We start from the raw sequence: 114469 nt of genomic DNA, 5'->3' as shown, positions 1-114469 counted from the left end.
ATCCAGCGGGTCAACAGCCGGATAGATGCCGAGCTCCGAAATGGCGCGCGACAGAACTGTCGTTGCGTCCAAGTGAGCAAAGGAGGTTGCAGGTGCCGGGTCGGTAAGGTCATCGGCTGGCACGTAAATGGCCTGCACCGAGGTGATCGAACCCTTGTTGGTCGACGTAATCCGTTCCTGCAGGTTGCCCATGTCGGTCGACAGGGTTGGCTGATAGCCCACAGCGGACGGGATACGACCGAGTAGGGCCGACACTTCGGAACCCGCCTGGGTGAAGCGGAAGATATTGTCGACGAAGAAGAGCACGTCCTGGCCTTCCTGGTCACGGAAATATTCAGCGATCGTCAGACCTGACAGGGCGACGCGAGCACGGGCGCCCGGAGGCTCGTTCATCTGGCCGTAGACCAGCGCCACTTTCGAACCTTCGGAGATCGCAACGCCATCGTCGTTCTTGGCGATAACGCCGGCATCGAGAAATTCGTGATAGAGATCATTACCTTCGCGGGTACGCTCACCCACGCCGGCAAATACCGAGGTGCCGCCATGGCCCTTCGCGATATTGTTGATCAGCTCCTGAATGAGCACGGTCTTGCCCACGCCGGCGCCGCCGAACAGGCCAATCTTACCGCCCTTTGCATAAGGGGCGAGCAGGTCGACCACCTTAATGCCGGTGACGAGGATTTCCGCATCGGTTGACTGATCGACAAAAGGCGGGGCTTCGGCATGGATCGGTGCGGTTGATTTTGCGCCAATCGGGCCCAGTTCGTCGATCGGCTCGCCGACAACATTCATGATGCGGCCAAGCGTTTCGGGGCCAACCGGCATCGCAATCTGGGAACCGGTGTCGGTTACTTCCTGACCGCGGACCAGACCTTCGGTCGCGTCCATGGCGATGGTGCGAACCATATTCTCGCCGAGATGCTGCGCAACTTCCAGCACGAGGCGGTTGCCATTATTGTCGGTTTCAAGCGCCGACAAAATCGCGGGCAGCTCATCGGGGAAGCTGACGTCGACAACGGCGCCGATGACCTGGCTGATCGTGCCGACAGTGTTGGTGGTGGCCATGATTTTTACCTCTTGCCTTCTAATTGCTTAGAGCGCTTCAGCGCCCGAGATGATTTCAACGAGTTCGGTGGTGATCGCGGCCTGACGGCTGCGGTTATATTCGATGGTGAGCTTGTCGATGAGCTCGCCGGCATTGCGCGTGGCATTGTCCATGGCCGTCATCGATGCGCCCTGTTCGCTGGCCGCATTTTCAAGCAGCGCGCGGAAGAGCTGGATCGACAGGTTGCGCGGCAGCAATTCGGAGAGAATTTCCTCTTCGTCCGGCTCATAATCGACAGCGGCATTGCTGCCACCTTCTTCGCCCTCGGGGACGGGGACGGGAATGAGCTGCTGGGTTTGCGGTTCCTGGACCAGCGCCGATTTGAACTTGGAATAGAAGAGCCAGGCAACGTCGAACTTCTCGTCTTCGAGCCGTTCGACGAGCTCAGAGGCGATCGCCTTGGCGTCGTCATATTCCGGGTTCTTGATCTCGCTCGTATCGAAATGATGATCGATCGAGTTCGGGAATACGCGCTTGATGGCCGGTTTCGCCTTCTTGCCGATAAGGTAGAAGGTCACTTTCTTGCCGCCGGCGATCAGTTCTTCAGCCTTTTGCCGCGCTTCTTTCACGATATTCGTGTTGAATGCGCCGCACAGGCCGCGATCCGACGTCGCAATCACCATCAGATGATGCTCGGTCTTGCCGGTGCCGGCGAGCAGCTTGGGCGTATCCGAATTGATCGAGATTTTCGATGCCAGGCTCGACATCACGCCTTCGAGCCGTTCGGCATAGGGACGCGCAGCCTCAGCCGATTCCTGCGCTCTGCGCAGTTTTGCGGCGGCGACCATCTGCTTGGCCTTGGTGATCTTCTGGGTCGATTTAACCGACCCGATCCGATCCTTGAGTTCCTTGAGGCTTGCCACGGTTTATATGTCCCTTAGGCGAAGGTCTTCGAGAAATCGTCGAGGATCGATGTCAGCTTCTCGGCCACATCGTCTTCGAGCTTCTGCGTATCGCGGATCGTGGCGAGGATATCGCCATGGTCGTTGCGCATATGGGCGAGGAAGCTTTCCTCGAAATCCGTCACCTGATCGGTGCCGATCCCGTCGAGATAGCCCTGGGTGCCGGCGAAGATCGATGCGACCTGCTCTTCCATCGGCATCGGCGAGAACTGCTTCTGCTTGAGGAGCTCGGTCAGCCGTTCGCCGCGGTTCAGCAGCTGCTGGGTCGAGGCATCGAGGTCCGAACCGAACTGGGCGAAGGCTGCCATCTCGCGATACTGCGCCAGTTCGAGCTTGATCGAGCCCGACACCTTCTTCATCGCTTTGGTCTGAGCGGCCGATCCCACACGGGACACCGACAGGCCGACGTTAATCGCCGGGCGGATACCCTGGTAGAATAACTCGGTCTCCAGGAAGATCTGGCCGTCGGTGATCGAGATAACATTGGTCGGAATATAAGCCGAAACGTCACCAGCCTGGGTTTCAATGATCGGCAGGGCCGTCATCGAGCCAGCGCCATTGTCTTCGTTCATCTTGGCTGCACGTTCGAGCAGGCGAGAGTGAAGATAGAAAACGTCACCCGGATAAGCTTCGCGGCCCGGCGGGCGGCGCAGCAGCAGGGACATCTGGCGATAGGCAACAGCCTGTTTCGACAGATCGTCATAAACGATGCAGCTGTGCATGCCGTTGTCGCGGAAATATTCGCCCATCGTGCAGCCGGTGTATGGCGCAAGATACTGGAGCGGTGCCGGCTCGGATGCGGTTGCAGCGACAACGATCGAATATTCCATCGCGCCATTTTCTTCGAGCTGGCGAACAATCTGCGCCACGGTCGAGCGCTTCTGGCCGACAGCGACATAGATGCAATAGAGCTTCTTCGATTCATCGTCGCCGGCGTTGATCGTCTTCTGGTTGATGAAGGTATCAACAGCAACGGCGGTCTTGCCGGTCTGACGGTCACCAATGATCAGCTCACGCTGGCCACGGCCAACCGGGACGAGGGCGTCGATCGCCTTGAGGCCGGACTGGACCGGTTCGTGGACCGATTTGCGCGGGATGATGCCCGGTGCTTTGACTTCCACCCGAGCGCGCTCGGCGCCTTCGATCGGGCCCTTGCCATCGATCGGATTGCCAAGACCGTCGACAACGCGGCCGAGCAGGCCCTTGCCGACCGGAACGTCCACAATGGTTTCGGTCCGCTTGACGGTGTCGCCTTCTTTAATCTCCGCATCGGAGCCGAAGATCACGATACCGACATTGTCCGATTCCAGGTTCAGCGCCATGCCCTGAACGCCGTTATCGAAAGCGACCATCTCACCGGCCTGCACATTATCGAGGCCGTGCACACGGGCGATACCGTCACCGACCGAAAGCACGGTTCCGATTTCGGAAACCTGAGCTTCGGTGCCGAAGCTGGCGATCTGGTCCTTGATGACCTTGGAGATTTCTGCAGCGTTGATATCCATTGTCAGCCTTTCATGGCGCTTGCGAGCGTGTTCAATTTGGTACGGAGAGAGCCGTCGATCATCCGGCTGCCCATGCGGACGACCAGTCCACCAAGCAGTGAAGGATCGACGTTCATGTCGACATTGACGTCCCGGCCCGCAAGGCTCTTCAACTTGGCCTTGAGTGCGGCAACCTGGTCGTCAGTAAGAGGATGCGCCGAAATCACTTCGGCATTGGCTTCGCCGCGATACTGAGCGGCGATAGTCGAGAAGGCGCGGATCGCAGCACCCAGCTGGGCCAGGCGGCGATTCTCGGCGAGCGTCCCGAGGAAATTGGTGGTGAGAGGATCAAGTCCGAGCGAATCGGAGACCGACTGGGTCGCCGCAATGGCTTCGGACCGCCCGACCAGCGGACTGGTGGTCAGCGTGGCAAATTCTTCCGAATCGGCAAGCGCCGATTTCAGTTTCGCCAAGCTGCCTTCGACCGCGTCGAGCTGCTTGTTTTCTTCTGCCAGTTCAAAGAGTGCCGCTGCATAGCGGCCCGCTAAGCTGGCCTTGATTCCGCCGGAAATATCCACGCGCAAATATGCCCCTAAAGGAGGATGACTGATCCATAGAAAAAGGAGCGGCAAAACGCCCCCGCTACGGCTGCGGGCCACCTAGCAAGGGTCATGCTGCGATGCAAGATAGAACGGGGCGACTTTTCCCCGAATCTATTCAGCGGCCTCCGCCTGATCTTCCCCATCGCCCTCGTCGTCGCTTTCCGCATCTGCGTCCGCGGCATCATTATCATTGGCGACAGCTTCTTCCGCCGGCGGTTCATCCAGGGTCGATGCCAGGCCCGGCCTCGAGATAAAGACGTAGAAGGACCCGGCTATCAGCGCGATCCCGACACCGATGCTCAGACTGCCCATCAGCGAGCCGCGTTGCCAGCGACCGCGGAAGAACATCGCTATGACACCGCCCAGCAAGAGCATTGCGCCAATTACCAGCAGTGCGACAGCTACCGCCAGGCTCAATTCGCGTGCCTCATAGACGGCAAGCAACTCGCGTTCCCGCACCAGATCGTCGGCGCGCGCCTGTTCTTCGGCCTCGCGACGTTCGCGCTCAGGCAGCGGGACGCAGCCCTCGGTCGTAGTTTCGGGCCGTACATCGGCGTTCTGAAGAAAGGGGATGATTTCGCGCGCGGAAATAGCAAAACCAAATTCGGCATCATTCTGCTGGGCCAGCGCGCCGAAGCTATTGATTCCGATTATCCGACCACATTCATCTACCAACGGTCCGCCGCTATTGCCGCGCGCCATTGCTGCCGTATGCAGCAGCGTATCAACGTCGCGGCGGCTGCGGCCACCGGACAGCTGGCCAAAGGTGCGGACCGCGGGAATCGGGCGAACTCGTTCGCTGGCGGACAAATTCTCGGCAAGGTCGACAGAACCCGGATAGCCAATAGCGGCAACCCGGCCAGTATCGGCGGGGCGTCCCGTAAACACCAACAATGGTTCGACAATGCCTTCTTCCATCCGAATCAGGGCCAGGTCGGCGCGAGAATCCGAAGCGAGGAGGCGACCCTCATAGCGTTGGTCGCCCTGAGAGGGGACGATGCTGATTTCAATGCTGGGTGATTCGCGAAGTGGTGCAATGACATGGGCATTGGTCACGATCAGCCCCGGTGCAACAGCCACGCCGCTGCCATGGCCGAGCAAATAGTCGCCCTGTTTCGGATCGTTAGCGATCAACGCAACCCGAACCACGCTTTGGGCGGCAGCCACGACATCATTCTGCCGGGCCTGTTCTTCGTTCTTCTGCGCAGATGCGGACATTGGAAGCATCGCAACGCACAGCATTATCGTTAGTATCCAGCGCACAGCACACCCCTCGCTATTGCCGCAAACCACCCTTCTAGACAGGCGATTGGCTTGATGAAAGCCACTCGCTTTCTTTGGTCGCAATTTTCGGAACGCGTCCGATATGGGCTATAGCTACAAAGATCGCATGACACAGCAACACACCCCCATCGATCCCGATCTTGCCTGGCAGGCCGTGATGGCGCGCGATCGCAGTTTTGACGGCCGCTTTGTTACGGGCGTTCTGACGACCGGCATTTATTGCCGGCCATCCTGTGCGGCGCGCCATCCCAAGCGCAGCAATGTTCGCTTCTTTCCCTTTGGCAGCGATGCACGCGAAGCGGGGTTGCGGCCGTGCAAACGATGCAAACCCGATGATGTTTCGCGAGACGAAGCCGCAGTCGCCGAAGCAGTCTCGCTTATCGAGGCCGCCGAGGAGGCTCCCAAGCTCGACCAGATCGCCGCGCAGGTCGGCTATTCGCCAACCCATTTCCTGCGCGTATTTCGCCGCGCCATCGGTGTCACGCCGGCAGCCTATGCACGGCGGTTGCGCGCTGACCGGGCCGAGCGCGCGCTGGACAAGGAGGAACGGGTGACCGACGCAATCTATGAAGCCGGCTTTTCCGGCCCCGGGCGTTTCTATGCCGAGACCTCCAAGCGCCTGGGCATGACCCCATCCGCTTGGCGCAAGGGCGGGGCGGGGGTCACCATTCGCTGGGCGATTGCCGAAACAAGCCTTGGCGACATGCTGGTCGCCGCCACCGAGCGCGGGGTCTGCCGCCTGAGTTTCGACGAAGATGAAGCGGCGTTGCGCGCGCGATTCCCCAATGCCGAAATCCTACCGGCTGATGAGGAGATGACCGATATCGTCGCAAAGACCGTGGCGGCGGTCGATAATCCAGCCCGGCCGCATGGCCTGTCACTCGATGTGCAGGGGACTGCTTTCCAGGAGGCTGTGTGGCGGGAACTTACCCGCATTCCGCCCGGTGAGACGCGCAGCTATGCCGATATCGCCGAGGCCGTTGGCAAGCCCAAGGCGGTGCGCGCTGCGGGATCAGCCAATGGCGCCAATAATGTGGCCGTATTGATCCCGTGCCACCGGGTGATCCGCAGCGATGGCTCGCTGGGCGGCTATGCCTATGGCCTCAAGCGCAAGGAAGCGCTGCTGGAGCGGGAACGGCGAAATGCGGGCTAGCTGAGACGCAGCACCAAAAATGCGAGTGCGAGCAGCGACATCACAATGATTGCGGCGATGCTTAGCAGGCGGATCCACTGGGCTGGTCGCGCGCCATCCGGCATCGTGCATCGCGTCACCACGAGATGGTTGAGCAGCGCTACCACCGGTGCGATCAGGAACGACGCCGACGTGACAAAGTCGATAAAGACACTGAAATCGGACAACAGGACGTAGAGAGCCGCAACGGCAAGACCGACCTCTGCGAGAATCGCGACGGTATAGGCGGCGCGGAAACGCGCGGGATCGTCGCCCGGCTGGCGATCCGCATAGGCTTCGGCAAAGGAGCGTGCATAGGCGTCGGTCGCGGCAATCACCGTCGACGCCATGACGGACAGCGCGGCAATCGACGCGATCATGGCCGCCTGTGGCCCTAGGGTTTCACTATAAAGGGCGATGATCTGCGCGGCGAACCCGGCAGCGTCTGGGGCTGGATTCACGCCTCCGGCGAACATCACACCGGCACCCATTATGCAGAAGCACAGGGCAAGGACGGCCGAGAGCGCGAAGGACCAGGCAAAACCGGTGCGCATCTCGCCCAGTGTCGAGCGATCGGCATCGGCGGCGTCCTTTTCGGATTCCACCGTCCAGATCGAAACCGGAACCGATGCATCGACCGGATTGGGCATAAAGCCTGCCAGCGCTACGATGAAAAGCAATGCCAGCGGATCGGCCGCCCAGCCGATATCTGTCAGCGAACCCCATTCGACGCGCGGTAACACCATGACGGTCGCAGCAATGGTCGAGACAATCAGGAAGGCGAGCAGCACCCGATTGATCCGGTCGAGCCACTGATAGCCACCAAACATCAATATGGCTGTCGCGCCCGCAAGAACCAGCGCGGCCAATGTCGGAATCGGCATCGATGGGCCGGCAAGGGCAGTGATGATTCCTGCTGTCGTGGCGCTTGTGGCTGCAAGGACAATTGGCGCGATCGGCGCAATCGCAATCAGAAAGATGATCAGCGCCCAGCTGCCCAGTTCGCGATAACCATGCAGCAGGGATTGGCGGGTCGCATGGGCGTAATCGACGCCGAAGCGGAAGGCTGGGTATTTAAGGATGTTGATCAGGATGATGACGCCGACCAGCGCCAATCCAAACATCGCCCCAGCCCGGGTCGACTGCACCAGATGCGAAACACCGACCGCTGCGCCCGAAAACAACAAGCCCGGCCCAATAGCCCGCCAGATCCGCATACGATGTGAAACCATGAACCCGTGCCCCCTAAGCGCGCGTTAGGTGGTTAGATGCCAGTTGGGAAGCGTGCGAGATTATTCACCGTCGGCGTCTGACACCGGTCGATCGCTGGTCATGCCTTGCCGGGCCGCAGCAACAATTTGTGCGATTTCGTCATCCGGTTCGGAATGCGGTGTTTGATACACCGGCATGATTGCGTTGAGTGCGTCTCGATAGTCGCCACGCGCCAGATAGACATTGGCCAGATCGATCCGCAGATGCGGGTTTTGCGGGATCAGTATGAATGCGGACTCCAGCGCATCGATTGCATTGTCGGGTCGGGTTTCCGGTGTCGGAAAGGAATCGAAATAGCCATGCAACGCGCTTGCGCTCCGGGGGTTTGCACGATTGGCAGTCAGATAATGTTCGCGTGCCAGGTTCCAATTGGGATGGCTGGCATCATCTTCGGCATGGGCCATGAGGAGCAATTGCGTGCCCTTCATATTGTTGGCGTCGACATTATTCGGGTCGAGCTCCAAAGCCCGGTCGATTGCCTCGATCGCGGCGTCGGTCTCGCCATCAGCCAATAGTGATCGCGCGAGTTCGACATGGATCTGTGGGTTCTCGGGATAGCGATCTGCCAGCCGCCGCACCCGGCGCTCAAGCTGGTCGGGAGACCGGGGGAACAGCATCGCAATATCCGCGTCTTCGTCCGTCAGCGCGGTGATTGTTACACTGGCCGGATCAATCGGCGTAATCCGTTGCGCAAGTCCCGGCAGACGACGACCCAGGCCATAATCGCGCAACACGCGATCCAGTGGTTCGTCCATCTGGCCGAATGTGGACGCGTAGGCGTCGGGGCCGCTGACGCCATCCGACAGGGCCTGCAGATATTGCCGCAGCAATTCACCGGCTTCCGCATTGAATGCGGCATAATGAGTGAGCATCCATCCCTGAGAATAGGTCATGTCAGAATTCGGCACGGTATTGGACAGCATCTCGGCCATGCGCAGCCGTCGGCCGATTTGATACAGCGCCACGCGGCGCGGCAGCGGGCGACCGATCTCAACCCATTCCGCCCCGCGCATTTCAGCTGTGGCAAAAAGCTCTGCAAAGCCTTCGATGTACCAGCTGGGATATGTGCCCGAGGCGAACTGAGCCATGAAATGATGCGCATATTCATGGAACAGCACATTGTCGGACGTCATGCCCAACTGGCCAGAAGCAACATTCCGGCGGGGCACCACGGCATAGGCCCCGCGCATGGACGGCGTGTAGTAGCCAGCAGCGTTCCCCGATCCATAATAGCGACCGACCTCACCGACATTTGTCACCATAAAGACGCGCAGCTTGAGTTCAGCCGGCTCGTCTGGCGTGTTGGTCATGGCGCGCATCGCTCGATCGAGGCTCTCAAGCTCGATTGCGCGCTCGCGGAGTTCTGCTTCGTCAAGCTCGGCAATGATGATGAAATGGTCGGACTCGGCGCGGTGCCAATTGGCCTGTGCCGGGGCTGCCAGCCACAGAAGCATGATGCAGATGCCGACTAGTTGTTTCGCCATAGAAGCCTGTCTCCCCGCACTGCGATAGCCTCGATCAATTGTCGCTTTCGCCCTGTTCGCCAGCACGGGCTGCTTCGACAATGGCCCGCGCGCGTGCTGCGGCGCCGCCGCCATGTGGGTTTTGCGCCAATGGCCCGGCAATATTAGCCGCCTCTACATAACGGTCCTGGGCCAGATATTCCTCGGCCAGCATCAGCCGAATTCCCGGATTCTGCCGGACCAGGACAAATGCACGTTCGAGGGCAGCAACGGCAGAATCCGGTCGTGACGCGCGGCTTGGAAACGAAGAATAATAGGATGCCAGGGCCGATGGGCTGTTGGGATTGGCGTTGTTCGCCCTGATTATGAATTCGCGGCTTTGCTCCCAATAAGGGCTCTGCGGATCATCAGCGGCCTCGGCCATGGCGAGAAGGATATCACCCTTGGCAATATTGGCTTCGACATGATTGGATTGCAGAGCAAGCGCGTGATCAACGGCAGCCATCGCTTCGTCATACTCGTCATCGGCCAGGTGATCCAATGCCAGCTCGACATGACCTTGCGGATTACTCGGATAATATTCGATGGCTCTGCGCACGGCATATCCCATCCGTCCGGTCGATCTTGGCGCGAGCAGGGCAATCGCTGCCTGTTCGTCGGATATTGGCGTGATGCTAACAGCATTGTCCGGCAACGGATCGAGTTCGATGGCCGATGCGACAAATCGGTTTCGTAGCAAATATTGTTGCAGCACCCGATTGAACGACCGGTTCCATTCGCCAAAGCTCGCAGCATAAGCCTCGCGGCCACTTTCTCCGTTGCGCAACCGCCCAAGATAATCGCCAAGCATCGCGCGGACTTCGGGATCGGTTGCACCCAAATGCGTGATCAACCAGCCCTGCGCATAGGTCATATGATCATTTTCAATCTCGTTTGAGAGCATGCGTTCGGTCGATACCCAGGTTCCATATTGGAATGATCGGGTTCGGTATGTCGGCGGATGCCCGACCTCCGCGCGTCCATCCTCGCGAAAGCGAACGGTCGCGAAATATTCGGCAAAACCTTCAATATACCAGGCCGGATAGGCGGCCGAGAAATATTGCAGCATGAAATGATGGGTATATTCGTGGAACAATATGTTGCGTGGGCTCATCGTATCGAACCCGAATCCGACCTGGTCTTCAGGGATTACCGCAATCGGACCATTGACCGAGCCGACATAGAAGCCAGCCACGCCACTCTGCCCGATATAGCGTTCTACCGCGTCCTGATTATCGACCATGAATATCCGGACCTTGAGCTCTGCCGGCTCAGCTGTCGTATTGGTGTAGAGCCTCAGCAGCCGGTCAAATTGTTCGAGCTCTATGGTAAAGGTGCGAAGTTCATCTTCGGTCAGCTCCGAATAGACCTGAAAGCGCGGTGATTCCGCAATTCGCCATTCTGCTTGAACAGGCATGGCAATGATCAACGCGACTATGCCAATAATTATCCGGATCATGTGTGTGCCCCTTCCCATCCCCAAAGAACATTCGCACCATGACTTAGTATGGGTGTGGCAGGCCTGACAAATTATTGGTGTTGATTCGGTTCTATTCCGTGTTGCGAAGAACGCGAAATCTCACAGAAAGCTATAGGGATCGACATCGACCGAAACGCGCACGCCTTTTGGCCAGTCGCGATCGCCGATCCAGTCACGGATAACGCTCTGCACATCAAGTGCGCGCCGGGCATGGACAAGGAGGCGCTGGCGATAACGGCCGCGTAACATTGCGAGGGGTGCGGGGGCCGGGCCGAGTACCATCATGCCATCTACCTTGGGTGCGGTCTGGCCAATTATCCGTGCGGTTTCGAAGGCCTGCTTCTCGTCTTCCGAGGAGATCACGATCCCGGCATAGCGGCCAAAGGGCGGTGCACCGGCAAGCCGCCGGGCTTCGGTTTCGGCGGCGTAAAAGCTTTCCGCATCCCCCGATATCAGCGCCTCGATGACAGGCGCGCTGGGTTCATGGGTCTGGATCAGTACGCGGCCCGGTTTCTCGCCGCGTCCCGCGCGCCCGGCGACCTGCATGATCTGCTGGAAAGTGCGCTCTGCGGCGCGCAGATCGCCGCCTTGCAAGCCGAGATCGGCATCGACAACGCCCACCAGGGTAAGGTTGGGGAAATGATAGCCCTTGGTCACCAGCTGGGTGCCGATGACAATATCGATATCGCCCGCCTCCATCCGCTGCACAAATTCGCCGGCCTTGGCGGGAGACCAGAGCGTGTCCGACGTAACGATCGCCGTCTTCGCGTCGGGAAAGAGCGCGGAAATTTCATCGGCGATCCGTTCCACGCCTGGGCCGCACGCAACCAGGCTGTCTTCAGCGCCGCATTCCGGGCACTCGGCGGGCGGCGGCATCACATGGCCGCAATGATGACAGGCGAGGCGCGCGAGCAGCCGATGCTCAACCATCCAGGCCGTGCAGTTCGGACATTGGAAGCGATGGCCGCAGGTTCGGCATAACGTAAGCGGCGCATAGCCGCGGCGATTGAGAAACAGCAGCGACTGTTCCTTGCGCTCCAGTGTCTCTTCGACCGCCCGTACCACGGTCGGCGCGAGCCATGAGCCGCGCGGCGGCGGATCCTGCAGCATGTCGACCGCGGTGAGCTCGGGAAGCTGGGCGGCGCCATAGCGGCCCGGCAGGGTGACCGTTTCATAGCGGCCGATCTCGACCATCTGCTTGGTCTCAATCGCTGGCGTGGCGGAGGCGAGGACGATCGGGAATTGCTCGAAATGCCCGCGCATCACCGCGACATCGCGCGCGTGATACATGACACCTTCTTCCTGCTTGAACGCGCTTTCATGCGCCTCGTCGACAATGATCAGTCCCAGCTTGGGATAAGGCAGGAAGAGCGAGGAGCGCGCGCCAACGGTGACCATCGCTTCGCCGGTTGCAATGGCGCGCCAGGCGCGACGGCGTTCGGATTGGCGCAGGCCTGAATGCCAGGCAATCGGTTCGCATCCGAAGCGTGCCGTGAAGCGCGTGAGGAAGGGTTCGGTCAGCGCGATTTCCGGGAGCAACACCAATGTCTGCCGCCCCATACGCAGCGCTTCGGCGACGGCTTCGAAATAGACTTCGGTCTTGCCCGAACCGGTGACACCATCGAGCATGATCGGCGCAAATTCACGATCCCTTACGGCTTCGACGAGGCGGGCGCTGGCTGCCGCCTGGCCGCTCTCGAGGGTCGGCGGGCCGAACGCGGGGTCAGGGATGGGGAAGGGGGCGTCGAGCGAGACATCAACCGGCTCGAGTGCGCCCGCCTTTACCAGTCCGCGAACAACGCCGACCGATACTTCGCCGATTTCGGACAGTTCGCGGATGATGCCCTGGCTGTCGCCGATCAGTTCCAGCGCCTGCTCCCGCTTCGGTGTCATCCGTTCGGGCATCCCGCCCGAGGCGCGATATTCGGTGATCGTCTTCTCGCCGGAATAGCCGCTCGTTGACGCCAGCGACATGCGGAGGACCGAGGCGAGGGGAGCGAGATAATAGTCTGCCGTCCATTCGATCAGCCGGCGCAGCGTTTCCGGAATGGGCGGAGAATCATAAACTCCAAGGATCGGGCGAAGCTTGCTCGCATCGACCGGATTGCCTTCCAACCTGCCCTCATCCCAGACCACGCCCGTCACCTGACGCGGGCCGAGCGGGACTTTGACGATGCTTCCGGGCGGCGCGTCCATATCATCCGGCACGCTATAATCGAGCGGGCCGAGCGCGGCATTGAGGATCAGGACGCGAACGCGAGACATGAAAGGCACAATAGGCGATGCGGGCGCGCAGAAAAGCCGGAGCTGCAATCTGACCGCTTTGTCTGTGGATAGCCCGTACAGCGCGTGCCGCGATTGGGTTATAGCGAGCCCACGACTCACCGACCGAGACAGGACCCAGGGCTCATGAAGTTTTTCGCCGACACCGCCGATACCGACGCCATTCGTGAACTTGCCGAGACCGGGCTTGTCGACGGCGTGACCACCAACCCGTCGCTAATTCACAAATCCGGGCGGGACATCATGGAGGTCACCAAGGAGATTTGCGATATCGTCGATGGCCCGGTCTCTGCCGAAGTCGTGGCGACCGAGCATGATGCGATGATGGCGGAAGCCGAAGTGCTGCGGAAGATTGCCGACAATATTGCGATCAAGGTCCCGCTGACGGTCGATGGCCTCAAGACCTGCAAGAAGCTGACGGACGATGGCACGATGGTGAATGTCACGCTGTGCTTCACGGCGAACCAGGCGCTGCTTGCGGGCAAGGCTGGCGCGACCTTCATTTCACCCTTTGTCGGGCGTCATGACGATATTGGCTATGACGGAATGAACCTGATCTCCGACATCCGGATGATCTACGATAATTATGATTTCCCGACCGAAATCCTGGTCGCCAGCGTACGCCATCCGATCCATATTCTCGAAGCGGCCAAAATGGGCGCCGATGTCTCAACCATGCCGCCGGATGTGATCCTCAAGCTGTTCAACCATCCGCTGACCGAGAAGGGCCTCGCCGCATTCCTCGCGGATTGGGAAAAGACCGGCCAGTCGATCGGCTAAACGTTCGGCCTCCTCACCTTCCGTCATTGCGAGGAGCCGTTAGGCGACGCGGCAATCCAGAGCCGCATGCGCTGAGCCAACCCGCTCTGGATTGCTTCGCTGCGCTCGCAATGACGGATGGTGCGATTACCAAAACCCTTCCGAACGCGGAGCTCTCATAATCTTCCGTCATGCTGAACTCGTTTCAGCATCCACCCGTCAGTTCGCGCCGACTGTGCCTGTGGAACGGTGGACCCTGAAACACGTTCAGGGTGACGAATAGATTATGGTGAAAGCGATATGTGCTCCGGTGCAGGCCGGAGCCTAGGCCTGTCCTGCCAGGAAAGTCGGCACCGTTTGGACTGGGCTCCGGCCTGCGCCGGAGCACAAGGCGCTCTCAATCCATCGCAACCCCTTCCGGGCGCGGGCGGGTCTTGCTAAAGCAACATTCTTTCAAAAGAAGGTTGCCCTATGCCTGCCGCTCCCATGCTTGATTTCGGTCTTGGCGAAACCGCCGACATGATCCGCGACACAACGTCGCGCTTTGCGGCGGACAAGATCGAACCGATTTCCGCAAAGATCGATGCCGAAGACTGGTTTCCTGAAGCGCTCTGGCCGCAAATGGGCGAGCTGGGCCTGCACGGCATTACCGTCGAGGAAGAATGGGGCGGGCTTGGCCTCGGCTATCTTGAACATTGTGTCGCGGTCGAAGAAGTCAGCCGGGCAAGCGCGTCGGTTGGGCTCAGCTATGGTGCGCACTCCAACCTCTGCGTCAATCAGATCCGCCGCTGGGGCAATGACGAACAAAAGGCAAAATATCTGCCCAAGCTGATTTCCGGCGAACATGTCGGCAGCCTGGCCATGTCTGAAGCCGGTGCCGGCTCGGACGTTGTCAGCATGAAGTTGAAAGCCGATGCGGTGCAGGGCGGTTATGTCCTCAACGGCACGAAATTCTGGATTACCAACGCCGAATATGCCGATACGCTGGTCGTCTATGGCAAGACGGGCGAGGGGTCGGGCGGCATCACGGCTTTCTTCATTGAGAAGGATATGCCGGGTTTCTCGATCGGCCAGAAGATCGACAAGGTGGGCATGCGCGGCTCGCCAACGGCGGAGCTGGTCTTCAATGACTGCGAAGTGCCCAACGAAAATGTGATGGGCCCGGTCAATGGCGGTGTCGGCGTGTTGATGAGCGGGCTCGATTATGAGCGCGCCGTGCTCGCGGCGATCCAGCTCGGCGTAATGCAGGCCTGTCTCGACGTGGTGCTGCCCTTCGTGCGCGAACGCAAACAGTTCGGCCAGCCGATCGGCAGCTTCCAGCTGATGCAGGCCAAGGTGGCGGACATGTATGTCGCGCTCAATTCATCACGCGCCTATGTCTATGCGGTGGCGCGCGCCTGCGATGCGGGTCAGACGACCCGTTTCGATGCGGCAGGATCGATCCTGCTGGCGAGTGAGAATGCCGTGCAAGTGGCGCTCGAAGCGGTCCAGGCTCTGGGTGGTGCGGGGTACACGAAGGATTGGCCGGTCGAACGCTATATGCGCGATGCGAAGCTGCTCGACATTGGCGCGGGTACCAATGAGATCCGCCGCATGCTGATCGGCCGTGAACTGATCGGAGCATCAGGGTGAACTGGCTCTGGGCTTCGGCCGCCGTGATGGTGCTGACTGCGGCAATCCATTCCTATTTTGGTGAAAAGCGTTTGATCGCGCCGCTGCTTGCCCAGGACAAGACGGTGCTAACCCAACCGCTGGCCCGCAAGGTTATCCGCTTTGCCTGGCATTTCACCTCGCTCCTGATGATTGTTTGCGCCGCGGTCGTCGCATGGCCGGGAACACCGGATCAGCTCGTGCTGCTCACGGGCGGCGCCTGGCTGGCGGTTGGACTATTCGATGCCGTGTATACGCGCGGCCAGCATATCGGCTGGCCGGTGCTCAGCGCCGCGGGCCTGTTTGCGATCCTCGGCGCGTGGTGATTTCGGCAGCAACCTGATCGACAGCTAGGCCTACCAGACGCGGACCCGTTCTTCCGGCGCGAGATACAGCGCGTCTTCCGGCTGCACATCGAACGCCGCATACCAGGCATCGAGGTTTCGCACGGTGAGCGCGCGATACATGCCCGGTGCATGAACGCCGGTCGCGATCCGGGCGCGCATGGCTTCGTCGCGCATCTTGGTCTGCCAGATCTGCGCATAGGCGATGAAGAAACGCTGATCGCCGGTAAACCCACCGATTACAGGCGCTTCCTCGCCATTCAGCGATGCGCGATAGGCATCATAGGCGGCCTGTAGACCAGCGACATCGGCGATGTTTTCACCGAGCGTCAGGCGGCCATTGAGCTGCAGGTCAGGGAAGGGCGAATAGGCATTATATTGCGCGACCAGCGCATCGCCCTGTTCGTTGAAGCTTGCGAGATCCTCTTCGGTCCACCAGTTGCGCAGCGCGCCCGTGGAATCGAAATCCGCGCCATTATTATCAAAGCTGTGGCTGATCTCATGACCGATCACCACGCCGATCGCGCCATAATTATAGGCGGGGTCGGCGGCGGCGTTGAAGAAAGGCGGCTGCAGGATGGCGGCCGGGAAGTTGAGCGCGTTCTGCACGGGCAGGTTCACCGCGTTCACGGTCTGCGGTGTCATCCACCATTCGCCGCGATCCATCGGGCTGCCAAGCTTGGAGAGCTGATGCGCATATTCGGCACGCTCGCCGCCGATCATCGCCGCATAGGGATTGTCGGCCGGAACCTCATAATCTGCATAGTCGCGCCATGTGTCGGGATAGCCGACGCTGACGACGATGGTTTCAACTTTGCGTAGCGCTTCAGCGCGGGTTTCCTCGTCCATCCATTCGATGGCGCGGACGCGTTCGGCAAAGGCATCGCTGATATTGTCGACCATGGCGGACACTTCGGCCCGGGCCGAAGCCGGGAAATAGCGTTCGGCATAGGCGCGGCCGACGGCATCGCCGAGATAGAGGTTTACCGCACTGATCGCGCGTTCTTCGCGGCTCCGCTGTTCGAGCGCACCGCTCAGCGTGGTGCCGTAGAAGGAGAAGCGCGCCTCATCGACGGCGGTTGGGAGAACGGAGGCATGGCTGCTGATCTGATGGAAGATCAGCCAGTCTTGCCAGGCCTCGATTGGCTGGGAGGCGACCAGCGCCGAGAGGCCAGTAATCGCATCGGCGTGATAGGCGGCAAATGTTCCCTGATCACCGAGCTGGGCGGCAGAGAGGAAGGCGTCCCAATCAATGCCGGGCGCGTTGGTTTCAAGGTCTTCTCGGCTCCACACGGTGGACGAGCCGGCAAAGTCTTCGCTCTGTTCGCGGGTGTTATGGGCCCGGGCGATTTCGGTTTCGAGCGCGAAGATCCGCTCGGCCCGGGCTGCGGCGTCATCGATTTCCGCAGCTTCGAGCAGGCGCTCGATAAAGGCGCGATATTCGGTCCGGACTTCCGAAAGCGAGGCATCTGATGACAGATAATATTCGCGCTCCGGCATGCCGAGCCCGCCTTGCAGCAGATAGGGCAGGACCTCGCCCGGCGTTGCCAAGCCTTGCGTCACGAACAGGCCGAACAGGTTTTCGGTGTTGAAATTGGTTGCGTTGAGCGGATCGACATCCGCGCGCATCTGGTCGCCCAGTACCGCAGACAATTCGCTTAGATCTGCAATTGCCGCGAACCGATCGATATCGCCTTGGACGGGCGCCATGCCGGCGGCGTTGATCGCGTCGACATCCATGAAGGCCGTGTAGAAATTGGCGATCCGTGCCTCATCGGTTCCCGCTTCGGGATCGGACTCGACGATTTCGCCAATCATTTCTGATACCTGGCGCTGGGTTTCGAGAAACGCCGTCAGGAAGGACCCGATGCTCGAGCGTTCGGCGGGGATTTCGGTTTCTTCCTGCCACGTGCCGTTGGCGTAGAGGTAGAAGGCCTCGCCCGGACGGACATCGGTATCCATGGCTTCGACATCGATACCGATCTCAGTGCCTTGCCCGATCTCGTACGTCTCCTCTGCTGAGGTGCAGGCGATGGGGCCTGTGAGCGTGATTGCGCCCAGCGCAATGGCGGAGAGAAACCGGGTTTTCATGGGAGATTGACCTCTTGATGGAAGCGGGTTGCCTGAAAGCAGCATAGAGGGGGGAGTGGTGCGCGGCCAAGGTCGTTCGTCGAATGTTATGCGCGGTTCTTCCATTGAGCGGCTCTCCCGGCTAGGCACAGGACCGAAACAGGGGACGAATTCGCAATGAGCGCGCCGACGCTGGATACAAATATCGATACCAATGGAGAGGCGTTCCGCACCAATAGCGCGCTGAACCGCGAACTGGTCGAAACGCTGCGCGGCGATGTCGCCAAAGCCGCGCTTGGCGGGGCAGAGCGGCATCGCGAACGGCATTTGTCCCGGGGCAAGCTGTTGCCGCGCGATCGCGTCGAACGCTTGCTCGATCCCGGATCGCCATTCCTCGAAATCGGCCAGCTCGCTGCCTGCGACATGTATGGCGGGGAAGTGCCCGGCGCTGGGATGATTGCCGGCATTGGGCGCGTTTCGGGTCGCCAATGCATGATCGTCTGCAATGATGCGACGGTGAAGGGTGGCACTTACTATCCGATGACGGTTAAAAAGCATCTGCGCGCGCAAGAGATTGCCGAGCAGAACCATCTGCCGTGCATCTATCTCGTCGATAGCGGCGGGGCGAATCTGCCGCACCAGGCAGAAGTCTTCCCGGATCGCGAACATTTCGGTCGGATATTCTTCAACCAGGCCAATATGAGCGCCAAGGGCATTCCGCAGATCGCTTGTGTAATGGGCAGCTGCACCGCTGGCGGCGCCTATGTGCCGGCCATGTCGGACGAAACCGTGATTGTCCGCAACCAGGGCACAATCTTCCTCGCAGGCCCTCCCTTGGTGAAGGCCGCGACCGGCGAAGAGATCAGCGCCGAAGATCTGGGTGGCGGCGATCTCCATGGCCGCAAGTCCGGTGTGGTCGATCATGTTGCCGAGAATGACGAACATTCGCTGACCATCGTCCGCGATATCGTGTCGACGCTCAACGCGCCGCATGATCCGGGCGTCAAACTGGTCGAGCCGCGCGCGCCCAAATTCGATGCGGACGAGCTCTATGGCATCATCCCGGATGATGTCCGCGCGCCCTATGACGTGCATGAGATTATCGCGCGGATCGTCGATGGCAGCGAATTCCATGAGTTCAAAGCGCTCTATGGATCGACGCTAGTCTGCGGTTTTGCGCATATCTGGGGCATGCCGATTGCGATCCTCGCCAATAATGGCGTGCTGTTCAGCGAGAGCGCGCAAAAAGGCGCGCATTTCATTGAGCTTGCCTGCCAGCGCCGTATTCCGCTGCTGTTCCTCCAGAATATCTCCGGCTTCATGGTTGGCGGGAAATATGAGGCAGAGGGTATTGCCAAACATGGTGCAAAGCTGGTGACGGCGGTCGCCACGGCTACGGTTCCCAAGGTCACGTTGTTGATCGGCGGCAGCTTTGGCGCCGGCAATTACGGTATGGCCGGACGCGCCTATTCGCCGCGCTTCCTCTTCACCTGGCCCAACAGCCGGATCAGCGTCATGGGCGGCGAACAGGCCGCCAGCGTGCTCGCCACGGTCCATCGCGATGCCGACAAATGGGATGAGGAGGAAACCGAAGCCTTCAAGGCCCCGATCCGCCAGACGTACGAGGATGAAGGCAATCCCTGGCACGCCACCGCGCGGCTATGGGACGATGGCATCATCGACCCCGCCCAAACCCGCGACGTACTCGGCCTCGCCTTCGCCGCGACCCTCGAAGCCCCAATACCCGAGCGCCCCGCGTTCGGCGTGTTCCGGATGTAGGGGGTGTGGCAATGTTGAAATCCCTCCTCATAGCCAATCGCGGCGAAATCGCCTGTCGGATCATCCGTACCGCGCGTGAGCTCGGCGTGCACACCGTTGCCGTTTATTCCGATGCGGATGCCAAGGCTTTGCATGTGCGCGAGGCAGATGAGGCCGTGCATATCGGGCCGTCGCCGGCCGGCGAAAGCTATCTGGTCGGCGAAAAGATCATTGCGGCGGCCAAGGAAACGGGCGCGGAGGCGATCCATCCGGGCTATGGGTTTTTGTCCGAGAACGCCGATTTCGCGGAGGCGGTGATCGATGCTGGCCTGATCTGGGTCGGTCCCAAGCCTGACAGCATTCGCGCCATGGGGCTGAAGGATGCAGCGAAGACGTTGATGGACGAGGCCGGTGTGCCGACTACGCCCGGCTATCTTGGCGATGACCAATCCGAAGAGCGGCTGGCGAAAGAGGCCGAGGCGATTGGCTATCCGGTGCTGATCAAGGCAGTCGCCGGTGGCGGTGGCAAGGGGATGCGCAAGGTGGATGCAGCGACCGATTTCGCCGACGCGCTCACCTCCTGCAAACGCGAGGCCACCGCCTCGTTCGGCAATGATATCGTGCTGCTCGAAAAGTGGATCGAAAGCCCGCGCCATATCGAGGTGCAGGTGTTCGGCGATAGCCATGGCAATGTCGTCCATCTGTTCGAACGCGATTGTTCGCTCCAGCGTCGCCATCAGAAGGTGATCGAGGAAGCGCCCGCGCCGGGCATGGACGAAGCGACCCGCGAAGCCGTCTGCGCCGCCGCGGTCCGTGCTGCGAAAGCGGTCGATTATGAAGGTGCGGGAACGATCGAATTCATCGCCGACGCCTCGGACGGCCTCAAGGCCGATCGCATCTGGTTCATGGAAATGAATACCCGGCTTCAGGTCGAGCATCCGGTGACCGAAGAGATTACGGGACAGGACCTGGTCGAATGGCAGCTGCGCGTCGCAAGTGGCGAAGAGCTGCCGAAGAAACAGGAAGAACTGTCGATCAATGGCTGGGCCATCGAAGCGCGGCTCTATGCGGAGGATCCGGCAAGCGGGTTTTTGCCGAGTACGGGGCGGCTCGAAGTCTTTGATATCGGTCCGCTATTCAGCGAAGAACGCGTTGATACTGGTGTACGGCAAGGATCCGATGTCACGCCATTCTACGATCCAATGATAGCGAAGCTTATTTCAAGCGGCGACACTCGCAAGGACGCGATCGATGCGCTTGAATCGCAACTGATCAATTGCGTAATATGGCCAGTTGCATCGAATTCCGGTTTCCTAGTAAATTTGTTGCGATCTGATCGCTTTGTCGATTTCGATTTGGATACGGGCTTTATCGATCAAAATCTCGAGGATTTGGTGTCGCGATCTGAACCAAGCGACGGCATGCTAAACGCTGCTCTTGAGCGTCTCGGTCCGTGCCAGCCTTCCGGGGCATTGGGTGCGTGCGACCTGCCATTTTCCGATGAGCTCACAAACTTCCGTCTCAACGCGCCTAGCAAGGCCAATGGTGTCCTCTTGGATGATCGCGGGAATACCTACCGTTTCGCACTTGGCCCGGCCATTGATCCTGTGTTTGTATATCGCCAGGGCAATTTTGCGATTGTGCCTGAGGAAGGTTTCACCTTTGCCTTTACGCTTGCGTCGTGGGGCACCGCCGCTGGCACCGCCTCAGACGGCGCCATCCTCTCGCCCATGCCGGGCAAGATCATCGCTGTCAGCGTCGCGGACGGAGCGGCGGTGTCCAAGGGCGATAAGCTGGTAACGCTCGAAGCGATGAAGATGGAACACAGCCTGACCGCGCCGTTCGATGGCACCGTAACCGAACTCAATGCCGAAGAGGGCGGGCAAGTCTCCGAAGGCACCCTCCTGGTCCAGATCGAGGCGAGCGAGTAACGACATCCTCCCGTCATGCTGAACTTGTTTCAGCATCCACTCTGCAGGGCACCTCCACCCCCAATCCCCCAATGGGCAGTTGACCTTTACGTCAAGCTGGCGGAAGCTGCTTTGCGAGAGGAGAGCCTCATGGCCGACTATGAAACCATCCTGACGGACCTCAGCGACAATATTTTCACGATTACCCTCAACCGACCCGACCGGATGAACGCTTTCACCGGGCAGATGATGCACGAGATGATTGCCGCGTTCGATGAAGCCGATGCGAATGACGAAGCGCGCGCAGTGATCGTCACCGGATCGGGCGAGCGCGCCTATTGTGCGGGCGCCGATCTTGGCGCTGGTGCTGATACCTTCAACTATGAGGAACGCGCGGATCGCGATTCCCCGGTCGATGCAGATGGCAATGTCGATTGGAGCCATCGTGGTGCGCGCGACGGGGGCGGACAGCTGACCTTGCGGATCTTCAACTGCAAAAAGCCGGTGATCGGCGCGATCAACGGTGCGGCCGTCGGCATTGGATCGACCATGACCTTGCCGATGGATGTGCGCCTTGCCGCTGATCACGCGCGCTTCGGCTTCGTCTTTGCGCGGCGCGGGATCGTTCCAGAGGCTGCATCCAGCTGGTTCCTGCCGCGGCTCGTCGGCATCAGCCAGGCGCTGCAATGGTGTTATGAAGGCAATGTGTTCGGTGCCGAGGAAGCCAAGGCTGGCGGTCTTGTCCAGGCGATCCACGCGCCCGATGCGCTGATCCCGGCAGCACGCGCGCTTGCCACGAAGATGACCGCGGAAAGCGCGCCCGTGTCGCTTGCCATGACGCGGCAGATGATGTGGCGCATGATGGGTGCCGATCATCCGCTCGAAGCACATCGCATGGACAGCCGGGCGATCTGGTATCGCGGTCGCCAGGATGATGCGAAGGAGGGGGTCGTTTCGTTTCTTGAAAAGCGCTCGGCCAACTACCCGAACACGGTCAGCAGCGATATCCCGGACCTCCATAAATGGTTTGACGATCCGGAATTTTGAGCGGGCGTCTCACGGCGCGAAAACAGATAATTGATTTCCTGAGAGGATAGACAATGAGCACAGCCCCATTTGATTTCACGGCGAAAAATGTTCTGGTGTTTGGCGGCACGAGCGGCATCAACCTTGGCATCGCCAAAGGCTTCTCCGCCGCCGGTGCACGGGTCGGCGTGGCCAGCCGATCGCAGGACAAGGTCGATGCAGCAGTAGCGCAGCTCGGCAATGATCTGGGGCCGGCGATGGGCTTCTCGCTCGATGTGCGAGATGCGCCTGCCGTGCAGCAGGCAGTGCATGATTTTGTTGCCGAGCGCGGCCAGATCGATGTGCTGGTATCCGGGGCCGCGGGAAACTTCCTCGCGCCTGCCGCCGGGCTGAGTCCTAATGGGTTCAAGACGGTGATCGACATCGATCTGCTCGGCACGTTCAATGTCATGCGCGCCGCCTATGAAAGCCTGGTGAAGCCCGGCGCTTCGGTGATCAATATTTCGGCGCCGCAAGCCTGGATCGCGATGGCGTTTCAGGTCCACGCCTGCGCGGCCAAGGCCGGTATCGATCAGGTTACGCGGACTTTGGCACTCGAATGGGGGCCGGAAGGCGTGCGGGTCAATTCGATTGCGCCGGGACCGATTGGCGGCACTGAAGGGATGGAGCGGCTCGCGCCGACCAAAGAGGCGGCCGAACATTCCCAGAAAGCCGTTCCACTCGGCCGTTGGGGCGAGATTGAGGAAATCGCGAACATGGCGATGTTCCTCTCATCGGATCTGGCAGGCTATGTGTCGGGCGCCGTGATCCCGGTCGATGGTGCGTCTTCGGCGGGCCGGTCTATCGGCGGTTAGCGGCCCCAGGCAATGAAGTGCGGATTATCAAATCCGCGCTCGCGCTTGTTATAGGTGAGGGGCCCGGCTTCGTTTTCACCTTCGAGAATATCGACGCGGCCGCCCGCGGCTACGAGCACGGCCTGACCTGCGCCCGTATCCCATTCCATCGTCCGGCCGAGGCGCGGATAGACATCGGCGGAACCCTGGGCGAGCAGGCAGAATTTGAGGCTTGAGCCCGCCGGTGTGAAATCCTTCACACCGATCTTGTCGAGCAGTGCTTCGGTTTCCGGTGAGCGATGACTGCGGCTCGCCACGGCGATCAGGTTTTTATGAAAAGAGGAGCGCGCTTCGATCTCGTGCGGATGCTCGGCCGTGCTGCGATCCTGGCCAGGCGCAATTTCCTGGTAAAAAGCACCTTCGCCAATCGCGCCATAATAGAGCTTGTTGATCGCGGGCGCGTAGACAACGCCGGCGATCGGACGGCCATGGTCGATCAGCGCGATATTGACGGTAAACTCGCCGTTGCGAGAGACGAACTCACGCGTTCCATCGAGCGGATCGACAAGAAAGAAGCGGTCACCAAGCTCGGGTATATGCCCTTCGGACGCCGCTTCTTCGGCGAGGATCGGGATAGCGGGCTGGGCGGCCTTGAGGCCCGCTTCGATGATCGCTTCGGCATCCTTGTCAGCGGCGGTGACAGGCGAACCATCACCCTTGGCATCGGTATCGAAATCGGTCTGGTAGATGGCATCGATGGCTGCGCCGGCCTTGAGCGAGAGGTCGATCATGAGCTCGAGATGGGTTTCGCGTTGCATAGGGTGTCGATCTTTTTCGAAACTGAAAGGGTGCGGATTCGCGCGGCTAGTTAACCTGGCGCTCCTTGCCTTCCCAATAGGGCGCTCGCAAATCTTTTCGTAAGATCTTGCCGCTCGCATTGCGAGGCATTTCGGGGATCACATCGACGGTTTTGGGGGTTTTGAAACCGGCAATCCGCTCACGGCAGAAAGTTATGACCTCGGATTCGTCAAAGGAAGCGTCCGGTTTTGTCACCACAATCGCCTTCACCGCTTCGCCCCATTTTTCATCGGGCACACCGATCACAGCCGCTTCGGATACAGCAGGGTGCTCGTACAGCGCATTCTCGACTTCAGCCGGATAGACATTTTCGCCGCCCGTGATGATCATGTCCTTCATCCGGTCATGGATGTAGATATAGCCATCCTCGTCGCGATAAGCGGCGTCGCCCGTCCGCAACCAGCCATCGCTATCCACCGTGTCGGCGGTCTTTTCCGGTTGCTTAAAGTAGTGCGCCATATTGGAAGCTGAGCGGGTGCAGATTTCACCAACCTCGCGCACGCCGACTTCCTTGCCGTTTTCATCGACGATCTTCACTTCGACACCAGGCACCGGTTTGCCAGCAGATCGCATCCGTTCATTCCCCTCCGGATCATGGTCTTCAGGGGGCAGCACAACGATCGTGCCGGTCGTCTCGGTCATCCCGTAAAACTGGCAAAAGCCCGCATTGGGAAAGGCCTTCATGCAATCACGCAGCAGCTGCAACGGCATGGGTGAGGCACCATAGTTGATCTGGACAACGCCGCTCGTGTCGGTGTCCGCGGCTTTCGGATCATTGATCAGCATCTGCAGCGCCGCAGGCACGAGGAAGAAGCGTGTCAGCTGTTTGTTATGAATGAGATCAAGGATCTCGCCCGGATTGAATTCGGCAACGATATTGCAGGAGACACCACGATTCATCGGCGAGATTCCGTAGCCCGTCCCGGCGATATGGGCGATCGGCATGACCTGGAGCCCGGCCTCATCCTCTTCCCAAATGTCCCAATCAGGGATTTCTGCTGGCGTATCGTCGCCGGCCCGGAAGAAGTTTCCGTGCGTCAGCACAACGCCCTTGGGATTGCCCGTCGTGCCGGATGTGTACAGCTGGACCAGCGGATCTGACGGCTTGGACAAGGTTTCGAGTTCGGGCGCATCGCCGAAATTGGCCATGAAGGTTTCCGGTCCGTCTATGGCCCAGCCTTCTTCGCTGGCCATCATCCATTTGATGGCGGTAATATCGGCCGCGACTTCTTTCGCAAGATCAGCAAATTCCGGTGTTGCAACGATCGCGACGGCACCGGAATCTTCAATGATATAAGCCATTTCCTTCGGGGCGAGACGCCAGCCGATCGGAACCGTAACCGCGCCGGCGCGGGACGCACCGAACAGCAAGGTAAAATAGCGATCGCTATTCTTGCCGATCCAGGCGATCCGATCGCCAGGAGCGATACCGGCGGCGCGCAGGGCTCGTGATAGCTGGACAGTTTGGTCCCGAAACGCGCCGAAACTCGTCTCGCGTCCTTCGAAGCGATAGCCGATATGATCAGGCTTAGTATCGGCCCAATAATCGACTAGTGCGTGTAGCGTTTCCGCATCATGGTTCTCGTGCATCCTCAACCCCATCAATTTATGTGCGCAACAGCCGACTATGTCTGTATAAAGTCGACAGCATAGCCTTGTTCGTTTTTGCGCATTATGGCGTGCGCGACTTATTATTTGGAATCTGGAGGAAAGCAATGCGCTCCGTTGAGCATTTCATCGGTGGTAACCCGGCAGGCGGCGGTTCACGCCAGCATGACATCTGGGATCCCAATAATGGCGAAGTGCAGGCAAAGGTGTCGCTGGGCACCGGCGATGAGCTTCAAAAGGCCGTCGATGCTGCAAATGCTGCACAGCCGGCATGGGCCGCCACTAACCCGCAGCGCCGTGCGCGCATCATGTTCGCCTTCAAGGGCCTGGTCGAAGCGCATATGGACGAGCTCGCCGAATTGCTCTCGTCTGAGCATGGCAAGGTCATCGCCGATTCGAAAGGCGATGTGCAGCGCGGGCTTGAAGTTATCGAATTCTGCTGCGGTATCCCGCATGTCCTGAAGGGCGAGTATACCCAGGGCGCGGGTCCCGGCATCGATGTCTATTCGATGCGCCAGCCGCTCGGCATTTGTGCAGGCATCACGCCGTTCAATTTCCCGGCGATGATCCCGATGTGGATGTTTGGCGTGGCGATTGCCTGCGGCAACGCGTTCATCCTGAAACCGTCCGAACGCGATCCAAGCGTTCCGGTGCGGCTTGCCGAGCTGATGAAAGAAGCTGGGCTTCCCGACGGAATTCTCCAGGTCGTGCATGGCGACAAGCAGATGGTCGACGCGATCCTCGATCATGAGGATATCATGGCGGTCAGCTTTGTCGGTTCTTCCGATATTGCCCATTATGTTTATCAGCGCGGCACCGAGAACGGCAAGCGCGTCCAGGCGATGGGCGGCGCGAAGAATCACGGCATCGTCATGCCCGACGCCGATCTCGATCAGGTTGTGAACGATCTGGCAGGCGCGGCATTTGGCAGTGCGGGGGAGCGCTGCATGGCGCTTCCGGTGGTCGTGCCGGTTGGCGATGAGACCGCAGATCGCCTGCGGGAGAAGATGATCCCGGCGATCGATGCTTTGCGGGTCGGTGTCTCGACCGATGCGGACGCCCATTATGGGCCGGTCGTCACTGCCGAGCATAAGCAGCGGGTTGAGAATTGGATCCAGACGGGCGTCGACGAAGGCGCTGAGCTCGTCGTCGATGGTCGCGGCTTCACGCTGCAGGGCCATGAAAATGGCTTCTTTGTTGGCCCCTCACTGTTCGATCATGTGAAGCCCGGCATGGAAAGCTACAAGGAAGAGATTTTCGGGCCAGTGCTCCAGATGGTGCGCGCGAAAAGCTTTGAAGAAGCGCTCGAACTGCCGAGCAAGCATCAATATGGCAACGGCGTCGCGATCTTCACGCGCAACGGCCATGCAGCGCGCGAATTTGCCAGTCGTGTGAATGTCGGCATGGTCGGCATCAATGTGCCGATCCCGGTTCCAGTGGCCTATCACAGCTTTGGCGGGTGGAAGCGCTCCGCCTTTGGCGACACCAACCAGCACGGCATGGAAGGCGTGAAATTCTGGACCAAGGTCAAGACGATCACCCAGCGCTGGCCGGACGGCTCGCCCGATGGCGGCAACGCCTTTGTGATCCCGACAATGGGGTAGCATCGGTGGATAGGCTGGATATGTCTGGTTTCTGGATTGGGCAATTCAACTACGACGACAGCTGGCTGGGTGACCCGGTATCATTCTTCGCCGTGTTAGCCGACAAAAATGGTGCCCTGAGCGGCACAATCAGCGAACCCAATACTGTCGGCACCTCTTCGCCAGAATTGAACGCCTTTGTGAATGGTGGGCGTCGCGGGCGTTCCGTTAGTTTTGCAAAGACCTATGACGGCGCAAGCGACGCCGCTCATCGTGTGGACTATGAAGGCACTCTGTCGTCGGATGGTGGACAAGTTGACGGTTGGTGGTCGCTTGAAGATCTCGCCGGAGCCTTCCGCATGACACGGGAGATTGTGGAGGAAGAAGTGATTGACGTCGACGCCGAGGTAGAGCTGTCCACAGATATGGCTAAGGGCATCGAAGGACGCGTTTGCCGACTGGCTGACCAATTTTCGAAAGGAGACGAGCATGGTTGATTCCAGTAGTAGGCACACAGCCTCCGCGTCGCCCTTTGAAAAGGCATTTGGTTTTTCGCGTGCCATACGCAAAGGCAATCGCATTCTGGTTGCCGGGACCGGGCCGATTGAGCCGGATGGCAGTTCGACACCCGGCGATGCGGCGGACCAGGCGCGGCGCTGTTTTGCGATCATCGAGGCGGCGATTGTGGAATTGGGCGGATCGCTCTCGGATGTCGTGCGCACGCGGATGTTTGTCACCGATGCCGCCGATGGCGAGCGGATCGGAGCGATCCATGGCGAGTTGTTTGGGGAAATCCGGCCTGCATCGACGATGGTCGTTGTCGCCGCCTTGCTACGGCCCGAATGGCGCGTCGAAATCGAGGCGGAAGCGGAAATCGGCTAATTACGCTGGAGCGCAGGCCGGAAGGCAGGAGTACTGCGATGGCTGGCGCTTGCTTGCTCGGGGTATTATGAGGCGCGCATGACTCAATTCGAATTGACCGATGAACAGCGCCAAATCCAGGAAATGGCGCAGAAATTCACCGCGGACGAAATCACGCCCCATGCTGCCGAATGGGACGAGAAGCATCATTTCCCGCGCGATGTGGTCCAAAAAACCGGCGAACTTGGCTTTGGCGCGATTTATGTGTCCGAGGAATCGGGCGGCATCAATCTGGGCCGGCTGGAAGCCGCGCTGATCATGGAGGCGATGGCCTATGGCTGCCCCGCCACCAGCGCCTATATCTCGATCCACAATATGGCGAGCTGGATGATTGATCGCTTCGGCGGCGATACGGTGAAGGCAAAATTCCTGCCCAAGCTCGTGACGATGGAACATATTGCGAGCTACGCGCTGACCGAACCCGGATCAGGGTCCGACGCGGCAGGCCTCAAGACAAGTGCGAAGCGCGATGGTGACCATTATGTGTTGAACGGCACCAAGCAGTTTATCTCCGGTTCCGGTTTCAACGATATCTATGTCGTGATGGTTCGCACCGGCGACCATAAAAACAAGGGCATTTCCTGCTTGGTCATCGAAAAGGATACGCCGGGATTGTCCTTTGGTAAGCCTGAGAAAAAGCTGGGCTGGAATGCTTCGCCAACCGCGCAGCTGATCTTCGAAGATTGCCGCGTCCCGGTTGAAAATCGCGTTGGCCAGGAAGGCGAGGGGTTCAACTTTGCCATGGCCGGGCTTGATGGCGGGCGGCTCAACATTGGCGCGTGCAGCCTGGGCGGCGCCCAACGCTGTCTCGACGAAGCGGTTGCCTATACGAAGGAACGCCAGCAATTTGACCAGCCGATCGCCGATTTCCAGAACACCCAATTCATGCTTGCCGATATGGCTACCGAGCTCGAAGCGGCCCGCGCGCTGCTGTATCTCGCCGCGGCCAAGGTGACGGCCAATGCACCTGACAAGACGCGTTTCTCCGCCATGGCCAAGCGGCTTGCGACCGACAGCGGCAGTAATATCGTCAATAACGCGCTGCAGCTATTTGGGGGTTATGGCTATTTGAAAGAATATCCGATCGAGCGGTTTTGGCGCGATCTGCGCGTGCATTCGATTCTCGAGGGCACCAACCAGGTCATGCGCATGATCGTCTCGCGCGATATGCTGCGGCAATAGGCAGGCCGGATATCCAATTCCGCTAGTGTCGAGCGAAGTCGAGACACGGACGGCGGGATAGGCTGTCTCGACTTTGTTCTCGACTGCGCTCGAACCGCCGCTCGACATGGACGGATAGAATGAGAAGGTGAATGCTATGAGTTACGAAACCATCCTCGTCGAACAGCGCGGCGCGGTTACATTGATCACGCTGAACCGGCCAAAGGCTCTGAATGCGCTGAACAGCGACGTGCTCGCAGATCTCGCCGATGCCTTTGCCGCTTATGAAGCGGATGATGGCCAGCGCTGCGCGATCCTGACCGGCTCCGGCGACAAGGCCTTTGCAGCCGGCGCGGACATCAAGGAGATGTTCGATAAGGCGGCCGCCGATTTCTACCTGGAAGACTTTTTCGCGAAATGGACAAGCGATATCGTGAAGGCGGTTCGCAAGCCCTGGATCGCGGCGGTTAATGGCTTTGCGCTGGGTGGCGGCTGTGAGCTTGCAATGATGGCGGATTTCATCATTGCGTCGGACAAAGCCAAGTTTGGCCAGCCCGAAATCAATCTGGGTGTCGCGCCCGGCATGGGCGGATCGCAGCGGCTGACCCGCGCGATCGGCAAGTCGAAGGCGATGGAAATGTGCCTGACCGGCCGGATGATGGATGCCGAGGAAGGCGAACGCTCCGGTCTCGTGGCACGCGTGGTTGCCCATGATACGCTGCTCGACGAAGCCATGAAGAGCGCAGAGACGATCGCCTCAAAAGCGCCGATGGCTGCGCGGGTGAACAAGGAAATGGTCAATGCGGCATTTGAAATGACACTCGATCAGGGGGTCGTGCATGAGCGCCGCCTGTTCCAGATTTTGACCGCCACCCAAGACAAGACCGAAGGCATGGGCGCATTTATCGACAAGCGCGATGCCGAATGGAAGGGACGCTAAGATGACGACTATAGCCTTTATCGGCCTGGGGAATATGGGCGCGGGAATGGCCGCGAACCTGGCCAAGGCGGGACATGATGTCGCCGCGTTCGATATCTCCGAAGCGGCGCTTGAAACCGCCAAAGCCAATGGCTGCCGGGTTGCCGAATCCGGCGCAGACGCGGTGAAGGGGGCAGAAGCCGTCGTTACCATGTTGCCCGCGGGCAAGCATGTGAAAGCGGTCTATGTCGACGATGTGTTCGATCATGCTGAGCCCGGTACATTGCTCCTCGATTGTTCGACGATTGACGTCGGCACGGCGCGCAAGGTGGGCGAGCAGGCGTTGAGCAAGGGCTTCCTGATGGTCGATGCGCCGGTATCCGGCGGGATTGCTGCGGCCGCTGGCGGGACGCTGACATTCATGGTCGGCGGCAGCGAAACGGCATTTGAGCGCGCCCAGCCAATTCTCGAAGAGATGGGCAAAGCGGTGATCCATGCCGGCGATTCAGGCGCAGGGCAGGCGGCCAAGATCTGCAACAATATGTTGCTCGGCGCGACGATGATCGCGACCTGCGAGACGTTCAACCTTGCCCAGTCGCTCGGCCTCGATCCGCAAACCTTCTTCGATATTTCGAGCAAGGCATCTGGCCAGAGCTGGTCGATGACAAGCTATTGCCCGGTTCCGGGTGTCGGCCCGGAGAGCCCGGCCGATAATGGCTATGAGGGCGGCTTTGCGGCTCCCTTGATGCTGAAGGACCTCAAGCTTGCCATGGAAGCCGCGGATGAGGCCGATATGCGTACGCCGATGGGTGCCAAGGCGCGGGCGATGTATGAGCAATATGTGAAGCATGGCGGCGAGAAAAAGGATTTCTCCGGCATCATCAAGTTCCTCGAAACCAGCAGTACGGATTGACAATTCGGGCCTGCTCTTCTTTCTGAAGCGCAAAGGGGAGTGTGATGCAGGACGTACTCGAAGATCTTGAACGCCGCCGCGAGCAGGCGCGGATGGGCGGCGGCCAGAAGCGGATCGACGGCCAGCATGCCAAGGGCAAGCTGACGGCGCGTGAGCGGCTGCTCGTGCTGTTCGACGAAGGCTCGTTTGAAGAGCTGGATATGTTCGTCGAGCATAATTGCGTCGATTTCGACATGCAGGAGCAGGTGGTGCCGGGTGATGGCGTGGTCACCGGATCGGGGACGATCAACGGCCGGCTGGTCTATGCTTTCAGCCAGGATTTCACGGTATTCGGTGGTTCGCTGTCCGAGCGGCATGCCGAGAAGATCTGCAAGGTGATGGATACCGCGATGAAAGTCGGTGCGCCCGTGATCGGGCTCAACGATTCCGGCGGGGCCCGCATCCAGGAAGGCGTAGCGAGCCTTGGCGGCTATGCCGAAGTGTTCCAGCGCAACGTGCTCGCATCGGGCGTCGTACCGCAGCTTTCGCTGATCATGGGGCCTTGTGCTGGCGGGGCCGTTTACAGCCCGGCCATGACCGACTTCATCTTCATGGTGAAGGACAGCTCCTATATGTTCGTGACCGGTCCGGATGTTGTGAAGACGGTGACCAATGAAGTCGTGACCCAGGAAGAACTGGGCGGTGCGGTAACGCATACGACCAAGTCCGGCGTTGCCGATGTGGCGTTCGAGAATGACATTGAAGCGCTGATGGCGGCGCGCGATTTCATCGATTATCTGCCCGCATCGAACCGCGAAGACGTGCCGGAGCGGCCCACTGCCGATGCCTGGGACCGCGAAGAACCAAGCCTCGACACGCTGATCCCGGCCAGCGCGGCAACGCCCTATGACATGCATGAGCTGATCCGGAAAACGGTCGATGAAGGCGAATTTTTCGAGCTTCAGCCGGCCCATGCCGCCAATATCATTATCGGTTTTGGCCGGATCGAAGGGCGCACGGTCGGGATTGTCGCCAACCAGCCCACTGTGCTCGCGGGTTGTCTCGATATCGCGGCATCCAAAAAGGGCGGGCGCTTTGTCCGCTTCTGCGATGCCTTTGATATTCCGATCGTAACCTTCGTGGACGTGCCGGGCTTCCTTCCCGGGGTCGGCCAGGAGCATAATGGCATCATCAAGAACGGTGCAAAACTGCTCTTTGCCTATGCCGAAGCGACGGTGCCCAAGATTACCGTGATTACCCGCAAAGCCTATGGCGGCGCTTATGACGTGATGGCGTCCAAGCATCTGCGCGGCGATCTCAACTATGCCTGGCCGACAGCGGAAATCGCGGTGATGGGTGCGAAGGGCGCGGTCGAGATCATCTTCCGCAAGGATATTGGCGATGAAGAGAAGATCGCCGCCCGGACCAAGGAATATGAGGACCGCTTCGCCAACCCATTCGTCGCGGCCGCCAAGGGCTTTATCGACGAAGTGATCATGCCGCACTCCACCCGCCGCCGCGTCGCGCTTGGCTTACGGAAACTCCGGAACAAGGCATTGGAGAATCCGTGGAAGAAGCATGACAATATTCCGTTGTAGGGGGTAGCCGATGCCCTCAGGACTAGTCGCCCTCCTTGATGATGTCGCTGCCATTGCCAGAGCAGCATCGGCGTCGCTCGATGATGTGAGCGTCATGTCGAAAGCGGCGGCGGCATCGCTCGACGATGTCACTGCCGCAGCGGCGCGTGCGGGAACGAAAACCGCAGGCGTGGTGATTGATGATGCAGCGGTGACCCCGCGCTATGTGACCGGCTTCGAACCGGCGCGCGAATTGCCGATGATCGCGCGGATTGCGCGGGGCTCGATCAAGAACAAGCTGTTGATATTGCTGCCGGCTGCCGTGCTGCTCGGCCAGTTCGCACCGTTCCTCATCCCCTATATCCTGATTATTGGCGGGCTGTTCCTCTGCTATGAGGCGGCCGAAAAAGTGCTCGAATGGATCCATGTCGACGAGACCAATGTCCATGAATTACCGGCGATCGTGGAGGGACCGGAGCGGGAAACTCAAATGGTTTCCGGTGCGATCCGGACCGACTTGATCCTGTCTGCTGAAATCATGGCGATCGCCTTGTCCGAAGTAACCGATCAGCTCTGGTGGCAACAGGCGCTCGTGCTTGCGCTGATCGGTATCGTGATCACCGTTGCGGTCTATGGCGCGGTCGCGCTGATCGTAAAGATGGATGATGTCGGCCTGCATCTCGCAAAGACGCGCAACAATGGTATGGCCACATTCGGGCGCGGCCTCGTCGCGTTCATGCCAAAACTACTCACCGGCATCTCGATCATCGGCACGCTCGCCATGGCTTGGGTCGGCGGCGGGTTGCTGGTCCATAATATCGCGGCGATTGGCTGGCATGGCCCTGAACATTGGATCGAACTTGTCTCCCATCCGCTGGTCGATCTGACTCCCGAAGGCATGCATGGATTCGCCGAATGGTTGATATTTGCCATCCTGTCAGGATTGGGTGGTGTTGCCATTGGCGCGGTGATCGCACCGATCGTGCATCGCATCATCCCGCATGGCGAAGCACATTGACGGCATGACGGAAATATTTGGAGGAAAAGAATGAAACTCGGACCTCTCAACCATGTCGGCGTTGCGACGCCCTCCATCACGGACAGCATCGCCTTTTGGCGCGATGTAATGGGCGCGACGACGGTTCACGAGCCGTTCGATATGCCGACCCAGGGTGTCAAAGTCTGTTTTGTCGATACGCCGAACAGCCAGATTGAGCTGATCGAGCCGCTGGGCGAGGATTCCCCGATCCATGGCTTTCTCAAGCATAATCCTAAGGGCGGGCAGCATCATCTCTGCTTCGAAGTGCCGGATATCCATGCGGCCAAGGCGGAGTTTGAGGCGCTGGGCAAGCGGGTGCTGGGCGAACCGCGGATCGGTGCGCATGGCACGTTGATCTTCTTCGTCCATCCCAAGGATATGGGCGGCGTACTCACCGAGATCATGGAAACACCCAAAGACGCGCATTGATTTCATGCCATGGATTTGACTCGCCGAGCGCGGCATGATTTACGTTAACGTAAACCAATCGCATTCCCCGGGAGAGATACGACCATGGCCGATTATGAAACCATCAAACTTGCTGTTGCGGACAATATCGCGACGATCACGCTGAACCGGCCTGAGCGGCTCAATGCGATGCCGCCGGCGATGGCCGATGAGATTTCTGCAGCGCTCGATGAAGCGCTTGGCCAGGATGTTCGCTGCGTGATCATGACCGGGGAAGGGCGCGCTTTCTGTTCAGGTGCCGATCTTGCCGGTGGCGGTCGTGACGGTGGCGGCGATATCAGCGGCGGCGATCGCGCCAAAGCGTCCCTTGATGGTCATTATAACCCGATGATGAAAAAGCTGGCCGAGCTTCCGGTCCCGTTGATTACGGCGGTTAAGGGCCCGGCGGCTGGTGTCGGTTGTTCGGCTGGGCTTGCGGGCGACTTCGTGATCTGTGGCGAATCCGGTTATTTCCTCCAGGCCTTCGTCAATATCGGTCTGGTGCCGGATGGCGGTGCGTCATGGATGCTGCCGCGTCTGATCGGCAAGTCGCGCGCCTTCGAGATGATGATGCTCGGTGAGAAGATCAAATCGGACAAGGCCCTGGAATGGGGCATGGTCCACAAGGTCGTCGCTGACGATGATCTGATGGCTGAAGCCCAAGCCTTGGCCGAACGGCTCGCCAAAGGCCCGACCAAGGCGCTTGGCCTGATGCGTCGCACGGCGATGGAAAATCTCGAGCGCAGCTATGGCGATGCCCTGGATGCTGAAGCCAATGCCCAGCGGGAAGCGGGTAACAGCCAGGATGCAATTATCGGCGCGGTATCCTTCCTCAAGAAAGAAAAACCGCAGTTTACCGGCCAATAGCGGGATTCCGTCAACCCTGAGCTTGTCGAAGGGTCGTTCTTCCTTTTATCGGTATATTCCAGGCAGGGCAGGGCTTCGACAGGCTCAGCCCAAACGGGTATTGAGCAGTTTATGAGCGATGACGTAAATAAAGACGATTGGCGGGAGCGCGCGGCCAAGGAAGTAAAGGGCCGCGATCTCACCTGGGAAACGCCCGAAGGCATACCGGTTCAGCCTGTATATGGTGCCGAGGACGCAATCGATTCCGGCCTGCCGGGTTTCGAACCGTTCACCCGGGGTCCCTATGCCTCCATGTATACCGGGCGGCCCTGGACGATCCGGCAATATGCCGGCTTTTCAACAGCCGAAGATTCCAATGCCTTTTACCGCCGTAATCTGGCTGCGGGACAAAAGGGCCTCTCGGTTGCCTTCGATCTCGCCACCCATCGCGGTTATGACAGCGATCACCCGCGCGTAACGGGCGATGTCGGCAAGGCCGGCGTCGCGATCGATACGCTCGCGGACATGCAGATCCTGTTCGATCAGATTCCGCTCGACCAAATGAGCGTGTCGATGACGATGAACGGGGCCGTGATCCCGGTGATGGCCTTCTATATCGTTGCCGCAGAAGAACAGGGCGTGTCGCAGGACAAGCTCGCCGGTACGATCCAGAACGATATCCTCAAAGAATTCATGGTGCGGAACACCTATATCTATCCGCCCGAACCATCGATGCGGATTGTCGCCGATATCATCGCCTATACCGCTGAAAACATGCCCCGTTTCAACTCGATATCGATCTCCGGCTATCATATGCATGAGGCCGGAGCGACGGCGGTCCAGGAGCTTGCCTATACGCTGGCCGATGGCATGGAATATGTCCGCGCCGCCATGGCGCAGGGGCTGGATGTCGACAGTTTCGCCCCGCGCCTCAGTTTCTTCTGGGGCATCGGCATGAACTTCTTCATGGAAGTTGCGAAGATGCGCGCGGGCCGCATGCTCTGGCATCGGATCATGGATGATTTCGGTGCCCAAAACCCGAAATCAAAGATGCTGCGCACCCATTGCCAGACATCGGGTGTCTCGCTGACGGAGCAGGATCCTTACAACAACGTCATCCGCACGACGATCGAGGCGATGGCCGCGACCTTGGGCGGCACCCAGAGCCTGCACACCAACAGTTTTGATGAAGCCGTTGCGCTGCCGACTGATTTTTCGGCGCGCATTGCCCGCAACACCCAACTGATCCTGCAAGAGGAAAGCGGCATCACCAATGTCGCCGATCCGCTGGGCGGGTCCTATTATGTCGAAGCGCTGACCCAGCAGCTTGCCGACAAGGCCTGGGAGCTGATCGAGGAAGTCGAAGAAGCGGGCGGCATGACCAAGGCCGTGGCCGATGGGCTGCCAAAACGGCATATCGAAGAAGCCGCCGCTGCCAAGGCCGCCGCCGTCGACCGCGGCGAACAGGTGATTGTCGGGGTGAACAAATATCGGCTCGAGGAAGAGCCGGAGATCGACATTCTCGACATCGATACCGCACGGGTCCGCCGCGATCAGATCGCACGCATCGACAAGACCCGCACCGAGCGCGATGAAGATGCGGCTGAAGCTGCGCTCGCCGCGATGACCGCGGGAGCCAAGGCCGATGGCAATATGCTGGCACTCGCCATCGAGTGCGCGCGGGCGCGTTGCACCTTGGGCGAAATTTCCTCAGCCATGGAAGATGCGTTCGGGCGCTATGATACGATCCCGCAGCCGGTAAGCGGCGTATATGGCGGCGCCTATGATGGATCTCCCGAATGGGAATGGGTCACGGGCGGCGTTGACACGATGGCCGAAAGGCTGGGCCGCAAGCCGAAGATCATGATCGCGAAAATGGGCCAGGACGGGCATGACCGAGGCGCAAACCTTGTTGCCTCCGCCTTTGCCGATATGGGCTTCGACGTTGTTTCGGGACCGCTGTTCCAGACGCCGGGCGAGGTTGCAGACATGGCGCTTGCCAATGATGTCGACGCCATCGGCGCGTCGAGCCTGGCGGCCGGACATAAAACGCTCATCCCGGAATTGATCACCAAGCTCGAAGAGGCGGACCGGCCCGATATCCGGGTTTTTGCCGGCGGTGTGATCCCGCAGCAGGATTATGATTTCCTGCGCAAGGCGGGGGTGAAAGGGATATTCGGACCCGGCACCAATCTGGTCGATGCCGCTGCCGAGGTGCTCAAATTGCTCGGTCACAACCTGCCGCCGCTGGATGAGGCCGCTGAGTGAATGCCGACTATCGCGATCCGGTAGAATTTTACCGCGATCATGCGGAGCAATTCGATGCCGTTCGATCGCGAACGCTGTTTGAGAAAGATTGGCTTGATGCGTTCCTGACGCTGCTACCACCCGGCGGCACCGTGCTGGATGCAGGATGCGGAGCGGGACAGCCCATTGGCCAATATATTGCGGATGCCGGTTTCCGCCTGGTCGGTCTTGATATGAGTGAGCCGCTATTGGCACTGGCGCAGCAGCGCCTGCCGGACGCCGAGTTCCACCACGCCGACCTTCGATCGTTCGAGCTGGACCGCACATTTGATGGCATTATCGCCTGGGACAGTTTCTTTCATCTGGCTCAGGATCACCAGGCTTCGACGCTGGATCGCTTTGCGCGTCATGCGTCGGATCACGCCGCGATACTGTTCACGAGCGGGACGGGACGTGGCGAAGCGATCAACCCGATGTTCGGTGAGCCGCTGTTCCATGCGAGCCTCAGCAAAGCGGATTACAAAGACACGCTTGAAGTTTTGGGCTTTTCGGTATTGAAGCATGTGGAAAGCGATCCGAATTGTGGCAATCGCACTATTTGGTTGGCCAAGCGCGGTAAAGGGACACTGAATGACGGCTGAGATTCGTACCGATTGGACCCGCGACGAGATTGCGAATCTGTTCGATCTGCCTTTTCATGAACTGCTGTGGCGCGCCCAGTCCGTGCACCGCGACAATCATGCGGCGGGCGAAGTGCAGCTTTGCACGCTTTTGTCGATCAAAACGGGCGGTTGTCCGGAAGATTGCGGCTATTGCTCGCAATCCGTCCATGCCGATAGCGGTGTCGAGGCGACCAAGCTGATGGATGTGCGTCAGGTGCTGCAATCCGCAGCCCAGGCCAAAGATGCCGGGTCCCAGCGTTTCTGTATGGGGGCCGCCTGGCGCAACCCCAAGGACCGGGACATGCCCGCGATTGTCGAGATCGTGAAAGGCGTTCGCGACATGGGTCTGGAAACCTGCATGACTCTTGGCATGCTGACGCCGAAACAGGCGGAAATGCTGAGCGAAGCGGGCCTCGATTATTATAACCACAATATCGATACCTCGCCGGAACGCTATGAAGAGGTCATCTCGACGCGCAGTTTTGCAGAGCGGATCGAGACGCTCGACAATGTTCGGGACGCCGGCATCAATGTCTGCTCAGGTGGAATTGTCGGCATGGGTGAGACGCGCGAAGATCGGGTCGGCTTTCTTCATGCGCTTGCGACACTTGAACGCCATCCGGAAAGTGTGCCGGTCAATGCGCTGGTACCGGTGAAGGGCACTGTGCTTGGCGATATCCTCCATGACGTGCCTGAGGCAAAGATCGATGACCTGGAATTTGTCCGCACGGTTGCCGTCGCCCGGATCACGATGCCGCGCTCCATGGTGCGCTTGTCAGCGGGCCGCGAAAGCATGAGCGAAAGCGTCCAGGCGCTGTGTTTCCTTGCCGGAGCGAATTCGATCTTCACCGGGGACAAGCTGCTCACGACCGGCAATCGCGGAGACGATGCCGATGCCGCGCTGTTCGAGAAGCTCGGCCTGGTGCCGCTCGAAGGCGAAGAGCCGGCCCGCGCTGATCTGGTAGCGGCGGAGTAGGGCGTTGCTGGGAGTGGCTCTTTTTGCCCTGATGCAGTTCACACCAGACGCGCAAAGCTGCGCGGATTATGGCAATCTCCCGCAGCAGCAGATGAACGCCTGCGCTTATTGGGAATATGAACTGGCCGATGCCGAGCTTCAGGATGTCTGGGAGCAGGCGATCGGATATGCGCGCAACTATCTGAGTTTCGATGATTTAAACGATGGGCGGGACAGCGGGGCAGATCGGTTAATGGCCGCGCAGCGCGCCTGGATCATCCTGCGCGACGAACATTGCGCGACCTATTCCTATCATATGCGCGGTGGCAGCGCGGAGCCATTGCTCTATCATGGCTGCCGGACCAGTATGACCCGCCAGCGCGTGACCGAGCTGCGCAACCTGATGATCGAGGACCAATAACCAGATGTTCAAGAAAATCCTGATCGCCAATCGCGGCGAAATTGCGTGCCGGGTTATCCGCAGCGCCAAGAAGATGGGGATCGCGACGGTCGCGGTCTATTCGGATGCCGATGCGCGCAGCCCGCATGTCGAAATGGCGGATGAAGCCGTGCATCTCGGCCCGCCGCCAGCCGCAGAAAGCTATTTGCTCGCCGACAAGATCATCGAGGCGTGCAAGGAAACTGGCGCGGAAGCCGTCCATCCGGGCTATGGATTTCTCTCCGAACGCGAAAGTTTCGCGAACGCGCTTGATGAAGCCGGCATTGCCTTTATCGGTCCGCCGCCGGGCGCGATTGCCGCGATGGGCGACAAGATTGAATCGAAGAAGCTGGCGAAAAAGGCAGGGGTCAGCGTGGTTCCCGGCCATGTCGGCGAGATTGACGATACCGAACATGCGGTGAAGATCTCATCGGAAATCGGCTATCCGGTCATGATGAAAGCCTCGGCTGGCGGCGGCGGCAAAGGCATGCGGCTCGCCTGGAACGAGCAGGATGTGCGCGATGGTTTTGAGGCTACGAAACGCGAAGGCCTGGCCAGTTTCGGCGATGACCGTGTGTTTATCGAGAAATTTATCGAGCAACCGCGCCATATCGAGATCCAGATACTCGGCGATAAGCATGGCAATATTGTCTATTTGGGTGAGCGGGAATGCTCGATCCAGCGGCGTCACCAAAAGGTCGTCGAAGAAGCGCCATCACCCTTTGTCGACGAAGAGATGCGCAAGGCAATGGGCGAGCAGGCCGTCGCGCTGTCGGCTGCTGTCGATTATCACAGTGCCGGTACGGTCGAGCTGATCGTCGGTGCGGACAAGAGCTTCTATTTTCTCGAAATGAATACCCGGCTCCAGGTCGAGCATCCGGTGACCGAAAATATCACTGGTGTTGATCTGGTTGAGCAAATGATCCGCGTCGCGGCCGGCGAGAAGCTGCCGTTCAAACAGGACGATGTCACGCTGACGGGCTGGTCGGTGGAAAACCGGGTCTATGCCGAAGATCCCTATCGCGGTTTCCTCCCGTCAATCGGCCGCCTTGTGCGCTACGATCCGCCCGAAGAAGGCGAAGGCGTGCGCGTCGATGACGGCGTGGCCGAAGGCGGCGAAGTCTCGATGTTCTACGATCCGATGATCGCCAAGCTGATCACCTATGCCGATACGCGCGAAGCCGCGATCGACCTGCAGATAGACGCACTGGACAAGTTTGAGCTGGAGGGCCTCGGTCACAATCTCGATTTTCTCTCGGCGCTGATGCAGCATCCGCGTTTCCGGTCCGGTGAGATCACGACCAATTTCATCGCCGAAGAATATCCCGAAGGCTTTGAAGGCGCGCCGGCGGATGAGACGCTGCTGCAGCGCCTTGCGGCCGTAGCTGCCTTTGCTGCCACCGCCCATTCCGATCGCGCGCGTCGTGTGTCAGGCCAGCTGGATGGGCCGCTCCAACCGCCCGCCGACTGGGTGGTCAGGATTGGTGATACGGATTTCAAAGCACGGATCGATCCTGATGATGTCTTCATCAATGACACGGCTATGGAACTGGCCATGGCCTATGCGCCGGGTGATCGGATGATCGAGGCGGAATTTGGCGACGAGATCCTGACCGTGAAGATCAAGCCCGCGCGCTATGGCCTGACGCTGACGGCACGCGGCGCAAGCCATGCGGTACGCACCTTACCGGCCCATTTTGCGCCGCTTGCCGATCATATGATCGAAAAAGAGCCGCCTGACCTTTCCAAGATGCTGATCTGCCCGATGCCGGGTCTGGTAACGGCCGTGCATGTGGGTGAGGGCGACAAGGTCGAGGAAGGCCAGCCACTCGCCGTCATCGAGGCGATGAAGATGGAGAATATCCTGCGCGCCGAAAAAGCCGGTGTGGTCACGACAGTCTCGGCCACCGAAGGCGATAGCCTTCAGGCGGACGATGTCATCATGGAATTCGAATAGCGTGGACCGCAACGACCGTTCCTGTGAAACGGTGGACCCTGAAACACGTTCAGGGTGACGGTTCACCTATTGTGCTCCGGCGAAGGCCGGAGCCTAGGCCCGAACCGGCTGGACTGGGCTCCGGCCTTCGCCGGAGTACGGGGTGTGATCTCGGTCGTCAGGAGGCCATGCACCACCCGCTTGCCCTGAGCTTGTCGAAGGGCTGTCCTCTTCTTTCACCGTCGAAGAATGAAGTGCAGAGCTTCGACACGCTCAGCCCAACGGCGCAGCTCCAGTCTTCAGATTTTCAATTCGCGCTTGATCGTGCTTTTTGTCGTCTTGCCGAATGGCGGCTTGAAACCGCCCATCTTGGCGACGTCCATCTTGGCCTGGCTGTACACGCTCTTGGCATGGCTGAACGTCTTGAACCCTTCATGGCCGGTGTACGATCCCATGCCGGATGGGCCGACACCACCAAACGGCAGTTCGTCCATCGCGATATGGAAGATCACGTCATTGACGGTCGAGCCACCCGAGATCGTTTTTGACAATACCTTCTGCTCCTCGGCGGAATCGCTACCGAAATAATAGAGCCCCAGTGGACGATCATTGGCGTTCACATAATCGATCGCCTCATCAACAGACTTATAGGTCTTGATCGGCAGGACCGGACCGAAAATCTCTTCCTGCATGACCTTCATATCGTCGGTCGGGTTGCGGACGATGGTGAGCGGCATTTTGCGCTTGTTCGATGCGCTGAAATCCTCATTGCCGGGATTGACTTCGACCAGCTCGGCGCCCTTTTCTTCGGCGTCCTTCAGATAACCCTGAAGCCGCTCATAATGGCGATCATTGATGATCGATGTGTAATCGTCATTCGCATCCAATCTTGGATATTGCTCTCCAACAGCGGCGCTAAGGCCTTGAATGACATCGCCTTCCTTGGCTTCGGGGACCATCATATAGTCAGGCGCCAGGCAAATTTGTCCGGCATTCATCATTTTGCCCATGGCGACCCGGCTCGTGCCCTTTTCGATGTCCGCACTCTCACCGAAGATCGTCGGCGATTTGCCGCCGAGCTCCAGCGTCACCGGTGTCAGGCTGTCAGCTGCAGCATGCAGGATATGCTTGCCGATGCTGGTAGCACCGGTGAATAGCAGGTGATCGAAAGGCAGGCCGGAAAAGGCCTGGCCGACTTCGGGTCCACCATTGAACACGGCGATTTCTTCCGGCGAGAAACTCTCACCAATCAGCTTCTCGACGAGCGCGCTGGTGACCGGCGTGAACTCGCTCATCTTGATCATGACGCGGTTACCGGCGGCCAAAGCATCGGCCAGCGGGCTGAAGGTCAGCTGAACCGGGAAATTCCACGGCGCAATGATCCCGACAACACCCAAAGGTTGATATTCGATCCGCGCCTTGGCACCGAACACGCCGAGCGGGAAGCGGGGGCTGCGCTTTTCCGGACGCATCCATTTTTCGACATGCTTGCGGGCATATTTCACTTCGCCCAGCGCCGAGACGATATCGGTCATCATCGATTGATCTTTGGACCGGTGGCCGAAATCTTCGCTCATCGCATCGCACAGCGCATCGGCATTATCGACAAGCAGGCGGCCAACCCGGGTCAACCGGTCTTTGCGGGTCTCTGCACTTACGGGCAGCGCGGCCATGAAAGCGGCGCGCTGCGCCTCGAGCGCGGAAAGCATTGCGTCGTTATCTACGACCTGGGGTTCTGCATCGGCCATGGCGACATCCTCTCTTATTCTTCTCTATGTTGCATTTTGAAACCGAGTTTAGGCGAGGATTTCCGTCTTGAACAGGGTGACGCCGCCCTGCGCGCTCGTTAGATCAGGGCCATGACCGATCAGCTCATTACCCAGATAGATGGCAAGGCCGCCCGGCTCCGATTGAACCGGCCCAAGGCTTTGCATGCCCTCACAACCGCGATGTGCGAGGCTGCGATCGAATCGCTCCTGGCCTGGCGGGAAGATCTTACCGTCGAAGCGGTACTCATCGACCATGCCGAGGGGCGGGGATTTTGTGCCGGTGGCGATATTCGGATGCTGGCGGAAAGCGGCGCGACGGATGGCGTTCAGGCGCGCGAGTTCTTCCATACCGAATATCGCTTGAACCATCTGTTGTTCACCTATGCCAAACCGACCGTCGCGTTCATGGATGGGATCACGATGGGCGGGGGCGTTGGGCTTTCGCTGCCCTGCCAATATCGGATTGCGACCGAACATACCCGCTTTGCGATGCCGGAAACCGGGATCGGCCTGTTCCCGGACGTTGGCGGTGGCTGGTATCTTTCGCGCCTGCCGGGGCGGTCGGGACAATTCCTGGCGCTGACGGGTGCACGAATCGATGGCGCCGAGTGCATGGCGCTTGATCTTGCCACCCATTACCTGCCGAGCGACGCGCTGGACGATGTAAAGGCCGCTATCGCTGCCGATCCCCACAACATCCCGGCAATTCTCGATGACGCGTCCATTGCGCCGCCTGAGGCACGAATTCTCGGCAATATGGACCGGATCGACGCGCTTTTCGTCTCGGATCGCTATGAGGATATCATTGCAGCGCTCGAAGCAGATGGATCGGAATGGGCGCACAAGGAACTCGCGACCCTGGCCACCAAATCACCGCAAACCTGCAAGGTATCGCTCTACCTCCTGCATCAGGGCGCGCAGCAGGTCGATTTTGCCGATGAGATGCGGGTTGAATATCGCGTTGGTGCGCATGTCGTGCAGCGCCACGATTTTCTCGAAGGCGTCCGCGCGGTGATTGTCGACAAGGATAATGATCCGCAATGGAATCCGGCAACACCTGAAGATGTAAGCGATCATTTGATCGATCAGATATTCGAGCCGTTACCCGCTGATGAAGAATGGACGCCGCTGCGTCTCTAGTTAGAGAAGCGTTCGTTTGAGCGCCTGTTTCCAACCGCTCAGCAACGCGTCGCGCTGGGCATTGTCCATCGCCGGTTCAAACCGGCCCGCGGCTTCCCATTTGGCCGATAGATCATCGAGACCATCCCACACGCCGGTCGCCAGCCCAGCCAGATAAGCTGCGCCCAGCGCAGTCGTCTCATGGCTTTCGGGCCGTTCGACCGGTGCCTCGACAATATCGCTGAGGAACTGGGAGAACCAATCATTCTGCGCCATGCCGCCGTCGATCCGCAGTGCTTGAGGCGCGTCCGCGCCATCAGCGCGCATAGCCTCGACGAGATCTCGGGTTTGATATGCAATCGATTCCAGGGTCGCGCGCACGATGTGATCGGCCGTTGTGTCGAGCGTCATCCCGCTGATCAATCCGCGCGCATCGGGTTCCCAATGCGGCGCGCCGAGGCCGACAAAGCCTGGCACCAGATAGACGCCGTGATTGTCAGGCGCAGCTTGGGCGATCGCAGCCGTCTCTCCGGCCTCGGAAATGACGCCGAGCTTGTCCCGCAGCCACTGGATTGCGGCCCCAGCGACAAAGATCGACCCTTCCAGCGCATAGGTGATGTCATCGCCGATCCGGTAAGCCGGGGTGGTAAGCAAGCGATTGTTGGATTGTACTGGTACTGTGCCCGTATTCAGCAACAGGAAACAGCCTGTGCCATAGGTGGATTTCACCATGCCGGGCTTGAAACAGGCCTGGCCGATCAGTGCCGCCTGCTGGTCACCAGCCATGCCCGCGATCGGGATTGCGCGGCCAAATAGCGCGGGATCGGTCTCGCCATAGATTTCCGAATTGCCGACAATATCGGGGAGCAGGCTGCGGTCGATATCGAATAACGCAAGCAACTCATCATCCCATTCGCCGCGATGGATATCGCAGAGCATGGTGCGCCCGGCATTGGTGATGTCGGTTGCGTGCACCCGTCCGCCGGTCAGGCGCCAGAGCAGGAAGCAATCGATCGTTCCGGCCGCGAGCTCGCCACGGCCAGCCGCAGCGCGCGCACCATCGACATTGTCGAGCAGCCAGGCGAGTTTGGTGGCGCTGAAATAGGGATCGAGCAGCAGTCCGGTCTTGCGGCGCACCAGCTCTTCATGCCCATCGGCCTTGAGTTTGCGACAGGTATCGGCGGTCCGGCGATCTTGCCAGACAATTGCCTTGTGCAGGGGTTTGCCGGTTGCTCGGTCCCAGAGCACAATGGTCTCGCGTTGGTTGGTGATACCGATCGCAGTGGTTTCGTCGGAGAGAACGGCCTTTACCGCCGAGACAGTGTCCCGCCAGATATCTTCCGGATCATGCTCGACCCAGCCATCCTCTGGATAATGCTGTGTAAATTCCTGTGCGGAACTTGTGAGCGGTTTCCCGTCTTCGTCGAACAGAATGGCTCGGCTCGATGTCGTTCCCTGGTCGATTGCAAGGATATGGCGGGTCATGCCTCAGCTCCCTCTATCGTCTCGCGCATATAGGTTGTTAGCCGCGCCTGTTCCTCTTCGCTCATCAACAATCCGAGCTTGCTGCGTCGCCAGAGAATATCCTCTGCGGTTTGGGCCCATTCACGGTCAATCAGATAGCGTATTTCGCGTTCCGTAAGCCCGGCGCCGAAATGCTCTCCGAGATCCGCCATGCTCGTCGCATCGCCCAATATCTCGGGTAGTAGCGACCCGTAGGCGCGGGCCAGTCGCTGCGCATGCTCCCATTCCAGGAAATGGTACCGCGCTTCGATCTGCTCGAGAAAATCGTCAAAGCCGATGCCCAGTTCGCCGCCAGGAAGATGAGCCTCTCGGGTCCAAGCCTTGCCGCCCAAACCTGCCATCACGCTCAGCTGGCCATTCGCGTCTTCAGCGAGCGCCCTAGCCGTCGTGATCTTGCCGCCGAACACCGAGAGCAGGGGCGCTGCGCCATCCGAACCTCCGTCGTCAATCTCCAGGACATAGTCGCGCGTCACTTCGGCTGAATCTTCGGCACCATCGTCATAGAGCGACCGCACACCGCCATAGCTGGAGACCACATCGTCCGGCGAAATCTGGATGGCGAAATACAAGTTCGCCGAGCGGCACAGATAGTCGATCTCTTCTGTGCTCACGCCGTCATCGCCCGGCTCGTCGACTGCAAAATCGGTGGTGCCGATCAGGGTATATTTTCCAAGATAGGGCAAGGCGAAGACTATCCGTCGGTCGGGAAGCTGGAGGATATAGCCATGATCGCCGATATAAAGACGCCGCACGATGATATGGCTGCCGCGTACCAGGCGAACCTTGGATGCGTGCGGAACACCGATCGTCTCTTCCAGCAGGTCGGCCACCCAGGGCCCCGTCGCATTGACCATGGCGCGCGCGGATACTGTCCGGCCATCACTGAGGGTCGCCGACCAGCCATCGCCGTCGCGCTTGGCGGCGGTGAGCGCTGTGCGTGTTGCGATCTCCGCACCGCGATCCGCAGCGTCGCGCGCGTTCAACGCAACCAGCCGCGCATCATCAACCCAGCAGTCCGAATAAACGAGACCCTTGGTTTGCGGATCGGAGAAGGGGGATTTGTAGCGCGGATCGGACTTGGCGAGTGAGCGTGTGCCTTTCAGCGTCCTGCGTCCGCCGATCAGGTCATAGAGAAAAAGCCCCGCCCGGATCATCCAAAACGGGCGCACCTGGTTATTGTGCGGGAACACAAAGCGCATCGGCCAGATGATATGGGGGGCCGATTTCAGCATGACCTCCCGTTCCTTGAGCGCCTTTCGCACAAGGCCGAATTCGTAATATTCAAGATAACGGACGCCGCCGTGAATCAGCTTTGAGGAGGATGAGCTCGTGTGGCCGGCCAGATCGTCGCGTTCGACCAGCAGTGTTTTCCAGCGGCGGCCAGCCGCGTCACGCGCAATCGCCGTACCGTTTATTCCGCCGCCGATGATCAGGAGGTCATATGTCATTACCTCTGTTTAGCGGAATTTTTTCGGGCGTCACTAGATGGCGGCCACGCGTTATTGCGGCTATGCCAAAATCATGCCCCGCAAACCGCCCGCCGGCTTCCCGACCGAACAACAGATTGTCGATTTTATCGAGAGCTCAGACCGCCCGGCCGGTAAGCGCGAAATTGCGCGCGCTTTCGGATTGAAGGGCCAGGAGAAGATCCAACTCAAGGCAATGCTGAAACGCATGGCCGAGAAGGGGCTTGTCGACAAAGGCGTTGGCCAGGCGCTCCACAAATCTGGCGGCCTGCCGCGCGTCACCGTTCTCCGGATCACCAGCGTTGATGATGATGGCGATGTCTGGGCAGAGCCAGAACGCTGGGAGAGCGATGCTCCGGTGCCGAAACTGCGCGTGAAGGAACGCAGCCGCCGCCATCCGCTGGGTATTGGTGATCGCGTGTTGGCACGCACCGAGCAAGCGGGTCGCGGCTGGATTGCGCATCCGATGAAGAAGATTGCGCCGGCCGAGGATGAGCTGATGGGTGTGTTGCACGAAGAGGGTGGCAAGCTCTGGCTGAAAGGGCTGGAGAAGAGCAACCGCAAGGATTTCTTCGTGTCCGACGCCAATCGTGCACAGGCGGGGGACCTTGTGCTGGCCGAAAAATCCGGCCGTCCACCGCGGCAATCGGCGCGCGTCATCGAAATTCTCGGCGATCCGTTCGAGCCGCGCAGTTTTTCGCTGATCGCCATCCACAAGCATGAGATTCCGGTCGAATTTTCCGGCGAAGCCATCGCCGAGGCCGGAGAGGTGGCGAAGACCCCATTGGGCGATCGCGAAGACCTGACGCATTTGCCGATCATCGCGATCGATCCGGCTGATGCGCGCGACCATGACGATGCCTTTTGGGCAGAGCCTGATGGCGAGGGCGGCTGGCGGGTGATCGTCGCGATCGCGGATGTGAGCTTCTATGTCCGTCCGGGCTCCGCGCTCGACACGGAAGCGCGGCGGCGCGGCAACAGCGTCTACTTCCCCGATCGTGTCGTGCCGATGCTGCCGGAGGAATTGTCGGCCGATATCTGTTCCCTCAAGGCCGGTGAAGATCGGGCCGCGCTCGCCTGTCACATGGCAATAGACGCAAAGGGCCAGGTGAAGAGCTGGCGCTTCGCGCGCGTACAACTTCGGATAGCGGCCAATATTCCCTATGAAGATGCACAGGCAGCGATCGAAGGACAGGGCGGTGTCGACGCGGAATTGATGGACGGTGTCCTCAAGCCATTATGGGATTGCTGGGATGCGATGTACGCCGCACGCGATAAGCGTGGACCGCTGGATCTGGACTTGCCGGAGCGCCGGATCGAGCTGGATGAGACCGGGCGCATATTGTCGGTTGCGCCGCGCGAGCGGCTCGACGCGCACCGATTGGTCGAGGACTATATGATTGCGGCGAATGTGGCGGCCGCAAAAGCGCTTGAGGCCAAGGCCGCACCGGTTATGTATCGCGTCCATGAACCGCCGAGCCGCGAAAAACTGATGGCACTCAAAGAATATCTGGCGAGCTTGGACGTGCCGTTCACGCTCGGCCAGGTCATCCGCCCTGAAACCTTCAATCATATTCTGACGCGTATCGGCGACAGCGATTTCCGGCCACAGGTGATGGAGCAGGTCCTGCGCACCCAGACCCAGGCCTATTACACACCGCGCAATGCCGGTCATTTCGGACTGGCGCTCGGCAGCTATGCGCATTTCACTTCGCCGATCCGCCGCTATGCAGATCTGCTCGTTCATCGCTCGCTCGTCGGCGCCTATGACCTTGGCCCCGATAGTGCGGACACCAAACTCACCGGCACCGAAGCCGAACGCATGGAAGCGACCGGTGAGACGATCAGCAAGCTGGAACGACGAGCGATGGAGGCGGAGCGCGATACTGTCGACCGCTATGTCGCCGCCTATCTCTCCGAACGCGTCGGTGAGATTATGAAGGCGCGGATCACCGGCGTTCAGAATTTCGGTTTCTTCGCGACGGTCGAAGGTCTGGGTGGTGACGGATTGGTGCCGGCGCGCGACCTGGGCCATGAATATTATCGCTATGATGAGCGGGTTCATGCGCTGATCGGCGAGGAGACCGGTACACGCTATGCCATTGGCGACAGGCTGGAACTGAGATTGGTGGAGGCGAGCCCAATCAGTGGCGGGCTTAGATTTGAGCTTCCAGAAGGTAAGGGCGGCGGCACGTCAGGGCGGCGGTCTGATCGGCATCGGCGGGATCGGCCGCGCGGCAAACGGCGTGACAAACGAGGTCGAGGCAAGCGCTAGGGCGCGTCCTCTTCAACGGTTTCGTCTTCGGCTTCTTCTTCGGCCACTGCCGCTTCCATCTCTCCGCCAAGCTGGGCGACAATCGCTTCCAGATTGCGGCGTAACTGCGCTGGTCGTCCCGTCACGCTTTCCCAGTCTGGATAGTTGGCTCGTATCGCGGCGATAGCTTCGGTAATTTCCTCTTCACTCGCAATCCCGTCTGCCAGCATCTCCCGCTCAACCTGGCCACGGACAAAGGTCAGATAGCCCTTCTGGTTGGCTGCGAGCAGGCTGACCGGACCTGGCTCACCATGGCCCGGATACAATGTGTATCCGCTAAATTCTCGCGTGAGCCGGTCGAGCGCCAACGGCCAACGATCGAGATCCGCATCGGCAAAATCCGGATGCATGCGATTGGCGACCAGATCCACAGCCAGCACGGCTTGTTGGCTGGGGATCGACAGCATTGTCATTGTTTCCGCTTCGGTATTGTCGAGCGTATGGACAACCACCGGGATATCGGAAACCGTCAGCTCTTCTCGATTTTCGATCAGGCGGCTGGGGTCTGGCGGCGCTTGATAATCATCGCCTTGCGCTTCACGGAGCCTTTCGACGTAACCGGACAGGTCCCTGTCGATCTGCTCGGCGACTTCTGCCGTCATTAGCAGCTCGGCATCCGGAAACGCTTCGGTGAAAGCCTGGAGCCCGCCGAAATGCCCCGGATCATAATGGCTGATCACAATTGCTGTGACCGGTTTGCCAGTTTCCTGAATCGCGGCGACGACACGCTCGCCCAAGGCGATACTGCGCTGTGCGTCGAACACCAGGATTTCGTCAGGACCTTCGAGCCAATAGCTGTTTACTGAGCCAGGCCCGCCGCGAAATGGCCGGTGAATTTCCAGCTCCGCGACGGCATCTGCGCCTTCGCTCGCATCATCGGCTCCGCCATTGCAGCTGGCAAAAGCCAGCGAAATGGCGATCAGTCCGATCGTGAGCGGCGCGGCGCGCATCGTCAAAACCCTCCGGATATAACTCTGGCCGACTATATGCAGTCCTCAGAAAATCGCAATTTTCCACGGCGTCCCGAGCGATTTGGCTGGGGATAGTTCCGGTTTCGATGGGCAATCGAACAGAAGGTTGTCATTCAGGTTTTGCAAAAGAGTCACAAAACTGTCGTATAGATGTCATTCAAACGTAACTTGGAGAGGTGGGATGACGAAATTTCTTGCGATCGCAGCGATCTGCGCTCTTCCGATGGCGGCGCAAGCCGCGCCCTATCCTGAGGCGCATCCGACAGGTTTCGATCCCTATGCGGCCTCTGCAATTGAGCGCGGAGACTATGCGGCAGCCGAAAATCGGCTGATGCGGAGACTGGCCGAGAATGAGGGCGATGTGCCAGCTATGCTCAATCTCGCGACTGTGATGATGGAAACGGATCGCGTCGCCCGCGCATCATCTATGCTCGAGCAAGTGCTTGAGGCGGAGAATGTCCAGCTTGGCAATCTCGATGGCGCTGCGATCTGGTCTCATGATGCCGCAAGCGCAGGCCTGCGCGGTCGCGTTACACTCGGGGCTCGCTAGACCCGACAGATTATCCGAATTCTGGGAATAGAATGTGGCGCTGTCTAAGCTATAGCTTGGGCAGCGTTACACCTTTCTGGCCCATATATTTGCCGGCCCTGTCGGCATAGCTCGTCTCGCACGGCTCATTGCCCTGGAGGAACAGGAACTGGCAGGCACCTTCATTGGCATAGACTTTTGCGGGTAGCGGGGTCGTGTTCGAGAATTCGAGCGTCACATGACCTTCCCAGCCAGGTTCCAGCGGCGTCACATTCACAATGATACCGCACCGCGCATAGGTAGATTTCCCAAGACAGATGACCAGGATATCTTTCGGCACCCGAAAATATTCGACCGTCCGGGCGAGCGCGAAACTGTTTGGCGGAATGATGCAGCAATCGGTTTGCCGATCGACAAAGCTGTTGTCCGAAAAGTTCTTTGGATCAACTATCGCATTGTCGACATTGGTGAAGATCTTGAACTCATCTGCGGCGCGCGCGTCATAGCCATAGGACGAAAGGCCATAGCTGATCGTGCCATCGCGCCGTTGTCCGTCCTCAAACGGGTCAATCATTCCATCCTCGAGCGCGCGCTCGCGAATCCATTTGTCCGCCATTATGCTCATGCGTTCAGCCTTAGCCTGACTGATCCGGGCGCACCACATTCCAACGTACCGGGTTTTCCACACCCTCGACCTGCCTGATGTCGCTCGCCTCCCACATGATCCAGGGAACCGCCCCGAAATTGGGTTTGAACAGACGGCGGGGAAGCCAGAAACTGCGCTCAACCCGGCTGGTCAGCTCATATTCCGCGTCAAATTCACGCGTCACGTAGAGTAGCGCTGGCTGTTCGCTATGCGCCTCTACCATGGAGAGAAATGACGCCAGCTCGGAAATGAAGACCGCCAGGTCCGGTCGATCTGCGCAATTGCCCTCAAAATCGAAGATGATCGCGGGCGGCAACGCGTCGGGGTGATCGGGAACCGTGGCGATGAAATTGGCGGCTTGGTCTGACGCCAGGCGGCACATCTCCCAGACATGTATCGCGCCGCGTCGGACACCGGCTTCATGGGACGCAGCCCAGTGCGCAGCGAAAGTCGGATCACGATCCGTGTCGCCATCGGTCGCATGAAGATAGGCGAATTCAGCGCCGGCGGCACGCAGCGTTGGCCAGTGCACATCGCCTTGCTCTGCGCCGATCGTCGGTCCTTGGCTCGGATATTGGCTCGTTACCGGATGCCAGCGGATTGCGACCTGCCACAATATGATCGCCACAATAGCTGCGAGCAGCAGCCAGATAGCGCCCAGTTTTACTGCTCTCATCGTGCCCCCCGGTCCGATCCGCTTCTTAGCCCTTGATGTGCAGGACGCAAATCAATGTGAACAGGCGGCGCGCTGTATCAAAGTCGACGCTGATCTTGCCTTCCAATCGCTCCTTGAGGAGCTCAGCGGCGTCATTGTGGATTCCGCGCCGGGCCATGTCGATGGTTTCGATCTGCTGGGGCGTGGCTTGGCGGATTGCCTGGAAATAGCTGTCGCAGATCGCGAAATATTCGCGGATCGGCCTGCGGAATCGGGTGAGTCCGATGATAATCGTTTCAAGAAGGTCATCGCTTTCCGCGGCGATATCGAGCGCCAGCCGGCCTTCTTCAACGCGCAGGGTAAGCTTGTACGGTCCGGCATAATCACCTGGATATTCGCGCGCGGGTTCGAAATGATTGCCCTCGAGCAGATCGAAGATCGCAATGCGTCGCTCTTGCTCGATATCGGCATTGCGCCAGATGATCGTATGTTCGTCGAGCTGGACGTCTATGATCCGTGGGTCGGCCATCGGGTGAGGCTTAGTGGCGTTGACCGGAATTGGGAATAGACCCATGCACTTTGTCGAATGGGACGATGATTCCGCCTGCGACCGAAAGGACGAGACATGAGCGATTATTCTGACAAGACAGTTGCGATCACCGGCGGAGCAACCGGGATCGGTTTCGCGCTCGCCAAGGCGTTTGGTGCGGAAGGTGCAAACATCATTATCGGTGAGCCTCGTGAGAATCGCCTCGACGAAGCGGTCGCCGCACTAACAGAGTTGGGCGTCGATGCGCGATCCATGGTCATGGACGTGACCGACCCGGACAGTGTTGAAGCCTTTGCCGATTTTGCATGGGAAGCGCATAGCCGGGTCGATGTGTTGATAAACAATGCGGGCATATCGATTCCCCGCGCACCGGTTACCGAGGTATCTCTCGACCAGATGCACGCGGTCTTCGACGTCAATTTCTTTGGTGTCTGGCATGGCTGTCGGTCATTCGGAAAACGCATGGTCGAGCAGGGCGGTGAGGCGGCGATCTACAATCTCGCCTCGGAAAATGCTTTCTTCACAGCGGTTCGAAACTCCGCCGCCTATGTCGCCTCCAAACATGCGGTGATGGGCTTCACCGAAGCCTTTCGCGAAGAGATGCCGGACGAAATCACGGTCGGTACGATCTTCCCCGGCTTCGTCTTGTCCGAAATGACCGGCAAAGAGGCCGCGCCCTTTGCCATGGATACCGATCGCTTCGCTGGAATCGTGCTGGAGCAAATCAAAGCACGAGAAAATTTCATCGTCTCGCATGCCTATAATATCGTCCATATCGATGAACGCCGCGATCGATTGGCACAGGCCTTTGAGAAATATGCGCCGCGATATGAAGGTGATGACGAATATGATGTGCCGACGCTTGTCGCCAAATTTCGCAGCGCCCGGAAGCCGGACGAAAACAGCTAACAGAATTTCCACAGATTTGATGGCTTGAGACCAAGGCCGATCCGCGCGACAAGGAACCTATGGCTGAACCCGTCTCCCTCGTAAGCGACAATGAAAATGGCATCATGGCGATGCCGCACAATGTGGAGGCGGAGGCTGCGCTGCTCGGCGCGCTGCTGATCGACAATCGGCTGGTCGACGATGTCCAGCGGATCCTGCGCGAAGACCATTTCTTCGACCCGACTCATGGCCGTATCTATGAGGCGATCATCAAGATGGTCGTCGACAAGAATATGGTCGCGAACCCGGTGACCTTGAAACCGATGTTCGAAACCGATGAGGGGCTCAAGGAACTGGGCGGCGTCGGCTATCTGGTGAAGATCACCGAGAGCGGTGTTGCGCTGATCGGTGCGCGTGATTTCGCGACACAGATATATGAGCTCGCCCTGCTGCGGGCCCTGATCGGCGTCGGGCGCGACATGGTCGAAAAGGCCGTCGATACGAGCGATGCCGTCGATCCCAAATCGCAGATCGAAGAGGCTGAGGTCGAGCTCTACAAAGTCGCTGAAGCCGGCGGTGAGAGCGGATCGACCAAGACATTCTCCTCGGCTGCAGCCGAAGCCGTAACAATGGCGCAGCGGGCGCTCAATTCAGGCGGCAATGTATCAGGCTATACGACCGGATTTGCGAGCCTCAACCATCATTTTGGCGGACTGCACAAATCCGACCTCATTATTCTCGCTGCCCGTCCCGGCATGGGCAAGACCGCGCTCGCGACCAATATCGCGTTCGAAACAGCGCTTAGATATCAGCGCGACCAGGATGACGGTATCGAACAATCAATCGGTGCGCCGGTTGCGTTCTTCAGCCTGGAAATGTCGGCCGATCAGCTCGCCACTCGTATTCTGTCCGAGCGCTCCCGGATCAGTTCCGAAAAGCTGCGCAAGGGGCAGATCAGCCAGGAAGAGTTCCGCAATCTGGCGCGCGCGGCTGCTGAGCTCGAAAGCCTGCCATTCTATATCGATGATACGCCCGGCCTGACGATCGCTGCACTGCGCACTCGCGCTCGGCGTCTCAAGCGCCAGCGGGGTATCTCGATGATCGTTGTCGATTATCTCCAGCTGCTCCAGGGCTCCGGCAAGCCCAATGATAATCGCGTCAACGAGATTTCGGAGATCAGCCGTGGCCTGAAAACGCTCGCCAAGGAACTGGAAGTTCCGGTGCTGGCGCTGTCCCAGCTCAGCCGTGCGGTCGAACAGCGCGAGGACAAGAAACCGCAACTGTCTGATCTGCGTGAATCCGGTTCGATCGAGCAGGACGCCGATATCGTCCTCTTCATCTATCGCGAAGATTATTATCACGGCTTTGCCGAACCGCCGATGATCAGCGAAGCAAGTTCGCCCGAAGATCGTGAGAAGCGTTCCGCCTGGGAAATCAAAAATGCAGAGATATCCGGCCTCTCGCAGGTCATCATCGCCAAGCAGCGTCACGGCGCGACTGGCACGGTGACGCTGCGCTTCGATCGCGAGTTCACCCGGTTCCACGACATGGCCTTTGAGGATCGCCCTCAGGGTTATTGACCCACCGGCTTTTGCCGCTTCATCGCTTCGACTAGACCAAATCGCATGCATCTTCGCACTCGCGCCCTAGTTTGCGCCCTTCGCCCGCATGGCGAACATGGCACGATCGCCCGGCTTATGACGCCGGAAAGCGGCCTTATGGCTGGCTATGTGCGCGGCGGACGGTCGCGGCGCATTCGCCCGGTATTGCTACCCGGCAATATTGTTGAAGCGGAGTTTCGCGCGCGCACAGAGGATCAACTTCCCGGGCTTACAATCGAGCTGGTGGCGAGCCGGAGCGGCCTGTTTGGCGAACCCTTGCCGGCTGCTGCGATTGAATGGGCGTGCGCGCTGACAGCGGCTATCCTGCCGGAGGGCCAGGGATATCCGCGGATTTACGCTGCGCTTGATGGCGTGCTTGCGGCGATCGAGGCCGCTCCAGCCGCACGGCGCTGGGCTTCGGCGTTGGTGCGGTATGAGCTGTTGCTCCTGTCCGAACTCGGCTTTGGCCTTGATCTGAGCCAGTGCGTGGTCACGGGCAGTAGTGAAGAATTGCTGTGGGTCAGTCCGAAAAGTGGAGCAGCGGTCAGCAAGGAAGCGGGCGAAGCGCATCGCGAGAAACTCTTAAGCCTGCCGGGCTTTCTATCGGCAGGTGGCGAAGCCGACGATTGGGATCAGATATTCGACGGATTGCGCCTGACCGGCCATTTTCTTGCAAGAGACCTGTTGGACGAGCGGCGCAATGATGTAATGGCGGCACGCGAAAGACTGGTTGAGCGTCTACGACGCGCGGCTTGAACGAAAAGGACAAAGAGATGCTCGTCGCTTCATTGCCCGGTGATGGAATCGGCCCGGAGGTTACCCGCCAGGCGTTGCGCGTGCTCGATGCGTTGGGCCTGGAGGGCCTGACCGTTGAGGAGGCACCAATTGGTGGCGCGGCATATAGGGCGAGCGGACATCCGCTGCCGGACGAGACCCTGGACCTTGCGCGGCGGGCCGATGCGATCCTCTTTGGAGCGGTTGGCGATCCGGATTGCGATGATCTCGAACGGCACCTGCGGCCGGAGCAGGCGATATTGGGTATCCGCAAGGCGCTGGGGCTATTTGCAAATTTGCGGCCAGCCAACCTGTTTCCCGAGCTTGCCGATGCCTCAGCGCTTCGTCCTGAGATCGCCCGCGATATCGATGTGATGATCGTGCGCGAGCTGACTGGCGACGTCTATTTCGGCGACAAGGGCATGCGGACAACCGAGGCTGGCCTGCGCGAAGGCTATGATCTGATGTCCTATGACGAAGCTGAGATTGCGCGCATTGCGCGAACCGGCTTTGAAACCGCGCGCGCCAGGGACGGCAAGCTCTGTTCGGTCGATAAGGCCAATGTGCTCGAGACATCGCAGCTATGGCGTGATGTCGTGACCGAGGTGGCCGCGGACTATGCGAATGTTGAGCTCAGCCATCTCTATGTCGATAATGCCGCGATGCAACTGGTCCGCGATCCCGGTCAGTTTGACACAATCGTCACCGGCAATCTGTTTGGCGACATCCTGTCTGATCTCGCGAGCATGTGTGCCGGATCAATCGGTATGCTGCCGTCTGCTTCGCTCGATAAGGATGGCAAAGGCCTGTACGAGCCGATTCACGGTTCAGCGCCCGATATTGCAGGGCAGGGCAAGGCCAATCCGCTTGCGACCATACTCTCGGCCGGCATGATGTTGCGCTATTCGCTCGATCAAGCCGAGGCGGCTGATCGGATCGAAGCCGCCGTCGGCAGGGCATTGGCTGGCGGGTTGCGGACAGCAGATCTCGGCGGTTCCGCTACCACGGTAGAGGCCGCTGACGCTGTAATCGCGGCGCTTTAGTCGAGCTTCGAAATCACCGCGACCTGGAGGCCGCCGGGCGCCTCGCTGAAATACATGCGTTCGCCGTGCATCTCCATCGGGCCGTTGACCGAGAGGCCATTGGCCTTGGCCTGTTCGGCATAGCGATCGGCATCGTCGACAATCACATGCAGCATCGTCGTTTCGGGCATATGCTCGCTCGCCGCCCAAATTTCGGTCCAGCTCGCCTCACCAGCGGGAAACACCGCGCCCTGGAAGCTATCCGAATGGTCTGCGCCCATGTCGCGCTCGCCGAAATTCCATCCCTTAGGGCCCATGAAGTCCGCAATGCCGCGGGCTTCGCCCTCCGGTTTCACGGTGCAGAAACGAATGCCGAGAACTGTCATAACGAAATTTCTCCTATCCCGGGGTCAATATATTCGCGTTGCCCGTCTTCTGCAAAGGCAGTGAACCGCATTGACGCGATGCACCATGGCTTGGCATGGCGGGACACATGAAACGCAATAGCGGACAAGATCGAAAGGTAACCGCCAAATGGCGGCCGGCGACGCAGGCCGTTCGTGGCGGCACGGCACGCTCGGAATGGGGAGAAACGTCTGAGGCGATCTTCCTGACGTCTGGCTATGCCTATGACTGTGCAGCCGATGCAGCTGATCGGTTTACCGGCGAACAATCGGGCATGACCTATTCGCGCCTGCAAAACCCGACCGTGGAAATGCTCGAACAGCGCATTGCGCTTATGGAAGGGGCGGAAGCTGCGCGCTGCACCGCCAGCGGAATGGCTGCGATGACGGCGGCCCTTTTGTGTCAGTTGGAGGCGGGTGACCATGTCGTCGCAGGCCGCGCATTGTTCGGATCATGTCGCTGGCTGACCGATACCCTGCTGCCAAAATTCGGAATCGAGACGACCACTGTCGACGCCCGCGATCCGGCGCTCTGGAAGGCCGCAATCCAGCCCAACACCAAGGCATTTTTCTTCGAAACACCAGCCAATCCAACGATGGATGTGGTTGATTTAAAAGCCGTTTGCGATCTTGCGCGCGAAAATGGCATTGTATCGATCGTCGACAATGCCTTTGCCACGCCTGCGCTGCAGCGCCCTATGGAATTTGGCGCCGATATCGTTGCCTATAGCGCGACCAAGATGATGGACGGGCAGGGGCGCGTGTTGGCTGGCGCGATTTGCGGAACGGAAGAATTCGTTCTGGAAACGCTGCTACCCTTTACCCGTAATACCGGGCCAACATTGTCGGCATTCAATGCATGGGTGGTGCTCAAAGGGCTGGAGACGCTCGATCTGCGCATCCGGCGGCAGAGCGAGAATGCGATTGCCGTGGGCCAGTTCATCGAGAGCCGCGTTCCGCGCATTCTCCATCCGGGACTTGCGAGCCATCCGCAGCATAATCTGGCAATGAGCCAGATGGATGCATGCGGGCCGATCTTCTCCTTTTTCGTGGACGGTGGACGAACCCAGGCGCATGCCTTGCTCGATGCGCTTGAACTGGTCGACATATCGAACAATATCGGAGACTCGCGCAGCCTGATGACGCATCCTGCGTCAACCACGCATAGCGGCCTCGATGAAGCGGTACGCGAAGAAATGGGAATCGATGAATCAATGCTGAGGATCAATATCGGCCTCGAGGATCCGCAGGATCTGATCGAAGATCTCGATAGTGCGCTGAAGGCAGCAGGGCTATGAACGCACTGTTTCCCCATGCCGCTCGGACCGAAGACGTGATCGTGCGGGTATCGGTTAGCTTCCTTCCTGAGCAATCGGAGCTCGAAAAGGAACGCTGGTTCTGGGCCTATCATATCCGCATCGAGAATTGCGGTGACGCACCGGTGCAGCTTGTGACCCGCCATTGGTTCATAACAGACGGCAATGGGCGACAGCAGGAAGTGGAAGGCGAGGGTGTTGTCGGTGAACAGCCGATGATCGGGCCGGGGGAATCCTTCGACTATGTGTCCGGTTGCCCGCTCGCGACACCCAATGGTGTGATGGAAGGTAGTTATCGCATGATCCGCACCGACGGCACTGAATTTGAAGCAGAAATCCCGCGCTTCCCGCTCGCCGGGCCTGCCGTAACCGGATGAAACGCACGCTCTTGCCATTGAATGGCCTGCGGGTCTTTGACGCGGCTGCGCGCCACCTGTCTTTTACCCGGGCGGCTGATGAGCTCGCCGTGACACCAGCGGCCGTAGGCCAGCAGATTCGGGCGCTCGAAGATACGCTTGGTGTCGTCTTGTTTCGTCGCACACCAAAGGGATTGGAACTGACGCCGGAAGGGGAGCGCGGTCTTGATGCGCTGCGCGAAGGCTTCCTGCAATTCGAAGAGAGTGTTCGGGCAATGCGCCAGGGGCAATCTTCGAGTCGTCTCACCATTGCCGCACCGCGCGATTTTAGTCGCTATTGGCTTCTGCCGAGGCTAGCCGAATATGGGAAAACGGATCCGGACCTCCGTTTCCAACTGATCGCCAGTGACGATGATCTCGATTTTACCGAAGCCAATCTCGATCTCGCGATCCGGCTTGCCGACGGCCCTGGTGACCATATGGGTGTGAAGCTCGCCGAACCCGAGGCCGTTTGGGTGGGTGAGGGCGAAATTATCTGCTGGGAAGGCGGCAAGGCGGACGAGATTCGCCTGATCGTGGCGGATGCAGGCCTGGCGCTTGAAGCGGCCATGTCGGGTATCGGACGGACGCGCGTGCCGCGAATGCTCGCTGACGCCGCCGGAGCAGAGATTGGCGAGAGCGAAGAAGCCCAGCGGACATATTGGCTGATGGCACCTCTGCCCCAATGGCGGCAGAAAAAGGTTCGCGATCTGGTCGCTGCGCTAACGACCTGATGGTCGGCCTGGCGACGCTGAACTCCGAACGGTTGGTCTTGCGGCCGCTCGCCGAAAGCGACGCCGAGGCGATGCATCATTTCTTTTCCGACGAAGATGCGATGCGATACTGGTCGAGCGGCCCGCACAAGACGCTGGATGAAACGCGGGCCTATGTTCGGACGAACGCTACCGATCCCAAATATCTGACCTGGGCGATTACCGAGGATGGTGAGGAGGCACTTGGTTGGGTGTGCCTCATTCCGGGACGTGAGGGCGTTGCGGAAATCGGCTATAATCTTCGCCGCAGCCAGTGGCGAAAAGGCTATGTGCGCGAATCAGTTACCGCGGTAATCGACCATGGTTTCAAAGCATTAGGGCTACGTCGAATCTCCGCGGATACCGATCCGGACAATCTCGGATCGAATGCATTGCTCGAGAATTTGGGCTTTCAGCGCGAAGGCTATCTGCGTGAAGAATGGACAACCCATCTGGGCGTGCGTGACAGCATAATTTGGGGATTGCTCAAGCGGGAATGGGACGCGCGCTAAGCGTCGATGGCTTCATCGTCCAGGGCCGAGGCATTGGCCTGAATGAAGGCAAAGCGATGTTCGGGATGCTTGCCCATCAGTCGGTCGACGAGATCGCGGATCCCGGCTTCCTGCTGAAACTCCTGCGGTACAATCACCTTGAGAAGTGAGCGCGTTTCGGTGTCCATTGTCGTTTCGCGCAGCTGTTTGGGATTCATTTCGCCGAGACCCTTGAAGCGTGCGACCTCGACCTTTTTGCCCTTGAAGACGGTCGCCTCAATCTCGGCGCGTTCGGCATCATCCTGCGCATAATGGCTGGTACCACCTGCCGTGAGCCGGTAGAGCGGCGGACGCGCAAGGAACACATTGCCAGCCTTCACGATGGGACCCATTTCCTGGAAGAAGAAGGTCATCAGCAAGGTCGCGATATGCGCGCCGTCGACATCGGCATCGGTCATGATGATGATGCGCTCATAGCGCAGCTGTTCGGGATCGCATTGTTCGCGCGTGCCGCAGCCAAGCGCGAGCATGATGTCCGCTATCTCCTGATTGGCCATGATCTTCGCTGACGTGGCCGAGGCGACGTTCAGGATTTTGCCGCGGATCGGCAGGATCGCCTGGGTCTTGCGGTCGCGCGCCTGTTTGGCGGACCCGCCCGCGCTATCGCCTTCGACGATGAACAGCTCAGTGCCTTCCGGGCCGGCTTCGGAACAGTCAGTCAGCTTGCCGGGAAGCCGCAGTTTACGCGCGCTTGTCGCCGTCTTGCGCTTGACCTCCTTCTCGGCCTTGCGCCGGAGCCGCTCTTCCATCCGCTCCATCGTGTAGGTCAAGAGCGCTTTGCCGCGTTCCATATTGTCGGTGCAATAATGGTCGAAATGATCGCGGACCGCGTTTTCGATGAGTTTCGCCGCTTCCGGACTGGTCAGGCGATCCTTGGTCTGGCTCTGGAATTGCGGATCGCGCAGGAAAACCGAGAGCATGAGCTCGGAGCCCGACATGATGTCTTCAGCCGTAATTCCGGCCGCTTTCTTATTGCCGACAAGTTCGCCAAACCCGCGAATGCCTTTAACCAGCGCCGCGCGCAGGCCCGCTTCATGGGTGCCGCCATCGCGGGTCGGAATCGTATTGCAATAATAGCTGTAAGCGCCGTCAGAATAGAGCGGCCATGCGACGGCCCATTCTACCGAACCCTGGCCATCGGGAAAATCCTGCTTGCCGGCGAAAAAGTCGCTGGTCGCGCAGGCGCGTTCACCGATTTCCTCGCCGAGATGATCCGCGAGACCGCCCGGGAACTGGAACACCGCTTCGACGGGTGTATCGTCCTTGATCAGGCTCTCATCGCATTTCCAGCGGATCTCGACGCCGGCGAACAGATAGGCCTTTGACCGCGCCAACTGGTGGAGCCGATGCGGTTTGAACTGCGCCTTTTTCCCGAAAATCTCGTCATCGGGAACAAAGGATACGGTCGTTCCGCGCCGGTTCGGCGTATCGCCGACCTTTTCAAGCTTGGAGGCCACATCACCGCGCGAATAAGTTTGGCGATGAACCTCTTTGTTCTTGGCGACTTCGACCACGGTCTCGCTCGACAGGGCATTGACGACGCTCACACCGACCCCGTGCAAACCGCCTGACGTCGCATAGGCCTTGTCGGTAAACTTCCCGCCCGAATGGAGCGTGGTCATGATGACTTCGAGTGCCGATTTCTTCTTGAATTTGGGATGTGGATCGATCGGGATACCCCGGCCATTATCGCTGATCGTCAGCCGATTACCGGGTTCCAGCGTAATCTCGATGCGGTTGGCATGACCGGCCACCGCTTCGTCCATCGCATTGTCGAGCACTTCTGCAGCCAGATGATGCAGTGCGCGCTCGTCCGTGCCGCCGATATACATGCCCGGCCGCCGTCGAACGGGTTCGAGCCCCTCCAACACCTCGATAGAGGATGCATCATAATCATCTGTTGAGTCGCCGCCCGACTGGCCTGCAAAGAGATCGGTCATGCTGACGATATAAGAATCGCGGAGTCGCTGCGCTAGCGCTCGGTCGGTGACTTATCCCCAACATCGCGCCAGGGTTGGCCGACAAAGCGTTTCCAGCGGTCGCGAAAACCCCAGAGATATGGGATCCGACGCTCGGCAATGCCGGGCAGGCTGAGCGGGTCGAGCCCGGTCCAGGGGAGATAGGGATTGCGCCGTCCATAGGCCCAAATCTCAACCCGGGTTGATGGTCGAACCGATGGTCCGCGCGCATGAAAACCAAAGGTGTCGCCGACGACGAGCGTATTGGCGGGAACGGCAAAGGCACGGGGTTCCGGCAAGCCTAGCGATGGCAACTCCTCGCGCGTTACGCGAAATGAGCCGCGTGAGGATAACCGGTCAACGCCGTCAGGTGCCTTGATGCTCATCGCCTTTTCCCAGGCGAGACGTTCCGGTGTCAGGCGGTGGGAGCCGGGAACATAACAAAACGGCCCTTCATCTTCGGCCACATCGGTAAGGAACAGCCAGGCTTTGACCGTCGGATGAAATGTGTCCGCGTGAAAATGGGTTTGCGGATCGGGATCTGCGTCGCGGACATGGGACAGGATCGACTGGACATAGGTAAGCGGTTCTTGATCAAAGCTCCCGGCATAGCGGATCAGGCCGCGCCAGTCCGGGTTCTGGAGCAACATTCTCCCCTCGGGGATCGCTGCCAATAGTGGCGGATCGAACGCAAATCGACGGGTGATCGTATCACCCTGGGTCATGTCGCGCGCCGGACCGTGCCAGTTCAGGACGGCATCGCGCAATCGCTGAAACTGGTCTGTCGGCAGGAAATTTTCCTTGGCGATAAAGCCATCTCGATCAAAGGTCGCTCGGTCAGGCGGATCGATCAGGTGAGCGAGTTTCTCTCGCCTTTTCGCGGCCATCCGGTGCGCGCGCTGGACGCGGGACGCATGCAGCCCACGCCGGTTAAGGCGCCGGGATCCGATAATCGGATTCTTGCTGAAATTCTTCGCGCCGGTGGCCAGTTGAGCCACCCACCATGGGGCGAGGAGATAGCGAGCCGGGTTCATGCTGACCCCTTACTCCCATTTCCTCCGGCTTGTCGAAGGCCGTGTTAGCGAACCCGCGGACCACCAAAGGGCAGCGGCGGTGGCGGACGACGGTCCTTGCGGGGCAGCTGAGCCTGATAGGCGCGGCCGCAATGCTCGACGCAATAGGGAAAGCCCGGATTCACTTCGGCACCGCAGAAATGAAAATCCGATTCGCCGGGATGACCCATCGGCCATTTGCAGATCTTCTCGGTGAGATCGAGCAGGCCGGTTTCGTCTTCATATTTCGGATCCAGCTTCTGCGGGACGAGACGACGCGGCGGAGCTGGCGGCAAGGGCTGCTGGTCAGCCGGTGACTGGCGCGTAAAGCCGCCCGGTCCGATTGATCGATATTGCGGCGCTGCCGGCGCGTTTCCGGCCTTTGGCGCTGCTGCTGCTGCTGGTTTTGCGGCTGGGGCAGGAGCCGCAGCAGGCGCGGCCTTGCGCTTGGGCGCCGCTTTTGCCTTGGGCGCGGCCTTCGCTTTTGCTGCCGGTTTTTTCTTTTTCGCTTTTCCGTCCTTGGCTTTCACCGGCGACGGTCGCGATTTCAAGCCAAGGCGATGGGCCTTGCCGATCACGGCATTGCGGCTGACCCCGCCAAGCGCCTCAGCGATCTGGCTCGCCGTCATACCTTTTTCCCACATCGTTTTGAGTTCATCGATGCGTTCGTCGGTCCAGGCCATTATGTTTCCTTCTTCGAGTCAAAGCCCAACTGGGTTGCCGGAATGCGCCGAAGCAGATACTCGCCTTGGCGATGTCAAACCAGTCCCAATCGCGCGACCCCAATCTTCACGCGCAGGAAACCCGAACACTGCCTGAACCAGGCGTACCCGCTATCCCGTTTGTTAACTGGGTTGGATTGCGAACTCTCTACATTAAGGAGGTTCGCCGTTTCTTCAAGGTGCAGTTACAAACCGTCTGGGCGCCGGCGCTTACGACATTGCTGTTTCTGGTGATCTTTACCGTCGCCCTGGGGCGTGGCGATCGCGAAATTCTGGGCGTGCCGTTCAATGCGTTCCTCGCACCCGGCCTGATCGTCATGGGGATGATGCAGAATGGCTTTGCCAATTCCAGCTTCTCTCTGCTGGTGGGCAAGATCCAGGGGACGATCGTCGATTATCTGATGCCGCCGCTCTCGACACTCGAAATGCTCGTCGCGCTGGTTGGCGGAGCCGTGACCCGCGCCTTATGCGTTGGGGTCGCCGTATGGGCCGCCATGTGGCTCTGGGGGATCGATGTATCGCCGGAACATTTCTGGGCGATCGCCTTTTTCGGACTCATGGGATCGATAATGCTGGCGCTGTTTGGCGTGCTGACATCCATGTGGGCGGAGAAATTTGATCATGCCGCCGCGGTAACAAACTTTGTTGTTCAGCCTCTGGCCCTGTTGTCAGGCACTTTCTATACGATTGAACGGCTTGATCCGATCTTCCAGACCATCAGTGCCTTCAATCCCTTCTTCTATGTGATTTCCGGCTTCCGCTATGGATTTATCGGGGCAACGGATTCGAACCTGCTCACCGGTGTAGCGGTGCTGACCCTTCTAAACATCACGCTGTGCGCGCTGTGCTACACGTTGCTGGTCAGAGGCTGGAAAGTGAAGAGCTGATCGCCCGCTTGGTCGATTGACGCCCTGAACCTAGGATCGGTATAACGCGAGCATCTCTGGCGGCCATGAGGGCCGCCTTTTGCTTTGTGAATACCGACTGGAACAATTCGATGACGATCACGCCTCTGATGCCCGTATATCCTCGCAGCCCGGTTCGGCCGGTGCGCGGCGAGGGTGCCTATCTGATTGGTGAGCAAGGCGAGCGATATCTGGATTTTGCCAGCGGTATCGCGGTGAACCTGCTGGGCCACAGTCATCCGCATCTGACCAAGGCGATTCAGGACCAGGCGGCGAAGCTTGTCCATGTCTCGAACATGTATGGTTCCCCCCAGGGCGAGCATCTGGCGCAGCGCATCTGCGACAACAGTTTCGCCGATACGGTATTCTTCACCAATTCGGGCGCGGAAGCGGTGGAATGTGCGATCAAGACTGCGCGTCGCTATCATTTCGCCAATGGCGCTCCGGAACGCAAAAAACTGATCACCTTTGCATCGGCCTTTCATGGTCGGACGATGGCGACAATCAGTGCAGCGGGCTCCGAAAAGATGACGAGCGGCTTCGAACCGGTCCTGCCTGGCTTTGAAACGGTTGAGTTCAACAATCTGGATGCTGCGGCAGCGGCGGTCGACGCGCAGACCGCCGGTTTCCTCGTCGAACCCATTCAGGGCGAGGGCGGTATCCGCCCCTCGAGCCCGGAATTCCTGCAGGGTCTGCGCAAGCTGGCTGATGAGCATGGGCTAATGCTGGTGCTGGACGAAGTGCAGTGCGGATATGGCCGGACCGGTACCTTCTTCGCGCATGAGCAATATGGGATCGAGCCGGATATTCTCGCCTCGGCAAAAGGCATTGCTGGCGGTTTTCCGCTCGGCGCCTGTCTGGCGACAGAAAAAGCAGCGGCTGGCATGGTCGTTGGCACGCATGGCTCCACCTATGGCGGTGGGCCGCTGGCGATGGCGGCCGGTGAAGCGGTCCTCGATGTGATCCTGGAAGACGGCTTCTTTGATCATGTGAAAGCGATGGGCGATCGATTGCGCCAGGCGCTTGAGCAGATGATTCCAAATCATGACCATTTGTTCGAAAGCGTCCAAGGCATGGGATTGATGCTCGGCATCAAGATGAAGGTCGACAGCAAGCCGCTGGTTCCCTTTCTGCGCGAGCGTGGATTGTTGACCGTGGCAGCGGCAAACAATGTCCTGCGCGTCCTGCCGCCGCTTAACATTGAGGAAAGCCACATCACCGAATTTATCGAGCTGCTGTCTTCGGCGGCTCGGGAGTTTGAGGCGCCAGAGCAATGACGCGCCATTTCCTCGATCTGGCCGATCTCAGCGGCGATGCGCTCGCCGCAATTCTCGACGATGCCCTGACCAGCAAGGCTGCGCGCGGGGGTAAACCGAAGGGATTGGCAGACGAAAACGCGTCGCTCGGCGGTCACACACTGGCCATGCTGTTCGAGAAGAACTCAACCCGCACGCGAACGTCGTTCGACATGGGAATACGTCAACTTGGCGGTTCATCCATGGTATTGGAATCCGGCACGATGCAACTTGGCCGTGGAGAAACGATCGCCGATACAGCGCGCGTCCTGTCGCGCTATGTCGATGCGATCATGATTCGTACGGACAATCATGACAAATTGTTGGAGCTTGCAGAGCATGCAACTGTTCCTGTTATCAACGGGCTCACCGATCGCTCGCATCCCTGTCAGATCATGGCCGATATGCAGACCGTGTTGGAGCGTCTGAACCGGTTGGCCGGCACAAAATGGGCGTGGCTCGGCGACGGCAACAATGTTCTCACATCGATCATCGAAGCAGGCAGTATTCTCAAATTCGACGTGCATGTTGCCTGCCCGGAAAGCCTGTTGCCCGATCCTGAAGTAGTGACCGCAGCTCGCCAACGCGGCGGAACCGTCGAGATCACCCGTAACCCGATGGCGGCAGTGGCCGATGCCGATGTTGTCGTCACCGACACATGGATTTCCATGGGTCAAAAAGGCGGCGACGCAAAGTTGGCCGCGCTTGAGCCATTCCAGGTTACGCAAGAGGTCATGGCTGGGGCGAAAGGCGACGCGATCTTCCTTCACTGCTTGCCTGCCCATCGTGGTGAAGAAGTGACCTCAGAGGTTATCGACGGACCGCAATCGGCAATCTGGGATGAAGCGGAGAACCGCCTCCACGCACAAAAAGCCATATTGCGCTGGTGTTTCGGCAAGATCGGATGACCGCGAGTACGACGGATACGGCGCTCGGTTTTTCCATTCCGGGACGCAATGCGCGTGGCCGGATTGTTCGGATCGGACCGGTTCTCGACGAGGTGCTGGAAGCCCATGCCTATCCCAAACCTCTGGCGCAGCTATTGGGTGAAGCTCTTGTGCTAGCGGCTTTGTTCGGCTCGACATTGAAAGAAGCGGGCGGCCAGCTGACGATCCAGGCACAGACTCAAAATGGCGTGGTTGAGCTCCTGGTCGCAGACTATAAAGGCGGTGAGCTGCGCGGTTATGTGCGGCATGATCCTGAGCGATTGGCGGCTGCGCCGGTCGACCCCTCACTCTTCTCTTTGTTCGGGCAAGGCTATCTGGCGATCACATTTGATCAGGCTGTAACCGGCGAGCGGTACCAGGGCATCGTACCGCTGGAAGGGGAATCCCTGGCGGAGGCTGCAGAGCATTATTTCGTCCAGTCAGAACAAATTCCGAGCTTGATCCGAATCTCGGTGAAACAGCATGAGAATGGCCGTTGGGTTGCCGGAGGAATGTTGTTGCAGCACCTCGCAGAAGGCGAAGAGGGTCGCGAAAGGCTGCATGTGCGCCTCGATCATCCCGAATGGGAACATATCCGCACATTGGGTGAGACAGTCACGGATGGTGAACTCGCCAATCCGGAGCTCGCTCTGGATGCGCTGATCTGGCGACTTTTCCACGATGAAGGCGAGATTCGGGTGCTTCCGCAATCGCCGCTTGGCCGGGGCTGTCGCTGCGACCCGGTCCATATCCGTCAGGTGGTCAGCCAATTCAGTGCCGAAGAACATGCTGAAATGGCCGATAAGGATGGCGTGATTCGCGTGGATTGCGAGTTTTGTGCACGCAGCTTTCCTATAGAAGTTGCTGAATTATAAAGTAAATATAGTAGTTTCAGGGTTGGTTCACCTTGTTTTCCCTATATAGAGGCCGTGATAGCGAAATGCTGCTATCCGCTTTTGGGAGTGAACATGCGCCGATTTCATCGGATAAAGCCTATCCTTACGGGTGCGGCAGCGATTTTCCTGCTCGCGACGCCTAGCGTTGCGCAGGCTCCCGCGGCAATTGCCGGCGTACAGAGCGGCAGCTGGGAATTGCGCGACCTTGGTCGGTCCGGCGCTCGCAGCCAAATCTGCGTCCGCAATCCTGCGCGTTTGCTGCAAATCCGCCATCCCGGTCAGATGTGTCCGCGCCGTGTCCTCAGCGAAGATGGGCGTTCGGTAACGGTGCGATATGAATGTACGGGGTCCGGTTGGGGCCAAACGTCCGTATCGGTCGAAACGCCACGTCTTGTGCGTATCAGTACCCAGGGGATTGATGGCGGAAGTCCGTTCAATTCCAGTTACGAAGCGCGCCGGGTCGGGGAATGCAGCTAGCAACTTTTCTCGGTCGTTAACCGGCTATTTACCATGTTTGGATAAAAAGCTGCATGCGCGCTCATGGGCGCAATTTCCTCCCTAGCTGGGCCTTTGGCCCAATCCTGGCCGCCCTTTTGGGCGGTCTTTTATTTGCGCGAAAGCTTGCACGGGGCAGCGGACAGGCATAGCTGCGACGCCGATGGCAGATAAAGGCGACAAATATGCGGTCTTGCTCCTTTCGGGCGGGCTTGATTCCATGGTCACGGGCGGATTGGCGCGCGAGGCTGGCTATCGCCTGTTTGCCTTGACGATTGACTATAACCAACGACACCGGATCGAACTGGACGCGGCTGCTCGGGTCGCAGCAGCGCTCGATGTTGAGCGCCATATCGTCCTGCCGCTCGATCTATCGCAATTTGGTGGTTCTGCGCTGACCGCCGATATCGATGTGCCGAAAGAGGGCGTCGGAGATGACATTCCGATCACCTATGTCCCGGCGCGCAACACCATTTTCCTGTCGCTGTGCCTCGGCTGGGCTGAGGTAGTGGATGCGCGGGATATATTTATCGGCGTGAATGCACTCGACTATTCCGGCTACCCGGACTGTCGCCCTGACTTTATCGAAAGTTTCGAGACAATGGCGAACCTGGCGACCAAGGCCGGCGTTGAAGGGGATCGCTTCAGCATCCAGACCCCGCTCATCGATATGAGCAAGGCGGACATTGCCGCGGAGGCCAATCGCCTCGGTCTCGATGCCGGAATGAGCTGGTCCTGCTACGATCCGACCCCGGAGGGCTTGCATTGCGGATTATGTGACAGTTGCCGCTTGCGGACCAAGGGTTTTGCCGAAGCCGGACTTGTCGATCCAACCACATACGCCGCGCAGCCATGAGCTACGCCGTCAAAGAGATGTTCCTTACGCTCCAAGGCGAAGGGGTTCAGGCCGGGCGACGCGCTGTCTTCTTGCGCTTTGCCGGGTGCAATCTGTGGACCGGGCGTGAGCAGGATCGCGCAACGGCGGTCTGCCAGTTTTGCGATACCGAATTTGTCGGCACGGATGGAGAGAATGGCGCGCGATATTCGGATGCTGCGGCCGTAGCGGACAAGGCCGCCGAGCTCTGGGGCGAGGATCGCACCGAGGCCTATATCGTTTGCACCGGGGGAGAGCCGTTGCTGCAGCTCGATGCGCCTTTGATCGAAGCGTTGCACAGTGCGGGTTTTGAAATCGCGGTCGAGAGCAATGGTACCATTGCTGCTCCTGACGGTATCGACTGGCTTTGCATCAGCCCAAAGGCGGGTAGCGATGTTATTCAACGCAGCGGGGATGAGCTCAAGCTAGTGTGGCCGCAAAACGGTGTTGAGCCGGACGATTTTCTCGCTTGGGATTTCCCGAATTTTCTCATCCAACCAATGGATTGCGAGAATGGTGAAGCCGCGATGCAGGCAGCAATGGCCTATGTGCAGGACCACCCGAAATGGCGGCTGACACTGCAAACTCACAAGATGCTGGGGATTCCCTAAGCGCTAATAGCGGACCGGTTTTGCACCGCTGATGCTATTCCAGAGCGCGCGTATCCAGCGCAATCTTTTATGCCCCGGATCAGGCGCATCTTCTGCTAGCCATCCGACAATCTCCTCCGGTGTGCAGGGCAGTCCGGTCGGTGGATGGATGTATCGCGGGTACAGTATCAAAGTACCCGCTACCAATGCGTCCAATGACAAGTTTCGCGAGCGGCGGTCGAATGACAGGCGATCTTCAGTCAGCCCCCAACCGGCGTAAAAAGGTCCGCCATACGCCATAACCTTCTTGCCGCGCATCAGAGCTTCGAAACCGGCAAGCGATGTCATCGTGGCAAGGCTGTCGCAGGCTGCAATACAGGTATCGATATTCGCATGGCGAACCGTTTGATCCGCGACAGCATCGCTGGTTGCCGGATCGATACGCCCGGCACGGTTGCCCGTTTCCACATCGGGATGCGGCTTGTAGACGATATGGGCGTCTGGATTGTCAGCGCGAACCGCCTTCAACAGGCCGAGATTTGTTTTGATGTCGGCAGTGCCGCGTTCAATTGAACGATCATCTTCGACCTGCCCGACGACAAGAATTCTTTCCTTGCCTTTGGGAGCGTCGATTTCTGCGGCGCCGCCCACATTATACTTGCTGATACCGGCAGCTACGAGCATCTCGCGCAACAGTTTCGACCGATTGAGCAGATCATTCGGCATGTCATGGTGTTCGAGGATCATTTCCAGCCGCGAACTGTCATGCCGGTCAAAATACATCCCCCGGTCATCGATAACGATCGATGCGGGGAGGTGGAAGTCGGAGCCGAGCCCGCGCGACCGCAGAAATCCGTCCTCCATTCGCCAAACCGGTGCTGATCCTCCGCGAAGCTGATCGCGCTTGGCGGTATCTTCCTTGCCGGACCAGATCAGGGTCTTGCCGGTGTTGGCCTCGGCATCGCGTTGGGCCGCGGCGACGGATCGATGAAAGCGCACTGAGTTTCTCGGTGCCGCCAACATGTTTCGAACCGCCGCCCGTTTCCATGGTGTGAAACCCGTCGCGGAAAAATGGCCTGCATTTCGATCTGCAATTCGACGCCAGTCAATGAGGCGATCGATTGTGGCTTCAAGGGTCGTGGATGCTCCGCTTATCGGGTCGACATAGCGGGAGTAGAGAAGGCAGGCGGCGGCAAATATCTCCACCACAGATCGTTGCGCTGAGCGACGGTCACAACCTATCTCGTCGCGCGTCGCTCCCCAACCTGCGTAGAATGGCATCCCGAAGCATCGCACTGGCTTTCCGGCAATGAGCGCTTCGAATCCCATCAGGCTCGTCACGCAATAGACGCTGTCGACCTGCGCCAGAATGTCGGCGGCGCGCGCTTCGGTGTCCAGCAGCGTCACACCCTCTAGAGCGTCCGTCGGGATGCACCCCTTTTTCAGGCCAGCGGCAACCGCAGGATGGCGTCTGACAATGATCTCCGCGTCTGGCTCGTCCCGCTTCGCCACCGCCAGCATTTCGGCAAATCGAGCCGTGTCAGCAAGACCGGCCTCAATCGCAACATCGCCAAGTGTCTGATCGACGACCAGCACGCGTTTTTGGTCAGTTGCTGGGAGCAAGCGATCATCCAGCCTGGGAGCGCTGTTGGTTTTGCTGAGGCCAGTTTCAACAATCCGTTCCATTGCCGCGCGGGCGCGATCCAGCAGCTCGGGCGTCTGCCACCCTCCTTCTTCGAGCAATAACTCGACACGCGAAGGTTTGCGGGCATCATAATAGATTCCAACATCGTCTGCCACGAGGCTGAGCGGCGGTGCGCCAGCTTCGCCCAGACCAATGGAGCGCAAGAAACCATCCTCCAAGGCAATATAGGGCAGGGCTTTACTCTCAGCGATCGCGCGCGCGCGCTTTGCTGTTGGCTTGTATCCCCAGCCGGCCACTGCATCGGCACGAGATGTCGGTGAGCCGCGTCTCTCTATCGATTCTACCTCAGGCAGAAACGCTTCAAGATTGCGGATAGCTGCAACGCCACGTCCCGGCACAAGCAGGTGATGCGCGCCAATGCGATAATGAACGGGATCAGCCATTGGGGGCGAAATGCAAGCCCCCGATGATTTTGGCAAGGTTAGCAGCGCCGCGTGTTGTAACTGCTACCGCGCCAGCATCGCTCATCCAGCCGCAGCAGGGGCGGCAATGGAACAGGCGCATGATAGGGCATTATCGCATCCGAATAGGATACCAGGCTGTTGCGCATCTGGCGCATTCTGGTTTGCGCAGTCAGGTACAATTGCCCTTTCGGCCGAGCCAGAGCGTCGCGCGCGATCTCGGCGGCCGAGTGGCAGAAGCTGCGTTGCGAACCCACACGCACATAGCTTTGATACATGGTCGTCGTATATTCATCCATCACGGACTGCCAACGGCGACCTTGCGTCCGACGGAAATAGGCTTTCAATCCTTCATAGGCTTCGTTGAGTTCATCCGAATGGTGGGTCAGGATCGCATTATAGTTGTCAACTGACATTACCGACGGCCAGAACTGACAATTCAGGGCCGCAACATTCAAGCTTGAGCGCAGATTCCAAACGAGATTGGCGCGAATATCAGGTGCCTGGCCATCGGCCATCGATGGAACAAAAAGTCCAGGTTCTGCACCCATGACGGGCTGGCCTTCATGTTCAGGCGGATAAAAGAATATCTGGGCTGAGGCAGGCATGGCGACAGTGACGCCGAAAAAGGCCGTAACCGCTGTCAGAATCTTGCCGAATCTACGCATTGATACTCTCCTTCACTCCGGGCCCTTATATGTCAGCATGATCTCGGGGTCAGGTCGCCAGGACCCATTCATCGCTGGTGCGACTCACTTGGTCCCGCTGCCAGCCCTGCTTATTCCTCGGCTGCGGTTTCTTCAGGCTCACTCGCCTCGGGTTCTGGCGCGGGTGCTTCGGCCTCTGGTTCCGGATCCGGTTCGGCTGGTGCGTCGGTTTCTGCTCCGGCCTCATCATTTGATCCGCTCGGTGCTGCCGGCGCATCTGCGGCATCAGCCGGCATCCGACTTTCCATGCCCATCGCTTCTTCAGCGCCGATCGTACCGTCAATCAGCGTTGTATCGTTGATCGTCCCATCGCCTTCGCCAGGATCGATATCAGTTACCGCGGTATTCTCGTCACTGGTCTCGGTCTCGGTACCGCCGCCGCAAGCGGCCAACGAAAGCGCCGCAACGATTGCCGTTACTCCGCCCAGAAATGATTTTGAAACACGCATCACTGTCTCCCTTTTCACGATGCTGGATAGCGGCCCGGATTTCGGGTCACAAGATCATCCGGCTTGCTATCGTGGTCAACTATCAATCGGATCGGCGGCGAGAGTATCGATAAAGGTGCTGAATGTCTGTTCGATGGCCTGGTCGACACCTTTCATCGCCGCTGGTCCGCCCAGCTTTTCCAGGCTTGTTACCGGATATTCCGAGATACCGCAGGGCACGATCCCGTCAAAGTGCGACAAATCGGGCGCGACATTGATCGCAAAGCCATGAAAGCTCACCCAGCGCCGGATCCGCACGCCGATCGCACCGATCTTGGCTTCGGCATCGCCATCATCGGTCCAGATGCCGATCCGCCCCTCTGCACGCCGCGCCGGCACCCCAAGCGCCGCAAGGCAATCGATGACCCAGCCTTCGAGCGAATGGACATAATGGCGGACATCGCGGCCATATTTGGTGAGATCGAGCAGCACATAGACAATCCGCTGCCCGGGCCCGTGATAGGTGTAACGCCCGCCGCGCCCGGCGGTGAACACCGGAAATCTGTCACCTGACAGCAGCTCGGTCGGATCGGCGCTCGTCCCGGCGGTATAGAGCGGCGGATGTTCGAGCAGCCAGATAAGCTCGCGCGCTTCGCCCTGCTGGATGGCGGCCGCCCGCGCTTCCATTTCGGCTAGCGCGTCGGGATACTCCGTCAATCCGGGAGAAACCCGCCATTCGATATCGCTCAAATCCGTCACGCGCCCTAGATGCGGGGGCAACCGGCTGCGATCAAGGGCTTGTGCGTCGGCCAATCCGGACGCATGTAGGATGCCATGGCTGATACCCTTCGATTTTCCCCAAGCGCAGGTTGGGATGAAGTCCGCCAAATGCTGGGCAGCAATATGCAGCTGCTCATCGCAATTGCCGGCGTTTTCTTCCTGCTTCCCGGACTTGTCCTGTCCTTCACCATGCCGGCGATCACGGACATGTCCAGCCTTGATGCAATTGTTGCCGTTGTGCAGCCCTATCTGCCGCTGATCATCCTTGCCAGCGTGATCCAGATGGCCGGTCAGTTGGCGATCTGGACGCTGGTGATGGCCGCAGACCGCCCAACGGTGGGCGAAGCAATCAAGGCGGCGATATTATTCCTGCCATTCTATTTCCTGATCAATATCCTGACCAACATCATCGTGGGTGCGGGCATATTGCTGTTCATCGTGCCTGGCATCTATCTCGCGGTGCGGCTCGCGCCGATCGGAGTCATTGCGATCACCGAAGGTATCCGCAATCCGTTCACGGCCATTCAACGCAGCTTTGCCGTTACCCGCAGTAATGCACTGCCGATCTTTGCGTTCCTGTTGATCGTGGTGGTCGTGTTTCTGCTGATCTCGCTTGCCGTATCCCTGGTGTTCACCACGGTGTTTGCGATGGTCGGCATGGATGTAACGCCAGCTGGAACCGGAGGCTCGCTGCTCGCTGTCATATCGGGAATTGTTGGCGCCGCCGGAACGACGGTCTTCACCTTGATGGCGGTGACGATCTACCGGCAGCTAACCGGATCAGGAACGCCGGAAGTCTTTTCCTGAGCTAAGCACCGCGTCCTGCCGCACCCATTGTGCTCCGGCGCAGGCCGGAGCCCAGTCCGGACATCACCATTATCAACCACACACCAATTGGCGCGTGTGGGCCTAGGCTCCGGCCTGCGCCGGAGTACAGATTGTGCGCATTAACAGTCCGTCATTCCAATATCGGCACGTGCGGTCCGGCGTCGCGCGGCAGGATGCCGGCGAGGCGCGGATCGGGGAATGTTTCGACGGCCCGGCCACGCGGCACGAATCCCATTTTCTGGTAGAAGGCGAGGGCGTTCGGATGGTCGAGCGTACAGGTGTGAAGATGCACCCGCTCGACATCCGCGCGCCAGGCCCGTTCCAGCGTCTGCATCATCAGCCAGCGACCATAGCCCTTACTGGCCAGTTCCGGGACCAGCCCGAAAAACTGGATTTCGCACTGGCGTTCTTCCCGGAAATCGAGCTCGATCATGCCGATCTCGATACCGCGACGATCTTCGACGGCGTAAAAATCCACATCATCATGGTTGAGGATCGCTTCGAGTTCAGCGTCCGCCATCGTCAGGCGCGAATACCAGAGCCAGGGTGCCCCAACCCGCTCGAACAAGATCCGGTATTTCGCCAGATCGATCGGTTTCCAAGCTTTTACCGACAATGGCACGCTCGGCATGGGCGCTGGTTTGGGCCGCTCCCGCATGTCGAGATAGGTGACGACCTCAGCCAGATGACCGGCGGGTATGTCGTGCAGCGTCATGTCCATATCGCGCGGGGCGGCAGGCTCATCAGAATGGCGTCGATATTGCCGCCGGTTTTCAGGCCGAACAATGTGCCGCGATCGTAAACCAGGTTGAACTCGGCATAGCGGCCGCGCCATTCCAGCTGTTGCTGCTCGTCTTCCGGTGTGAACTCCTGCTGCATCCGTTGCCGGACCAGCGCTGGAAAGGCCTTGAGAAAGGCATCGCCGACATGATCGGCAAAGGCGAGATGGGCGTTGAAGCTTTCTTCATCCTCGATTTCGAGATGATCGAAGAAAATGCCACCAACGCCGCGGGCAACATTGCGATGCGGAATCCAGAAATAGTCATCGGCCCATTTCGAAAACCGCTCATAATCGCCCGGTTCGTGAGCGTCACAGGCTTCCAACAATGCGGTATGAAAGAGATCGGTATCTTCTTTGTACGGGATAGGCGGGTTGAGATCCGCGCCACCGCCAAACCAGCGCTTGGTCGTGTTGAGGAAGCGCAAATTCATATGCACGGCGGGCACATGCGGGTTCGCCATATGGGCAACCAGGCTGATTCCCGTGGCAAAAAAGCGCGGATCAGTCTCGGCTCCGTGAATGGTCTTGGAGAATTCTTCGCTGAACTGGCCGGCAACCGTCGACACATTGACGCCGGCCTTCTCGAAAACCTCGCCCTTGATCAGACCCTGAACACCGCCACCGCCCGGCGCGCCGCTTTCGTCCGGTCGGTCCCAGGGCGTATATTCAAACCGGGCATCACTGCCAGCTTCATTTTCGATCGCCTCAAACTCCGCGCAGATCCGGTCGCGCAGGGTCTCAAAGGTGGTTCGCGCCGCCTGTTGCTGGGCGTCCAATTCGATCATTCCGGCCATTCTCCATTTTGCCTCAATGCTTCGCTGACCGCGATGCCCGCAGCCACGGCGACATTCAAGGAGCGAAATCCCTCACGCATGGGAATCCGGACCCGCAGGTCGGCCGCTGCATGGACGTCTTCAGGGACTCCGGCACTTTCTGACCCCAGCAGCAAAACATCATCGCTTTCAAACTTGGCGGCAGGCAGGGCCGTGCCGCCGGTTACGGTCAACAGCGCCAGCCTGCCGGGTAGCGATTCGTGGAACGCAGCCCAGTCGGCATGACGAGTCACATTGGCAGCAGCGGCATAGTCCATCCCAGCGCGCTTCAACTTGCGGTCGGAAAACGGAAATCCGCAGGGCTCGATAATATCCACCGCGACGCCGAGACAGGCGGCTGTGCGCAGGATTGTTCCCACATTTCCGGCAATATCGGGCTGGTACAGGGCGATTCTCATGCCTGTGTCATTCGCATCGCTGGATGATTGTCACAAGTCGGTCAAAAACGGTGTTGGCAAATGGCCCTTAGGGCGGCTATCAGGCGCGCCAAGAGGGTGCCGGGGGGCACCTATCTGCATCGACGTCCTGAACTATGAAGGCCCGATCAATGGCTAGCGAAGACCATGTAGAAGAAACTGCAGGCGAACAGCCCGAGCAAGAGGGTGTCCGCCGACGCGACTTCCTCAATATTGCTGCTGTCAGTTTTGCAGGCGCAGGCGGCGTGATTGCCATCCTGCCACTCGTTAATCAGATGAACCCGTCAGCCGATGTGCTGGCCCTGGCATCGATTGACGTTGACCTTTCGGCGATTGAGCCGGGCCAGACGGTCAAAACCACTTGGCGCAAACAGCCTCTGTTTATCCGCCATCTTACAGCGGAAGAGATTTCGGAAGCCGAAGCCGTTGACGTGGCGTCGCTGCGCGATCCCCAGACGCTTGGTGAGCGGACTGCCGAAGGGCAGCCGCAATGGCTGATCTCGCTCGCTGTCTGCACGCATCTGGGCTGCATCCCGCTTGGCGCTGCGCCGGGCGAAAACAAAGGTGAATATGGGGGCTATTTCTGCCCTTGCCACGGTTCGCATTATGATACCGCCGGCCGCATTCGCAAAGGCCCGGCGCCGACCAATCTTGTCGTGCCGGAATATGCGTTCACCTCCGACACAACCGTAACGATCGGGTAAGGCAGACCATTATGAGTTTCCCCTGGGCAGAACAATATACCCCGAAAAATCCGTTCATGAAGTGGATGGACGAGCGGCTGCCATTGCCGCGGCTCGTTTATAACTCCGTTGGTGCCGGCTATCCGGTTCCGCGGAACCTGAACTATTTCTGGAACTTCGGTGTCCTTGCCGGCCTCGCGCTGGTCATCCAGATCGTCACCGGTGTGATCCTGGCGATGCACTATGCCGCGAACGCCGATATCGCTTTTGCTTCGGTTGAGCATATCATGCGGAACGTAAATTCCGGCTGGCTGCTCCGCTATCTGCACGCCAACGGGGCGAGTTTCTTCTTCCTGGTGGTCTATATCCACATTTTCCGCGGTCTCTATTACGGTTCCTACAAGGCGCCGCGCGAGATGGTCTGGCTGCTGGGCCTTGTGATCTTCCTCTTGATGATGGCCACCGCTTTCATGGGCTATGTGCTTCCCTGGGGTCAGATGAGCTTCTGGGCGACCCAGGTTATCACCGGCCTGTTTGCCGCGATCCCGCTTGTCGGTGAATCGATCCAGCAATGGCTGCTCGGCGGATTTGCGCCGGATAATGCTGCGCTCAATCGTTTCTTCTCGCTGCACTATCTGCTGCCATTTGTGATTGCCGGCTGCATCATCCTGCACATCTGGGCGTTGCATCTTCCCGGATCGAGCAACCCGACCGGTATCGATGTGAAAGGGCCGCAGGATACGCTGCCATTCCATCCTTACTATACCGCGAAGGACGGTTTCGGCGTTGGCATATTCCTGATCCTGCTTGCGATCATGACATTCTTTGCGCCGAACTATCTCGGCCATGCCGACAATTATATCGAGGCGAACCCGCTCTCGACGCCGGCTCATATTGTTCCGGAATGGTATTTCTGGCCCTTCTACGCGATCCTGCGAGCCTTCACGGTAGACTTCATCCTGCCGGCCAAGCTGTGGGGCGTATTGGCGATGTTCGCATCGATCCTGTTGCTCTTCTTCCTGCCATGGCTCGACAAGTCACCGGTGCGTTCGGGCAAGTTCCGGCCGAAGTTCAAGATCTGGTTCTGGGTCCTGATCGCCGACATTGCCTTGCTCGGTTATCTGGGCGGCGCGCCGGCTGAAGAGCCTTATGTAATGCTCAGCCAGATCGGCTCGATCTACTATTTCGCACATTTCCTGATCATCCTGCCTTTGATTTCACGGACGGAGCGGCCCTCGCCGTTGCCCAACTCGATCACCGAGGCCGTGCTTGGCAAAGACACCACTGCGGCCCAGCCCGCAGCGGCCGAATAAGGGGTTTCGATAGATGATTCGCATCCTTGGATTTTTCGTCGGCCTCGGCTTTTGTGGCGTGCTTGCCTATTCGCTCGTGATTGGCGCAATCGCGTTTATGAACGAGGAAGAAGCTGCGCCGACGGCGTATGACTATCATCACCACGCCCAAGACGTCAGCTTTTCGAGCGACGGCCCGCTGGGGACGTTCGATCGTCAGCAGCTGCAGCGTGGCTTTCAGGTTTTCCGCGAAGTATGCGCGGCCTGCCACAGCCTTGAATATGTCGCGTTCCGCAATCTGACAGATCTTGGCTTCAGCGAAGCCGAAGTCGATGCGATTGCCGATCAATGGCCGATCCAGGTTCCGTCGATCGATCCGCAGACCGGCGAAGATACGACGCGTCCCGCAGTCGCTTCTGATCACTTCCCGCTGGTCTATTCAAACCAGAGGGCTGGCGAGGCAGCAAATAACAATGCCTATCCGCCCGATCTCTCGCTGATGACCAAGGCGCGTGGAGAAGGCGCTGCCTATCTCTATTCGCTGCTCGTTGGTTATGAAGATGCACCGGCGGACCTTCCCGAGGAGCTGCAGCCGGGTACGGGCCTCTACTACAATAGCTATTTCGCGAACCTCAATCTCGCGATGCCGCCGCCCTTGTTCGAGGGTCAGGTTAGCTATGCAGACGGCACCGAAGCTTCGGTTGCGCAGATGGCCCATGACGTGACGGCCTTCCTGATCTGGACAGCCGAACCGACGATGGAAGCGCGCAAGTCCACGGGTTGGGCTGTGCTGATCTTCCTGATCTTCGCAACTGTCCTGGCCTTCCTGTCGTACAAGAATATCTGGCGCGACGAGAAGCACTAGAGCAGGGCGATGGCCGACGGGGCTGACCGCAACGGCGACCTGAAAGCACTGGTCCGGACGATTCCCGACTTTCCGAAGCCGGGAATCCAGTTTCGCGATATCACGACTTTATTGCTGGACCCGGCGGGCTTTGCCGCGTCGGTTGAGCGGCTGGCCGCCATGGCAGACGGGCCGATCGATGCGATCGCCGGTATCGAAGCGCGCGGCTTTGTGTTTGGTGCGGCGTTGGCGCGCGAACTCAATGCGGGCCTGGTGCTGGTGCGCAAGCGCGGCAAGCTGCCCGGCAAGACGCTGAGCGAGGATTACCTCCTTGAATATGGCAGCGACAGCCTGGAGATGCATCACGATGCAATCCCGCAGGGTGCGCGCATCTTGCTGGTCGATGACCTGCTTGCCACTGGCGGCACCGCAATGGCGGCTGTGCGGCTGTTGCGCGGGGCAGGGGCGGTGGTTGGCCAATCGCTGTTCGTGATCGACCTGCCGGACCTGGGCGGCGCTGCAAAACTGCGCGAAGCGGGCGTGTCGGTGGATTCGCTGGTCGAGTTTGAGGGCGATTAGGCCGGTTGCTCGCCATCCGGTCGGCGGCTGATCAGGCCAATCGAGACAAAGGTCATAACGACCACATCATCCTGATTGATCAGCTTCACGTTCGAGCGAAATGACCCCATCTCCGGGCGGCTCCGCGATGGCGTCTTGTCGATAATCTCGGATTCGCAGCGCAGCACATCGCCCGGATATACAGGCTTCAACCAGCGCAGTTCATCAAGGCCGGGCGAGCCGAGGCCTGCCTGGTCATTATCCTTCATATTGTCGGCCATCATCCGCATCATCATTGCGCAGCTGTGCCAGCCGCTGGCCGAGAGGCGGCCGAAATAGGTCTGCGCCGCCGCTTCGTCGTCGAGATGAAAGGGTTGCGGATCATATTTGGTCGCAAACTCGATCACCTCTTCGCGGGTGACTTCATAGTGGCCAAAACTCGCCTCCCGACCGACCTCGATATCTTCGAAATAGAGCATGGTATGGCCTTGCCTGCGGTCTAGACGTTGAACTTGAAGAGCATCACATCACCATCGGCGACGGTGTAATCCTTGCCTTCCTGGCGCAGCTTCCCGGCATCACGCGCGCCGGTTTCGCCATTGCAGGCGATATAATCGTCATAGGCGATCGTTTCGGCGCGGATGAAACCGCGTTCGAAATCGGTGTGGATGACGCCGGCTGCCTGGGGCGCCTTGGCATCCCGCGTGACCGTCCATGCCCGCGATTCCTTGGGCCCGGCGGTGAAGAAGGTGATGAGGTCCAAAAGCTCATATCCGGCACGGATGACGCGGGCGAGGCCGGTTTCCTCAAGCCCGAGATCGGCGAGGAATTCGGGCCGGTCTTCAGCGTTCATGGTGATGATCTCCGCCTCGATCGCCGCCGATATCACAACCGCCTGTGCGCCTTCGACCTTGGCCTTGTCGAAAACCTTCGCGCTATGCGCATTGCCGTCCGCCGCCGATCCTTCATCGACATTGCAGACATAGAGGATCGGCTTGGCCGTCAGCAGCTGTGCTTCGCGCAACAGGCGTGCTTCTTCCTCGTCATTGGGTTCGGTCAACCGGGCAGGCTTGCCATCCTTGAGAAGGTCGAGCGCCTGGCCGAGGACCGACGCAATGGCCTTGGCTTCCTTGTCGCCACCCGTTGCGCGCCGCTTCGCATTTTCGACCCGTTTCTCAACCGATTCCAGATCAGCAAGCAGCAGTTCTGTCTCAACGGTTTCAGCATCGGCAATCGGATCGATGCGATTATCGACATGCTGGATATCGTCATCCTCGAAACAGCGCAGCACATGGACGATTGCATCCACCTCGCGAATATTGGCGAGGAACTGGTTGCCCAGTCCTTCACCCTGTGATGCGCCGCGCACGAGGCCGGCAATGTCGACAAATTCAAGCTGCGTTTCAATCTTCTGCGCGGATCCGGCAATCTCGGCGATCTGGTCGATACGGGGATCGGGCACCGCGACTTTCCCGACATTGGGCTCGATCGTGCAGAATGGATAGTTGGCGGCTTGCGCGGCCTGTGTCTCGGTGAGCGCATTGAAAAGCGTCGACTTGCCGACATTGGGCAGGCCAACAATTCCGCATTTGAAACCCATTATTTTTTCCCGGTAATCTGTGGCGTCAGGTCGGTAGCCGCCCGACGATTGTCGTCTGGCGACTTAGGGAAAGCCGCGCGGTTCGACAAGCGGCAGTTTGGCGATACGCTGTGCTCCGGCGCAGGCCGGAGCCCGTTCCGCTGTCCGTTACTCGTCACCCTGAACTTGTTTCAGGGTCCACCGTGCAACAGGCACTGGCTGTTCGGTTTGACGAGTGGATGCTGAAACAAGTTCAGCATGACGAAGAGAGACTATGAATCGGCCCGCCCTAGTCGTGGACCGCCCGTATCCATGGCCCGAAGCCGGATTCGCCCAGCCAGGCGACCTGGGTTTCGGCCGATATACGATTGATCTCGAGCTGCGGCTTGCGTCCAGGATGGACAGCACGGCGCAACGGACGCGTGCCGCCCGGCATCGCCGCAATCTCGGCAATCGCGCGTGGCACGTCCAGCGGGTCGGCGGATCGCCCTGAACCGTCTTCTGTCCCCATCCGTTGGACGAGCGCAGGATAGGCCTGGAGGCGCTCCTCAGCGGTCCGATCGCGCAGCTCCCCGGTATAGCGGTTGCGGTTGACCCAGATCCGCGTGGGATAGCCGCCGGGCTGGATGATCGTCACATCGATGCCGTGCGGTACCAGCTCATAGGCCAACTGCTCGCTCATCGCTTCGAGCGCGAATTTGGTCGGCGAATATTGGCCGGCACCCGGCACGATAACGCGACCGAGCTGCGAGGAGATATTGAAGATTGCGCCCGCGCCCTTTGCGCGCATACCGGGCAGAACGGCCCGCGCCATGCGTTGGCAGCCAAAGACGTTGGTATCGAACATCAGCTGCGTCGCCGTCATGTCCTGAAGCTCGATCGGGCCGGTGATGCCGATCCCGGCATTGTTGACCAGCATATCGAGCCCGCCACCGGCAATGCGTTCCGCTTCGGCAACACCCGCGGTCACCTGATCGTCCGACAAGACATCAATCTCGACGATGTGGAGATCGAGCTCTTCTGCTGCGGCTTCTTCGGCGAGGGAATCCGCTTCGGGTCGCGGCAGGTTGCGCATCGTCGCGATGACCTTGGCGCCGGCCCGCGCATAATGGAGCGCACCCAGTCGACCAAAGCCGGACGACGTACCGGTGATCAGAACCGATTTACCGCTGAGGTCGGGCGTGGCTGTCTGCGCGAAAACCTCTTTGGTGGCCGGAATGGCGGATAAGGCAGCGACGGCTGCGGTACCGGCGAGCAAATGGCGGCGATTGATCGGTGGCATGGTGATTCTCCTGCGTTTTCGAAAGTCTAGCAGAGATCAGGTTTCGCTTCACGATGCGTTCGACGCACCCGGTCAATCCCCAACCGAGCGGGGCAGGCCATATACGTTGCGTTCCTGATTATCCGGAAAAAATTCGCGAGCAATGATTTCGCCGCCCAATTTTTCTGCCAGGCGGCGGGCCGCTTCATTGCCATCATCCATATGCGTTTCGACCAGTGGCCAGCTCCACTCGCCATAGGCAAAATCGACGATGGCGCGGGACGCTTCGAATGCAAAGCCTCGCCGGCGCGCGTCAGGAACAATCCACCAGGTCAGTTCACGGCGCGGCCAGCTTTCTGGCCAGACCAAGCCGCACCCACCGACCATGGCACCGCTCGTCCGTTCGACCAGAGACCACATGCCGTATCCGCGTAACTCCCAATGGCCAAGATCAGCTGCAAGCCGACGCCACGCCATGCCAGCGTCCAATGGGCCGCCATAAAAGGCTGATGCATCGGGATCGGCATAGAAGTCCCGATAGACCGGATAATCCTCGGCAGCAGGCGCTCGCAGGATGAGGCGCTGAGTTTCGATTTGTGGGATGTCAGCCAAGGCTAGTCCTGCATTCTAAGCGCGATCTCGTTGAGGAACCGCGCGTCATCATCATCGGCGAGCCAGACAGCTTCGGCGGCAATAGCGCCCAACAGGTCCGTCAGCGGTTCGATTTCGGCTTTTGCATAATTGCCCAGCACATGGCGGGTCACGCGTGCTTTATCGCCGGGATGGCCAATACCGATGCGGACGCGGCGAAAATCATTGCCGATATGCGCATCGGTAGATCGGATGCCGTTATGGCCAGCAGTTCCGCCGCCGCGCTTCACCTTGACCTTGAAGGGTTCAAGATCGAGCTCGTCGTAAAAGACCGTCACATCTTCGGATGTGAGCTTGTAGAAACGCATCGCTTCGCCAATCGCCTGGCCCGATTTGTTCATGTAGGTGCCGGGTTTGAGCAGCAATATCTTCTCACCGCCCAACCGGCCTTCCTGCGTCCAGCCCTGGAAGCGTGTGCGCACGGCATCGAAGTCATGCACTTCGGCAATGGCATCGGCGACCATGAAGCCGACATTGTGCCGCTGCATACTGTGTTCCGCACCGGGATTTCCAAGGCCCACCCATAATTGCATATCTAGTGCATCGCCTTTCCGCGATTTGTGCCATCCAAAAGAAAACCGGCCTGTTCGATAGAACAAGCCGGTCTTCCTATCCACCAAAAGTGGAAAAAGCGCAGGGGAGGAGCCTTAGCTCTCTTCCTCGCCGCCTTCGCTGCCATCGCCTTGCGACGTGGTTGGCACTTCGTCGGCTGCGACTTCTTCGCCTTCTTCGCCTTCGACGCCTTCTTCCTCTTCTTCGGCGTCGTCACGCTTGAGCGCGGACGGTGCGACAACACCAGCGATCGTAAAGTCACGATCATCAATGGCAGAGGCTACGCCGTCAGGCAGCTTGACCTGCGAGATATGGATTGAATCGCCAACTTCGAGGCCATCCAGCTCAACCGTGATTTCACTCGGAATATCGTCGGCCGGGCAGGTAAGCTCGAGCTCGTGACGAACAACGTTGAGAACGCCGCCGCGTTTGAGGCCGGGCGATTCTTCTTCGTTGATGAAGTTGACCGGCACGGCGAGCGTAACGCTGGCGCCTTTGCCGATGCGCAGGAAGTCGACATGCATCGGGCGATCATTGACCGGGTGGAACTGCACATCCTTTGGCAGCGCGTTCGTCTTGTCTTTGCCGATGGTCAGCGAAACAAGGCTGTTCATGAAGTGGCCGGTATGCAGCAGCTTCATGAGCTCGCGCTCATTGAGGTGAATGGGTTCCGGGTCTTTCTTGTCGCCGTAAATCACGGCGGGTACTCGGCCTTCGCGGCGCATGGCACGAGAGGCTCCCTTGCCTGCTCGCTCGCGCACTTCGGCCGACAAAGTCAGCTGATCGCTCATCTGATGTCTCCAAAATACTGGTTGGTTAGTCGTTCATCGCCCGCCACGCCTCCAGGGTGCACATAGCGGGGAAGCGGGGCATATAGGCGGGAGAGGGGGATTTGGCAATAGTTTGTGGCACTGCACCATCGATAGCGATGATGCAGCGGTGGCCGCTGAATAGCAGCGAAAGCCTTACTGAACCCGGACCGCTGTAATGCCTTGCGCTTCAAGGAAATCCTGTACCGTATCTTCGCCGGCAAGATGGCCAGCGCCAACCGCGACAAAGATCGTTCCCGGTTCGGCGAGCCGTCCAACGATCCAGTTGGCCCAGTTCGCATTGCGCCGTGTCAGCAGTGCGTCTCGCAGGGTCTCGGAAAAGATCAGATCATCGTCAAACGTCATCGCGATCTGGTCTTCATCGCCAGACCGCCAGGCTTCGAGCATCGCGTTGAATTCCTCGCGGATATCTTCGGGTGCATCGATCACCGAATTCAGGAAATGCCGCTGGGCATCTTCCGGGAGTTGATCGAAAAAGCTCAGCTGTTCTTCGGGTGTTTCAAGGCCCGCGATCGGCAGCTCGGCAAGTTCGAAGATCAGTTCGAGCTGCTCTTCCACGCCGCTTTCCGGATCAAGCCCGAGATCGTTGAGCGTAATGCCAACCAGCATCAGCGAGGCTGCCCAGGTCTCCAGGCCATTGAGGAAGCTTTCGGGAAACGGGCCTCGTGCGATCATCGAGGCAAGCTGCGGACGCAATTCTGCGTCAACGCGCTCGCCAATTGGCGGCAGGTTTGCGGACATGCCCAACCGCATGAGCATCAGCGCCGCCTGGCTTTGATCGTCGCTGGTGACAGTCTCGAGGATCAGCCCTTGGGATTCGGCAATCGCTGCGTCGATCGTCGGATTGCGCCAGGTAAACCCTGTCGGCAGCACATGGATCGTCCCGAACAGCCAGATCGTCGTGTCCTCATCCGCAATCCGCCATAGTGCTGGCGAACCAGTTGCCGGAGCGGCAGCGCTGTTTTCTAAAGGTAGCGGTGCCGGTGCTTCCGCCACCGGTGTCGGCACAGGCTCCTCCACGGCAACCGGCGCGGCCGGTTCAGGTGTCGCAGCGACAACCGGTTCGGCTGGAGCGGGCGCTTGTGCAGTGTTTGAGGTTGCGCATCCCGCGAGCAGGAGTGCAGCAACAGCGGCGGAGAGGATTTGTGTTTTCATGCCCCGCCTATCCGCGATTTAACCGGCAAAGAAAAGACCAGTTTCCCTATTCGGGCAGCGCAAATGCGACCACATGGTCGCCGAAGCGCGTGCCGGAGCTGCCATGACCGCCAGCCGCGATCACAACATATTGGCGACCGTCCCATTCATAGGTCATCGGTGTGGCCTGACCACCGGCGGGTAACCGGCCCTTCCACAGCTCTTCGCCGGTTTCGACATGAAAGGCGCGCAGATAATCGTCCATCGCCGCACCGATAAAGATCACATCCCCGGCTGTGACGATCGGTCCGCCAAAATTCGGCGTGCCTATGCCCAGCGCGAGACCGCCGGGTGCCAGATCTTCGGTTGTTCCGATCGTTTGCCGCCAGACAATCTCGCCGCTCGCGAGATCAATCCCGGCAAGGACGCCCCATGGCGGTGCGTTGCAGGGTAGGCCGAGCGGAGACAGTATCGTTCTCCGAGTCATCGCATAGGGCACGCCCTCCATCGGCGCGAATTCAGCGTCATCGGGAAGATCGGTAATCTCACTCGGTTCGTCGGCTCCGGGAATCAGGTGAATGGCCTGTACCAGGTTGCTCATATTGATGATGAGGAGATTGCGTCGCGGATCGAAGGCCGCACCGCCCCAATTCGCTCCACCACCGGAAAAAGGATAAGCAAGCAGGCCATCGACGCCGGGCGGTGTGAACAGGCCATCGCCCCGCAGACCGCGGAATTGTACGGCACAGGCAAGCCGATCCCATAATGTAATGCCAAAGGCATCGGCGAATGGCCGCAACCTATTGGGGACGACCGGCGGCGTGTTTACCGGGAAGGGCTGGGTAGGGGACAAGGCCTCACCCTCGACGCCATCTTGCGGCACCGCGCGTTCCTCAATTGGCAGGAAGGGCTCACCGGTGTCGCGATCGAGTACAAATACCAAACCCGTCTTGGCCACCTGTACGACAACATCATGCCCTTCGCCGTCGCGCCACACGGTTACCAGGCTTGGCTGGGCGGGAAGGTCATAGTCCCAAACGTCGTGATGTACGGTCTGGAAATGCCAGACAACCTCGCCCGTTTCACCGTTCAGCGCGACGACCGAATTGGCGTAATTATTGTCACCGGCTCTTGCGCCGCCGAAATAGTCCGGGCTCGGGCTCGAAGTCGGCAGGAAGACAAGACCGCGCTCGGCGTCAACCGACATGGTTGACCAGACATTGGCATGGCCGACCAGATCAGCGGAATCACCCGCCCAGCTATCACGTGCGGGATCGTCAGGATCGCGCGGTACGGGATTGAATGCCCATGCCAATTCACCGGTACGGGCATCGAAGCCATGGACGGTGCCCTGAGGCGCTTCAAGCCGCACATTGTCACTGATGGCCGAGCCGGCGACGATTACATCGCCAACTACGGCAGGGGCCGACGTAATCTGATATTCGCCCGGCCAGCGCAGCGACACGCTGGGTTCGATGCGCACTTCTCCACCTTCGCCAAAGTCAGGGCATAACTCCCCGGTCCGCGCGTCGAGCGCGATCAGCCGCGCGTCCGATGTACCGGTGAATATTCGCGAAGCGCAGATCGCATCGGGTTCCGCCTCTGCATCACGCCAATGCGAAACACCGCGGCACGTGAATTGATTGGCCGGGCGCAGGTCCAGCGAGATTTCTGGATCGTGCCGCCACTTTTCTTCGCCAGAGCCCGGGTCGAGCGCGATTACTTCATTGAACTGCGTGCAGAAGATCAGCGAGTTCTCGGCGAGGATGGGTGTGGTTTCAAACGCCGTTCGCTGGATTACATCTTCGCGTCCCTCAAGTGCGCCGGATTGATGGGTCCAGGCGATCTCGAGACCCTGCACATTCTCGCTGGTGATCTGGCCCGCCGCCGAATAGCGATTGCCGCCTTGATCGCCGCCATAGGCTGGCCAGCCTTCGCCGATTCCGATCCCATCGGATCGCACGATGGGCGCTTCGCCATCTATGCTGAGATCGTCCGCCAGACCGAGAACGGACCATATCGCGGATCCCCCGAGAAAGCTTATCAATACCAGCGTACCGAAAGAAAAAAGGGCGAGGCGGATGGGTTTTTTGAACATAGCGCCATCCTACGCCTAAGCTGTTCGATGACAAGCCGGGCGGTTTTGGCGGATTTTGGGGGCAGATTGCTTGACCCGTGCGGCCGCATAGGCCAATCCGCGCCCATATTTATTGCAACTGCGAAGGCCGACCCGTGGGCGACACTAACCCGCTGAGTTTCCAGAAACTGATCCTGACGCTTCATGACTATTGGAGTGAGCGGGGCTGCGTGATCCTGCAGCCCTATGACCTTGAAATGGGGGCAGGAACTTTCCATCCGGCGACCACCTTGCGGGCGCTTGGCCCGGACCCGTGGAAGGCCGCCTATGTGCAGCCGTCCCGCCGACCAACCGATGGTCGCTATGGCGAGAATCCGAACCGGCTCCAGCACTATTACCAATATCAGGTGGTCCTGAAGCCGAGCCCGCCCGATATTCAGCAGCTATATCTGGATAGCCTGGTCGCAATCGGGATCGATCCGCTCAAGCATGATATCCGCTTTGTCGAAGATGATTGGGAAAGCCCTACATTGGGCGCTTGGGGCCTGGGCTGGGAAGTCTGGTGCGATGGCATGGAAGTCACCCAGTTCACCTATTTCCAGCAGGTCGGGGGTTTCGATTGCAAGCCGGTATCCGGTGAGCTCACCTATGGTCTGGAACGGCTGGCGATGTACATCCAGGGCGTCGACAGCGTCTATGATCTTGCGTTTAATGATGATGGCGTGAGCTATGGCGATGTGTTTCTCGACAATGAGAAACAGTTCAGTGCCTGGAACTTCGAACACGCCAATACGGAAACCCTGTTTCAATGGTTCAAGGACGCATCGGCCGAATGCAAAGCGTGCATCGAAGCCGAGCTTCCGCTGCCGGCCTATGACCAGGCAATCAAGGCCAGTCATATCTTCAACCTGCTCCAGGCCCGCGGCGTGATCTCCGTCGCCGAACGCCAGGCCTATATCGGCCGGGTCCGCGATCTCGCGGTCGGCTCGTGCGAAGCCCATATGGCCAAAAACGGGTGGAGCGCCTGATGTCTGATTTCCTGCTCGAATTGCTGTCGGAGGAAATCCCGGCCCGAATGCAACGCAAGGCGCGGGGCGACCTCGAACGTTTGTTTACGGCTGCGCTCAAAGAAGCCGGTCTCGCTGCCGAAAAGATCGAAACCTATTCGACGCCGCGTCGCCTGGTCCTGATCGCCCACGATCTGCCGCGCGAAACCGAAACGGTGCGCGAAGAACGCAAAGGCCCGAAAGCGGATGCGCCAGATCAGGCAATAGACGGTTTTCTGCGCTCGACAGGGCTAAAGCGCAAAAATCTCGAAACCCGTGATGTGAAGGGTAAACCGACGCTGTTCGCCGTGATCGACAAGCCGGGCCGCAAGACGGTGGATGTCCTCGGTGAGGCAATTCCCGCGATCATCCGCGCTTTCCCCTGGCCGAAATCGATGCGTTGGGGCGAAGCCTCCCAATCGACGGAAAGCATGCGCTGGGTGCGACCGTTACAGGGGATCATGGCGATCCTTGGCGATAACGTCGTCAAATGTGAGATCGACGGCATCAAGTCGGGCCGCCAGACGGTTGGCCATCGCTTTCATCATGACGGCATGATCGAGATCGACGGTGTTTATGATTATGCCGACAAGCTGCGCGAGGCGCATGTGATTGTCGATCATAAGGAGCGCGAGGGCATTATTCGTGAGCGCGCCAACGCTCTGGCCGCCGAAGTCGAGCTGACCCGCAAACAGGATCCGGGGCTGGTGGAGGAAAATGCCGGGCTGACCGAATGGCCGGTGCCATTGCTCGGTAGTTTCGACGAGGCGTTCCTCGCCGTTGCGCCCGAAGCCATCACGCTCGCCATGCGCAGCCACCAGAAATATTTCGCCTGTCTCAAAGCCGAATATGAACTCTCGCCGCACTTCATCTGCGTCGCGAATCTGGAACCCAATGATGGTGGCGCCAATGTGATCGCCGGCAATGAGAAGGTGCTTGCGGCGCGCCTGTCCGATGCCCGCTTCTTCTGGGAGCAGGACCAGAAAACGCCGCTTGCTGAACATGCAAAGAAGCTCGACCAGATCGTGTTTCATGAAAAGCTCGGCACGGTGGCGGACAAGGTCGAACGGGTGGCGAAGCTCGCGCGTTGGTTGGTTGAGGAAGGGATCGTCACTCCATCAAAGATTGGCATTACAGACGAAGACATACAGACAGATGACAATCCCGTCGTGGCTAAGATGACTAGTGGACAACTAGCCGATATGGCTGAGCGGACTGCGCAGCTCTGCAAAGCCGATCTTGTCACTGGCATGGTGAGCGAATTCGGTGATCTGCAAGGAATCGTTGGCGGTTACTATGCTGCGAACGAGGGACTTGCTCCCGAAGTCGGCGCTGCAATCCGCGATCACTATAAGCCCGTAGGACAAGAGGATTACGTACCTAATGAGCCGGTAACGGTTGCAGTGAGCTTAGCGGATAAGATCGATACTCTAACGGGCTTCTTTGCCGCTGAACTTGGTCCGACAGGTTCAAAAGACCCGTTTGCGCTGCGTCGGCAAGCACTGGCAGTTTTGGCGCTCACCAATCAGAATGGACTTAGATTTTCTCTTTCTCATGTCCTGCTGGAGGCGCTGCGTTTGCATTGGACTACTCTTGAGCAGCACAATGACTGGCTTATCTGCATCTATCCGACCAAAAATTTCAAAGGGTTGAGAGATGAACTGCGGCCTCCCGATGCCTGGGAACCCGATTGCTCTGTGACCGCAGAGCAAATTTCTGAAAACATCGAAGAAGCTGGATTGTATTCAGTGGCACGGTTGGTCGATAGCGTTGAGCACGTCGGGTCCGAGGTGGACTATGACAAATTTTCCAATGGTTTTGATATTGAGCTGATAGGCCCTGAGCGATTGCTACAAATCGCGATGCCCTTTTTCGCCGATCGGCTGAAGGTGCAGCAGCGCGAGGCGGGTGTCCGCCATGATTTGATCGATGCGGTGTTTGCGCTGGGCGGTGAAGATGATCTTGTCCGCCTGCTCGCTCGCGTGAAGGCGCTGCAGTCTTTCCTTGGCAGCTATGACGGTGCGAACCTGCTGGCCGGGTATAAGCGCGCGGCGAATATCCTGAAGAAGGAAGAGTGGACACCGATCGAGAGCGATCACACGCCGGAACCCGAAGAAGCCGTATTGCACGACGCACTCGACAGCGCGGAAACCGAAGTTGCTGCCGCGATCGAGATTGAGAATTTCAAGGGTGCGATGGCGGCACTCTCCGGCCTGCGCAAACCGATTGATGCCTTCTTTGAGAAAGTCACCGTCAACGACGAGGATCCGGCGAAGCGCGCTGCGCGCCTGGCAATGCTCGCCCGCTTCCGCGATGCCGTGCACAAGGTCGCCGACTTCTCGAAGATTGAAGGATAGGAAAGGGCCGGACCGTGGAAGGCAGCGAGCTCCTTATCTATATCATCCCGGGATTCTTCCTTTTTTTCGCGGCGATGTGGCTGGGCATCATCAAATTGCTGTCGGTGCTCGGCTGGAGCAAATATGTCGATGATCGTGCGATGATCACCGAGCCGCCGCCCGATGCGCAGAAATTCTCGATGCAGACGATGACAATCGGCGGCGGGATATTCTTCCCGATCAACTATGCAAATTGCCTCAATGGCTGGGTGCATTCGACCGGCGTCTTTCTGCGACCGGCATTTATGTTCAAACTGTTCCACCCGATGCTGCATTATCGCTGGAATCAGATTGAAAGCGTGGAGCCGGCAACGGCAATCCTGTCCAAACGGTTCAAAATGACCGTGCGGCGGGACCTGCGCCCATTCATGATCTATGGCGCACTCGGCAAGGCCGTGCATGATGGCTGGATGCAGCAGCGCGGACGACAATCAGGATCGGCATCAATATGACGCAATATGTGTACCGGTTTGGCGGTGGCGTGTCCGATGGCGGGCGAGGGGACAAGAACCTGCTCGGCGGCAAGGGCGCGAACCTTGCTGAAATGGCGTCGATCGGACTGCCGGTCCCACCCGGCTTCACAATCAGCACCGAAATGTGCACGCGCTATTATGACGACGGCGAAGTCTTTCCCGATGAGCTGCGCGAGCAGGTCGCGAGCGGCATCGCCCATGTCGAACAGATAACCGGAAAGCGCTTTGGCGATGCAAGCGATCCGTTGCTCGTATCGGTGCGTTCGGGTGCGCGGGTGTCGATGCCCGGTATGATGGATACGGTGCTCAATCTAGGGCTCAATGACGAGACGGTGAAGGGTCTTGCCGACACGTCCGGCGATGCGCGCTTCGCATGGGATAGCTATCGCCGCTTCATCCAGATGTATGCCGATGTGGTTCTCGGCCTTGATCATGGGGCGTTTGAGGAAGCACTGGAAATCGCCAAGGAAGACAAGGGCATCTATCTCGATACCGAGATGGAAACCGAAGACTGGCAGAAGCTGGTCGCCGATTATATGCGAATTGCCGAGGAGGAACTTGGCCATCCGTTCCCACAGGATCCGCAGGAGCAACTTTGGGGTGCGGTCGGCGCAGTATTCGGGTCCTGGCAGGCGGAACGCGCGAAAGTCTATCGCCGGATCAATGATATTCCGGGTGACTGGGGTACGGCGGTTAATGTCCAGGCGATGGTGTTTGGCAATATGGGCGAGACTTCGGCAACCGGCGTCGCTTTTACGCGCGATCCATCGACCGGTGAGCGCGCTTATTATGGCGAATGGCTGATCAATGCGCAGGGCGAAGATGTCGTTGCCGGTATTCGCACACCGCAATATCTGACCACGGCGGCACGCGAGGCGGCGAACGCCAAGCCCGCCGCGATGGAAGAGGCGATGCCGGAAACCTATGGTGAGCTCGCCAAGGTCTTCGATCTGCTCGAAACCCATTATCGCGACATGCAGGATATCGAGTTCACGGTTGAACGCGGAACCCTGTGGATGCTGCAGACCCGGTCGGGCAAGCGCACCGCCAATGCAGCGCTGAAAATCGCGGTCGACATGGCGGCCGAAGGGCTGATCAGCGAAGAGGAAGCGGTGTTGCGCGTTGATCCGGGTGCGCTTGATCAGCTGCTCCATCCGACGCTCGATCCGAGTGCGGAACGCGACGTGATTGCGCGCGGTTTGCCGGCATCGCCGGGCGCGGCGTCCGGTATCGTTGTGTTCGATGCCGATGCAGCTGAACGCCGTGCTGCGATGGGCGAAGATGTGATCCTTGTTCGCATGGAGACTAGCCCGGAAGATATTCACGGCATGCACGCGGCCAAGGGCATTTTAACGGCCCGCGGCGGGATGACATCGCACGCGGCGGTTGTCGCCCGCGGCATGGGGCGGCCCTGTGTGTCGGGTACCGGCAGTGTCGCGATCGATGCCAAGGCCAAACAATTCTCCGCCATGGAGCGAGACTTCAAGGAAGGCGATACGATCACCATCGATGGCGCGACCGGCGAAGTCATGGCCGGCGAAGTGGCCACGGTGCAGCCCGAATTGGCCGGCGATTTTGCGCAGCTTATGCAATGGGCCGATAAGAGCCGCCGGATGCGGGTGCGAACCAATGCCGAAACCCCCGCCGATTGCCGCATGGCCCGGGAATTTGGCGCAGAAGGCATTGGCCTGTGCCGTACCGAACATATGTTCTTCGATGCGCGCCGGATTACCGCAGTGCGCGAGATGATCCTCGCGACCGATGAAGCAGGCCGACGCGATGCACTGGCGAAATTGCTCCCGGAACAGCGCGGTGATTTCACCGAGATCTTCACGATCATGGCCGGGCTCCCGGTAACGATCCGTCTGCTCGATCCGCCGCTCCATGAGTTTCTCCCGCACGGAGAAGATGAATTGCAGGAAGTGGCCGATGCGGTTGGTGTATCCATCGATACATTGCGCCGCCGGGTGAATGAGCTGCATGAGTTCAACCCGATGCTCGGCCATCGCGGTTGCCGGCTCGGTGTCACTTACCCTGAAATCTACGAGATGCAGGCGCGGGCAATCTTTGAGGCGGCGCTCGATGTCGCCGCATCCAGCGATGAAGCGCCGATCCCGGAAGTCATGGTGCCGCTCGTCGCCACCCGTCGTGAGCTCGAGCTGATGAAGGCCGTGATCGCCCGGACCGCCGAAGCGGTTTTCGAGGAGAAGGGCGCGCGCGTCGATTATCTGGTCGGCACGATGATCGAATTGCCGCGCGCCGCATTGCGCGCCGGTGAGATTGCCGAATGCGGAGAATTTTTCAGCTTCGGAACAAATGACCTCACCCAGACAGCGCTCGGCGTATCGCGCGACGATGCGGGCCGCTTCCTCGGTTCTTATGTCGATCAGGGCGTCTATCCGCGCGATCCATTTGTCAGCCTGGATATCGAGGGGGTCGGTGAGCTGATCGCTATCGCTGCAGAACGCGGGCGGGCAGCGCGCGATGGGATCAAGCTTGGCATTTGTGGCGAACATGGCGGCGATCCCGCATCGATTGCCTTTTGCGAAGAGGTGGCGCTCGACTATGTCAGCGCCTCGCCCTATCGCGTGCCAATCGCCCGGCTCGCTGCCGCGCAATCCGCGCTATCTGCGGCTAAGGATCGCAGCGGATGAGGATGGCGCTCCGGATCCTTTTGGCGCTCATTCTTGGCGCGGCCATAGGGCTGACGGTGACCTGGCTGTCCTTGCGTGCCGGTATCAGTGCGTTTGAAGAACGTACCGGCCCCTGGGTGACGTCCCAACAATTCGGTTCGGCTGAAGCCAGCGATCGTTCGCGGGCCATTGTCGCCCTTCGCGGATTGATGGCGCTCACCGCGCGCGAAGCCATCTATTTCAATGCTGCAACAGACAGTGAGGGGCAGGCGCTGGAAGGCGGATGTCGCTATCAGGTCACGGGTCCATCCGTTGATGCGCGCTGGTGGAGCGTCACGGCTTACGGGACGGACTCCCATCTCATTCCCAATGACGGCCATGCCTATTCAGCCGGTGGGGACGGCGCAGAGCCCGTCATGGCGATTACCAGTCCCGAGCCCGGGCCAGGCGAGATTGCGACGCAGGACGGGGAAGCTTTTGAACTGACATTGCGAGCCTATGGACCCGGCGATGGATTGCTCGACGGCGAGCTACCGGTGATCGAGAGGCTGGGATGTTGAACCGACTCGGATGGATTGGATTGGTCGCAGCGATTGCGATGCTGGTTCATTGGCTGGCTGTCGGCATGATTCCCGGACGTCTCATGGGAATAGCCATGGATCGGATCGAGCAGAATGCACCGGTGAATGCGATGGGCCATGCACCGCTCAGCACAGCAGAGCGGCGAGTTATTGTCAGGCCCAGTCCCGATCTTGCCTATTCGACATGCCTTTTTGATCTCAGCCAAGGGCCGGTCGCAGTGTCAGTCCAGCCGATGGACGCACCCTATTGGTCATTGTCGGTCTTTGATGACGAAACCAATGTCCGGTTTGTCCGCAATGATCGCGAGACAGGAGATCAGCCATTGAATGTCGTACTGGCGCGAGAGGGGCAGGCGGTCCCAGATGGCAGCGAAGCGGTTCGCGTCCCGTCCGATCGTGGGTTGGCTTTGTTGAGAATATTGGTGCCGGAGCGCGATGCGTTTGCGGCGATCAATGCAGCGCGCCAAATGGCGACATGCGGAGTGATTGAATAAGGAATTGACGGGGCCGGGTGAGAGCGGCCCAGCCCCGTCTATCTTTATGCGTTGACCAGATTGTCGGAGATCGAACAGGCCGCAGGGCCAAGGATCACGACGAACAGGGTCGGCAGGATGAAGAGAATCAGCGGAACCGTCATGATGGCCGGAAGGCGAGCGGCCTTTTCTTCGGCGCGCATCATGCGATCGTTACGGAACTCGGCCGAAAGGACGCGCAATGCGCTGGCCAGCGGCGTACCGTATTTCTCGGTCTGGATCATCGTGGTCACAACACCGCGAACGGCATCAAGGTCCACACGATAGGCGAGGTTTTCAAACGCCTGGCGCCGTTCAGTGAGGAAGCCGAGCTCAATTGCGGTAAGCGCGAACTCATCGCCCAGTTCCGGATAGGCAGCGCCCAGTTCCCGGGCGACGCGCGTAAAGGCGGCATCGACAGTCAGGCCGGCTTCAGCGCAGATAACCAGCAGATCGAGCGCATCCGGGAGACCCTTGCGGATCTCGTTGGAACGCTTTGTAACCTTGTTCGAAACATACAAATCCGGCGCCTTGTAGCTGAGGATCAGCGTACCGGCGACGATCATGAATTTCTTGAACGCGGTGTAATCAGACAGGAAGCCAAAACCGTAAACGGCAATCGCCAATCCACCACCGATCACGATCGGCAGGACCAAGCGACCAAAGATAACGGCCACCGCCAGATCCTTCGAACGGATACCGGCCTGGGCGAGGCGCTGCTGCGCCTGCTGGAGTTGATCATCCTGAAGCGTGTTCAGCGATTTGAGCAGGGACCGCATACGGTCCGTGGTCTCGTTCTTCTGGGTGAGCGCGCGACGCGGACGGCGAGCCGAGGCGGTGATGCCTGCCTTCAGCTGTTCGCGCCGATCGTTAAGCGCCTTGACGCGTTTGGCCATGGGATCGCGCACGGTTGTTGCCGCATAGAGAGCAACAAGCATTGCGAAGGTCGCCACAGCTGCGAGAATGGTCGCAACCAGGAAAACATCGACACCAAGAACGGTAGGTCCGGCAGCTTCGGTCATAATCTTTCTCGCTCCCGTCCGTTAAATTTCGAAGTTGACCATTTTGGCCATGATGAACACACCAATGCCCATCCAGACGAGGCCACCAAGGCCTGCGATCATCAAACGCTCATCGACAAAGAACTCGCCCATATATCCCGGGTTGATCATCATGATCAGGCCAAAGACGATGAACGGCAGTGAGCCGACAATATAGGCCGAAGCCTTGGATTCGGCCGACATGGCCTTGATCTTGAGCTTCATCTGGCTGCGCTGGCGCAACACATTGGCGAGGTTTGACAGGGTCTCTGCCAAGTTACCGCCCGTTTCACGCTGGATTGCGAGTGTGATGCAGAAGAAGTTGAATTCGGGTGTGCCAAGACGCTTCGCCGTTTCCTCAAGCGCCTCGTCCATCGTCTGACCGATCTTCATCTTGTCGACGACATTTGCGAATTCGGTGCCAACGGGATCTGGAACTTCCTGCGAAACCACAGTCAGCGTCTCCGAAATCGGCAGACCAGACCGCAGGCCGCGAACCAGAAGTTCGATGGCATCGGGGAATTTCGAGTTAAATTTGTTGATCCGGCGCTTGATCAGGAACCCGACAACCATGTGCGGAAGGCCGAGGCCGGCAAAGGTGCCGAGCAGCAATCCCAGCAACAGCGGCAATCCCTGGAAATAGAGTAGCCCAGCGACCACGATGATGATCGCGACTACCGCCATCATATAATGGCTGAGTGTCCAGGTCGTGCCAGTTTGCGAGAGCCGTGTCCGCAGCATTTCCGGGCGCGGAATGAAGCGACCGGCAAAGCTGTCCATCCGCGTATCGCCCTTGGCGAGAATACGGTTCATCTGCGCTTCGGCGGAGATCTGGCTGGTAGCCGGCGCATGCCGCTGGCGCAGCGCACCAAGGCGCTTGGCCTGGGCTTTCTGCACATTTGGCCCTGCAAAGGCGAAATAGAGCATCAGCAGGAAGCCAAGCATCCCAGCAAACAGCAAGATCATCGGAATGAAGTTCATATTCCCGCTTTCCTATTTCCCCCAGATGCCCGCACAGGCGGGATCATCCGCATTAGGCGTTTTCGGTTGCTGTTTCTTTTTTCGACTTTTTCGAGATGAGTGCACCGAGACCGCCCAGCTTGCCCATCAGCGAGCCACCGGCTTCCGCCACTTCTTCGATCTCTTCGCCATCAACGCTCGAGACGCGTTCGGCCAGCTGGCGCAGTAGCGAGCCGGTCTTGTTCGAACCGCTAGCCTCAGCAAGGGTCTTGCCCAGCTTGGCAGCCTGAACCGCAGTCTTCTGATCAAACGGAATGACCATATCGATCTTGCGTTCGATTGACGCTTCGAAATCTTTCTTCGAGATTTCGAGCATGCCGCCGCCTGGTACCCGGTTTGCAACCAGGATAACCTTGGCCTGCGGTGCGTTCGACTTGAACCAGGACAGAAGGCGAATGGTGTCGCGCGTCGCTGCGAGCGTAAGCTCGGTAACGATAACCGCCCGATTCACATCGTTGAGCAGATGCGGATACTGGATCAGCGTCTGACGCGGAATGTCGATCATCGAGAGTTCAAAGGCGCTCCGCAATTCTTCCTCAAGCTGATAATAGGCGCTGCCATCGGTCAGCATGGGCTGATTGATCGGCGCTTCAGCCGACAATACAGCGAGCTTCTCATTGGCTTTGACCATGGCGCGTTCGATGAACAGGCCATCAATCCGGCTCGGATTCTCAATCGCGTCGATCAGGCCGCGTCCCGGCTCCAGGTCGAGCGCAAGCGCGTCCGTACCGAAGTGAACGTCAAGATCGAGCAGCGCCGTCAGGCGATTCTGTTCGGTACTGGCGAGCCAGGCAATCGAACTTGCAAGCGTCGATGCGCCAACGCCGCCACGTGTGCCGATAAAGGCGGTCATGACGTGCGGGCGATCCTGCTCGTCGCCGTCCGCATTGCGCGGGCCGGCAAGAATCATCTGTGCCTGAGTCAGGGCATCGCGGACCTGATCCGTGTTGAACGGCTTGAGGAGATAATCCTGGATACCGCTCGACAAGAGATCGCGGTACAGGCGAACGTCATTCACCTGGCCGGCAGCGATAACAATCGTACCCGGCTCGCAAACCTCTGCGAGGCTGTTGATGTCATTCAGCGGATCGCTGCTCTCCGACAGATCCACGAACAAGATGTTCGGGCTTGCCGATACAGACAGCGTCTGAACTGCATTTTGCAGACCGCCTTTATTGACTTTTTCCTGCGCCCAGCCGAGCTCGGTGGCAATCGGCTTGAGCAGTTCGGAAGTCTCGTCGTCGCAGACAAATGCCTGGAACGGATCACGAAGCGACGTGGAACCTGGGCTAAAAGGTGCGTTCATTATTCGCCTCCTGTCGTGGCTTCTTGTTGCAGACCGCCGGCGCCAGTCGGCTCCGAATCGCGGTAGACATCGATAGCGCGTGCCGAAACACGGGGATCACCCGCGGTACCGGCGCTCTGACCCTGGATCAGGTCGGCCGGATCAGCGACCATTCCCGCAAGGTTGCTATTGATTGAGCAGCCATAGTTGGACGTTGTCGAACCGGCATAATTCCAAACCGAATCGCGATCCCAGTTCGGGCAGTTCGGTACTTCGGCTTGCATGCGGCTGACGACAATACGCATCTGGCCTGCTGCGACCTGTCCGGCGGTAACCGGAGCGCGTTCGGCAATCAGCAAACCATAGCGACCGGCAATTTCGGCAACGGACGCGCGGCGGCCGGCCTGACCATAAGGGCTCGGATCGTCGATCGAAACGGTGTCGCCATATCCCAGCTCAAGGGCTTCGAACCAGTCGCTGAGACGGGCCTGTTCGCCATAGGACAGCGAATCGCCGCCCGCATTGACGTCAAACACATAGTCTGTGCGGCTGACAACCGGCTGGTTGATCGTGCTGAGCCCCTGGTTAACCGGGCCGCCTGCACAAGCTGACAGCGTGCCGGCTACGGCGAGAAGGGCGGAAGTGGCAAGAATGCGCATGATTATCTTCTCCAAAAAACGCTGATCTAGTCGTTGAACGAAAAGCCAGGTGCTGCACCGCTTGTTGAAGCGGCTTCAGCGGCGGGCTGTTGCGTTGCGGGAACCGGAACCTGACCAGCATCACCGGTCTGAATTCCAGGCTGAACCGTCGTCGGCGGAGCCATTGTCGGTCCCGGGCGGGTTGCACCCGATTCACCGCTAAACGTCCGGCCAAGGAACACACGTTCCAGATCGGAAGGCGAGCGATAGCCGTCGGTCGGCAGCGCGATCTGCGTCGCCGTTACCGGCTGAACCAGATATGGCGTCACGACGATGACAAGCTCGGTTTCCGAACGGCGCCAGCGGTTCGAGCGGAACAATGCACCAAGGATCGGAACATCGCTGAGACCCGGAGTGCCTTCGACTGTCGAGTTGTGATTATTCTGCAGCAGGCCGGCGATCATGAAGCTCTGGCCCGAACCCAGCTCAACCGTCGTCTCGGCGCGCCGAGTGGTCAGAGCAGGAACGGTGAAACCGTTGAGCGTGATTGCGCCATTATCCGAAAGTTCGGAAACTTCCGGACGCACCCGCATCGAAATCCGGCCATTGGCCAGAACGATCGGTGTAAAGGCGAGGCTGACACCGAATTCCTTATATTCGATCGAAACCGAACCAAGGCCCTGCGAAAGCGGGATCGGGAATTCGCCACCAGCGAGGAAGCTGGCGGTTTCACCCGAAAGTGCGGTCAGGTTAGGCTCGGCCAGCGTGGTCACGAGACCCTGCGATTCGGCAAGATCCAGTGCGCCGGCAATGTCGATACCAAACAGGCTGCCAAGACCGGCAAGCGTTGCCGAACCTTCACGACCGGTCACGGTTGTCGTGCCATCGGTCGAAGCCGTGCCACCAACAAATGTACCATTGCCGTTCGGCGCATATTGCGGGAACGCGTTACGACCGCGGGTAATACCGAACTGGAAACCGCTGGTGTTATCGAACGTAGCAATGTTCGCACCAATATCGCGGACAACCGAGCGGCTGACCTCTGCAATCCGCACTTGCAGATTGACGGTCAGCGGCGTGGCCGTGCGCAGACGGCTGACGACCTGCGTGCTGTCACCAACAAATGCCTGCACCAGCGACTGGGCTTCCTGTACATCGCTCGGCGATGCGACAGTGCCAGTCAGGAGAACCAGACCGTTCATCGGTGTGGCAACGATGGATGCTTCCGGCATGGCCAGCTGCAACATCGAAGAAACACTGTTGAGGTTCGTTCCGACGCGGACGGTGGTGGAGTAAACCACATTGCCGGCTGCGTTGGTTGCATAAACCGTGGTTTCGCCAGGCGCCTTACCGAAGACATAGAGCGCACGCGAGGAGCGAACCTGGACGTCAGCAACTTCGCTGTCGGCCACGAAGAGGTCGGTCATCGCACCGGGAAGGTTGATCAGCTGGCCACGGCCCACCGACAGGGTGAGGTCATTGGTTGGCTGAGGACGCGCGCCGGTTTGGGCGGTTGCTGGCTCGGCGATCGGAGCGCCAAGGCTCGCAACCATTGCCGCGGCTGCAACCGCAGCAAGGGCGCCGAAGCGTGTTTTACGATTAAAAGCCATCTTAGTTACCCCCAACAGGTACATGAGTGACGGAAGTGCCGCGTGCGACGCGAACTGCAGGTCCGTCCGGACGTTCCGAGGACTGGCCACCCGGGATCGGGTTGCCGGTTGCCGCAGCCAGCATGGCAGCAGCCATCTGAGCAGCGGTGCCACCTGGGCTGCTGTTATCGTTACCCTGGGCAGGAACCGTCCGGCGCTGGAAGCGCGAAACGTCTCCGCCTGTCACATAGGTTGTGTCGGTATCGCTCGGACGCTGGGCGACCTCGATGAGCATGCGGCGCTCGGCTTCCGGATCATTGCCTTCCGGCACTTCAATCTCACCGGCGGCGATTGCGCGCTCAAGCTCAGCCGTATTGTCGGCGATCGAGCGAAGCGAAAGCGAAAGCTGACCAATGGTCTGCGCAACGGCGATCTTTTCGGCGATGCGCGGTGTGGCTTCGACAGTTACGGTCGAAGAAACGCGAACTTCGCTCTGTCCTTCTTCGTTCGTTTCATTCGTGGTCCGTTGGTCGGTCGCCAGAATGCGAAGATTGCGAATAATGGTTTCCGAGGCTGCGAGGGCAGGGCCATCGCCACCACCTTCAACTTCCTGGGTCAGGACGAGGTCAACGCGGTCACCCGGGAATACAAAGCCGGCAACGCCCGACTGTGCTGAGACCGGTACGGTAACCGCGCGCATGCCCGGCCCGAGTGCTGCAGCCAGGAAGCCACGATCGCCCGGACGCACAAGCGAACCCTGGGTGATCGGCTGGCCGGCCGTAACATCATTGCGAACGACCGTACCGAGGAGATCCTCGATATTGGATTCGTTCCGGATGAAGTAGCTGCCTTCGATTAACTCTTCAGGCCAAGGCTGATAGCGGAAGCTTTCCTGGTTGATGATCGTGCCGACGGGCAGGGCGCGGGTGGCAACGAGTACCATCGGTCCTTCCGGTTCGGCTTGCTGAGCGACTGCGGTCGGCGTACTGCCGTCCACAAACATGCTCCGCGCCATAAAGGCGGTAACGGCTGCGACTAGCAGCGCGCCTACGAGCAAAATGACTTTACGTGCATCCATGACGGTCTTGCCTCCTGTCAGGCTTTTTCTTGGCCGATCAGTTCGTTACGGCCCCAATGGTTAAAATCCCGTTCATCACCACCCACAGACCGCCGATAGAAATGGCGATTCCGTAAGGAATTTCGGGCTTTTCAGAATTTTGGCTCATGCGGTGGTGAACCAACATTATTAAAGTGAGCAACCCACCGGATATCGCCATTACTATAAGCATTACAGGCAGTTGCATCGGCGTCATCCAAAGGGCGAGTGCGCCAATCATTTTCACATCGCCGCCGCCCATCGCGCCAATTGCGAAAGCGAAGGTAAAAAGAGCAAACAATGCTAATGCGAGGCCGAAAATAATCGTGATTTCCGGCCACAGCGAAAATCCGGCGGCCCACCAGTATAGTGGAGCGGTCAGTGCGATCGCAGCATTAAGCTTGTTTGGAATATCCCGGCGCAACCAGTCGCCCCAGGCCGCATACAGCAGCGCAGGCACGAGTAAGCCGATCGAAAAAAATGTTGCTGCCCCTGTCATAGGGGATGGCCCTAAGGCTTACTGCTTTCTAAACTGTAACCAGCAACTATGAAAAAAAACCAAGTTGATCGCCGTTCCTATCCCGATGGAATGATATTGGACCGCTGGAAGGCGCAGGATGGCTGGGACCACAGGCGTTGGACCTGGCCGGCTCCCTCCGATCGTCCGGTCCGCGGAAGTATGATTTTTCAGACCGGCCGCGGCGATATTTTCGAAAAATATCTCGAAAGCCTCACCGAATGGCATGAAGCGGGCTGGAATTTGACCGGCTTCGATTGGCGTGGTCAGTCCGGTTCCGGGCGCATGCTGACCGATCCGACCGTCGGCCATATTGAGAGCTTTGACATCTGGGTCGAGGATCTGGCTGATTTTGTGCGCGAATGGCGCGCTGAAACACCGGGTCCCCATGTGTTGGGAGCGCATTCCATGGGCGGCCATCTGGCAATGCGATACCTGATTGATCATCGACCTGGGCTGGATGGCGCGGTGTTCAGCGCACCGATGCTCAAGGTTGTGAGCAAGCCCTTGCCGGAACGGGTCGCGGCTTTCGTCGCGCGTATGTTTGTCCGCTTTGGTTTTGCCGATCAACATGCCTGGCAAGAGAATGAGCGGCCTTCGATTCCCGGTAGCTCCCGCCAGAAGCTGCTCACCCATGATTTTGAGCGCTATTCCGACGAAAATTGGTGGCTGCGCGAAAAGCCTGAACTCAAAATTGGTCCGCCCAGCTGGCAATGGCTTGCCGCGGCGTATAAATCCTCGGCAAAGATGTTCGCAAAGGACACATTTGAGCAGGTATCCACGCCGGTTTTGATCGTCGGCGCCAAGAAGGATCGATTGGTCAACGCTCGAGCGATAAAAACTGCCGCCGATCGCCTGGCTAATGCCCAGCTGATGATGCATGATTTTGCCGCCCATGAAGTCCTGCGCGAGCGAGACGATATGCGTGATATATTCATGGCGGAGATTTCGACTTTTCTGAACGCGCTGGTCCGCCCGGCCGGATGAGCTATGATTTCTTGATTATCGGGGCCGGTATTGCCGGTGCTAGCCTGGCTGCGGAACTCGCGGTCGATCACAAGGTCTTGCTACTCGAGGCAGAGGCGATGCCTGGCTATCATTCGACCGGGCGTTCGGCCGCTTTCTGGTCGGAAACTTATGGCGGGCCATTTGTGCAGCCTTTGACCACCGCTTCATATGATTTTCTGGCCAAGCCCGATCCTGATTTTTCGGATGCGCCGTTTCTGAGCCAGCGCGGCGCCTTGCATATCGCCGAACAATCGGGCCGTGCGGCCTTGGATGCGCTGGAAGGTGAGTTTGCAGGCAGCGGGGTAACGCTCGAAAAACTGTCCGGCGATGCGATCTCGCGGCGGTGTCCGGGAATTCGAGGCCATTGGGACCAGGCGCTTTGGGAGCCGACATGTTCCGACATTGATGTCGCCGGCCTCCATCAGTCCTATCTAGCAGCCGCCCGCAGGTCTGGCGCTGAACTGCGGTGCTCAGCGCCGGTCCAGCGCATCGAACCGGATCAACAGGGGTGGCGTGTTGAGGCGGCCGGTGAGGAGATAGAAGCGGCGATTGTGGTGAATGCCACGGGTGCCTGGGCGGATCAGGTCGCGCAGCTCGCGGGTGTCGAGCCAGTCGGCGTGACACCCTATCGACGCACGGTCATCCAATTGCGGACTGATCCGGCGGTTCCGCTTGATCTGCCGTTGGTCATCGATGTTGAGGGCCGTTTCTATTTCAAGGGAGAGAATGGCCGCCTCTGGCTGAGCCCGCATGACGAAACACCCAGCGAAGCCGGGGATGTTGCAGCGGAGGAACTGGACGTCGCGCTCGCCATCGACCGGTTCGAGAAGGCAATGGACTGGCACGTGCTCGGGATGGATCGGAAATGGGCGGGCCTTAGAAACTTCGCGCCGGATCGATTGCCGATCTATGGATTCGATCCTGATACGCCAAACTTCTTCTGGTGCGCTGGCCAAGGCGGCTTTGGTATCCAGACCGCACCGGCCGCTGCAAAACTGTGTCGAACATTGCTGCTGGATGAGACGCCGCCCGCTATAATTGATGGGGTTGAGCCGGAGCGATACTTGCCATCGCGCTTGCGCTGACGAGTTTGTGACAGTTTTGCGGCGTTCACCCTATGCCTGTCTCACTGTTTCGCCTATCGCAACAAAACCGACACACAGTTTAGGAGGCCCTGATGGCGCACAAATTTGAAATCTGGAAAGACAAGAAGGGCGAGTTCCGTGTTCGCTTCAAATATAATTCTGAAGTGATGTTCTCGACCGAAGGCTATTCCAGCAAGTCGAGCGCCAAGAACGCGATCAAGTCGATTCAGACCAAGGGTCCTGGCGCTGAAGTCGAAGACAATAGCTAGCGACTAGCGGCTTGCAGCGGCGACCGCTTCGGCGGCGTCGCTTGCAAGCTGGTCGGCGCGCTCATTGTCCGGGTGCCCGTCATGGCCTTTCACCCAGGCCCATTCGATATCATGCGGCTCGGCAGCATCGAGCAGGCGCTGCCAAAGGTCCGCATTCTTCACCGGCTTCTTGCCGGCCGTGCGCCAATTGTTGCGCATCCAGTTGTGGATCCACTTGGTGATCCCGTCTTTCACATAATTACTGTCGGTCGTCAGCCGTACGCGGCTGGACCGCTTGAGCGCGTTGAGCGCTTCGATTGCCGCGAGCAGCTCCATTCGGTTGTTGGTGGTGTCAGCTTCGGCGCCGGACAATTCCTTTTCATGCGCGCCATAGCGGATGATCGCACCCCATCCGCCGGGCCCCGGATTGCCTTTGCATGCGCCGTCCGTGAATATTTCGACCAGGCTCATGCGGCGAAGAGATCCGCATTTGCACCCCGGTAGAATTCGAGGCGGTTGAGAAAAGCGAGGGGGTCCTTGCGAGTAACCAGGGCATCGGGCGGCGTGTTGAGCCAATCCCATGCGCGGGTCAGCAGGAACCGCAAGGCTGCGCCTCGCGCAAGAATCGGCAGGGCGGCCCGTTCCGCTTCGGCCAATGCTGCATGCTGAGCATAGCCGGATATCAATGCTGATGACCGCTCGGCATCGAATCCGCGCCCGTCATCATCGAAACACCAGGCGGCATGGGTGACGGCCAGATCATAGGCCCGGATATCGGTGCAGGCGAAATAGAAGTCGATAATGCCGGTCACCTGATCATCGAGCATCAGGACATTGTCTGGGAATAGATCGGCGTGGATGGCTGATTGCGGGAGATCGTTGGGCCAATGCGCCTCAAGAAATGCGAGTTCTTCATCAACGGATGCGCGCATCCCGGGCGCGATATCGTCGAGTGCGGAGCCGCATTGATCGGCAAGACTGCGCCAGCCCGACAGTGAGAGAGTATTCGGGCGACGGTCTTCAAAATCGACGAGTGCCTGGTGGAGCTGCCCCAAAGCTGCGCCTGTCGCGAGTGCCTGGGCAGCGTTCGGTTCGCCGAGCGAGACTCCAGGCAGGAATGCGATCAGGCAGGCCGGGCGCCCTTCAACAGTCTGTATTTGGGTGCCGTTGCGATCGGCGATGGCGGGTGGGACGGGCTGCCCGCGCTCGGCGAGATGATCCAGGAGCTTGAGAAAGAAGGGGAGGTCGGCTGCATCAACCCGTTTCTCATACAAGGTCAATATGAAGCGATCCTGCGTCGTCTCGATCAGATAATTGCTGTTTTCGACGCCTTCGGCGATGCCCTTGGCCGACACCAGGGTGCCGACATCATAGCCGTCGAGCAGCGCGGAAATCCCCTCCGCAGATACATGTGTATAGACGGCCATGCGGAATCAGGCGGCTTCGAGGCCACGCGGCAGCTTGAACAGCATTTTTTCGCGCGTCGTTTCAACTTCGCGCTCTGTGACGTCAAATCTGTGACCCAGCGCTTCAACGACTTCACGCACGAGGATTTCGGGTGCCGATGCGCCAGCAGTGATGCCGAGCGTTTGAACATCTTCGAACCAGTCAAAATCTATTTCCGTGGCGCGCTGGATCAATCGCGCCGGTGTCCCTTGCCGCTCTGCGACTTCGACGAGGCGGACCGAGTTTGAACTATTGGGCGCACCAATCACCAGCATCGAGTCACAATTGGATGCAATGGCTTTGACTGCCTCCTGGCGATTCGAGGTCGCGTAACAGATATCTTCGCTGCGTGGCGCGTTGATCTGGGGAAAACGGCGGCGCAGGACCTGGATGATATCGACCGTATCGTCGACTGACAGTGTGGTTTGTGTCAGAAACCCAACATTGTCGGGATTCTCGACCACAACATTTTCAGCATCATCATGCGTTTCGACGAGGGTCATCGCCCCTTCCGGCACTTGGCCGAAGGTACCGACCACTTCGGGATGATCACGATGGCCGATGAACAGGATGTGCTGGCCCTTTTCGACCAAACGTTCCGCCTGACGATGCACCTTGGACACCAGCGGGCAGGTGGCATCAAGATATTCCAGGCCGCGTTCTTCCGCCTTGGCAGGGACCGCTTTCGGCACCCCATGGGCAGAGAAAACCACCGGTACATCGTCGGGAACCTCGTCCAGTTCCTCGACGAAAATCGCGCCCTGGTCCTTGAGCGCATCCACCACATAGCGGTTGTGCACGATCTCGTGCCGCACATAGACTGGCGCGCCATATTTTTCGATCGCAAGCTCTACGATCCGTATAGCACGATCGACGCCGGCGCAGAATCCGCGCGGTGCGGCAATCAAAAGCGTCAGTGCGGTTTTGCTGTTGTTCATACCCAGGCTCTTACGCGATTGCTTGCAGCGACGGAAGCCGCTTCCTATGAGGGGCCGGCATATTCGTGCACCGGTCGTTCGGTGCCCAAATAAGAGTAAGGATTTCGTTTGTGCGGAAATATGGAAATATCGCTTTGGTCGCCGCTATCGGCCTTGTCCTGGTGTCTTGTGGACGCCGCGATGTCATTAGCGCCGGCGAATCAGGTATCGGCCTGCTGGTGAATCGTACCGCATGCCCGGCCGTCGCAACGCCGGTGCATACGAACGAGATCACGATCTTCAATCCGCGGTCCAGCCGCGAGGCAAGCGCGATCGATGCAACGGCTGTGATCACCAATATTCGCAGCACGTGCAGCGACGCATCCGGGACGATCGACGCTGTCGCAAGCTTCGATGTCTACGCCCGGCGCACGGATCCACGTGGGGCGCGACAGATCGTGCTTCCGTATTTCGCAACCGTGCTGCGCGGCAATGGCCAGATCGTGTCCAAGGAAATTGGGCGGGTTGGTCTGAATTTTGCGGATGGAGAGTATCGGGCCAGCACGAATGGCCAGGCATCAACCAGCATTTCACGTGCGGCAGTGACCTTGCCGCCCGACGTCGAAGAACGCCTGACGCGCCGCCGCCGTCCAGGTGACACTGATGCTGCGCTCGACCCGATGGCTGATCCGACAGTGCGGGCCGCCGTCGACAATATCACCTTCGAACTTTTGATTGGCTTCCAGCTAGAGCCCGACCAGCTCGAATATAATGCTACCCGTTAGCGGTTATGGAGCCGCTTTCCGTTGAGGCTGTTCTAACCGGCAGGTCGCTCCCATTGCGGGGCGATGAGCTGAGTGCAATCCGCAAGGAACCCGAAGACGGCCCGATTGAGATCGGCATGCTGGGCTTGATTGGCGACGAGCAAGCCGATTTGCGCGTCCATGGTGGGCCCGACAAGGCGGTGCATCATTATCCGCGCGATCATTATGCTTTCTGGGAATCCCTCTCGCCCTTTCATTCCAAGCTCGATCATCCGGGTGCCTTTGGTGAGAATATAGCCGTTTCAGGCATGGTGGAGACCGAAGTCTGCATCGGTGATCGCTATCGGCTCGGAACCGCGTTGGTGGAAATCAGCCAGGGTCGTCAGCCATGCTGGAAGCAAGCCCATGTCATGGAATGGCCTGAGCTGGTGTCGTTGATGGTCAAGCATCACCTGTCCGGCTGGTATTATCGCGTGATTGAGCCCGGACGCGTCGCCGCAGGCGATACCATTGCCTTGGTCGATAGGCCGCATCCCGAATGGACGGTGGAGCGGGTCTTTGGCCTGCTCATAGGCGGCGGCGCGAAGGCCGATACCGACTCGACGCGAGCGCTTTGCGATCTTTCTGTGCTGGCCCAGGAGTGGCGCGCCAAGGCCCGCAAGCTCAGTTCAGCCTGATCTTTTGCGCCTGTCACCAGATAGGCGGGGTTCGCCGTTGACTCTCCTCGCGCTACGCGCCAATCGATAGTCATGCCGCCGTCGGGAAACCGGCGGATGGCCGCGCGGGAGAGAGTGTGCTTGCCACACCGCCGAAGGAGCAACCGCCCCGGAATCTCTCAGGCCAAAGGACCGCGCTGCCAATCGGTACTCTGGAAAGTGGATATGGGCGTTCCATGTCCCGCCGAAGGGGTAAGCCGTGCACTTAGGTACATGGTGAAAGCTCTCAGGCTTCCGTGACAGAGGGGGTGGGTCGGAAGCATTCCGGCCGTATCTGGTCACGGAGCAAATATGGGCGACGACACACAACTTCCTCTCGATAGCTGGCACAGGAGCCAAGGCGCCCGCATGGTCGGCTTTGCGGGCTATGACATGCCGATCCAATATGAAGGCATCATGGCCGAGCATCTTTGGACGCGGGACTCCGTCGGGCTGTTCGATGTCAGCCATATGGGCCAGGTGATTATCAGCGGTTCGAATGCCGCCCAGGCACTCGAAACGGTTCTACCCGGAGAGATTCAGAAACTGGGTGTTGAGCGCATGCGCTATTCGCTGCTGCTCGCGCCGGATGGCGGGATTGTCGATGATCTGATGATCACGCGCCTGGCTTATGCGGACCCGGAAAGCTGCGGGATGGCCGAAGGCGAGACGCCGCCGGACGACTGCGAATATTTCTATATGGTCGTCAATGGTGCGACCAAGCATGGCGATCTTGCCTATCTGCGTGAGACCTTGCCCGACCATATCTTCATCCATCACATGGAAGATCGCGCGCTGGTCGCATTGCAGGGTCCCAAGGCTGGTGAAGTGTTTGCCCGGCTCGTTCCGGAAAGCGCGGCGCTATATTTCATGCAGGCGGGTGGATTTACCTGGCATTCGGACGCTGGCGATATCGCGCTGTGGGCCAGCCGGTCCGGCTATACCGGTGAGGATGGATTCGAGATATCCGTCGCCGCCGAGCATGCTGAAACGCTCGCCGCTGCGCTTGTCGCGCATGAGGAAGTGCAGCCGATTGGCCTTGGCGCGCGCGATTCCCTGCGCCTGGAGGCCGGCCTGCCGCTCTATGGGCATGATATCGATACCGAGATCACGCCGGTTGAAGCCGATCTTGGCTTTGCGCTGTCCAAGCGTCGCCGTGAAGCCGCGGACTTTCCTGGTGCAGAGCGCATCCTGGCGCAGCGCGAAAACGGCCCCGAGCGCAAGCGTGTGGGGCTGGTTGTCGAAGGCCGCCAGCCGGTGCGCGAAGGTGCGATCGTTGTTGACGCCGATGGTGCACAGATTGGCACGGTGACCAGCGGTGGCTTCTCGCCGACGCTCCAACAGCCGATCGCCATGGCCTATGTGCCAGCTGATCTTAGCGCCCCGGACACCGTAATCACGATCGAACAGCGCAAAAAACCATTCACCGGCACGGTCACGCCGATGCCGTTCGTTCCGCAAAATTATCACAGACCGCCAAAAGCATAGGGGAGACCGCGATGGCCCGTTTTTTCACCGAAGAGCATGAATGGATTGATGTCGATGGCGACCATGCGACGATCGGGATTACCGATTATGCGCAGGAACAGCTTGGCGATATCGTGTTTATCGAAGTGCCGGAAAGCGGCTCGATGCTGGAACAGGGCGGCGAAGCGGCCGTTGTGGAATCGGTCAAGGCCGCGAGCGATGTCTATGCGCCAGTCTCTGGCGAAGTCACCGAGGGTAATGACGCGCTCGAAGATGAGCCGGCTCTCGTCAACACATCGCCCGAAGAGGAAGGCTGGTTCTTCCGCATGACGCTGAGCGACACGAGCCAGCTCGAAGGGTTGATGGATGCCAAAGCCTATAAGGCGTTTGTCGATAGCCTATAGCCGCTGGCCCTAGCGCCACGACGGAGAATAAAATGCGTTACCTGCCGCTTGAACCTTCTGACCGCCTGGCCATGCTGGCCAAGATCGGTGCGCCTGATATCGATGCCTTGTTTGCCGATGTGCCCGAAGAGGCGCGGCTCGACGGGGCGATCCGGGATTTGCCCAATCATGCGTCGGAAATGGCGGTGGATGCGGAGTTTCGCCGGATGGCGCGACGCAACAGCGCAGCGGCGGACATGCCCTTCTTTCTCGGCTGCGGTGCCTATCGCCATCATGTGCCGGCGAGCGTCGATCACCTGATCCAGCGCGGCGAGTTCCTGACGGCCTATACGCCATACCAGCCGGAAATCGCGCAAGGCACGTTGCAGATGCTGTTCGAATTTCAGACGCAGGTTGCGCGCCTGTTCGGTACCGATGTCGCCAATGCGTCCATGTATGACGGCTCAACCGCCTGTTGGGAGGCGATCGTCATGGCGCGGCGGATCACGAAACGGGGCAGGGCGATCCTCTCATCGGGCCTGCATCCGCATTATGTATCGGTTGCCAAGACGATGGCGCGCTTCACCAAGGATGAGCTGGTGCATGAAGCGCCAACGCTCGTCGCCAATGGTGATACGACCGACCTGCTCGATCAGATCGATGACGAAACAAGCTGCGTGGTCGTGCAATATCCCGATATATTGGGCCGGATAGCGGACATGTCCGATCTGGCGGCCAAGGCGCATGCGCACAAGGCCTTGCTGATTGCCGTGGTGACCGAGCCCGTCTCCCTTGGGGCCTTGACGCCACCGGGTGAAATGGGCGCCGATATCGTCGTCGGCGAGGGCCAGTCGATCGGCGTCGGACTGAACTTTGGCGGGCCCTATGTGGGTCTGTTCGGATGCAGCCAGAAATATGTCCGGCAGATGCCTGGGCGGCTGTGCGGTGAGACGCAGGATGCCGAAGGCAAGCGTGGCTATGTGCTCACGCTTTCGACCCGTGAACAGCATATTCGTCGCGAAAAGGCTACATCGAATATATGCACAAATTCAGGGCTTTGTGCGCTGGCTTTCTCAATTCATATGACCTTGCTCGGCGAAGCAGGATTGCGTCAGCTGGCGACGATCAATCACGCCCGCGCCGTGCGCGCCGCCGATCGCTTGGCACAGGTGCCGGGTGTCGAGGTTATCAATGACAGCTTCTTCAATGAGTTCACCATTAGCCTGCCATGTCCGGCGCGTCGGATCGTGCGCAAGCTCGCCGATGAGAAGATCCTGGCGGGGGTTGCTTTGAATCGCCTCTATCCGGGGGAAACGGAACTGGCGAATGGCCTCGTCATTGCCGTGACCGAAACCACCAGCGATGCCGATGTCGATAAGCTCGCAGATGCTCTCCAAGCCGCTGTCGAGGCCGAAGGACAGGGAGAGGCGGCATGAGCATGAACAATCAAGGCCGCCCGAGCCAGCCGCAGGATGCGCAGGGTACGACAGACACATTTACCGGCAACCGCGCGCTGATGCTCGACGAACCACTGATCTTCGAGATCGGCACGACCGAAGAAACCGGCGTCGATTTTGACGAGCGACCGGATGCCAAGAAACGGCTTGGCGGGCTCGAGCGCAATCGACCGATTGGCCTTGCTGGCCTGTCCGAACCACAGACCGTGCGCCATTATACTCGCCTGTCGCGGATGAACTATGCGATCGATCTCGGCCTGTTTCCGCTTGGCTCTTGCACGATGAAGCATAATCCGCGGCTCAATGAGCGCGTGGCCCGGATGAAGGGCTTTGCCGATATCCATCCGCTGCAACCGGTTGAAACGGTGCAGGGTGCGCTCGAAGTGATCCACCAACTGGGCGAATGGCTATGCAAGCTGACCGGCATGCCAGCGGTCGCGATGAGCCCCAAGGCCGGTGCGCATGGTGAGCTGTGCGGGATCCTCGCGATTCGATCGGCGCTGGAAGCGCGCGGTGATGCGCGTGAAGTGATCCTGGTACCGGAAAGCGCGCATGGCACGAACCCGGCGACTGCGGCCTTTGCCGGTTATCGGGTCGAGGATATTCCGGCAACGCCCGAAGGCCGGGTGGATCTTGCGGCGCTGGAAGAACGGCTGGGGCCGGACGTTGCCGGTGTGATGATCACCAACCCCAATACCTGCGGCCTGTTCGAACCGGATATGAAGCGGATCTCGGATGCCGTGCATGCGGCGGGCGGTCTGGTCTATTGCGATGGCGCGAATTTCAACGCAATTGTCGGCCGGGTGCGGCCGGGCGATCTTGGTGTCGATGCCATGCATATCAACCTGCACAAAACCTTCTCCACCCCGCATGGCGGCGGTGGACCGGGGTCCGGCCCAGTGGTCTTCTCCGAAGCCCTTGCACCATATGCACCACTGCCATTCGTCGAGGAACGCGACAGGCATTTCGTGCTGGTTGAAGAGGAAAATGCCGAAGATCATCACGAATCCAGCTTTGGCCGGATGGTCGCCTTTCACGGCCAGATGGGCATGTTCACGCGGGCGCTCGCCTATATGATGAGCCATGGTACGGACGGTCTGAAGCAAGTGGCCGAAGATGCCGTGCTCAATGCCAACTATCTGTTACGCAGTCTGGAAGATGTCCTGGACGCACCGTTCGGGGCGAGCGGTCCGTGCATGCATGAGGCGCTATTCTCCGACAAAGGATTTGCCGAGGGGATGACGACGCTCGATCTTGCCAAGGGGCTCATCGACGAAGGCTATCATCCGATGACGATGTATTTCCCGCTCGTTGTTCATGGCGCGATGCTGGTGGAGCCGACGGAAACC

Annotated in this window: 109 protein-coding genes and 1 riboswitch (2 of these 110 cut by a window edge); of the genes, 61 read left to right on the top strand and 48 right to left on the bottom strand. The window is 59.2% G+C overall.

Translation table 11 applies throughout. From position 1 onward, the window contains the following. From atpD to HFP51_RS06550, 5 genes are all read right to left on the bottom strand, one after another. Positions 1–1065 carry the 5' portion of a F0F1 ATP synthase subunit beta gene (gene atpD, locus HFP51_RS06570; RefSeq protein ID WP_176874932.1) on the bottom strand. Its footprint begins 381 nt before the window's first position, so only the first 1065 of its 1446 coding nucleotides appear in the window; its start codon is at positions 1063–1065; its stop codon lies off the left edge, out of view. Positions 1066–1092: 27 nt separating this feature from the next. Beyond that, a complete protein-coding gene (locus HFP51_RS06565) occupies positions 1093–1968 on the bottom strand; it encodes a F0F1 ATP synthase subunit gamma (RefSeq protein WP_176874931.1) in 876 nt (291 codons plus the stop codon). Positions 1969–1982: 14 nt separating this feature from the next. Beyond that, positions 1983–3512 (bottom strand): F0F1 ATP synthase subunit alpha, encoded by a 1530-nt coding sequence (gene atpA / locus HFP51_RS06560; protein ID WP_176874930.1) that lies wholly within the window; start codon positions 3510–3512, stop codon positions 1983–1985. Positions 3513–3514: 2 nt separating this feature from the next. Then, positions 3515–4069 carry a F0F1 ATP synthase subunit delta gene (locus HFP51_RS06555; RefSeq protein ID WP_176874929.1) on the bottom strand — a complete coding sequence of 185 codons (555 nt, stop codon included), beginning with the start codon at positions 4067–4069 and terminating at the stop codon, positions 3515–3517. Between the two features lie 135 nt (positions 4070–4204). Then, positions 4205–5311: a trypsin-like peptidase domain-containing protein gene (locus HFP51_RS06550; protein WP_176874928.1), complete on the bottom strand. Its 1107-nt coding sequence runs from the start codon at positions 5309–5311 to the stop codon at positions 4205–4207. Positions 5312–5483: 172 nt separating this feature from the next. Here HFP51_RS06550 and ada point away from each other — a divergent pair, with 172 nt between their 5' ends. Further along, positions 5484–6530, top strand: coding sequence for a bifunctional DNA-binding transcriptional regulator/O6-methylguanine-DNA methyltransferase Ada (gene ada, locus HFP51_RS06545; protein ID WP_176874927.1), 1047 nt, complete (start codon positions 5484–5486; stop codon positions 6528–6530). On the opposite strand, the gene HFP51_RS06540 is transcribed toward ada, so the two are convergent. The 4 genes from HFP51_RS06540 to HFP51_RS06525 all read right to left on the bottom strand — a co-directional run bounded on the left by HFP51_RS06540 (position 6527) and on the right by HFP51_RS06525 (position 13067). Next, positions 6527–7780, bottom strand: a complete 1254-nt coding sequence (locus HFP51_RS06540; RefSeq protein ID WP_176874926.1) for an NRAMP family divalent metal transporter — start codon at positions 7778–7780, stop codon at positions 6527–6529. The two genes, ada and HFP51_RS06540, sit on opposite strands and share 4 nt — an antisense overlap. Before the next feature lie 60 nt (positions 7781–7840). Further along, positions 7841–9304, bottom strand: coding sequence for a tetratricopeptide repeat protein (locus HFP51_RS06535; RefSeq protein ID WP_176874925.1), 1464 nt, complete (start codon positions 9302–9304; stop codon positions 7841–7843). 34 nt (positions 9305–9338) lie between these two features. Next, the gene (locus HFP51_RS06530) at positions 9339–10781 is read right to left on the bottom strand and encodes a hypothetical protein (RefSeq protein ID WP_176874924.1); all 1443 of its coding nucleotides are present in this window, start codon (positions 10779–10781) and stop codon (positions 9339–9341) included. Positions 10782–10901: 120 nt separating this feature from the next. Further along, positions 10902–13067 carry a primosomal protein N' gene (locus tag HFP51_RS06525; RefSeq protein WP_176874923.1) on the bottom strand — a complete coding sequence of 722 codons (2166 nt, stop codon included), beginning with the start codon at positions 13065–13067 and terminating at the stop codon, positions 10902–10904. 144 nt (positions 13068–13211) lie between these two features. Here HFP51_RS06525 and fsa point away from each other — a divergent pair, with 144 nt between their 5' ends. From fsa to HFP51_RS06510, 3 genes are all read left to right on the top strand, one after another. Continuing rightward, positions 13212–13865, top strand: coding sequence for a fructose-6-phosphate aldolase (gene fsa, locus HFP51_RS06520; protein WP_176874922.1), 654 nt, complete (start codon positions 13212–13214; stop codon positions 13863–13865). Between the two features lie 450 nt (positions 13866–14315). Then, positions 14316–15476, top strand: a complete 1161-nt coding sequence (locus HFP51_RS06515; protein WP_218135329.1) for an isovaleryl-CoA dehydrogenase — start codon at positions 14316–14318, stop codon at positions 15474–15476. Next, positions 15473–15820, top strand: a complete 348-nt coding sequence (locus tag HFP51_RS06510; protein ID WP_176874920.1) for a hypothetical protein — start codon at positions 15473–15475, stop codon at positions 15818–15820. Before HFP51_RS06515 ends, HFP51_RS06510 begins: the two co-directional genes overlap by 4 nt. 30 nt (positions 15821–15850) lie before the next feature. On the opposite strand, the gene HFP51_RS06505 is transcribed toward HFP51_RS06510, so the two are convergent. Further along, positions 15851–17929 (bottom strand): M13 family metallopeptidase, encoded by a 2079-nt coding sequence (locus HFP51_RS06505; protein ID WP_176874919.1) that lies wholly within the window; start codon positions 17927–17929, stop codon positions 15851–15853. A 156-nt stretch (positions 17930–18085) separates the two neighbouring features. Between HFP51_RS06505 and HFP51_RS06500 the strand changes: the two genes are divergently transcribed. The 4 genes from HFP51_RS06500 (at position 18086) to HFP51_RS06485 (ending at position 23456) form a co-directional block, all read left to right on the top strand. After that, the gene (locus tag HFP51_RS06500; protein WP_176874918.1) at positions 18086–19687 is read left to right on the top strand and encodes a carboxyl transferase domain-containing protein; all 1602 of its coding nucleotides are present in this window, start codon (positions 18086–18088) and stop codon (positions 19685–19687) included. 11 nt (positions 19688–19698) lie between these two features. Beyond that, positions 19699–21597: an acetyl/propionyl/methylcrotonyl-CoA carboxylase subunit alpha gene (locus HFP51_RS06495; protein ID WP_176874917.1), complete on the top strand. Its 1899-nt coding sequence runs from the start codon at positions 19699–19701 to the stop codon at positions 21595–21597. 129 nt (positions 21598–21726) lie between these two features. Further along, positions 21727–22623 carry a crotonase/enoyl-CoA hydratase family protein gene (locus tag HFP51_RS06490; protein ID WP_176874916.1) on the top strand — a complete coding sequence of 299 codons (897 nt, stop codon included), beginning with the start codon at positions 21727–21729 and terminating at the stop codon, positions 22621–22623. Between the two features lie 53 nt (positions 22624–22676). After that, positions 22677–23456, top strand: a complete 780-nt coding sequence (locus tag HFP51_RS06485; RefSeq protein ID WP_176874915.1) for an SDR family oxidoreductase — start codon at positions 22677–22679, stop codon at positions 23454–23456. Here HFP51_RS06485 and cysQ read toward each other — a convergent pair. Then, a complete protein-coding gene (gene cysQ / locus HFP51_RS06480; RefSeq protein WP_176874914.1) occupies positions 23453–24253 on the bottom strand; it encodes a 3'(2'),5'-bisphosphate nucleotidase CysQ in 801 nt (266 codons plus the stop codon). The genes HFP51_RS06485 and cysQ overlap by 4 nt on opposite strands. Before the next feature lie 46 nt (positions 24254–24299). Further along, the gene (locus HFP51_RS06475; protein WP_176874913.1) at positions 24300–25883 is read right to left on the bottom strand and encodes a long-chain-fatty-acid--CoA ligase; all 1584 of its coding nucleotides are present in this window, start codon (positions 25881–25883) and stop codon (positions 24300–24302) included. Between the two features lie 125 nt (positions 25884–26008). Here HFP51_RS06475 and HFP51_RS06470 point away from each other — a divergent pair, with 125 nt between their 5' ends. The 15 genes from HFP51_RS06470 (at position 26009) to HFP51_RS06400 (ending at position 41546) form a co-directional block, all read left to right on the top strand. Continuing rightward, positions 26009–27505 (top strand): CoA-acylating methylmalonate-semialdehyde dehydrogenase, encoded by a 1497-nt coding sequence (locus HFP51_RS06470; protein WP_176874912.1) that lies wholly within the window; start codon positions 26009–26011, stop codon positions 27503–27505. 20 nt (positions 27506–27525) lie between these two features. Continuing rightward, the gene (locus HFP51_RS06465; protein ID WP_176874911.1) at positions 27526–27981 is read left to right on the top strand and encodes a hypothetical protein; all 456 of its coding nucleotides are present in this window, start codon (positions 27526–27528) and stop codon (positions 27979–27981) included. Then, a complete protein-coding gene (locus HFP51_RS06460; RefSeq protein WP_176874910.1) occupies positions 27974–28366 on the top strand; it encodes a RidA family protein in 393 nt (130 codons plus the stop codon). The genes HFP51_RS06465 and HFP51_RS06460 overlap by 8 nt, the downstream gene beginning before the upstream one ends. Positions 28367–28444: 78 nt before the next feature. Continuing rightward, on the top strand, positions 28445–29587 hold the full coding sequence (locus HFP51_RS06455) for an acyl-CoA dehydrogenase family protein (RefSeq protein ID WP_176874909.1): 1143 nt from the start codon (positions 28445–28447) through the stop codon (positions 29585–29587). 136 nt (positions 29588–29723) lie between these two features. Then, a complete protein-coding gene (locus HFP51_RS06450; RefSeq protein ID WP_176874908.1) occupies positions 29724–30506 on the top strand; it encodes an enoyl-CoA hydratase-related protein in 783 nt (260 codons plus the stop codon). 1 nt (position 30507) lies between these two features. Beyond that, entirely contained in the window at positions 30508–31398 is an 891-nt protein-coding gene (gene mmsB, locus HFP51_RS06445; protein ID WP_255454919.1) for a 3-hydroxyisobutyrate dehydrogenase, read from the top strand. A gap of 44 nt (positions 31399–31442) precedes the next feature. Beyond that, on the top strand, positions 31443–32975 hold the full coding sequence (locus tag HFP51_RS06440; RefSeq protein ID WP_176874906.1) for an acyl-CoA carboxylase subunit beta: 1533 nt from the start codon (positions 31443–31445) through the stop codon (positions 32973–32975). 10 nt (positions 32976–32985) lie between these two features. Beyond that, positions 32986–33972, top strand: a complete 987-nt coding sequence (locus HFP51_RS06435; protein ID WP_176874905.1) for a DUF808 domain-containing protein — start codon at positions 32986–32988, stop codon at positions 33970–33972. Positions 33973–34002: 30 nt separating this feature from the next. Next, positions 34003–34422, top strand: coding sequence for a methylmalonyl-CoA epimerase (gene mce / locus HFP51_RS06430; protein ID WP_176874904.1), 420 nt, complete (start codon positions 34003–34005; stop codon positions 34420–34422). An 84-nt stretch (positions 34423–34506) separates the two neighbouring features. Further along, entirely contained in the window at positions 34507–35307 is an 801-nt protein-coding gene (locus tag HFP51_RS06425) for an enoyl-CoA hydratase-related protein (protein ID WP_176874903.1), read from the top strand. Positions 35308–35418: 111 nt separating this feature from the next. Then, positions 35419–37554, top strand: coding sequence for a methylmalonyl-CoA mutase (gene scpA, locus HFP51_RS06420; RefSeq protein ID WP_176874902.1), 2136 nt, complete (start codon positions 35419–35421; stop codon positions 37552–37554). Continuing rightward, positions 37551–38174 (top strand): trans-aconitate 2-methyltransferase, encoded by a 624-nt coding sequence (locus tag HFP51_RS06415; RefSeq protein WP_176874901.1) that lies wholly within the window; start codon positions 37551–37553, stop codon positions 38172–38174. Before scpA ends, HFP51_RS06415 begins: the two co-directional genes overlap by 4 nt. Next, positions 38164–39171, top strand: coding sequence for a biotin synthase BioB (bioB, locus tag HFP51_RS06410; RefSeq protein WP_176874900.1), 1008 nt, complete (start codon positions 38164–38166; stop codon positions 39169–39171). Before HFP51_RS06415 ends, bioB begins: the two co-directional genes overlap by 11 nt. A 13-nt stretch (positions 39172–39184) precedes the next feature. Beyond that, positions 39185–39571 (top strand): lysozyme inhibitor LprI family protein, encoded by a 387-nt coding sequence (locus HFP51_RS06405; protein WP_176874899.1) that lies wholly within the window; start codon positions 39185–39187, stop codon positions 39569–39571. 4 nt (positions 39572–39575) lie between these two features. After that, entirely contained in the window at positions 39576–41546 is a 1971-nt protein-coding gene (locus tag HFP51_RS06400) for an acetyl/propionyl/methylcrotonyl-CoA carboxylase subunit alpha (RefSeq protein WP_176874898.1), read from the top strand. Positions 41547–41824: 278 nt separating this feature from the next. On the opposite strand, the gene HFP51_RS06395 is transcribed toward HFP51_RS06400, so the two are convergent. Then, the gene (locus HFP51_RS06395) at positions 41825–43273 is read right to left on the bottom strand and encodes a coniferyl aldehyde dehydrogenase (protein ID WP_176874897.1); all 1449 of its coding nucleotides are present in this window, start codon (positions 43271–43273) and stop codon (positions 41825–41827) included. 111 nt (positions 43274–43384) lie between these two features. Between HFP51_RS06395 and HFP51_RS06390 the strand changes: the two genes are divergently transcribed. After that, positions 43385–44434: an enoyl-CoA hydratase/isomerase family protein gene (locus HFP51_RS06390; RefSeq protein ID WP_176874896.1), complete on the top strand. Its 1050-nt coding sequence runs from the start codon at positions 43385–43387 to the stop codon at positions 44432–44434. Here the strand turns inward: HFP51_RS06390 and glpK are convergent, their stop codons facing one another. Next, positions 44435–45898 carry a glycerol kinase GlpK gene (gene glpK / locus HFP51_RS06385; RefSeq protein WP_176874895.1) on the bottom strand — a complete coding sequence of 488 codons (1464 nt, stop codon included), beginning with the start codon at positions 45896–45898 and terminating at the stop codon, positions 44435–44437. Beyond that, the gene (gene glpD, locus HFP51_RS06380) at positions 45895–47385 is read right to left on the bottom strand and encodes a glycerol-3-phosphate dehydrogenase (protein ID WP_176874894.1); all 1491 of its coding nucleotides are present in this window, start codon (positions 47383–47385) and stop codon (positions 45895–45897) included. Before glpD ends, glpK begins: the two co-directional genes overlap by 4 nt. A gap of 73 nt (positions 47386–47458) precedes the next feature. Here glpD and rnr point away from each other — a divergent pair, with 73 nt between their 5' ends. After that, positions 47459–49678: a ribonuclease R gene (rnr, locus tag HFP51_RS06375; RefSeq protein ID WP_176874893.1), complete on the top strand. Its 2220-nt coding sequence runs from the start codon at positions 47459–47461 to the stop codon at positions 49676–49678. On the opposite strand, the gene HFP51_RS06370 is transcribed toward rnr, so the two are convergent. Beyond that, on the bottom strand, positions 49675–50667 hold the full coding sequence (locus tag HFP51_RS06370; RefSeq protein WP_176874892.1) for an MBL fold metallo-hydrolase: 993 nt from the start codon (positions 50665–50667) through the stop codon (positions 49675–49677). The two genes, rnr and HFP51_RS06370, sit on opposite strands and share 4 nt — an antisense overlap. Positions 50668–50869: 202 nt before the next feature. Here HFP51_RS06370 and HFP51_RS06365 point away from each other — a divergent pair, with 202 nt between their 5' ends. Further along, positions 50870–51238, top strand: a complete 369-nt coding sequence (locus HFP51_RS06365; protein WP_176874891.1) for a tetratricopeptide repeat protein — start codon at positions 50870–50872, stop codon at positions 51236–51238. 49 nt (positions 51239–51287) lie between these two features. On the opposite strand, the gene dcd is transcribed toward HFP51_RS06365, so the two are convergent. From dcd to HFP51_RS06350, 3 genes are read right to left on the bottom strand one after another with little or no spacing between them, the layout of a single operon-like run. Continuing rightward, a complete protein-coding gene (gene dcd / locus HFP51_RS06360) occupies positions 51288–51842 on the bottom strand; it encodes a dCTP deaminase (protein ID WP_176874890.1) in 555 nt (184 codons plus the stop codon). A gap of 10 nt (positions 51843–51852) precedes the next feature. After that, positions 51853–52539, bottom strand: a complete 687-nt coding sequence (locus HFP51_RS06355; protein ID WP_176874889.1) for a GH25 family lysozyme — start codon at positions 52537–52539, stop codon at positions 51853–51855. A gap of 25 nt (positions 52540–52564) precedes the next feature. Next, positions 52565–53047 (bottom strand): UPF0262 family protein, encoded by a 483-nt coding sequence (locus tag HFP51_RS06350; RefSeq protein ID WP_176874888.1) that lies wholly within the window; start codon positions 53045–53047, stop codon positions 52565–52567. A 96-nt stretch (positions 53048–53143) separates the two neighbouring features. Between HFP51_RS06350 and HFP51_RS06345 the strand changes: the two genes are divergently transcribed. Genes HFP51_RS06345 through leuB form a run of 4 tightly spaced genes read left to right on the top strand, consistent with a single transcriptional unit; the run spans position 53144 to position 57374 of the window. After that, positions 53144–53977 (top strand): SDR family oxidoreductase, encoded by an 834-nt coding sequence (locus tag HFP51_RS06345; RefSeq protein WP_176874887.1) that lies wholly within the window; start codon positions 53144–53146, stop codon positions 53975–53977. 59 nt (positions 53978–54036) lie between these two features. Beyond that, positions 54037–55536 carry a replicative DNA helicase gene (locus tag HFP51_RS06340; RefSeq protein ID WP_176874886.1) on the top strand — a complete coding sequence of 500 codons (1500 nt, stop codon included), beginning with the start codon at positions 54037–54039 and terminating at the stop codon, positions 55534–55536. A gap of 45 nt (positions 55537–55581) precedes the next feature. Further along, positions 55582–56313, top strand: a complete 732-nt coding sequence (gene recO, locus HFP51_RS06335) for a DNA repair protein RecO (RefSeq protein WP_176874885.1) — start codon at positions 55582–55584, stop codon at positions 56311–56313. A gap of 17 nt (positions 56314–56330) precedes the next feature. Further along, positions 56331–57374, top strand: a complete 1044-nt coding sequence (leuB, locus tag HFP51_RS06330) for a 3-isopropylmalate dehydrogenase (protein WP_176876576.1) — start codon at positions 56331–56333, stop codon at positions 57372–57374. On the opposite strand, the gene HFP51_RS06325 is transcribed toward leuB, so the two are convergent. Beyond that, positions 57371–57739, bottom strand: coding sequence for a hypothetical protein (locus HFP51_RS06325; protein ID WP_176874884.1), 369 nt, complete (start codon positions 57737–57739; stop codon positions 57371–57373). The genes leuB and HFP51_RS06325 overlap by 4 nt on opposite strands. Positions 57740–57846: 107 nt before the next feature. Between HFP51_RS06325 and HFP51_RS06320 the strand changes: the two genes are divergently transcribed. The 4 genes from HFP51_RS06320 to HFP51_RS06305 are packed head-to-tail and all read left to right on the top strand — an operon-like array spanning position 57847 to position 60732. Beyond that, entirely contained in the window at positions 57847–59055 is a 1209-nt protein-coding gene (locus HFP51_RS06320) for a PLP-dependent aspartate aminotransferase family protein (protein WP_176874883.1), read from the top strand. Beyond that, on the top strand, positions 59052–59450 hold the full coding sequence (gene apaG, locus HFP51_RS06315; RefSeq protein WP_176874882.1) for a Co2+/Mg2+ efflux protein ApaG: 399 nt from the start codon (positions 59052–59054) through the stop codon (positions 59448–59450). Before HFP51_RS06320 ends, apaG begins: the two co-directional genes overlap by 4 nt. After that, on the top strand, positions 59447–60202 hold the full coding sequence (locus HFP51_RS06310; protein WP_176874881.1) for a LysR family transcriptional regulator: 756 nt from the start codon (positions 59447–59449) through the stop codon (positions 60200–60202). The genes apaG and HFP51_RS06310 overlap by 4 nt, the downstream gene beginning before the upstream one ends. Beyond that, positions 60154–60732 carry a GNAT family N-acetyltransferase gene (locus HFP51_RS06305; RefSeq protein WP_255454916.1) on the top strand — a complete coding sequence of 193 codons (579 nt, stop codon included), beginning with the start codon at positions 60154–60156 and terminating at the stop codon, positions 60730–60732. Before HFP51_RS06310 ends, HFP51_RS06305 begins: the two co-directional genes overlap by 49 nt. Here HFP51_RS06305 and parE read toward each other — a convergent pair. Genes parE through HFP51_RS06290 form a run of 3 tightly spaced genes read right to left on the bottom strand, consistent with a single transcriptional unit; the run spans position 60729 to position 64464 of the window. After that, positions 60729–62711 (bottom strand): DNA topoisomerase IV subunit B, encoded by a 1983-nt coding sequence (gene parE / locus HFP51_RS06300; protein ID WP_176874880.1) that lies wholly within the window; start codon positions 62709–62711, stop codon positions 60729–60731. The genes HFP51_RS06305 and parE overlap by 4 nt on opposite strands. Positions 62712–62743: 32 nt before the next feature. Next, positions 62744–63763, bottom strand: coding sequence for a phytanoyl-CoA dioxygenase family protein (locus HFP51_RS06295; RefSeq protein ID WP_176874879.1), 1020 nt, complete (start codon positions 63761–63763; stop codon positions 62744–62746). A 44-nt stretch (positions 63764–63807) separates the two neighbouring features. Next, positions 63808–64464, bottom strand: coding sequence for a GcrA family cell cycle regulator (locus HFP51_RS06290; RefSeq protein ID WP_176874878.1), 657 nt, complete (start codon positions 64462–64464; stop codon positions 63808–63810). A gap of 71 nt (positions 64465–64535) precedes the next feature. Here HFP51_RS06290 and HFP51_RS06285 point away from each other — a divergent pair, with 71 nt between their 5' ends. The 7 genes from HFP51_RS06285 to queE all read left to right on the top strand — a co-directional run bounded on the left by HFP51_RS06285 (position 64536) and on the right by queE (position 70505). Further along, the gene (locus tag HFP51_RS06285) at positions 64536–65390 is read left to right on the top strand and encodes an ABC transporter permease (protein ID WP_176874877.1); all 855 of its coding nucleotides are present in this window, start codon (positions 64536–64538) and stop codon (positions 65388–65390) included. Between the two features lie 110 nt (positions 65391–65500). After that, a complete protein-coding gene (locus tag HFP51_RS06280) occupies positions 65501–66685 on the top strand; it encodes an aspartate aminotransferase family protein (RefSeq protein ID WP_176874876.1) in 1185 nt (394 codons plus the stop codon). After that, complete coding sequence (gene argF / locus HFP51_RS06275; RefSeq protein WP_176874875.1) at positions 66682–67611, top strand: ornithine carbamoyltransferase; 930 nt, start codon at positions 66682–66684, stop codon at positions 67609–67611. The genes HFP51_RS06280 and argF overlap by 4 nt, the downstream gene beginning before the upstream one ends. Then, on the top strand, positions 67608–68504 hold the full coding sequence (locus tag HFP51_RS06270) for an Hsp33 family molecular chaperone HslO (RefSeq protein WP_176876574.1): 897 nt from the start codon (positions 67608–67610) through the stop codon (positions 68502–68504). The genes argF and HFP51_RS06270 overlap by 4 nt, the downstream gene beginning before the upstream one ends. Positions 68505–68597: 93 nt before the next feature. After that, the gene (locus HFP51_RS06265) at positions 68598–69002 is read left to right on the top strand and encodes a hypothetical protein (RefSeq protein ID WP_176874874.1); all 405 of its coding nucleotides are present in this window, start codon (positions 68598–68600) and stop codon (positions 69000–69002) included. Positions 69003–69183: 181 nt separating this feature from the next. Then, positions 69184–69876, top strand: coding sequence for a 7-cyano-7-deazaguanine synthase QueC (queC, locus tag HFP51_RS06260; RefSeq protein ID WP_176874873.1), 693 nt, complete (start codon positions 69184–69186; stop codon positions 69874–69876). Further along, the gene (gene queE / locus HFP51_RS06255) at positions 69873–70505 is read left to right on the top strand and encodes a 7-carboxy-7-deazaguanine synthase (RefSeq protein WP_176874872.1); all 633 of its coding nucleotides are present in this window, start codon (positions 69873–69875) and stop codon (positions 70503–70505) included. Before queC ends, queE begins: the two co-directional genes overlap by 4 nt. 3 nt (positions 70506–70508) lie before the next feature. Here the strand turns inward: queE and HFP51_RS06250 are convergent, their stop codons facing one another. The 4 genes from HFP51_RS06250 to lipB form a co-directional block, all read right to left on the bottom strand. Then, a complete protein-coding gene (locus HFP51_RS06250; protein WP_176874871.1) occupies positions 70509–72572 on the bottom strand; it encodes a capsular polysaccharide biosynthesis protein in 2064 nt (687 codons plus the stop codon). 38 nt (positions 72573–72610) lie between these two features. Further along, positions 72611–73258, bottom strand: coding sequence for a hypothetical protein (locus HFP51_RS06245; protein WP_176874870.1), 648 nt, complete (start codon positions 73256–73258; stop codon positions 72611–72613). Between the two features lie 110 nt (positions 73259–73368). Next, on the bottom strand, positions 73369–73746 hold the full coding sequence (locus HFP51_RS06240) for a hypothetical protein (RefSeq protein WP_176874869.1): 378 nt from the start codon (positions 73744–73746) through the stop codon (positions 73369–73371). 75 nt (positions 73747–73821) lie between these two features. Continuing rightward, entirely contained in the window at positions 73822–74484 is a 663-nt protein-coding gene (gene lipB, locus HFP51_RS06235) for a lipoyl(octanoyl) transferase LipB (protein WP_176874868.1), read from the bottom strand. A 75-nt stretch (positions 74485–74559) separates the two neighbouring features. Here lipB and HFP51_RS06230 point away from each other — a divergent pair, with 75 nt between their 5' ends. After that, positions 74560–75312, top strand: coding sequence for a hypothetical protein (locus HFP51_RS06230; protein WP_176874867.1), 753 nt, complete (start codon positions 74560–74562; stop codon positions 75310–75312). 151 nt (positions 75313–75463) lie between these two features. On the opposite strand, the gene HFP51_RS06225 is transcribed toward HFP51_RS06230, so the two are convergent. Genes HFP51_RS06225 through HFP51_RS06215 form a run of 3 tightly spaced genes read right to left on the bottom strand, consistent with a single transcriptional unit; the run spans position 75464 to position 77345 of the window. Beyond that, positions 75464–76048, bottom strand: a complete 585-nt coding sequence (locus HFP51_RS06225) for an N-acetyltransferase (protein ID WP_176874866.1) — start codon at positions 76046–76048, stop codon at positions 75464–75466. Further along, positions 76045–76899 (bottom strand): oxygen-dependent coproporphyrinogen oxidase, encoded by an 855-nt coding sequence (hemF, locus tag HFP51_RS06220; protein WP_176874865.1) that lies wholly within the window; start codon positions 76897–76899, stop codon positions 76045–76047. Before hemF ends, HFP51_RS06225 begins: the two co-directional genes overlap by 4 nt. Next, positions 76896–77345 (bottom strand): tRNA (cytidine(34)-2'-O)-methyltransferase, encoded by a 450-nt coding sequence (locus HFP51_RS06215; protein ID WP_176874864.1) that lies wholly within the window; start codon positions 77343–77345, stop codon positions 76896–76898. The genes hemF and HFP51_RS06215 overlap by 4 nt, the downstream gene beginning before the upstream one ends. 149 nt (positions 77346–77494) lie before the next feature. On the opposite strand from HFP51_RS06215, the gene petA reads away from it, so the two are divergent. The 4 genes from petA to HFP51_RS06195 are packed head-to-tail and all read left to right on the top strand — an operon-like array spanning position 77495 to position 80761. Then, positions 77495–78067: a ubiquinol-cytochrome c reductase iron-sulfur subunit gene (petA, locus tag HFP51_RS06210; protein WP_176874863.1), complete on the top strand. Its 573-nt coding sequence runs from the start codon at positions 77495–77497 to the stop codon at positions 78065–78067. Between the two features lie 11 nt (positions 78068–78078). Further along, complete coding sequence (locus HFP51_RS06205; protein WP_176874862.1) at positions 78079–79359, top strand: cytochrome b/b6; 1281 nt, start codon at positions 78079–78081, stop codon at positions 79357–79359. A gap of 13 nt (positions 79360–79372) precedes the next feature. Continuing rightward, positions 79373–80203: a cytochrome c1 gene (locus HFP51_RS06200; RefSeq protein WP_176874861.1), complete on the top strand. Its 831-nt coding sequence runs from the start codon at positions 79373–79375 to the stop codon at positions 80201–80203. 9 nt (positions 80204–80212) lie between these two features. Continuing rightward, on the top strand, positions 80213–80761 hold the full coding sequence (locus tag HFP51_RS06195; RefSeq protein WP_176874860.1) for an adenine phosphoribosyltransferase: 549 nt from the start codon (positions 80213–80215) through the stop codon (positions 80759–80761). On the opposite strand, the gene HFP51_RS06190 is transcribed toward HFP51_RS06195, so the two are convergent. From HFP51_RS06190 to HFP51_RS06155, 8 genes are all read right to left on the bottom strand, one after another. After that, positions 80758–81219, bottom strand: coding sequence for a MaoC family dehydratase (locus tag HFP51_RS06190; RefSeq protein ID WP_176874859.1), 462 nt, complete (start codon positions 81217–81219; stop codon positions 80758–80760). The two genes, HFP51_RS06195 and HFP51_RS06190, sit on opposite strands and share 4 nt — an antisense overlap. Before the next feature lie 20 nt (positions 81220–81239). Further along, positions 81240–82340: a redox-regulated ATPase YchF gene (gene ychF / locus HFP51_RS06185; RefSeq protein WP_176874858.1), complete on the bottom strand. Its 1101-nt coding sequence runs from the start codon at positions 82338–82340 to the stop codon at positions 81240–81242. A gap of 268 nt (positions 82341–82608) precedes the next feature. Continuing rightward, positions 82609–83601, bottom strand: a complete 993-nt coding sequence (locus HFP51_RS06180; protein WP_176874857.1) for an SDR family NAD(P)-dependent oxidoreductase — start codon at positions 83599–83601, stop codon at positions 82609–82611. 72 nt (positions 83602–83673) lie between these two features. Next, a complete protein-coding gene (locus HFP51_RS06175) occupies positions 83674–84192 on the bottom strand; it encodes a GNAT family N-acetyltransferase (RefSeq protein WP_218135328.1) in 519 nt (172 codons plus the stop codon). A gap of 2 nt (positions 84193–84194) precedes the next feature. Beyond that, entirely contained in the window at positions 84195–84764 is a 570-nt protein-coding gene (gene pth, locus HFP51_RS06170) for an aminoacyl-tRNA hydrolase (RefSeq protein ID WP_176874856.1), read from the bottom strand. A gap of 114 nt (positions 84765–84878) precedes the next feature. Continuing rightward, positions 84879–85574 (bottom strand): 50S ribosomal protein L25/general stress protein Ctc, encoded by a 696-nt coding sequence (locus tag HFP51_RS06165; RefSeq protein WP_176874855.1) that lies wholly within the window; start codon positions 85572–85574, stop codon positions 84879–84881. 174 nt (positions 85575–85748) lie between these two features. Beyond that, complete coding sequence (locus HFP51_RS06160; protein ID WP_176874854.1) at positions 85749–86768, bottom strand: TraB/GumN family protein; 1020 nt, start codon at positions 86766–86768, stop codon at positions 85749–85751. Positions 86769–86814: 46 nt separating this feature from the next. Continuing rightward, the gene (locus tag HFP51_RS06155; protein WP_176874853.1) at positions 86815–88845 is read right to left on the bottom strand and encodes a pyrroloquinoline quinone-dependent dehydrogenase; all 2031 of its coding nucleotides are present in this window, start codon (positions 88843–88845) and stop codon (positions 86815–86817) included. A 134-nt stretch (positions 88846–88979) separates the two neighbouring features. On the opposite strand from HFP51_RS06155, the gene HFP51_RS06150 reads away from it, so the two are divergent. From HFP51_RS06150 to HFP51_RS06125, 6 genes are read left to right on the top strand one after another with little or no spacing between them, the layout of a single operon-like run. Further along, positions 88980–89852: a glycine--tRNA ligase subunit alpha gene (locus HFP51_RS06150; protein ID WP_176874852.1), complete on the top strand. Its 873-nt coding sequence runs from the start codon at positions 88980–88982 to the stop codon at positions 89850–89852. Further along, complete coding sequence (gene glyS, locus HFP51_RS06145) at positions 89852–92227, top strand: glycine--tRNA ligase subunit beta (protein WP_176874851.1); 2376 nt, start codon at positions 89852–89854, stop codon at positions 92225–92227. The genes HFP51_RS06150 and glyS overlap by 1 nt, the downstream gene beginning before the upstream one ends. 14 nt (positions 92228–92241) lie before the next feature. Beyond that, positions 92242–92718 carry a hypothetical protein gene (locus HFP51_RS06140; RefSeq protein ID WP_176874850.1) on the top strand — a complete coding sequence of 159 codons (477 nt, stop codon included), beginning with the start codon at positions 92242–92244 and terminating at the stop codon, positions 92716–92718. After that, positions 92715–95393: a pyruvate, phosphate dikinase gene (gene ppdK, locus HFP51_RS06135; RefSeq protein ID WP_176874849.1), complete on the top strand. Its 2679-nt coding sequence runs from the start codon at positions 92715–92717 to the stop codon at positions 95391–95393. Before HFP51_RS06140 ends, ppdK begins: the two co-directional genes overlap by 4 nt. Next, the gene (locus HFP51_RS06130) at positions 95390–95932 is read left to right on the top strand and encodes a DUF1214 domain-containing protein (RefSeq protein ID WP_176874848.1); all 543 of its coding nucleotides are present in this window, start codon (positions 95390–95392) and stop codon (positions 95930–95932) included. The genes ppdK and HFP51_RS06130 overlap by 4 nt, the downstream gene beginning before the upstream one ends. Next, positions 95926–96447 (top strand): DUF1254 domain-containing protein, encoded by a 522-nt coding sequence (locus HFP51_RS06125; protein ID WP_176874847.1) that lies wholly within the window; start codon positions 95926–95928, stop codon positions 96445–96447. Before HFP51_RS06130 ends, HFP51_RS06125 begins: the two co-directional genes overlap by 7 nt. A 44-nt stretch (positions 96448–96491) precedes the next feature. On the opposite strand, the gene HFP51_RS06120 is transcribed toward HFP51_RS06125, so the two are convergent. From HFP51_RS06120 to HFP51_RS06090, 7 genes are read right to left on the bottom strand one after another with little or no spacing between them, the layout of a single operon-like run. After that, positions 96492–97487 carry a type II secretion system F family protein gene (locus HFP51_RS06120; RefSeq protein ID WP_176874846.1) on the bottom strand — a complete coding sequence of 332 codons (996 nt, stop codon included), beginning with the start codon at positions 97485–97487 and terminating at the stop codon, positions 96492–96494. A 21-nt stretch (positions 97488–97508) separates the two neighbouring features. After that, positions 97509–98486, bottom strand: coding sequence for a type II secretion system F family protein (locus HFP51_RS06115; RefSeq protein ID WP_176874845.1), 978 nt, complete (start codon positions 98484–98486; stop codon positions 97509–97511). Between the two features lie 52 nt (positions 98487–98538). After that, the gene (locus HFP51_RS06110; protein WP_176874844.1) at positions 98539–99831 is read right to left on the bottom strand and encodes a pilus assembly protein CpaE; all 1293 of its coding nucleotides are present in this window, start codon (positions 99829–99831) and stop codon (positions 98539–98541) included. Then, complete coding sequence (locus HFP51_RS06105; protein WP_176874843.1) at positions 99831–100469, bottom strand: CpaD family pilus assembly lipoprotein; 639 nt, start codon at positions 100467–100469, stop codon at positions 99831–99833. The genes HFP51_RS06110 and HFP51_RS06105 overlap by 1 nt, the downstream gene beginning before the upstream one ends. A 26-nt stretch (positions 100470–100495) precedes the next feature. Further along, the gene (locus HFP51_RS06100; RefSeq protein WP_176874842.1) at positions 100496–102058 is read right to left on the bottom strand and encodes a type II and III secretion system protein family protein; all 1563 of its coding nucleotides are present in this window, start codon (positions 102056–102058) and stop codon (positions 100496–100498) included. A 1-nt stretch (position 102059) separates the two neighbouring features. Then, a complete protein-coding gene (gene cpaB / locus HFP51_RS06095; RefSeq protein WP_176874841.1) occupies positions 102060–103115 on the bottom strand; it encodes a Flp pilus assembly protein CpaB in 1056 nt (351 codons plus the stop codon). A gap of 37 nt (positions 103116–103152) precedes the next feature. Further along, entirely contained in the window at positions 103153–103632 is a 480-nt protein-coding gene (locus tag HFP51_RS06090; protein WP_176874840.1) for a prepilin peptidase, read from the bottom strand. A 180-nt stretch (positions 103633–103812) separates the two neighbouring features. Here HFP51_RS06090 and HFP51_RS06085 point away from each other — a divergent pair, with 180 nt between their 5' ends. The 3 genes from HFP51_RS06085 (at position 103813) to HFP51_RS06075 (ending at position 106012) form a co-directional block, all read left to right on the top strand. Continuing rightward, complete coding sequence (locus tag HFP51_RS06085) at positions 103813–104637, top strand: alpha/beta fold hydrolase (protein ID WP_255454915.1); 825 nt, start codon at positions 103813–103815, stop codon at positions 104635–104637. Beyond that, positions 104634–105743, top strand: coding sequence for an FAD-binding oxidoreductase (locus tag HFP51_RS06080; RefSeq protein ID WP_176874838.1), 1110 nt, complete (start codon positions 104634–104636; stop codon positions 105741–105743). The genes HFP51_RS06085 and HFP51_RS06080 overlap by 4 nt, the downstream gene beginning before the upstream one ends. Before the next feature lie 92 nt (positions 105744–105835). Continuing rightward, positions 105836–106012 carry a DUF1508 domain-containing protein gene (locus HFP51_RS06075; protein WP_176874837.1) on the top strand — a complete coding sequence of 59 codons (177 nt, stop codon included), beginning with the start codon at positions 105836–105838 and terminating at the stop codon, positions 106010–106012. A gap of 3 nt (positions 106013–106015) precedes the next feature. On the opposite strand, the gene rnhA is transcribed toward HFP51_RS06075, so the two are convergent. The 3 genes from rnhA to ispH are packed head-to-tail and all read right to left on the bottom strand — an operon-like array spanning position 106016 to position 108375. Continuing rightward, the gene (rnhA, locus tag HFP51_RS06070; protein WP_176874836.1) at positions 106016–106462 is read right to left on the bottom strand and encodes a ribonuclease HI; all 447 of its coding nucleotides are present in this window, start codon (positions 106460–106462) and stop codon (positions 106016–106018) included. Further along, complete coding sequence (thrB, locus tag HFP51_RS06065; RefSeq protein ID WP_176874835.1) at positions 106459–107418, bottom strand: homoserine kinase; 960 nt, start codon at positions 107416–107418, stop codon at positions 106459–106461. Before thrB ends, rnhA begins: the two co-directional genes overlap by 4 nt. A gap of 6 nt (positions 107419–107424) precedes the next feature. Continuing rightward, on the bottom strand, positions 107425–108375 hold the full coding sequence (gene ispH, locus HFP51_RS06060; RefSeq protein ID WP_176874834.1) for a 4-hydroxy-3-methylbut-2-enyl diphosphate reductase: 951 nt from the start codon (positions 108373–108375) through the stop codon (positions 107425–107427). 110 nt (positions 108376–108485) lie between these two features. Here ispH and HFP51_RS06055 point away from each other — a divergent pair, with 110 nt between their 5' ends. The 6 genes from HFP51_RS06055 to gcvPB form a co-directional block, all read left to right on the top strand. Next, positions 108486–109139, top strand: coding sequence for a hypothetical protein (locus HFP51_RS06055; RefSeq protein ID WP_176874833.1), 654 nt, complete (start codon positions 108486–108488; stop codon positions 109137–109139). Positions 109140–109144: 5 nt separating this feature from the next. After that, the gene (locus HFP51_RS06050; RefSeq protein WP_176874832.1) at positions 109145–109795 is read left to right on the top strand and encodes an MOSC domain-containing protein; all 651 of its coding nucleotides are present in this window, start codon (positions 109145–109147) and stop codon (positions 109793–109795) included. 95 nt (positions 109796–109890) lie between these two features. After that, positions 109891–109979, top strand: a riboswitch (glycine riboswitch). Between the two features lie 146 nt (positions 109980–110125). Next, positions 110126–111301, top strand: a complete 1176-nt coding sequence (gene gcvT / locus HFP51_RS06045; protein WP_176874831.1) for a glycine cleavage system aminomethyltransferase GcvT — start codon at positions 110126–110128, stop codon at positions 111299–111301. An 11-nt stretch (positions 111302–111312) separates the two neighbouring features. Further along, a complete protein-coding gene (gcvH, locus tag HFP51_RS06040; protein WP_176874830.1) occupies positions 111313–111684 on the top strand; it encodes a glycine cleavage system protein GcvH in 372 nt (123 codons plus the stop codon). Positions 111685–111716: 32 nt separating this feature from the next. Next, positions 111717–113099, top strand: coding sequence for an aminomethyl-transferring glycine dehydrogenase subunit GcvPA (gene gcvPA / locus HFP51_RS06035; RefSeq protein WP_176874829.1), 1383 nt, complete (start codon positions 111717–111719; stop codon positions 113097–113099). Further along, a protein-coding gene (gene gcvPB, locus HFP51_RS06030) for an aminomethyl-transferring glycine dehydrogenase subunit GcvPB (RefSeq protein ID WP_176874828.1) crosses the window boundary here: on the top strand, positions 113096–114469 show its 5' portion. It continues 189 nt past the right edge of the window; the window shows 1374 of its 1563 coding nt (coding positions 1–1374); its start codon is at positions 113096–113098; its stop codon lies off the right edge, out of view. Before gcvPA ends, gcvPB begins: the two co-directional genes overlap by 4 nt.

Source organism: Parasphingopyxis sp. CP4, from assembly GCF_013378055.1.
Taxonomy (GTDB): Bacteria; Pseudomonadota; Alphaproteobacteria; order Sphingomonadales; family Sphingomonadaceae; genus Parasphingopyxis.
The sequence above is the reverse complement of the archived record's forward strand: the minus strand, read 5'-3'. Positions and strand labels throughout refer to the sequence as shown.

Bases quoted from the DNA above. Each gene is read 5' to 3' on its own strand.
- atpA (WP_176874930.1), bottom strand. From the start codon at position 3,512: ATGGATATCAACGCTGCAGAAATCTCCAAGGTCATCAAGGACCAGATC.
- HFP51_RS06550 (WP_176874928.1), bottom strand. From the start codon at position 5,311: ATGTCCGCATCTGCGCAGAAGAACGAAGAACAGGCCCGGCAGAATGAT.
- ada (WP_176874927.1), top strand. From the start codon at position 5,484: ATGACACAGCAACACACCCCCATCGATCCCGATCTTGCCTGGCAGGCC.
- HFP51_RS06540 (WP_176874926.1), bottom strand. From the start codon at position 7,780: ATGGTTTCACATCGTATGCGGATCTGGCGGGCTATTGGGCCGGGCTTG.
- HFP51_RS06535 (WP_176874925.1), bottom strand. From the start codon at position 9,304: ATGGCGAAACAACTAGTCGGCATCTGCATCATGCTTCTGTGGCTGGCA.
- HFP51_RS06530 (WP_176874924.1), bottom strand. From the start codon at position 10,781: ATGATCCGGATAATTATTGGCATAGTCGCGTTGATCATTGCCATGCCT.
- HFP51_RS06525 (WP_176874923.1), bottom strand. From the start codon at position 13,067: ATGTCTCGCGTTCGCGTCCTGATCCTCAATGCCGCGCTCGGCCCGCTC.
- fsa (WP_176874922.1), top strand. From the start codon at position 13,212: ATGAAGTTTTTCGCCGACACCGCCGATACCGACGCCATTCGTGAACTT.
- HFP51_RS06515 (WP_218135329.1), top strand. From the start codon at position 14,316: ATGCCTGCCGCTCCCATGCTTGATTTCGGTCTTGGCGAAACCGCCGAC.
- HFP51_RS06505 (WP_176874919.1), bottom strand. From the start codon at position 17,929: ATGAAAACCCGGTTTCTCTCCGCCATTGCGCTGGGCGCAATCACGCTC.
- HFP51_RS06500 (WP_176874918.1), top strand. From the start codon at position 18,086: ATGAGCGCGCCGACGCTGGATACAAATATCGATACCAATGGAGAGGCG.
- HFP51_RS06495 (WP_176874917.1), top strand. From the start codon at position 19,699: ATGTTGAAATCCCTCCTCATAGCCAATCGCGGCGAAATCGCCTGTCGG.
- HFP51_RS06490 (WP_176874916.1), top strand. From the start codon at position 21,727: ATGGCCGACTATGAAACCATCCTGACGGACCTCAGCGACAATATTTTC.
- HFP51_RS06485 (WP_176874915.1), top strand. From the start codon at position 22,677: ATGAGCACAGCCCCATTTGATTTCACGGCGAAAAATGTTCTGGTGTTT.
- cysQ (WP_176874914.1), bottom strand. From the start codon at position 24,253: ATGCAACGCGAAACCCATCTCGAGCTCATGATCGACCTCTCGCTCAAG.
- HFP51_RS06475 (WP_176874913.1), bottom strand. From the start codon at position 25,883: ATGCACGAGAACCATGATGCGGAAACGCTACACGCACTAGTCGATTAT.
- HFP51_RS06470 (WP_176874912.1), top strand. From the start codon at position 26,009: ATGCGCTCCGTTGAGCATTTCATCGGTGGTAACCCGGCAGGCGGCGGT.
- HFP51_RS06465 (WP_176874911.1), top strand. From the start codon at position 27,526: ATGTCTGGTTTCTGGATTGGGCAATTCAACTACGACGACAGCTGGCTG.
- HFP51_RS06460 (WP_176874910.1), top strand. From the start codon at position 27,974: ATGGTTGATTCCAGTAGTAGGCACACAGCCTCCGCGTCGCCCTTTGAA.
- HFP51_RS06455 (WP_176874909.1), top strand. From the start codon at position 28,445: ATGACTCAATTCGAATTGACCGATGAACAGCGCCAAATCCAGGAAATG.
- HFP51_RS06450 (WP_176874908.1), top strand. From the start codon at position 29,724: ATGAGTTACGAAACCATCCTCGTCGAACAGCGCGGCGCGGTTACATTG.
- mmsB (WP_255454919.1), top strand. From the start codon at position 30,508: ATGACGACTATAGCCTTTATCGGCCTGGGGAATATGGGCGCGGGAATG.
- HFP51_RS06440 (WP_176874906.1), top strand. From the start codon at position 31,443: ATGCAGGACGTACTCGAAGATCTTGAACGCCGCCGCGAGCAGGCGCGG.
- HFP51_RS06435 (WP_176874905.1), top strand. From the start codon at position 32,986: ATGCCCTCAGGACTAGTCGCCCTCCTTGATGATGTCGCTGCCATTGCC.
- mce (WP_176874904.1), top strand. From the start codon at position 34,003: ATGAAACTCGGACCTCTCAACCATGTCGGCGTTGCGACGCCCTCCATC.
- HFP51_RS06425 (WP_176874903.1), top strand. From the start codon at position 34,507: ATGGCCGATTATGAAACCATCAAACTTGCTGTTGCGGACAATATCGCG.
- scpA (WP_176874902.1), top strand. From the start codon at position 35,419: ATGAGCGATGACGTAAATAAAGACGATTGGCGGGAGCGCGCGGCCAAG.
- bioB (WP_176874900.1), top strand. From the start codon at position 38,164: ATGACGGCTGAGATTCGTACCGATTGGACCCGCGACGAGATTGCGAAT.
- HFP51_RS06400 (WP_176874898.1), top strand. From the start codon at position 39,576: ATGTTCAAGAAAATCCTGATCGCCAATCGCGGCGAAATTGCGTGCCGG.
- HFP51_RS06395 (WP_176874897.1), bottom strand. From the start codon at position 43,273: ATGGCCGATGCAGAACCCCAGGTCGTAGATAACGACGCAATGCTTTCC.
- HFP51_RS06390 (WP_176874896.1), top strand. From the start codon at position 43,385: ATGACCGATCAGCTCATTACCCAGATAGATGGCAAGGCCGCCCGGCTC.
- glpK (WP_176874895.1), bottom strand. From the start codon at position 45,898: ATGACCCGCCATATCCTTGCAATCGACCAGGGAACGACATCGAGCCGA.
- glpD (WP_176874894.1), bottom strand. From the start codon at position 47,385: ATGACATATGACCTCCTGATCATCGGCGGCGGAATAAACGGTACGGCG.
- rnr (WP_176874893.1), top strand. From the start codon at position 47,459: ATGCCCCGCAAACCGCCCGCCGGCTTCCCGACCGAACAACAGATTGTC.
- HFP51_RS06370 (WP_176874892.1), bottom strand. From the start codon at position 50,667: ATGCGCGCCGCGCCGCTCACGATCGGACTGATCGCCATTTCGCTGGCT.
- HFP51_RS06365 (WP_176874891.1), top strand. From the start codon at position 50,870: ATGACGAAATTTCTTGCGATCGCAGCGATCTGCGCTCTTCCGATGGCG.
- dcd (WP_176874890.1), bottom strand. From the start codon at position 51,842: ATGAGCATAATGGCGGACAAATGGATTCGCGAGCGCGCGCTCGAGGAT.
- HFP51_RS06355 (WP_176874889.1), bottom strand. From the start codon at position 52,539: ATGAGAGCAGTAAAACTGGGCGCTATCTGGCTGCTGCTCGCAGCTATT.
- HFP51_RS06350 (WP_176874888.1), bottom strand. From the start codon at position 53,047: ATGGCCGACCCACGGATCATAGACGTCCAGCTCGACGAACATACGATC.
- HFP51_RS06345 (WP_176874887.1), top strand. From the start codon at position 53,144: ATGAGCGATTATTCTGACAAGACAGTTGCGATCACCGGCGGAGCAACC.
- HFP51_RS06340 (WP_176874886.1), top strand. From the start codon at position 54,037: ATGGCTGAACCCGTCTCCCTCGTAAGCGACAATGAAAATGGCATCATG.
- recO (WP_176874885.1), top strand. From the start codon at position 55,582: ATGCATCTTCGCACTCGCGCCCTAGTTTGCGCCCTTCGCCCGCATGGC.
- leuB (WP_176876576.1), top strand. From the start codon at position 56,331: ATGCTCGTCGCTTCATTGCCCGGTGATGGAATCGGCCCGGAGGTTACC.
- HFP51_RS06325 (WP_176874884.1), bottom strand. From the start codon at position 57,739: ATGACAGTTCTCGGCATTCGTTTCTGCACCGTGAAACCGGAGGGCGAA.
- HFP51_RS06320 (WP_176874883.1), top strand. From the start codon at position 57,847: ATGAAACGCAATAGCGGACAAGATCGAAAGGTAACCGCCAAATGGCGG.
- apaG (WP_176874882.1), top strand. From the start codon at position 59,052: ATGAACGCACTGTTTCCCCATGCCGCTCGGACCGAAGACGTGATCGTG.
- HFP51_RS06310 (WP_176874881.1), top strand. From the start codon at position 59,447: ATGAAACGCACGCTCTTGCCATTGAATGGCCTGCGGGTCTTTGACGCG.
- HFP51_RS06305 (WP_255454916.1), top strand. From the start codon at position 60,154: ATGGCGGCAGAAAAAGGTTCGCGATCTGGTCGCTGCGCTAACGACCTG.
- parE (WP_176874880.1), bottom strand. From the start codon at position 62,711: ATGACCGATCTCTTTGCAGGCCAGTCGGGCGGCGACTCAACAGATGAT.
- HFP51_RS06295 (WP_176874879.1), bottom strand. From the start codon at position 63,763: ATGAACCCGGCTCGCTATCTCCTCGCCCCATGGTGGGTGGCTCAACTG.
- HFP51_RS06290 (WP_176874878.1), bottom strand. From the start codon at position 64,464: ATGGCCTGGACCGACGAACGCATCGATGAACTCAAAACGATGTGGGAA.
- HFP51_RS06285 (WP_176874877.1), top strand. From the start codon at position 64,536: ATGTCAAACCAGTCCCAATCGCGCGACCCCAATCTTCACGCGCAGGAA.
- HFP51_RS06280 (WP_176874876.1), top strand. From the start codon at position 65,501: ATGACGATCACGCCTCTGATGCCCGTATATCCTCGCAGCCCGGTTCGG.
- argF (WP_176874875.1), top strand. From the start codon at position 66,682: ATGACGCGCCATTTCCTCGATCTGGCCGATCTCAGCGGCGATGCGCTC.
- HFP51_RS06270 (WP_176876574.1), top strand. From the start codon at position 67,608: ATGACCGCGAGTACGACGGATACGGCGCTCGGTTTTTCCATTCCGGGA.
- HFP51_RS06265 (WP_176874874.1), top strand. From the start codon at position 68,598: ATGCGCCGATTTCATCGGATAAAGCCTATCCTTACGGGTGCGGCAGCG.
- queC (WP_176874873.1), top strand. From the start codon at position 69,184: ATGGCAGATAAAGGCGACAAATATGCGGTCTTGCTCCTTTCGGGCGGG.
- queE (WP_176874872.1), top strand. From the start codon at position 69,873: ATGAGCTACGCCGTCAAAGAGATGTTCCTTACGCTCCAAGGCGAAGGG.
- HFP51_RS06250 (WP_176874871.1), bottom strand. From the start codon at position 72,572: ATGGCTGATCCCGTTCATTATCGCATTGGCGCGCATCACCTGCTTGTG.
- HFP51_RS06245 (WP_176874870.1), bottom strand. From the start codon at position 73,258: ATGCGTAGATTCGGCAAGATTCTGACAGCGGTTACGGCCTTTTTCGGC.
- HFP51_RS06240 (WP_176874869.1), bottom strand. From the start codon at position 73,746: ATGCGTGTTTCAAAATCATTTCTGGGCGGAGTAACGGCAATCGTTGCG.
- HFP51_RS06230 (WP_176874867.1), top strand. From the start codon at position 74,560: ATGGCTGATACCCTTCGATTTTCCCCAAGCGCAGGTTGGGATGAAGTC.
- HFP51_RS06225 (WP_176874866.1), bottom strand. From the start codon at position 76,048: ATGACGCTGCACGACATACCCGCCGGTCATCTGGCTGAGGTCGTCACC.
- hemF (WP_176874865.1), bottom strand. From the start codon at position 76,899: ATGATCGAATTGGACGCCCAGCAACAGGCGGCGCGAACCACCTTTGAG.
- HFP51_RS06215 (WP_176874864.1), bottom strand. From the start codon at position 77,345: ATGAGAATCGCCCTGTACCAGCCCGATATTGCCGGAAATGTGGGAACA.
- petA (WP_176874863.1), top strand. From the start codon at position 77,495: ATGGCTAGCGAAGACCATGTAGAAGAAACTGCAGGCGAACAGCCCGAG.
- HFP51_RS06205 (WP_176874862.1), top strand. From the start codon at position 78,079: ATGAGTTTCCCCTGGGCAGAACAATATACCCCGAAAAATCCGTTCATG.
- HFP51_RS06200 (WP_176874861.1), top strand. From the start codon at position 79,373: ATGATTCGCATCCTTGGATTTTTCGTCGGCCTCGGCTTTTGTGGCGTG.
- HFP51_RS06195 (WP_176874860.1), top strand. From the start codon at position 80,213: ATGGCCGACGGGGCTGACCGCAACGGCGACCTGAAAGCACTGGTCCGG.
- HFP51_RS06190 (WP_176874859.1), bottom strand. From the start codon at position 81,219: ATGCTCTATTTCGAAGATATCGAGGTCGGTCGGGAGGCGAGTTTTGGC.
- ychF (WP_176874858.1), bottom strand. From the start codon at position 82,340: ATGGGTTTCAAATGCGGAATTGTTGGCCTGCCCAATGTCGGCAAGTCG.
- HFP51_RS06180 (WP_176874857.1), bottom strand. From the start codon at position 83,601: ATGCCACCGATCAATCGCCGCCATTTGCTCGCCGGTACCGCAGCCGTC.
- pth (WP_176874856.1), bottom strand. From the start codon at position 84,764: ATGCAATTATGGGTGGGCCTTGGAAATCCCGGTGCGGAACACAGTATG.
- HFP51_RS06165 (WP_176874855.1), bottom strand. From the start codon at position 85,574: ATGAGCGATCAGCTGACTTTGTCGGCCGAAGTGCGCGAGCGAGCAGGC.
- HFP51_RS06160 (WP_176874854.1), bottom strand. From the start codon at position 86,768: ATGAAAACACAAATCCTCTCCGCCGCTGTTGCTGCACTCCTGCTCGCG.
- HFP51_RS06155 (WP_176874853.1), bottom strand. From the start codon at position 88,845: ATGTTCAAAAAACCCATCCGCCTCGCCCTTTTTTCTTTCGGTACGCTG.
- glyS (WP_176874851.1), top strand. From the start codon at position 89,852: ATGTCTGATTTCCTGCTCGAATTGCTGTCGGAGGAAATCCCGGCCCGA.
- ppdK (WP_176874849.1), top strand. From the start codon at position 92,715: ATGACGCAATATGTGTACCGGTTTGGCGGTGGCGTGTCCGATGGCGGG.
- HFP51_RS06130 (WP_176874848.1), top strand. From the start codon at position 95,390: ATGAGGATGGCGCTCCGGATCCTTTTGGCGCTCATTCTTGGCGCGGCC.
- HFP51_RS06125 (WP_176874847.1), top strand. From the start codon at position 95,926: ATGTTGAACCGACTCGGATGGATTGGATTGGTCGCAGCGATTGCGATG.
- HFP51_RS06120 (WP_176874846.1), bottom strand. From the start codon at position 97,487: ATGACCGAAGCTGCCGGACCTACCGTTCTTGGTGTCGATGTTTTCCTG.
- HFP51_RS06115 (WP_176874845.1), bottom strand. From the start codon at position 98,486: ATGAACTTCATTCCGATGATCTTGCTGTTTGCTGGGATGCTTGGCTTC.
- HFP51_RS06110 (WP_176874844.1), bottom strand. From the start codon at position 99,831: ATGAACGCACCTTTTAGCCCAGGTTCCACGTCGCTTCGTGATCCGTTC.
- HFP51_RS06105 (WP_176874843.1), bottom strand. From the start codon at position 100,469: ATGCGCATTCTTGCCACTTCCGCCCTTCTCGCCGTAGCCGGCACGCTG.
- HFP51_RS06100 (WP_176874842.1), bottom strand. From the start codon at position 102,058: ATGGCTTTTAATCGTAAAACACGCTTCGGCGCCCTTGCTGCGGTTGCA.
- cpaB (WP_176874841.1), bottom strand. From the start codon at position 103,115: ATGGATGCACGTAAAGTCATTTTGCTCGTAGGCGCGCTGCTAGTCGCA.
- HFP51_RS06090 (WP_176874840.1), bottom strand. From the start codon at position 103,632: ATGACAGGGGCAGCAACATTTTTTTCGATCGGCTTACTCGTGCCTGCG.
- HFP51_RS06085 (WP_255454915.1), top strand. From the start codon at position 103,813: ATGATTTTTCAGACCGGCCGCGGCGATATTTTCGAAAAATATCTCGAA.
- HFP51_RS06080 (WP_176874838.1), top strand. From the start codon at position 104,634: ATGAGCTATGATTTCTTGATTATCGGGGCCGGTATTGCCGGTGCTAGC.
- HFP51_RS06075 (WP_176874837.1), top strand. From the start codon at position 105,836: ATGGCGCACAAATTTGAAATCTGGAAAGACAAGAAGGGCGAGTTCCGT.
- rnhA (WP_176874836.1), bottom strand. From the start codon at position 106,462: ATGAGCCTGGTCGAAATATTCACGGACGGCGCATGCAAAGGCAATCCG.
- thrB (WP_176874835.1), bottom strand. From the start codon at position 107,418: ATGGCCGTCTATACACATGTATCTGCGGAGGGGATTTCCGCGCTGCTC.
- ispH (WP_176874834.1), bottom strand. From the start codon at position 108,375: ATGAACAACAGCAAAACCGCACTGACGCTTTTGATTGCCGCACCGCGC.
- HFP51_RS06050 (WP_176874832.1), top strand. From the start codon at position 109,145: ATGGAGCCGCTTTCCGTTGAGGCTGTTCTAACCGGCAGGTCGCTCCCA.
- gcvT (WP_176874831.1), top strand. From the start codon at position 110,126: ATGGGCGACGACACACAACTTCCTCTCGATAGCTGGCACAGGAGCCAA.
- gcvH (WP_176874830.1), top strand. From the start codon at position 111,313: ATGGCCCGTTTTTTCACCGAAGAGCATGAATGGATTGATGTCGATGGC.
- gcvPA (WP_176874829.1), top strand. From the start codon at position 111,717: ATGCGTTACCTGCCGCTTGAACCTTCTGACCGCCTGGCCATGCTGGCC.